The sequence below is a fragment of the Pantoea sp. CFCC18177 genome, assembly GCF_059412425.1.
In genome coordinates this window covers 1-95,038 of the sequence record NZ_JBNBPL010000022.1, presented here as the reverse complement: position 1 = coordinate 95,038, position 95,038 = coordinate 1, and the positions used below count along the sequence as shown (strand labels likewise).

Genomic DNA, 95,038 nt, shown 5'->3' with positions numbered 1-95,038 from the left:
TATCGTGCACGGCCCCATAAAGGCCAGCCCGATCGCAAAGGAATCTCGCATCCATGCAGATCGGCCGCCGCATCCCGGCGGCGGACGCTTTGCTCTTCGGGATGGCCTTTACGGGGCTTTAAGCATGGTTATTGCTGTGGCCCGAGATCGTGTTGACGTTCCTGGCAGGTTTTTATGACTTAGCAAAACGCACGAGATTTTCAGTAACGAAACAAAGGCGGGCAGTGGAGTAAAGCGTCCGCCGCAGGGATGCGGCGGTCGAGGCTACAGGGATGTATTCACGCCGACTTTACGCAACGCCCGCCTTTGTTGACTGACCAGCACGGTTTAACCAATAAAAAGCCGCGAATCTTTCGCGGCTTCATTTATCAAATCACCGTATCACCGTATCACCGTATCACCGTATCACCGTGCCAGTCGGTAATACGCCTCGTTCCAGCGCAGTGCGTCTTTAAACGCGGGCAAACGTGTCTCTTCATCGATCACTAGCACTTCAATGCCGTTCAGCTCGCCGTACAGGTACATATCGTCCAGATCTAAGGCCTGACTAAACACCGTATGATGGGCACCGCCCGCCAAAATCCAGGCTTCAGACGCGGTCGCCAGCGAGGGTTGTGCACGCCACAGCGCGCGGGCAACCGGCAATTTCGGCAGCGGTTTTGGCTGTTCAATGGCATCGACTACATTCACCAGCAGACGGAAGCGATCCCCCATATCGATCACGCTGGCATTCACCGCACGACCTGCTGGCGTTGAAAAGATCATGCGCGCGGGGTCAGATTTGCCGCCGATGCCAAGGAACTGCACGTCAATTAACGGCTTGGACTCTTTAGCAATCGATGGACACACTTCCAGCATATGCGAACCTAACACCAGATCGTTGCCCGGTGAGAAGTGGTAGGTGTAATCCTCCATAAACGAGGTACCACCGGCACGGTTCCCGGCCTGGACTTTCAGGATGTGCAGCAGTGCAGCCGTTTTCCAGTCACCTTCACCTGCAAAACCATAACCCTGACCCATCAGGCGCTGTACCGCTAAACCGGGCAACTGTGTCATGCCATGCAAAGTCTGGAAGTTGGTAGTGAACGCTTTACAGCCTTCATCGTCGAGGAAACGTTTTAACCCCAGTTCGATGCGTGCGGCATCCAATACGTTCTGGCGCTTATCGCCATTAACTGATGCGGCATCGCTGAACAGATACTGACTCTCATACTCGTCGATCAGCGCACTCACTTCCCCCTCGCTCACGCTATTCACCACCTCGACCAGATCGCCGACACCCCAGCCATTGACCGAATAGCCGAACTGAATCTGTGCGGCGACTTTATCGCCTTCGGTAACGGCCACTTCACGCATATTGTCGCCGAAGCGCGCCACTTTCAGCTGCTGACTGGCCTGCCTGGCCAGTGCGGCGTTGATCCAGCGCGCGATGCGTTGCTGGCTGGTTTTATCCTGCCAGTGGCCGGTCACCACGCTGTGCTGCAGTCCCATACGTGCGCCTATAAAGCCAAACTCACGGCCGCCGTGCGCGGTTTGGTTGAGGTTCATAAAATCCATATCCATGCTGTCCCACGGAATCTCCGCGTTAAACTGGGTATGGAATTGCAGCAGCGGTTTATTCAGGATGCTCAGGCCGCCAATCCACATCTTGGCGGGAGAGAAAGTATGCAACCAGGTAATGATACCGGCGCATTGATTATCGTGATTGGCTTCGCGGCACAGCGCGAGCGCTTCATCTGGAGATTTCACCAACGGTTTCAACACCAGCGGCACCGGTAAATTACCTGCCTGATTCAGGCCGTCCATTACCTGGCGGGCGTGCTGCTCCACCTGGCGCAAGGTTTCCGCTCCGTAGAGGTGCTGAGTACCAATCACAAACCAAACGTTCTGTTCCATTTACTGCTCCTTACTTGGCGGATGCGGCGTACTGCGGTTCAGCAGCCTGGCACCAGTTTTGATAACGTTGATAAAGTTGCTGATAGCCCGCTACGCGCAGGCTGTTGGGCTGCAATGTCACCGCAATGGGGCTGGCCATCACCTGCTGGGCAGCAGGTACATCGGCATGCACGCCGGCAGCCACGGCGGCAAAAATGGCCGCACCTAAAGCGCAGCACTCATCGGAGGCGACAATATCCAAGGGTCGGTTCATCACATCGCAGCACGCCTGCATGATGGCGGGGGATTTACGTGCAATACCGCCGAGTGTCAGGATGCTCTCCACCGGGATCTGCTGCTGTTCGAAACACTCCATAATGGCGCGTGCGCCAAAAGCGGTGGCGGCAACCAGGCCGCCAAACAGTGCGGGAGCATCGGTACCCAGATTCAGGTCGGTGATCACTCCTTTCAAACGCTGATTGGCATCTGGGGTGCGGCGACCGTTGAACCAGTCAAGGATCACCGGCAGATGATCAAGCTGCGGATCGGCGGCCCAGGCTTCGGTCAATGAGCGGATTAAATCCTGTTGCATTGCGGCTAGCTGAGGTTGTAATTCGGGATGACGCGCCACGGCCTGCTGCAATGGCCAGCCGAGCAGGCGACTAAACCAGGCGTATATATCGCCAAATGCGGACTGGCCCGCCTCACAGCCGATAGCACCCGGCATCACGCTGCCGTCTACCTGGCCGCAAATACCTTTAATCGCGCGGTCACCGACTTTTTCGCTATCAGCTATCAGGATGTCGCAGGTGGAAGTGCCAATCACCTTCACCAAGGTATAAGGCTGTGCGCCCGCGCCTACCGCTCCCATGTGGCAATCAAATGCGCCGCCAGACAGGATCACCTGTTGCGATAATCCCAAACGCTGCGACCACTCAGCAGAGAGCGTGCCGACCGGCACATCGGCGGTATAGGTATCGGTAAACAGCGGAGAATCGAGTTGCTCAACCAGCAGTGGATCGAGGGCGCGGAAAAAATCGGCGGGTGGTAAGCCACCCCATTCAGGATGCCAAAGCGATTTGTGACCGGCGGCGCAGCGTCCACGACGCAGCTGCGCTGGCGCCGTGTTGCCGCTCAGCAAAGCGGGCACCCAGTCGCACAGTTCCACCCAAGACACTGCCGCATCACGCACTGCAGCATCGCTGCGTGACACATGCAGAATCTTGGCCCAGAACCACTCCGATGAGTACACACCGCCAATGTAGCGGGTGTAATCAGTGAAATGACCGTTACGGCACAGCTGGTTAATTTCTTCCGCTTCTTCGATAGCGGTGTGATCTTTCCACAATACGAACATGGCATTCGGGTTGGTGGCGAATTCCGGTCTTAACGCCAGAACCTGGCCGTCTCGATCAATCGGTGCGGGGGTGGAACCCGTAGAATCCACGCCGATGCCGACCACAGCTGCACGCTGTTGCGGTGATAACGCTTGCACTACCGCGACTACCGCCTGTTCTAACGCATCAATATAGTCTTGTGGATGATGGCGAAAGCGATTGGCGTGCGCATCGCAGAAATCACCCTTCGCCCAGCGTGGATAGTTCACCACGGCTTTTTCCAGCTCTTTACCACTGTGGCACTCCACGGCGAGGGCACGCACCGAGTCACTGCCAAAATCCAGCCCAATTGTTATGGCGCCAGCACCCATTGGGATTCTCCTGTGTGAGTTATCTGGCTCTATCCTGGAATGCGGCTGTTTAAGCGGTTAGTCATCGCTGGCTGAGAACATGCACTTTTCTGCTATCGACGAGGATGTGTGATCGGCAGCAAAAGTTAATGACTGGTTAATTTCGCTGAATATATGGAGGATTTTGTCATCGTTTTGGGATGTGATACCGCTCTACATTTTTCCTTTCCATTCCCGCTACAACTAGCCCAGCGTTTGCACAGCCTTTGTACAAACCTTGAGCTAACGCGCTGATTTTGCGCTGTACCCGAACGTGAAATCTGATTGGTAGCGTTTACACCGATTCGTTATTAACAGCGATAAAACACCATTGTGCCGGAGAGCATCATGCATAAATTCACTAAAGCGCTGGCGGCGGTAGGTCTCGCCGCGGTTATGTCACAATCCGCTATCGCCGAGACCATGAAACTCGGTTTCCTCGTTAAACAACCGGAGGAACCTTGGTTCCAGACTGAATGGAAATTCGCCGACAAAGCGGGCAAAGATCTCGGCTTTGAGGTCATCAAAATCGCGGTACCGGATGGCGAAAAAACGCTGAATGCCATCGATAGCCTGGCGGCGAGCGGTGCCAAAGGTTTCGTGATCTGCACGCCCGATCCCAAGTTAGGCTCCGCCATTGCCGCCAAAGCGCGTGGTTATGGCCTGAAAGTCATCGCGGTAGATGACCAGTTCGTCACTGCTAAAGGCAAGCCAATGGATACCGTGCCGCTGGTGATGATGGCCGCGACCAAGATTGGCGAGCGTCAGGGGCAGGAGCTGTATAAAGAGATGCAAAAACGCGGTTGGGATGTGAAAGAGACCGGCGTGATGGCGATCACTGCAAACGAACTGGATACCGCGCGTCGTCGTACTGGCGGCTCGATGGATGCGTTGAAAGCAGCCGGCTTCCCGGAAAAACAGATCTATCAGGTACCCACCAAATCGAATGATATTCCTGGCGCCTTTGATGCCGGTAACTCGCTGTTGGTGCAGCATCCAGAAGTCAAACACTGGCTGATTGTCGGCATGAATGACAACACCGTGTTGGGCGGCGTGCGTGCGACGGAGGGGCAAGGCTTTAAAGCCCCTGACGTGATTGGCATTGGTATCAACGGCGTGGATGCGGTCAGTGAACTGTCAAAAGGCGCACCCACCGGATTCTACGGATCGCTGCTGCCTAGCCCGGATGTGCACGGTTATAAGAGCAGCCAGATGCTCTACAACTGGGTGACCAAAGGTGAAGAGCCACCGAAATTTACCGAAGTCACAGACGTAGTGCTGATCACCCGCGACAACTTTAAAACTGAGTTGGCGAAGAAAGGGCTGATGTAATTGATGGAGGTCGCCATTAATGGCGACCCTACGAATGGCAAATGATGAACGCGATATGTGAACCGATTGAGGTCGCTGTTAAAGGCGAGCTTACGAATGACGAACGCGATATGTGTAGGGTGCGCATTCATGCGCACCTGAGATCCAGCATGATTCAGGAGTTTCCATGAATAGCACTGATTCCGCTTTTCTCTCTTTTCATGGCATTTGCAAAACCTTTCCCGGCGTGAAAGCGCTGCAGGACATCTCATTCCAGTGCCGCGCCGGGGAAGTGCACGCGCTGATGGGCGAAAACGGTGCCGGGAAATCGACGCTGTTAAAGATTTTGAGCGGCAGCTATCAGCCCACAGAGGGTGAAATCCGTATTAAAGGGGAGGTGAAAACCTTCAACAACACCGTTGAGGCGTTGGATGCGGGCGTGGCGATTATTTACCAGGAACTGCATCTGGTGCCGGAAATGAGCGTCGCGGAGAATATCTATCTCGGCCAACTGCCGCACAAACGTGGCTTGGTTAATCGTAAGCTGCTGCGCTACGAGGCCGATTTACAGCTTAAGAACCTCGGCATGGATATCGATCCGGATATGCCTTTGAAATATCTGTCGTTGGGGCAGTGGCAGATGGTAGAGATTGCGAAAGCGCTGGCCCGTAACGCGCGCATTATCGCGTTTGATGAGCCGACCAGTTCGCTCTCGGCTCGTGAAATTGAGCATCTGTTCCGTGTGATCCGACAACTGCGCGACCAAGGCCGCACGGTGCTGTACGTATCTCACCGTATGGAGGAGATCTTTGCCCTGAGCGATGCCATTACGGTGTTCAAAGATGGCCGCTATGTGCGCACGTTTACCGACATGAAAAATACCGATCACGATGATTTGGTGCAGGCGATGGTAGGGCGCAATCTCGGCGATATCTACGGCTACGCACCCCGCGCGCTCGGCAAGGTACGCCTGCAGCTGGAAAACGTCGAAGCGAAGGGCGTGCGTATGCCGATTTCCCTCCAGGTAAGAGCCGGTGAAATTGTCGGTTTGTTTGGGCTGGTCGGTGCCGGACGCAGCGAATTGATGAAAGGGCTGTTTGGCGCCACCAAATTGCGTGGCGGTACGGTGACGCTGGATGGCAAACAGCTCAACATTCGCCAGCCGATTGATGCCATTCGCGCCGGGATCATGTTGTGCCCGGAAGATCGTAAGACCGAAGGCATCATTCCGGTGCACTCGGTGCGAGACAACATCAACATCAGCGCGCGTCGCCACAATCTCACCGCCGGTTGTCTGATTAATGCCAGTTGGGAAGCGAAAAACGCCGATATCCACATCCGTTCGCTCAACATCAAAACCCCCGGCCCGCAACAGCTGATCATGAATCTCTCCGGTGGCAACCAGCAGAAGGCGATCCTGGGCCGCTGGTTGTCGGAAGAGATGAACGTGATCCTGCTGGATGAGCCGACGCGCGGTATTGATGTCGGCGCTAAACACGAAATCTACAACCTGATTTATCAGCTGGCCAATAAAGGGATCGCGGTGCTGTTTGCCTCCAGCGATCTGCCCGAAGTGATGGGATTAGCGGACCGCATCATTGTGATGCGCGAAGGGGAAATTGCCGGTGAACTCACACACGATGCGGCCACGGAACAGCTGACGCTGAGCCTGGCGATGCCGAAAACCACTCAAGCGGCCGCCGTGGCCTGATGTAAAGGAGAGCAATAATGGCTTCATCTACCACTTCCAACACGCCACCCGCGCAGCGCCATGGCCTGCAACTGGGGCGGATTTGGGACAACTTCGGCATGCTGGTGGTGTTTGCGCTGCTGTTTATCGTCTGCGCCATCTTTGTGCCGAATTTTGGTTCACTGATCAACATGAAAGGGCTGGGTCTTGCGATGTCGATGTCGGGTATGGTGGCGTGCGGCATGCTATTCTGCCTCGCTTCCGGCGATTTCGACTTGTCTGTCGCCTCCGTGATCGCCTGCGCTGGCGTGGTCACCGCTGTCGTGATCAACATGACGGAAAGCCTGTGGATTGGCGTGGCAGCGGGTTTGCTGCTGGGCATGGCCACCGGGTTTATCAACGGTTTTGTGATTGCCCGGCTAAAGATCAATGCGTTGATCACCACCCTGGCGACCATGCAGATTGTGCGCGGCCTGGCGTACATCTTCTCGGATGGTAAAGCGGTGGGTATTGAAGATGAACGTTTCTTCACTCTCGGCTACGCCAACTGGTTGGGTGTGCCGGCCCCCATCTGGCTCACCATTGCGACCATGATTGTGTTTGGTTTCCTGCTCAACAAAACCACCTTTGGACGCAATACGCTGGCGATCGGCGGCAATGAGGAGGCGGCGAGACTGGCAGGGGTGCCGGTGGTGCGCACGCGCATCATCATCTTCATTTTGTCAGGTCTGGTGTCGGCAGCCGCGGGTATTATTCTGGCATCACGTATGACCAGCGGCCAGCCGATGACATCGCTGGGCTATGAGTTGATTGTGATCTCTGCGTGTGTGCTCGGCGGAGTATCACTGAAAGGCGGCATCGGCAAAATTTCCTATGTGGTGGCCGGGGTACTGATTTTAGGCACGGTTGAGAATGCGATGAATTTATTGAATATCTCGCCGTTCTCACAGTATGTGGTGCGCGGTTTGATACTGTTAGCGGCGGTGATTTTTGACCGCTACAAACAGAAAAATAAAGCGATCTAATGCTGGATTCTGTAGCGGCGGCCTCCAGGCCGCCCGCAAATTACGTTTCAGTGAGGGCACTATGTACCATCGTGAACCGCCAAATGAGCAGCAGAACCCCTTATTACCGGGCTACCCGTTCAACGCCTGGCTGGTGGCGGGGCTGACGCCAATTAATGCCAACGATCAGTTGGATTTCTTTATTGACCGCCCTCTGGGTATGAAGGGCTACATCCTGAATCTGACCATCAAAGGTCAGGGGCGGGTATTTGATGGTGAATCGGCTTTTGATTGTGAGCCGGGTGACCTGCTGCTGTTCCAGCCAAAAACGCCGCACTACTATGGCCGTTCCCCGGACAGCCCTTGTTGGTTCCATCGCTGGGTTTATTTCCGCCCACGCGCTTACTGGACCGACTGGCTGCAGTGGCAGGATGAGAGTCAGGGCGTAGGGCGCTTACGCCTGTCCGAAGCGCAGCGTGCTGAATTCGATCGCCTGTTTGCCAGTATCGAGCAAACGCACAATTCGGGGCGTCGCTTTGCGGAAGAACTGGCAATGAATCTGCTCGAACGGTTGCTGCTGCGTGCCGTGGAAGAGGACCCACGGAGCCATCAGCAAATCCGCGATCCTCGCGTGATTGAGGCCTGCCAGTACGTCACCAATCATCTGGCGAGTGAAGTCAAAATTGAGGAAGTGGCACGGCATGTCTGTTTATCGCCTTCGCGGCTGGCGCATCTGTTCCGTGAGCAAATGGGCATCAACTTGCTGCGCTGGCGCGAGGATCAGCGCGTTATCCGCGCCAAGTTGCTGCTGCAAACTACCCAGGAACCGATTGCCTCGGTCGGTCGTGAAGTGGGTTATGACGACCAACTCTATTTCTCTCGCGTGTTCCGCAAACGGGTGGGTGTCAGCCCCAGTGATTTCCGTCGGCGTAGCCAGGATGCACACGATGCTTTAGTGGCTCAGGAGAGCTGGCAATCGGCACGGAGTGCGATCTCCTGAGTTTTCAGGTGATTCCACCTTGTTCTTACTGACTGATTCGTCTTAAATCAGTCTGGTAACGAACAAGAGGAATGAGAATGAGCGATAAATTACGTGTCGGCCTGATGGGCTACGGCTTTGCCAGTAAAACCTTCCATGCACCTTTGATCGCTGGAACGCCGGGTGTTGAACTGGCCGCGATCTCCAGCAGCGATGCCAGCAAAGTGCACGCTGACTGGCCATCGGTGCAGGTGGTGGCGGATCCGCAAGCGTTGCTGGATGACCCGACACTGCAACTGATTGTAATTCCTACCCCGAACGATACCCACTTCCCGCTGGCAAAAGCAGCGCTCAATGCCGGTAAGCATGTGGTTGTCGATAAACCGTTTACCGTGACGTTGTCACAAGCGCGTGAACTGGACGCGTTAGCCAAAGCCAAAGGGCTGCTGCTGTCGGTATTCCACAACCGTCGTTGGGACAGCGATTTCCTGACGCTGAAAACCTTACTGGCGGACGGTACGCTGGGCGACGTGCGTTATCTGGAATCCCATTTTGACCGTTTCCGTCCTGAAGTGCGTCAGCGCTGGCGTGAGATGAAAGGGCCGGGCAGCGGTATCTGGTTTGATCTGGGGCCGCATGTGCTGGACCAGGCGCTGCAGCTGTTTGGTCCACCGGTGGCGATCAATGTGGATATGGCCGAGCTGCGCCCAGGCGCACAAACCACCGACTACTTCCATGCGGTACTGACCTATCCTACCCGCCGCGTGGTGCTGCACGCCAGCATGTTGGTGGCGGCTGAGTCAGCGCGTTTCGTGGTGCACGGCACGCGTGGGAGCTACGTGAAATATGGCCTGGACCCGCAGGAAGATCGTCTGAAAGCGGGCGAACGTCCACCGCGTGAGGACTGGGGCTACGACATGCGCAACGGCACACTGACACTGGCGGAAGGCGATGTGATGGTGGAAAAAGAGCTGTTAACGCTGCCGGGCAACTATCCAGCCTACTATGCAGGCATTCGTGATGCGATTGCTGGCACCGGAGCAAACCCGGTCGAGGCTGAAGAGGCAATTCAGGTGATGGAGCTGATCGAACTGGGTCTGCAGTCTGCCGAGAAGCGCCAGACGATGTCGCTGAAGTAACAGGATAACCTGATACAGGCTGTGCGTTGATTGAAACGGTCACCATAAATGGTGACCGTACAATTTATGATGCGCAGATTGGGATAATCACCTTTTAGGGTGGCCCAATATTGTAAGGTGCGCATTTTTGCGCACCTTATTATTTATCCCGCGACGCGTGCTCGCAGCGCCGCTTTCTCTGTATCACTCAGGAAGGCAATGGTCACGCCATTTTCCTGTGCCTGACGCATCTCTGCGGCGGTTAACCCTGCCTGCGGTGCTGCAACCTGATACTCATGTGCCAGTTCCACACCCTGAACTGCAGGATCATCCGTATTGATGGTGGCGAGAATGCCATGCTGCAGGAAGGCTTTCAGCGGATGGGTGGCCAGTGAGGCAACGGTGCTGGTCTGAATGTTTGACGTGAGGCATGACTCCACGCCAATGCGCTGCTCGGCGAGGAAATCCATCAGCGCACGATCTTCAATCGCTTTCACACCGTGGCCGATACGCTCGGCACCCAGCTCACGAATGGCCTGCCAGATGCTTTCTGGACCAGCGGCTTCACCGGCGTGCACAGTAATACGGAAACCGGCGTCACGGGCGCGATTGAAATGACTGAGGAACTCACTGCCTGGGAAACCTAACTCGTCTCCTGCCAGATCCACCGCCGTGATGCCATCACGGTGTGCCAGTAAACCTTCCAGTTCACGCAGACAGGCTTCATCACCGAAGGTGCGGCTCATGATGCCGATCAGATTGACATCCACACCATACTGTTTTGCGCCTGCACGCACACCATCAATGACGGCTTCAACCACACCGGCAATTGGCAGATTGTGGGTCATGGCCATATAACCCGGCGAAAAGCGCAGTTCTGCGTAGTGAATACCTGCACGGGCGGCATCTTCGACGTTTTCCAGCGCAATGCGGCGACAGGCATCGAGATCGCCTAAAACTTTTACGCCCCAATCCAGTTTTTGCAGGAAGCTAACCAAATCCGGTTCGTTGGCGGTGACTTGCACGTGCGGACGCAGTTCGTCGAGGGTATGAGCAGGCAGAGCAAGATTAAACTGGCGGCCTAAATCAAGAATAGTTTGTGCGCGGATGTTGCCATCAAGATGGCGGTGGATGTCAGTCAGGGGGAGTTTCAGGTCAATCATGTCGCACTCGCTAAAGTTACATAAAGTGCAGAGCATTATAAAAACATCTTGCGCAACAGCGCCAGTGATTTGCGCAAAGCGAGAAAGGGATGCTGAAATAATCAGCATCCACAGGCTATTAACTGGCGTGTAAAGCCGCCAGCAAACGATCCAGACCCTCATCCAGCTTGCTGCGCGGGCAGCCAGCATTTAGACGCAAATACCCTCGGCTGGCTTCGCCATAAGTAGAACCCGGCATGATCGCCACCTTGTAGTGATGGATTAACTGCTGTTGCAGGGCCTGCTCATCAATACCGAGGGGATTAAGGTCAATCCATGCCAGATAGGTTGCCGCAGGCGGCTGCCAGTCGAGATCCGGAAATGCGCCATTCAGCCGCAGGGCAATATGCTGCATATTCTGCTTCAGGTAGTCCCGCAGAGCATCGAGCCAGGGCGCACCCTCACGATAGGCTGCGATGGTAGCAGCGACGGCCATCACCGCCGGAGACGACAAACCATCCTGCTGTTTGAGCGCGTGGAACCACGCCTGGCGATCGGTGGCATCTGGGATGATGCCCCAGGCCCCGGTCAGCGCCGGAATATTGAAGCTCTTAGATGCAGAGGTGAACAACGCCCATCCGGACTGCGCCACCTCGCTCCACGGCGTATGGCGCTCCGAGCCAAGCACCATATCCATATGGATCTCGTCGCTGATCACCTTCACACCGTAACGTTCGCACAGCGAGGACATCTGCTGCAATTCCGCCTTCTGCCATACTTTGCCAGTAGGATTGTGTGGGCTGCACAGCAGCATCACTTTGCATTGCGGCCGCGCCAGCAATGTCTCCAACTGAGCCATATCACAGAGCCAGCTGTTGCCCTGACGCTGTAGAGGCAGTTCCAGCACGCGGCGCTGGTTGCCGTTGATGGTGTTGTAGAACGCATCGTAAGCTGGCGTATGGATCAGCACTTCGTCACCGGGCTGGGTCCAGTGGCGCAGCATCTGCGCCACCATGTAGATCACCGACGGGCCGTAGACCAGTGACTCGGCGGCGACGGTTGTGCTAAAGCGGCGCTGCATCCAGTGCTGCAGGGCAGCGAGGAAATCATCATGCTGCCAGCGGCTGTAGCCAAACACACCGTGTGCCACACGCTGTTGCAGGGCATCAAGAATGCAGGGCGCGGTCGCGAAATCCATATCTGAGATGGTGAAAGGCAGCAGATCCGCCACGCCGAAGCGGTCAGCAACAAAATCCCACTGTGTACACCAACTGCCGTGGCGATCCACCACACGATTAAAATTGAACATATCCATCATGCCACCGAGGTGCTCATCAGGTGTGCCATCTCATCTTTCACCGACTGGACTTGCGGGCCAATCACCACTTGCAAACTGGTTTGATTGAGATGGACCACGCCAATCGCACCATTGGCTTTCAACGCGGCATCATCCACTTTGCTCATGTCCACGATGGACAAGCGCAGGCGGGTCAGGCAGTTATCCAGCGAAGTGATGTTTTCAATGCCACCCAGTGCCGCCAGCATAGCCGGTGTGTTGTAACCGGATTTCCCCACGCCAGCACGACTCACCTGTTGTTCAACACTGCTGGTTTCTGCTTCTCGGCCAGGGGTTTTGATATTGAAGCGAGTGATGGCGAAACGGAAAATCGCGTAATAACCGACAAACCACACGGCAGCGATCACCGGCACCCAATACCACTTCGTGGAGAGGCCGTGCAGCACGCCGAATACGAAGAAGTCGATGACGTTGCCGTCGGTATTACCAATAGTCACGCCGAGGATTGCCATCACGGTAAAACCTAAACCAGTCAGCAGCGCATGGATTAAGTACAACACGGGCGCGACAAACAGGAACAGGAATTCAATCGGTTCGGTAGTGCCACCGACCACGCAGGCCACCACGCCAGAGATCAGCAATCCTTTAATTTTATGACGATTCTCAGGACGGGCGCAGTGATAAATCGCCAGCGCCGCACCCGGCAATCCACCGAGGAAGGCTGGCATCTTGCCTTGCGACAGGAAGCGCGTGGCACTCTCGGCAAAGCCATGGGTCTCTGGGCAGGCTAACTGTGCCTGGAATATGGTCAACGCGCCGCTGACACTTTTGCCGCACACGTCCAGGGTGCCGCCGGCATCAGTGAAACGGATGATTGCCACCAGAATATGTTGCAGACCGAAGGGCAGCAGTAAACGTTCGCCGGTACCGAAGATCATCGGACCAAATTCACCTGCGCTGTTAATGACCCAACCTAAACCGGTTATCGCACGGGCAAAGAATGGCCAGATCAATGGCACCACCAGGCCCAGCAGGCCCATCACCACCGTGGTCACAATCGGTACAAAACGCGTGCCGCCAAAGAAGGCCAGTGCGTCTGGCAGACGGATATTGTGGAAGCGCTCATGCAGCCAAAACACCACCACACCCACAATCACCGCGCCGAGAATACCGGTGTCGATCGACTGAATGCCGAGAATGTTCTGTACGTTATTGGCTTTCAGCACGGCCGCATCAGTGGTAGGCAAAATGCCATTGATGTTCAGCCAGAAGTTGACGCTGAGGTTGAGCACGGCATAACCGACAAAACCGGCGAAGGCGGCCACGCCTTTATTCTCTCGCGCCATGCCCAGCGGGATAGCAATCGCGAACATGACCGGCAAGTAGCTGAAGGCAAATGAGCCCAGCTTGGCCATCCAGATAAACAGATACTGCAGCAGTGGCTGATCGAGCATCGGGATCAGCGTCAGCACATCATGGCTGCTAAGTGAGCTGCCTATCCCCAGCAGGATGCCGCAGAACGACAGCAGGGCAACAGGTAACATAAAGGTTTTACCCAAACTCTGGAAAAATTCCCAAAGTGACATTTTGGGTCGGCTGGCGGACATAGTCTCTCCTGGCAAAAAGGGGGTAAGTAATCAATTAGGTAAACAATGATAAAACGTTTTATCAAGCGTTTTTGTGTTTATAGTCACAAAGCATGACTAATGCTGGGCTTTATTTTTGCAGAAATCAGTGTAACGTTTTACCTCTTTGTTTCTTCATCAGTTGTTGGAAACGGAACGCGATGTCCCAGCAAAAAACCACTATCCACGATGTCGCACAGGCTGCCGGGGTATCGGTCTCTACTGTCTCGCTGGTGCTCTCAGGTAAAGGGCGCATCTCGTCGGCGACGGCGGAGCGGGTGAACCAGGCGATTGAGCAACTCGGCTATGTGCGTAACCGTTCAGCATCGATTTTGCGCGGTGGGGAGAGCGGGGTGATTGGCCTGATCGTACGCGATCTCAGCCAACCCTTTTATGCCGCGATGACCGCCGGTCTGAGTGAAGTCCTTGAGGCGCAGGGTAAAGTGTTAGTGCTGACGCAAAGTGGTCAGCATGGGCAAAATCTGCAGCGCTGTTTCGATTCCCTGGCGGCGCAGGGTGCCGATGGCATTGTGCTTGGCGGCGCGGTGGCGCAGGCGGAGACGTTAATTGTGCAGGCACGGGAGCAGAACATTGCTTTGATCTGCGCGGCCCGTGCCAGCAGCCTGGATAAGGTGGATTCGCTGCGTCCGGACAACAGCCAGGCCGCACGTATCGCGACTGAATATCTGATTCGCCAGGGCCATCAGCGCATCGCGTGGGTGGGGGGATTGGGTTCATCCTTAACCCGCGCCGAGAGGATTGGCGGCTATTGTGCCACCTTAGTGCAATACGGATTGCCGTTTCGTGCCGACTGGATCATCGAGTGTGACGAACGCCAACAGAGTGTCTCGACATTGACACAGGACCTGCTGCATCACCATCCGCGCATCACTGCCATCATTGCCCATAATGCCAGCACCACGCTTGGTTGCTATTTTGGCGCGTTGCACAGTGGTCGCTCGTTGGGGGAAGACGCGGTCGACAGTTATTTCACGCAAAAGATGGCGCTGGTGGGCTTCAATGATGATCCGCAACGCGAATCCTGTGATGGCTCTTTAACCTTTGTCAGTAGCGAGGCGAGGGAAGTTGGCCGTCGTGCGGCTGAACGAATATTGCAGCGCTTGTTGCATCCGGAAGAGGACGTGCAAACCTTGATTGTGCCGCCGCTGTTAGTGCGCGGGGGTTGAGGAGGCGAGATTAATGGTGCAGTGTTTGCCAGTTAATCGCATGAGGGTCACCATTCATGGCGACCCTTCGACGATCGTGCGCGTTTTTCGTCAGGTGCGCATTCATGCGCACCTGGAAGCAACTTACTCCGGCATGCCTTCACTGGTCTGTGCGCCCAGCATATAGCGTGACAGGAACTGCTCCAGCGACATCTTGTCACCGTTCATCGTCACCTGGCCGTTGCCATACTGCAGGCTGGTGGTGATGTTGTCATCCTGCTGCTGTGTCAGACGGAACATCTGTCCCATTGCCGCGAGCCCTTTCACCTGCTGATCCGCCAGTTTCTGCGCATCATCACCCTGATAACCTTCTGCCAGGCCGACATGGCGCATGGTTTCGGTTGCCATTGGCATATTGATGTTCAGTTTGCCATCCAGCGATTTCAATACGCGGTCAACGGCGGCACCGAGGTTCTGGGCTTCACCGGTCACAGTGGCTGGATCGTTGAAACCGATAGTGAGGTTGAAGGTGCTTTCCCCTTTGTCATTTTTCCAGCTCAGTGGCGCAATGCTGATATTTGGCGAGCCTTTTAACAGGGTCGGCAGGTTCGCTTTCAGGATGTTTTGTACACTGGCCTGATAGCGCACCGGATCTTCCGTCACGCCAGGCTGATTCAGCAATGCCTGCTTCTGCGCGTTGTAGTTATCCGAGAAGGTTTTCACTGCCTGCGCGTCAAACTGCGAAAACTTCATCGCTAGTTTCGCTTCGCCAAACGGCTGTTTTTGCAGGCTGATGTTGCCGACATTCACATCCAGATTGCCGCCGATCTTGCCGTCTTTGTTATCAAAGGATGACTTGGTATCCAGCTTCTCCAGTGACAAACCTTCCTGGCCGTTGATGCTGGCGTTGAGTTTATCCAGACTGATGGACTGATCGCCGACGCGCACACCTTCCGGGCTAAGATGGGTATCGCCATTCAACTTCAGGCCGTTGAGGGTGAACAGGACCGGCTGCTCAACCTGATTTTTGCTGGTGACGGCAATGCTGGAGAAGTCGCCATTCAGGCTGACTTTGTCACCTTTGCTGTCTGCACTGATCTCCAGCGTGCCGCCATTGGTGGCAAGGCGATCGCCAGTCTGCGCGTTGTTGTAGTCTACGGCCAGCAGATCCAGCGCGGTATCCGTTGCGCCGCTGTAGCCGACACGCGTATCGGCGGTGACCAGTGATTTGCCGTTAGTCAGTTCAAACAGTTTCTTCACTGCATCGGTGTTTTCCAGCTCGGTATGAACCGATGCCATGCTGGGGATCAGGCTGCCACGCTTCAGTTGGGCAAACGGGAAGGGGCCGTGATCGATGGTTTCATTCAGCACGATGCTTTGACCCGGCTTCAGCAGCGGATTATCTTCCGTTTGCGAGCTGGCCTGAATCACCAGCTTGGTTTTGCTGCTAAAGACACCGCGTTGATAGTCCTGATAGCTGAGGGTCAGGCGGCTGTTCGGTGCATAGGCATTCAACTGCGTGTTGGCGTTTTGTAACATCTGATCCATGTGGCTTTCCAGCTGCTTGCCGGTAAACCAGGAAGCACCTGTCCAGATCACACCGAGCGCTACAATCACACCTACGGCTACCTTGGTCTTTTTCATCGCTGAGTCGTCCTTATCCTTGGGTCCGCACGCCGTTATGAGGGGCGCCGAGTGAAGAAAAACGCCCGCAGGCGTTTTAAATTAATAGTTTGAAAGAATAGCAGTTAATGCTGGCAGCGTCAGCCGAATCAGTGGAGCGCGTTGAAGACGCGCGCCAGCCGTCCGGTGCCCGCGACATTAACCGGTGACTCGCTCGCGGCGATAAAGCAAGATTCACCCGGTTTTAATACCAGCTGCTCCCCTGATTTCTCTACCACTGCCTGACCCTCAATACAGAACAGCAGAGCAGCACTCTGTTGCGCCAGAGATTGTGGCGTGGCGGAAAGTGCGTGGATGGCAAAGGCAAAATCGTCGACCGGGATCGGGAAGTTGAGGGTATCGCCCTGTTGCTGCGGTTGCGTCAGCAGCGTCGCAGCCGGTTTGGCCTCAAACTTCAGATTCGCCATCAATTCGGGAATATCGATAAATTTCGGCGTCAAACCTGCACGCAGCACGTTATCGGAGTTCGCCATTACTTCCAGCGCAACGCCTTTGAGATAAGCATGCGGCGTTTCGGCAAACAGAAACATCGCCTGGCCCGGTTGCAGGGTAATCACATTCAACAACAGCGGGGAGAACAGGCCGGTGTCGTCCGGGTAATCATGCGCGATCAATTTGATGGTCTGCCACGGCTCGCCTTCGCGTGAATTCAGCGCCGATTTTAACACCCCTAAGGCCAGTGACTTCGCGTCACCTTTCAGTGACAGCAGCGTAGCAAATAGCTTCGCGAGGGTGTCTTCATTGGCATTTTCCAGGAAATGGGCAATCTGCGGATGCGCGCCCGCAACAGGCTCCAGCAATGAAACCAACTCATGCATTTCACGGAAGCCGTTCATCGCCTGAAACGGTGTCAGGGCATAGACCAGTTCAGGTTTATGGTTGGCGTCTTTGTAGTTGCGCTCGGCGGCGCTGAGTGGAATTCCGGCGGCATTTTCACGAGCAAAGCCTGCTTCTGCGGCGGATTTACTCGGGTGAACCTGAATGGAGAGGGCTTGATCGGCGCACAGTACTTTAAACAGAAAGGGTAACTCGCCAAAGCGATCCGCCACCGCTTTACCCAGCACGCTCGCCTGATCGTCATTGATGACATCGCGCAGGGAACGGGTTGCTCCGTTGATTTCAACTGTCGAAGGGCTTTTCGGATGGGCACCCATCCACAGTTCCGCCATCGGCAATCCTTGCGGATTGGCAATGCCATAAAGTTCGGTCAGTGCAGTTTTGCTGCCCCAAGCGTAATTTTGCAGCGAATTGTTCAATTTTTGCATCGTTTACCCTTAATAACCGTAAGTAAATAGGCTTATTAAAGCAGAAAGTGCCATAGAAAATACATCAACAAGTGCAATAAGCGCGACAGGCTCGCATAATGTTAATTTCTTGTATGTGACAATCTTGCTCGCTCATTGGCGTCGCGGGAAGACGACCTGAGCGGAAACCTCAAAATCTGAGCTAAGGAGACGTAGTCATGGCAGCTAATCGCATTGAAAAAGATTCAATGGGACCGATCGAAGTACCGGCAGATAAGTTATGGGGCGCACAAACCCAGCGATCGCTGGAGCATTTCCGTATTTCCACCGAGAAAATGCCGGTCGCGCTGGTGCACGCACTGGCGTTGACCAAGCGCGCGGCGGCGCAGGTTAACCGCGATCTCGGCCTGCTACCAGCGGAACGTGCAGACGCGATTTTGAAAGCTGCTGACGAAGTGTTAGCCGATAAACACAGTGAAGAGTTTCCGCTGGCGATCTGGCAGACCGGTTCCGGTACCCAGACCAACATGAATATGAATGAAGTGCTGGCCAACCGCGCCAGTGAAATTCTTGGCGGCGAGCGTGGCATGTCACGTTTGGTGCATCCAAACGATGACGTCAACAAGAGCCAAAGCTCCAATGACGTGTTCCCCACCGCCATGCACGTGGCCGCGGTCATCGCCGTGCGGGAGCAGCTGATTCCGCAGATTCATGTGCTGAAAAAGACCCTGAGCGAGAAGTCTGAAGCCTTTAAAGACATCGTCAAAATTGGTCGTACCCACCTGCAAGACGCCACACCATTAACACTGGGCCAGGAGATTTCTGGCTGGGTAGCGATGCTGGAACACAACCTCAAGCACATCGAACACAGCATTCCTCACGTGGCTGAACTGGCGCTGGGCGGCACTGCCGTGGGTACTGGACTCAATACTCATCCAGAATATGCTGTGCGCGTGGCGAAAGCCTTGGCCGACCTGACTCAGCAGCCTTTCGTGACGGCACCCAACAAGTTTGAAGCCTTAGCGACCTGTGATGCGCTGGTGCATGCGCACGGTGCGCTGAAAGGTCTGGCCGCGTCATTGATGAAAATTGCTAATGACGTCCGTTGGTTAGCCTCGGGTCCACGTTGCGGCATTGGCGAACTGGCTATCCCCGAGAACGAACCGGGTAGCTCAATCATGCCGGGTAAGGTAAACCCGACGCAGTGTGAAGCCCTGACCATGTTGTGCTGCCAGGTAATGGGTAATGATGTGGCGGTGAACATTGGTGGCGCGTCCGGTAACTTTGAATTGAACGTGTTCCGCCCGATGGTGATCCACAATTTCCTGCAATCGATTCGCCTGTTGGCTGATGGTATGGACAGCTTCAATCACCATTGCGCCGTGGGTATCGAACCGGTGCGTGAGCGCATCGATCAGCTACTCAATGAATCACTGATGCTGGTGACCGCGCTGAATACCCATATCGGCTATGACAAAGCGGCAGAAATCGCCAAGAAAGCGCACAAAGAGGGGCTGACGCTGAAAGGCTCTGCACTGAAACTCGGCTATCTGACGGAAGAGCAGTTTGACGAGTGGGTGCGACCGGAAGAGATGGTTGGCAGCATGAAGCAATAATGTGTATGCCAGCGCAAGGCTGGCCTTAGATAATGTGCCCTTTTTGACAACACACACCCAAGCCGATGAGCAGGCTGGGGGCGCATGGAGGCAGGCATCCGCAGCGCTGAACGGCGTGAGTATGCCAGGAGAGCCCGCAGGACGCGGGCGAAAGGTGGCGTTGGAACATGGATGTTCCATCGGCACCGGTCCGTAAGGCAGACGAGTGAAGTGAAGGTACCGCGTTAGCGGCGTGAGGACCGCCAGCCACCATGTGACTCCAGACTGCGTTATCTTCAGTCGTTTAACCGACAAGCATTACGCATGCATTCACACTGTAATTTCCAACTTACAGCCGGTCGCTCCATAAATGCAGCCGTGGGATCACCAAATGCAGCGGTTGCGCCAGCGGTTTATAGCGATGTGCGACGTTTTCAGCATCGTAATCCAGTAATTCCCCCAAAATCGGCACCTGCGTCTTATCGCGACACAGCACCAGCAGCGGTGAAGGGCAGGCGAGTTGCACCTGCTTTTTATTACTGGCGCGCCAGACACGAGCGATGGGTTGGACTTTGACCGGTCGTTTAATTTTTAGCTTAGCGCCAGCAGGCAAGGACAGGATCATCTCCAGCTCCTGCTGCACTTTCTCGGCCCACTGCTCGCGTGTCCACGGGGCTTGGGCGCGGTTGGCTTTGAGACTGCGTTCCAGTTGCTCTACCACCGCCTCGCGCGTGAGGTTTTTGATGATATTCTTATTCGCCCAACCAAAACGCAGACTGTCCGGTGCATGCAGCAAGGTGACGCTACGATAGGCATTCAAGGTAATTAAACCGCGCAGATGCTGGTGAACAAACTCAAAGCGCGCTTCGCTCGGTAGGCCAGACTCGACGGTAATCAAGTGCTCAAGGCGCAGTTTCAGGGCATTGATATCCGCCACCTGCTGGCTGATGTGTTCGCTGGTGGCTTCATCTGCTTCAATGCAGATCGCACCTGGCAAACGCACAGCGGATTTGGTACTGAGTTTCTCCGACTGATCCTGCATAAACAGACGGCAATAATGGGTAAGCGCCATGTCACGCGCTTTCTGGCCGAGATGCTGTGTCACTGCAATTCGATCAATCTCATCATTCTCATGGCCTTTCTCAATTTCAGGCAGGCTAAACGCGCGCGCGATCAACAGCGGTTGCTGTTCCACCTGCTGGCGCAGGGTACTGAGACTCAACTCCAGGGTATTGACGCACTCATGCAGATCGGCGACTAAGTCATAGCGGCTCATGTTACGCTCCATAGTTACAACATACCATTAACGTTAAACCAATTGGTGCCGATCTGCCAGCTGAAAAACCGGATTTCGCGAAGCAGGGCACACAGACATTTTTCCAGTAGGATTAACGTGTTATAACAATGCTTTGCCTGCTAATGGAAAAAAGTCGTGGAGCATCACCCTAAGCCTGCTGTATCTGCCATTGTCACTCTGGGACTGGTGCAAATCCTGTCATGGGGCGGATCATTTTACCTGATGGCCGTGATGGCCAACCCAATTGTGGCAGAAACCGGCTGGTCGCAGCAGTGGGTCTACGGCGCGCTGTCGCTGGGTATTTTGGTATCGGGCTTGCTGGCACCGTTGAGCGGCAGACTGATTTCAGGCTCTTATGGGCGGGTGTTGCTGGCATCCAGCGGGGCGGTGATGGCGATAGGGCTGGTGATCATGGGGTTGAGCCACCATCTGCTGCTGTTTCTCTTAGCCTGGCTGATTATCGGTATCGGGATGGCGATGGGCCTGTATGATTCGCTGTTTGCTACCCTCGGTACGTTGTATGGCGGGCAGGCGCGAGGGGCGATCACCGGTATTACGCTGATTTCCGGTTTTTGTACCTCGCTGGTGTGGCCGGGTACTGCGTTGCTGATTCACTGGCTGGACTGGCGCGGCGCGTGTTTTGCCATTGCCGGATTGTTGTGTCTCGCCGTATTACCGGCCTATTTCTATGCGCTGCCCGCGCCCACGCGATCCACCATGACAACAGCCGCGAATAAAGGTGCCGGGCGAGATGAACTGGCGCCCGCGCTGTTTTGGTTGCTATGCAGCATTTTCACCCTCGCTTCGGTGATCATGACGGCCATTTCGGTGCAGTTGATCAGCCTGTTGCAGGCTAGCGGTCATTCGCTGACGGCCGCGTTAGCGATCAGCGCCATTTTGGGCCCGTGCCAGGTTGGGTCGCGCATTGTCGATATCGCTTTCAAACGCGGGCATCCTATCTGGACAACGTTTTTTTCCGTGGGATTAGTGGCGATAGGGTTGATATTACTGACGTGCTATCCACAGTTTGCGCTGGTGAGTATGGTGCTTTACGGCGCGGGAAATGGTTTACGTGCGATTGTGCGCGGAACTTTACCGCTGGTAATGGTCAAACCAGAGGCTTACGCGATTGTGGTAGGGCGCATGGCGCGTCCAGCACTGATTGGCCAGGCGTTAACGCCGTTGGTAGGCGGTTACATTTTTCAGCAATTCGGGGCGAACGCGACACTCTGGTTGCTGTGCCTGTTGGCGTTGACGAATGTGCTGTTAGTCTGGGTGCTGAAGCACAAATTGCCCCCGCTTGACCCGCAAGCATCATAGCGAGCCGTAAACTAAGCAGCCTGTGCGCTTCTGCCTGATCAAATGATGAATACGTGCCTTGATCACAGTCGCTGGCTTCTAAAAAGCAACAGTGTTTGTTATATTTATTGCTCATTGATTACTCACTGCCGCGGCATAAAAACAATAAGATAGACCGCAACTCAGGATACAGAAATGCTAGATTACCGCTTCCCGACAGCTTTGCAGATGGTTTTGAGCGTAGCGATGGCGGAGCAACTGGGTAAACGCTCGACCAGTGCCATACTGGCTTATGGTCTTGAAGCGAACCCCAGTTTCATTCGGAAACTTATGGTTCCGTTAACGCGCGATGGCATCATCGTCTCTACGCTTGGCCGTACCGGTTCGATTCATCTCGGTCGCCCTGCTGCGGAGATCACGCTGCGTGATATCTATACCTCGGTCATTGAAGATAAAAAGCTCTGGGCTTCGCGTCCCGATGTGGCACCCCGTTGCCTGGTCAGTGCTAACTTGTGCTGGTACTTCAAATCGATTGCGGAAGAGGCGGAAGAGGCCTCACTGAAAGTGCTGGAAACGCGCACAGTGGCAGATGCACTGGCTGAACTGAAGAAACATGACACCAGCAGCTGCGAAGAACTGCCCGATCTTGAAATCGAAGATCTCTGCAAAAAATCTCGCTGAGGTTAACCAAACGGTTACCGGGCATAAACCCGGTAACCCAGTTACTTATTTTGACATCCCATCCTTAGACATTTCATCTTTTGCCATACCGTCTTTTCCCATGCCGTCCTTCTTCATCCCGTCATGTTTTTTCATCGGTTTTTTCATACTGTCTTTCTTCATGCCGTCGTGGGACATCGCGCTTTCATTTTGCATGCCATCTTTCGCCATAGTGTCAGCGGCATAAGCACCTGTAGCAGCCATCAACAGTGCGCCAGTGAATAGCGTTGCAATAATCTTTTTCATCTTCATTTCCTTACAGGGTTTTAGGGGAGATTAACTGCCGCCAAACCAGTTATAGCCCTGGTCTTCCCAGTAGCCACCGGTAAAGCGGTTGGTGATTTCTATTGAAATAATGTGTTTCGGATTTTTGTAGCCCAGTTTGGTTGGGATACGCAGTTTCATGGGATAACCATATTTCGTCGGTAATATGCGGCCATCCCAGGTTAAAGCCAATAACGTTTGCGGATGGAGCGCCGATGCCATATCAATGCTGGTGTAATAGTCATCCGCACAACGGAAACTGACATATTTTGCTTTGGTGTCTGCACCAATTAATTGCAGGAAGTCACTGAAGCGTACGCCGCCCCAGCGACCAATGGCACTCCATCCTTCGACGCAAATATGGCGCGTGATTTGTTCATGTTGTGATAATTGATATAACTCTGGCAGTCGCCAACTGCGCTTATCACGTACCAGTCCACCAATCTGCAACTGATAATCATCACCGTTAATTTGCGGGATATCCTCTTCGCCGTAAAAAGCATTAAACGGAAAAGGACGGGTGATATCCTGCAGTGTATATTCAGGTGCCATTTTATAACCGCTGAAAAGCCATCCCTGAATACGATCATTAAAACGCGACATCCGACTTAACACATTTTCGACGTCTGGATTATTATCAATGTCACACCCGCTCAGCATGGCTACGCCGCCCACGGTTAAGCCCATACGCAGAAAATGGCGTCGTGAATGCCCTGACAATTGTTTCGCCAGCAGGGTTGTCGCTTCCTTAACCAAAGCTTCTTTATCACTGGCTGAAGGCTGAATATTTTTATTTGTCATTTTTAACGTCCACGCATCATCAGTAATAACGTTTTAGGCACCAGCGCTACCATGACTATATGAATAACAACAAAAGCGCATAAAAAGGCCATGGCAAAAAAGTGGATGAAACGTGCGGTGTCATAGCCACCTAATATGTTTCGCAGGAAAGGAAACTGCACTGACTTCCACAGTACCAAGCCTGAAACCGCTAATAGCATGCTGTCAATAACGACCAATAAATAGGCGAACTTCTGCACCATATTATATTGGCTTAAATCGTGATGGCTGAGATGCCCTCGCAATGCAGAGATTCCATCCTGCCATAATTGAGGGAGGCTCAATGGCATGAATCGTTGGCGAAAACGCCCGCTGATGATATTCAACGTGAGATATAAAACGCCATTGGCGGCAAACAGCCACATTGCAGCGAAATGCCACTGTAACGCGCCACCTAACCAACCACCCAAGGTGTATTCATTTGGGAAGGAGAACGGAAATAACGGTGAAGCATTATAAATTCGCCAGCCGCTAAAAATCATTATCACCATCGCAACGGCATTTATCCAGTGAGTGGCTCTTAGCCAAAGCGGATGAATATTTTTATGGTTGTGGCTTTTCATTATTTTTCTCCTTCTACCGCTATGCCGTTTGGAATGGAGAGATTTTGCGTCGCGATTGATCACAGAGTCCTCACGCAGAGTTAAACAAAATGTGATAACTCGCGAAGTCGAATCTGTATAAGATGAAAAGGATGTTCATTGAGGCGGCAAACATGGCTAAGAAAATCTTAATTGTTGAGGACGATGGGAATATCGCAGAGCTGTTGCACATTCACTTGCGCGATGAAGGCTTTGATATTACTCATGCAGCGGATGGCGACAAAGGCAGTCAACTGCTGGAAAGCCAGCGCTGGGATGCGCTGATTTTTGACATTATGTTGCCCGGTGTGGATGGGCTGGAACTCTGTCGCCGTGCGCGTAACTTGCCGCATTACACGCCGATAGTGATGATCAGTGCGCGAGCCAGTGAGGTGCATCGAGTACTGGGTCTTGAACTGGGCGCGGATGACTATCTGACGAAGCCTTTCTCCATGCTGGAACTGGTGGCGCGGGTTAAAGCGCTGTTCCGTCGCCAGGAAGCGATGAGCCAGAATCTCCGTCAGGACGCAGGGAATCTTCGCCTTGGCAGCCTGAGCATTGATCCCGTCGCGCGTGAAGTCAAATTAGCACAGACGCCGATTGAGTTAACGCCGCGCGAGTTCGAGTTGCTTTACCATTTTGCCCGTCATCCGGGGAAGGTCTTCTCACGACTCAGCTTGTTGAATCTGGTGTGGGGCTATCAGCATGAAGGCTATGAACACACGGTGAATACGCATATCAATCGCTTGCGCCTGAAAATTGAAGCCACCCCGGCGGAACCACGCTGGATACTCACCGTTTGGGGACAGGGCTACAAGTTTATGGTGCCCGATGAGGGAGGCAATGCTTGATGAAGCGCCTGTCGCTCACCCAACGATTAACGCTGGTCTTCGCGCTGATGCTGCTAATCAGCAGCGCGCTTATCCTGTTGATTCAAGACAATAATCGCCAGCAGTATAGCGACGCGATGATCCAGAACTTGTCGCGAGATCTGGCGGCGTCCATCGCCAAAAGCAGTGTGTTGATGAATGCCGGGAATACCGATGGCCCGGCCCTGAAACAGCTCTTTGGCCAGATGATGTCCTATAACCCCAGCGTTGAAGTTTATCTTTTGGATGCACAGGGGCGTATCCTGGCCAATGATGCGCCAGCAGGGCATGTGCACCGTGATCGTGTTGACGTCCAGCCCCTGCAAAAGTTGCTGGATGGGGGGCCGCTGCCCGTCTATGGTGACGATCCTCGTTCCACATCCACCCATAAAGTGTTCAGCGTCGCGCCAATCCTTAATGGCAACAGCACAGAGGGTTATCTGTATGTGATTTTGCAGGGGGAAAATTATCAATCTCTTCAGCAAGGGGTGAAATTATCTGTACTGCGCAGCGCGATGCTTTGGTCAGTGGTGGTGATCGTCCTGCTGGGATTGGTGGCTGGAGCGGTTGCCTACTATTGGGTGACGAGACCGGTGCGAAAACTCACACAAAAAGTGACTGCGGGTGAAGATGCGCTATACCTTCTTGCCGCAGAACCCCATTCACCACAGCATGATGAAGTCGCTCAATTACACAATGCGTTTATTGATATGGCCAAGCGTATTGCCTTACAGGTCGAGAAGCTGGAGTTGAAAGATCAGCAGCGTCGTGAATTTGTCGCCAACATTTCGCATGACTTACGTACACCGCTGATGTCGATTCAGGGCTATCTGGAGACGCTTTCAGTGAAAGCCAGCAGCTTAACCGAGGCGGAACGGAGTCGATACCTGCAAATCGCGCTCACCCAGAGCGAAAAAGTCGGCATGCTGGCCCAGCAGCTGTTTGAGTTAGCCCGCCTTGAACATGGCGTTGTCACGCCACAATATGAACGCTTTTCGTTGCCAGACCTGGTTCAGGATGTGATCCAGAAATTTGAGCTGGCGTTAGAGAAATCCAGTCTTCATTTAACTGTGGATATTGAGACGGGTTTGCCTTTGGTTGACGCGGATATGTCGATGATTGAGCGTGTCCTGACTAATCTGGTCGATAACGCGATCCGCCATACGCCGTCGGGTGGGAAAATCATTCTGCGTCTATGGCTTGAGGATCAAAAAGTGATGATGGAGCTGGAAGATAACGGTCCCGGCATTTCCCCGGAAGTCAGCCAGACGCTGTTTGAACGTCCCTCCATCATCGATCCGAATCGCCGTGACAATGGGGGATTAGGGCTGGTGATTGTCCGGCGTATGTTGCAATTGCATCGCGGAGACATTGCGCTAAAACCCGCACCTGGTGCCTGCTTCCAACTCTTCGTTCCGCTATAAAAAAAGGCGGCCACGCTGGGCCGCCTATGCTAACAGTAAACGACCTTAAACCGTCTGTACCTCTGCGGCAGGCTGCTTACGTGTCACTAGCTTACGCAATGTCACGTAGAACACCGGCGTCAGGAACAGACCGAACAGCGTCACGCCCAGCATGCCGGAGAACACGGTAATCCCGGTGACACCGCGCACTTCCGCACCGGCACCTTCACCAAGAATCAGCGGTACGGTACCGGCGATAAAGGCGATAGAGGTCATCACGATCGGGCGCAGACGGAGACGACAGGCTTCGAGCGCGGATTCGACAATTCCTTTGCCCTGCATCTCCAGCTCACGCGCAAACTCGACAATCAAAATCGCGTTCTTACACGCCAGCCCCATCAGCACCACCAGGCCCACCTGGACAAACACGTTGTTATCGCCACCAGTCAGCCACACGCCGACCAGCGCTGACAGCATGGTCACTGGCACAATCAGGATCACCGCCAACGGCAAGGTCCAGCTCTCATACAGCGCCGCCAACACCAGGAAGGCTAACAGTACCGCCACCGGGAAAACGATAAACGCGGTGTTACCTTGGGTTGCCTGCTGATAGCTCAGATCGGTCCATTCGATGTTCATACCGTTCGGCAGCACCTGGCTCGACATCGCTTCCAGCTTCTCCATCGCCTGGGCTGAGGAGAGCACGCGCGGATCGGCGTCACCAATCAGGTCGGCTGCTGGATAACCGTTGTAACGGATCACCGGGTCAGGACCGTAAGTTGTGGTGATGTTGACCATACTGCCAATCGGTACCATCTCACCCTGGTTATTACGGGTACGCAGATTAGCGATATCCTGCACGGTATCGCGGAAATCGCCGTCTGCCTGCGCCATCACACGCCAGGTACGTCCAAACTTGTTGAAATCATTGACGTAAGACGAACCCAGATAGATTTGCAAGGTGCTGAACAGATCGGTGAGTGACACTCCTTGCGCCTTGGCTTTATCACGATCCACCTGCACATCCAATTGCGGGACGTTTGCCTGGTAAGAGGAGATCGGGAACATCATGCCTGGGGTCTGCATCACCGCACCGGACAGGGTGTTGATGGCAGTTTGTAACGCACCGTAGCCCAAACCTGCACGATCCTGCACATACAGCGAATAACCCGAACCTTGACCTAACCCGAGAATCGGCGGTGGCATGATCGAGAAGCCGAAGCCTTGCTGGATTTTGGCGATCTTGGCGTTGATCTCGGCATTGATCTCCGCTGCGCTACGTGTACGTTCACTAAATGGTTTCAGGCCAAAGAACACGGTACCGGTGTTCGGCGTGTTGGTGAACTGCAGGGCGTTCAGGCCGGGGAAGGCGACCGAATAGGCCACACCTTCGGTGTTCATGCCGATCTCGCTCATCTTACGAATCACTTCATCGGTACGCGCCAGCGATGAACCCTCAGGCATCTTCACGCCGCCAATCAGGTAGAGCTTGTCCTGAGTGGGGATAAACCCGCCGGGTACGGTGTGGAACATAAAGCCTGCACCGGCCAGCAACAGCACGTAGACGCCGAACACCGCACCGCGACGACGCAGGGTTTTGCCCACCATTGACTCATAGCCATCCGAACTGCGCTGGAAGAAGCGATTGAACGGACGGAATAACCAGCCAAGCAGACGATCAATCAGACGTGTTGGCATATCCTTCGGCGCATCGTGTGCCTTCAACAGTTTCGCCGCCAGCGCTGGCGATAAGGTCAGCGAGTTGATCGCCGAAATCACCGTCGAAATAGCAATGGTCACCGCAAACTGCTTATAGAATTGCCCCGTCACGCCGGAGAGGAACGCCATCGGCACGAATACGGCACACAGCACCAAGGCAATGGCGATAATCGGTCCCGACACTTCACGCATCGCCTGATGCGCCGCCGCGGTGGGGGACAGGCCCATGGCGATATTACGTTCGACGTTTTCCACCACCACGATGGCGTCATCGACCACGATACCTATCGCCAGCACCAGACCAAACAGACTGAGCGTGTTCAGCGAGAAGCCCAACAGATAGAGCACGCTGAAGGTACCCACCACCGAAACCGGCACCGCCAGCAACGGAATGATGGAGGCACGCCAGGTTTGCAGGAACAGGATCACCACCAATACCACCAGCACAATCGCCTCAAACAGCGTTTGCACCACGGCACGGATCGAGTCACGCACGAACACGGTTGGATCGTAAGGTGCCGCCCACTGCACATCATCCGGGAAGCGAGTCGCCAGTTCGGCCATTTTGGCACGCACGGCATTAGACAGATCGATGGCGTTGGCGCCTGGCGCCTGGAAGATACCGATACCGACGGCATCTTTGTTATTCAACTGAGAGCGCAGGGCATAGCTGCCTGAACCCATCTCAATTCGTGCCACGTCACGCAGGCGCACCAGCGTACCATCGTCAGCGGTCTTCAGAATGATATTGCCGAACTGCTCTTCACTCTCCAGGCGGCCCTGCGTGTTGATGGACAGCAGGAAATCGCTGGCCTTTTTGGTCGGTTCTGCGCCTAACTGACCGGCAGAAACCTGTACGTTCTGCTCCTGCATCGCGCTGACCACATCAGAAGCGGTCATACCACGCGCCGCCACTTTGTTAGGGTCGAGCCAGACGCGCATTGCATACTCACCGGCACCGAAGATCTGAATCTGTCCCACGCCAGGCAAGCGCGCCAGTTCATCTTTGACCTTTAAGGTGGCGTAGTTACGCAGATAGAGTGAATCGTACTTACCGTGAGGCGAGAACATGTGCACAACCAGCGTCAGCGTGGGTGACATCTTCTGTGTGGTCAGGCCGAGTTGACGCACCTCTTCGGGCAGACGCGCTTCCGCCTGCGCCACACGGTTCTGCACCTGGACCTGCGCCTGATCGGGGTCGGTACCTGGACGGAAAGTCACGGTGGTGACCAGCACGCCATCGGAACCGGCAACCGACTTCATGTACATCATGTTCTCAACCCCGTTGATGGCCTCTTCCAGCGGCGTCGCCACGGAATCTGCAATCACTTTGGGGTTGGCACCTGGGTATTCCGCGCGCACCTGCACGCTGGGCGGCACCACGTTGGGATATTCACTGATCGGCAACAGCGGTATGGCGATCAGTCCGGTGGTAAAGATCAAAATCGACAGCACCGCCGCGAAGATCGGTCGGTCGATAAAAAAGCGGGAGAAATCCATAACAGGCAGTCTCGATTGTTATTGAGCGGAGCGCATTGCCACCGGCTGAGCTTTCACCGGCATGCCAGGCATGAAGACTTTCTGCAGACCATTAACGATCACCTTGTCACCCGGCTGTAATCCGGATTGCACAATGCGCAGGCCATTCGCCATATCGCCAGCCTGAATATCGCGGCGCTGGGCTTTACCCTGCGCATCAACCACATAGACGTATTTACGATCCTGGTCGGTCAGCACCGCTTTATCGTCCACCAGCAGCGCGTTAAACGCGGCACTGCCTGGCAAACGCACGCGGGCAAACAAACCTGGCGTAAACTGATGTTCGTGGTTATCCAGCGTGGCGCGCATACGAATGGTGCCGGTGCTGGCGGTCAGCTGGTTATCAAGGAAATCAACGGTGCCGCGATGGGGATACCCTTGCTCACCGGTCAGCGCAATCTCCACCGGCAGTGCGCCGCGATTTTGCCCCTGACGCGCTAAGGTCTGATATTGCAGATAGGTCGCTTCATCCACATCGAAATAGACGTAAATGCGATCCTGTGACACCAGCGTGGTCAGCACGCTGGCGCTGTCCCCGGCGGTGACCAGGTTACCGGTGGTGATCATCGCGCGGCTGGCACGACCATCAATCGGTGCGGTCACGCGGGTGAAGTCGAGATTCAGCTGCGCCATATCCACGGCGGCCTGCGCGGACAGCACATTGGCCTGCGCCTGGTTAGCCGCAGAGCGACGTTGTTCCCACTCTTCGCGTGACACCACGTTGGTACCAATCAGCTTATCGGTACGCGCCGACTCACTGCGCGCCAGCGATGCCTGGCTGCGTGCGGTGGCTAATTCAGCCTGTGCCTGTTCCAGCGTGGCGCGATAGGTGCGATCGTCAATGGTGAACAGCACCTGGCCTTTTTTCACGTCATCGCCTTCGCGATAGTTAACCTGATCGATATAGCCCGAGACGCGCGGTCGCAGTTGCACGCTCTGCACCGCCTCAAAACGTCCGTTGAAGCTATCCCACTGGCTAACCTGTTGTTGAACCACCTGCGCGACACTCACTTCGGGCGGTGGCGGTGGGGCGTTTTGCGCCACTCCGCGATCGCAACCGGCCAGCAGGCTTCCCAGCAACATCACTCCTGACAGGCTTACCGCCCGACGAACCCCATATGTTTGCAGATGCATTGTTGTTATTCCGCTTTGGTGTGAAAAAAAGAAAGGACATGTACGAAAAATCTGCAACTTTTAAGATTGCATTAAAACGCGATGAGTGTAGGCTGCTGCAAACTGCATCTGCAAGAATATCTGATACACTTTATGTGCTGTTTTGATCAATTCGTTTCAGAGGGGGAAAGCCCCTACAGCGAGTGCGGCATTTAATGCAATAATAAAACTTGCATTAAATGTCATAGTCAGTCACCCTTAAAGTGTAATTGCAACTGATACTGATACTGTTCGTCAAGGCGACGGGAGAAAATGGGATGATGAGCGACGCATTTATTCACGATCTGATCGACTGGATTGATAACAACATTGAAGCACGTCTGGATCTGGACACCGTAGCGGGGCGCGCCGGTTATTCAAAGTGGCACCTGCAGCGTATGTTCAAAGAGCACACCGGCTATCCGCTGGGTGAGTACATCCGGAATAAAAAACTGAAAAAATCGGCGGACCGTTTAACGACCACCAACGAACCGATCCTCAATGTGGCGATTTCACTGGGGTTTGACTCGCAGCAGTCGTTCAACCGGAGCTTCAAACGTCAGTATGGTGTCGCGCCAGGCGCATGGCGTCGTCATGCGGTGCCAACCGCGAGTGCCATGCAGTAACACCTCCGCCAGGGCCAGCTTCGCTGGCCCGCGTTCCTCTTCGCTGTATTCCTGCTATGATCGGCTTCCTGTCAATCAGGATGTCACTATGTCAAAGAAACTCTGGATCGGATTAATCTTCGCGCTGGCCGCTACCTGGGCCGGGCTGAAACCCCATTTAAGCAACAAATCGGCCTCAAGCCATACGGACATCGCACAACTCACCGATGCCAATACGGTCGCGCGCTGGTTGCAGCAGCATCATAAACTGCCAGATCTCTATCTCACCAAAAGCGAAGCGCGTCGTCAGGGCTGGAACCCGAGCAAAGGCGATCTGTGCAACGTGCTGCCTGGTCGAGCAATTGGGGGCGATCGTTTTAGCAACCGCGAGCAGCGCCTGCCGATGCAAGCCGGACGGCAGTGGTATGAAGCCGATGTGAATTACGATTGTGGACACCGTGATGCCGATCGTCTGCTTTACTCTTCAGATGGCCTGATCTTTCTCACCACCGATCACTACCGCAGCTTCAAACAGGTGAATTAACCATGTTGACGCTCACTTTTGATTTTCAGCAGTTAGATAACCGTCAGGCGTTTTACCGCGCACTGGTGGCGCAGAGCCACTGTACGCTGGCGTTCGGCAACAATCTGGATGCGATGTGGGACTGGCTGACCGGCGGTATGGCGCTGCCCGCCATCATCCATCTCAAGCACGTAGAAAGCGCCAGTGAAAAGGCAGAATTTGCCCCGGTTCTGGCGCTGTTGGAAGAAGCGGCGCAGCAGCTGCAAGGCGAGCTGCGCCTGACGCGTTAAGCGTGCAACGGCAGCAGCAAGAACGCCAGCGTCTGGCGGGCGTTGGCCGGTAAATCACCGCCGCCGGTGTAGCCATTGTTTTCTACGATCACCGAATTTAACCCTACCAGCCAGTCATAGATGTAATACGCCGTATGATTGGCCGGTGCCACGGATAAGCGCGTTAAACGTTGCCCCGACGAAAAGCTGACGCTGGGCGCAGGTGGGCGAGCAAAGATAGTTTGCCCACGATTCACACGGCTCTCTGGACGTTCGTTTTCAGGTCGCTGTAAAAAGCCTAGCCAGGCGACAAAATCACCCAACACCGTCATTGCGCGGGACACCTGACGATCGGTACGTGCTTCGTGGGCGCTGGCTTGCGCATCCGGTTCGTTAAGCGCGTTTTGCAACTTGCTCAGTACGTTCAGGCGGAAGCTGGCGGTAATCAACTCCTCCACCAGCAACTCCAGCGTTGGTTTATCGACATTGAGTAACGTCAGCAGGCTGCGACTCTCGGGCAACTGACGCAGATGCTCCAGCCACAACGCAAACACCTGCTGCGGGAACTGCTGATCGCGCTGGCCGCCACTGTTGCGTGGTTCTGCCTGGGCAACCGGCTCATCTTTGAACAGGTCAAACTCAAAGCCGATGCCAAAATAGCTCTGATCGGCAGCCGCCGTTTTGGCACTGTGCTGCGCAACGTTAGTATTACGCTGGCTCAGCCACAGCTGGCGCACCGCTTCACGCGAAGGCTGCAAACGCTCCAGCAGTTCACCGTGCAACCCGGTACGGTGTTGCAGGCATTTCAGCAGGGTGTCGGAAATCGCTTGTTTACGTGCGGCCTGTTCTGGGGTCGCCGTGGATTCGGTCCATGGCTGCAGACGCTCTACCAGTTTCTGCTGCAAACTGGTTAACTGCTGCGCCAGACGATCGCGTCTTGCTTCTGGCTGCATTTCGTCCTGCAACCAACTGCCCATGCGGTCAACGCCCGCGCGATCCAGCGCCAGCATCGATCCCCAGCTTTGCCCTGGTTGGCCAATTTGACGTTGTACCGCTTCATCAACATTAATCTGCTGCTGTTGATAACGCGCATCGTGTGGAGTTATTGCCCAAATCAGACGCGGTTTCTCACCGCTGGCGGCCACGGTTTGGTGGATATGCCATTCGCGCAGTGCGCTGGCGGCCATATCGGCATCCTGACGCTGGCTGGCCGCGGTACAGATCAACATTAAATCGATGCCCTGACGAGCGGCGTATAAACCTGGCAGCAGTGCCCGTTTCTGCTCCAGTAAAGTGGCACGCAGTGCGTCGCGCTTACGCAACTGCGCTAAATCCTCTTGCTGCCCGCGATCGGCAGGCTGGCCCGGTGCAGGCAATTCCAGCATATCGGCTTCATCGTACAACGCCTGACGCGGCGTGGAACTGAGGGGAATGGTGATCTCCAGCGTCAGCAGCGCCAGCAAACCCAGCGGTACCTGCTGCGCTTTGCCTACACGATTGGCGATAATCGGGCAGACCTCAATCATCTCCTGCAAATCGGCGTCGTTGCCGATCAGTTTTTCCGCCGGTAGAGCGGCGTCATCGGTCAGCAGGCTGAGCGGTGCCAGCAGGCGCGGTGCCTGGCGCAGTTGATGGCGTAAATGCATCAGGCTGCGCAACTGTTCGTTGAGCGCAACCTGATTAGGCCATAACAGCGCAAACAGCTGCACGCGGTCATCCACGTTGAGCCATGGGGCCAGTTCAATCGCCTGCGGCCAAAAGTGACGATCCAACACTTCCGCGTGACGATGCTGGCGACGACTCCACGCCCACAAGGTGATCAGCGCATCGCTGTCGAGGCCGGGTTCAGGTTCATCCTGACGATGGCGCTGCAAGCGCTGCAGCACGGCGTCAATCACGGCGGTATCGGGCTGTTCTTCGGTTTTGGCGCACGCCAGTATCAGACGAATCAGCTCGGCATCGCTTAACAACGTCATTTCCAGCGGCCAGGCGCTGGACTGGGCTTCACGCTGGTGGCTGAAACGGGTGGCGATGGCGAAATCGATATTGCCTGGATTGATGTTCTGGAAGTGATTAACCACTCTATCGCCAAGGCGCGCAATCAGCTGGCCCTGGGCATCACCGACCATTTCACTCAGCAACCAGGCTTTACCCGCCTGTGACTGGCCAAACAGCGCCAGCGTCACCGGGCGCGCTAACTGGCGCGCCAGGGCATGGCTCTCGACGCGGGCACGGCGCAGTTGCAGTTGCAGCGTATCGGCTTCCATGGCCAGGCGTGGCGCCTGAGCCTGATGGGTATCGATCCAGTTCAGCGCACCGTCGAGCGTCTCCTGCATCAGGCTGAGACGTTTGGCTGGCGTGACTGACGTGGTTTTCTTAGCTGTTCTCATCGTTTGCAGACGCTCCCGCTGTCAATCCAATACTGCGCGTTGGCATTGCCGGTCGCAGACAGAGTATTCAGTTTCAGACTCAATTGTTCCAGCGGCACACGCGTACCGTCATCCATTCGTGCATCGCTCAGCACCAGACGTTCTGGTCCAAAGTCGTCGGGACCAGGCTGAACCGCCAGCTTGATACGCAACACGCTCTCACCGGCCACTTTACGCGCCAGCTGCGGGTCGGTAATGCTCAGGCTGTACAGCGGGGAAGCGGGCCAGCGATCGTTCTCCAGCTGGCGGAAGCCGAGGCACACGTTGCCGCGAATGCGGAAGCTGCTTTTGCGATCCAGCGCGAAATGGCTGCTGTCGAGGTCGATCTCGCTGTAACAGAGATTATCATCGCTCAGCGTGGCATTCTCATCCAGCACGCCCAGATAGCGGATGGTGGAGTAGGGTTCAAAATCTCCGGCGCGGAACCAGAAGCTGCTCAGACGCAAATCCAGCGCCAGCAGGCATAGCATCGCGCCCACCGCAGCCGTGGATTTCGGGTTATCAATGCGCCCCTGTTTGTTAAACGGATACCAGTCGCTGGTGTGATAGCCTTCCAGCGACAAAATGCGGCTGCCCGGCAACGGTTGCAGATGGCGCACCAGCGCCTGAATGCCAGGGAAGCGCGAAGGGCGGCCCGTCAGCAGTAGCACATCACACTGATAAAGCGAGACCACTTCGCACATCGCGCGCAGTGCCGGAATGATGGCCATACGGTGTTGCAGGAACTCAGCGTGCAGTTGCGCCATGCTCACGACTAAAGGTACGTCGAGCAGATCAAAGCGACTATCCCCGCCCAGCGTGCGCTGGATCTCGCCGTTAACAAACGCCAACACGCTGCTGGCTGGTTTTTGCGGCACCAGTTCGCCAAACAGCGCATTGATCTCACTGTGGCTATCCAGCGGGTCCCAGTTTTCGTAGCGCTCCAGTACTGCCTGCGCCAGCGGAATAAACAGCTGCAGAGTGACCTGCTGACGCAACGTGGCTTGCCCGTCCATGCGGCTGTCGTGACCAAACAGTTTGTTCATCAGCGGTTCAGCCAGCGTCAATCCGGCTTTTTGCAGGCTCTGCTGCAGTGCAGGCAGGACCCACAATTGAATGACATCCAACAGGATATCGTCACCCGCGACTTTAAAGCCCTCGCGGAACAGCAGGCGCGGGGTAATTTTGACGTTGTTGCCCTGGCCATCATCGAGGCGATATTGCGTGATCGCCAGGTCGGTGGTGCCGCCGCCAATATCGATGGACGCAATGCGCAAGCTTTTGCCCGGCAGTTCGTCCACTTCACGTGGGCGGTCTGGGCGCGCCATGCTGCTAAAGAAATCTTCAGCGCGGCCCGCAAAGTTGACCTGGGTTTCGTTGAACAGCCATACCATCTGACCGCAAGTGGCTTCATCCCACTCCATCTGCACATCCGGTACCGGACGCAGACTTTTTGCCTGGCTTTCCGCACTGAAATCCTCTTCGGCCGGATGCCAGCCTTCGGCTTTCCACACCAGCGCAATGGCTTCCTGCATGCGACGACGGAAAATCTCGCGCTCAGGTTTAGGCATCGCCGACGGTAAGGTCAGGATCACATGACGCAGTTGGCGAGGTGCCTGGCTTTGCGGCATGCGCTGACGCTGTGCCACGCTGTTCATCTGCATCATCGCCTGGGCCAGCAGTTCGCAAAGCATAAAGGTCATCAGCGAACTGCGGCTGTAGCTGGCGGAAAACACCGGCAGGCGCTCATCTTCATCCAGCGCATGCAGCGGCTGGCCTTCATCATTCAACAGTAAGGTGAAAGGCAGCGCGGTGGCCTGCGGCTCGTCACTGCTGCCGTTAGCGTTAAAGCGCCAGCCTGGCTGATAGCGTGCTTCATCCCATAAATAGCGGCGTGGGCTGGATAAACCTGTGCTGCCTTCGGTGCCGGCACGCAACAGTGCAAGGCGGCTGGCCTCGCGTCCAACACGGGTCAGCGAAGGCCACATGAAGGCGTTTTCTCGGCCGCTCTCCAGCGAGAAGTTGGCTTTACCAAAGCGGGTTTCCGCAAATTCCAGGCGGCTGTCGAACAGTTCGTTGTACACCTGATGCGGTTCGGAGAGATCGCGCAGTTGCAGCTCGTAAGTTTGACGCAGGCCACTGCTCTCTTCGGCATGATCTTCTACCAAAATACCGCAGGTGTGTGAGTTGCCGACATCCAGAATGATATCGACGTTGACGGCCGGCGTTTGCAGCGACGCAGCCTGGATGTAGATCTCCGCGAGGTCGAGTTGCTCGCCCAGCAGCTCCAGCAAGTTGAGATAGTGTGCCTGATACTCAAATTCACGCAGCGCCTGGTTGAGTTCCTGCTCTCGACGGGATTCCAGCGCATTAACCTGTTGGGCAAAGGTTTCACGTAGCCAGCCATCAACCCAGGTGTGATCGAGAAATTCACCCAGCTCATAATTGTGCCAGGCCAGCGCGAAGCTGACGCCGTTCTGAGCATCGGCTTTGCTTAAACCGTGCTGCTCGCCACCGTCTTGTTCCGACACGATACGGGTATCGAAGGCCAGCGTAATGCGATGGGTGTTACCGGCCGCATCGGGCTGGCTCAGCGGGGCCAGGTGCAAGCGCGCCCAGTTATCCGGGCCGCCGATAAAACGGCGTCCGCTGGTGCAACGCAGCACTGGCAGCGGCAGCCACTGGTGAGCTAACAACTTTAACGAATCGGCCAGCGCAATATCTGACTCAGGGCGAACCACTTCCGCCGCGCTACCATCTTCCGGATAGAGCAGAAATTTTCCGCTGTTGCCGTCAACGTTGAGCCGCAGCAGCGGGCCATTGGCGGTCTGTCTTACAAACTGGCGACGGGCCTGCAAAGCAGGCAGACGCAGGCCAAAATCGAGAAACTGCACACCGCTATCTTCAATCAGCGTGATTTTTTGTTTGTCATCGATGAGGGGAGCCAACATGGTTACTTACTCTCACGCTTAATCGTCAACGGGAAGACCTGATCTGCGCCATATTGCGCAGTACAGCTGGCAATGCCATCACCGGCTTTACACACCAACTCAGGCATGCGGTAACGCGACTTATCGCTGCAGCTGGCAGTATAGCGGCTGCGCACCACCATGGTGCCGGCGGTGGTCATGGCAGCGGTGACATCGGCTTTACAGCGGATGTTATCGCCTTGAGAAATGGTGGCGACGCCTTTGCCATTGCGCAGCTGATAGCGCAGGCTCGGCGGTTTACCGGTGGGTAAATTGGTTTGACGCAAGGTCACGCGCCAGGTGCCATTGATAAACTTCACCGATCCGACGCGTGCATCTTCGGTGGTCATCACCAGGTCATCAGCCTTGGCTGGTTCAGTATGTTCAGCCACCACTTCCGGCGGTGCCGGTGGGGCTGCTGGCTCCGGTGCTGCTGCCACGGAGGCGCTCTTCTGCGGCAGTGTCGCCGCCAGTTTCTCGGCTTTAACGACCACCGCTGGCGGTGTGAACACCGGGGCAGGGACATCTGCAACCGCTATCTCAGGTGCCGCCTGCGGAGTAGAACTGTGTAGCCAGAAAGCCACGGCCGCCGCCGCAACCACCGCCACCGGCAACATTAAGGCGACAGGACGCCATACTGAAGGACGACGTGCAGGGGCAGGTTCGGGTTCAGGTTCCGGCAGTTCGACATCCGGCACGGTTTCGATCAATTCAGGCGTTGGTTCGGCAACAGGGGCAGCCGCAACCGGCGGGATCTCAATCAGCGGGGCAATCACCGGCGCGACAACCACGGGCGCCACGATGGCAGCAGGTGGCTCAGGCAACAGTGGTGGTAATGCCTCTTCCAGGCTGTCGCGCAGGCAGGCGAGCGCGTCATCTCGTGAGCGAGCCTGAGGATCGACAAAGCCCCAGAAGGTGATCACGGGTTTGCCATCCACCAGATAGACGTACTGCTGATCGGGAAACTGGAGTGTTTTGCTCAGTAAGGCACCGAACAGTCGCATGGCTGGATTTTCGGCATCACGCGCGCGCAGGCTGGCGGCCAGCAAATCCTGCTGGTTGAGCGTCAATAGCTCCAGCGCTTTTTGCCGCTCATGATCGCTGGCTGCCAGCCAGGATTTTACTTTGCCGTTGAATGGCGCATACCAGTCGAGGCGATCACCGCGTTCATTGGCTTGCGGAATGGCGAGGCAGTTAGCCAGCGTTGTCTGGCGACGCAGACGCAGCGTTTCGCGGATTTGCAGGGCAGAAGCCCAGACCGGCTGGCCGTTTTCACCCAGTGCCAGTACCGTGTCCAGATTGCCGCTGCGCAGAAAAGTTTTTGCCACTCGTTGGGCCCTTATCGGTGGTTGTCTGAGGCAGAACACCATGTGTATTTGGCGATATACCCAAAATAATTCGAGTTTCAGGAAGGCGGCAAGTGTATGAATCCTCAGGAGCTTACTGGAGTAAGTGACTGAGGTGAATACACGTAGCCAACGCACCTGCAACTTGAAGTATGAAGGGTATCGTAGTGATCTTAAGCCAAATGCAGGAGAATCAAACGGCTAATAAAGGGGGAAAAACAGGGCGTTTTTCCCCGCTGCAGGGGGGAGTTGCTGAAAATTTAAGCGCGAGTGCGTTGGCTAAGGACTAAATGAGTGATCAAACCGCCAACCAATCCCCAGAAAGCAGAACCGATACCTAACAATGAAATACCACTGGCAGTGATGAGAAACGCCACAATAGCGCTGTCTCGGTGCTCAGGCTCCGACAGCGCACGTTGCAGGCTGCCTGACAGCGTGGCGAGCAGCGCCAGCCCCGCCAGAGTGGCGATCAGCACAGTGGGCAGGGCACTTAACAGGATGGCAATCAGCGCGCCGGTCAGTCCGGTGAGTAGATAGAAGACACCCGCAATGGCCGAAGCCATCCAGCGACGCCTGGGATCGGCGTCCACATCCTCACCCATGCAAATCGCGGCGGTGATGGCAGCGATACACACGGAAAATCCGCCAAAGGGGGACAGGATCAGCGCAATAAATCCGGTCCAGCCGGTTAATGCAGAGACCGGCGGCTGATAACCGTGCGCCTGCAAGGTGGCAATACCGGGGGCATTTTGCGATGCCATGGTCACCAGAAAATAGGGTAATCCCACTCCAATCAAGGCCGCCAGATTGAAGTGCGGCATGATAAATTCCGGCACGCTGAGCGTGAGAGCGTGCGCGGGAAAATGAATCGCCTGCTGACCTAACGCCACCAGCACGCCAGCGATCAACGCGAGAATAATAGCGTAACGCGGCAGCCAACGGCGACTTATCAGCCAGACCAGACACATGCTGCCGCACAGGGCAAAGTTACTCTGTAGTCCGCTAAAGGTTCCCATGCCAAAGCGCAGTAAAATGCCTGCCAGCATCGCTGCAGCCAGTGACTGGGGGATGTGGTTCATCAGGCGCGCGAACAATCCGGTGACGCCACTCAGCACGATCAGGGCATTGGTGGCGACGAATACGCCAACCACTTCATTGAGTGTTAACCCCTGCACACTGGTGGCCAGTAAGGCAGCGCCCGGCGTAGACCAGGCGGCCAGAATCGGCATGCGCGTCCAGACGGATAAACCAAAAGAGGCTAACCCCATGCCCACGCCTAACATCGACAGCCAGCCGCCAATTTGCGCGGGCGATGCACCCGCCGCTTGTGCCGCCTGAAATATCAATGCCGCGCTACTGCTGTAGCCCACCAGTACGGCTATAAACCCGGAAATCAGCATCGGGAAGGAGAAAGCACTGCGCGAAGTGGCAGTCATCATGAGTTATTTTCCTGCTTGTGCGTTATAGCGCACACTATTGCACGAGTGTGTTATAACGCACAAGTGGTACACTGCGCGCGAATTTGTCAGGAGTGAACATGGAAAATCTTCATCAACATTTAAGTCAGGCGCTGAAACAGTTGCGCCAGGCCAACGGCTGGAGCCTGACGCTGGCAGCCGATCACACCGGCGTCAGCAAGGCGATGCTCGGTCAGATCGAGCGTGGTGAGTCGAGTCCCACGGTGGCAACGCTGTGGAAAATTGCCACCGGCTTTAATGTGCCTTTTTCTTTCTTTGTTCAGGGCAGCGATCAGGCGCCCGGTGTCACCGCAACCTTTCAGCAACCCAACGCGCAAATGCAGGTTAAACCGCTGCTGCCTTATGACGCTAAGCTGCGTTTTGATCTGCTTGAAGTGACCCTGGCTGGCGGCGCGCAAAGTGATTCCTCAGCTCATGAAATCGGCGTGATTGAGCAAGTGGTGGTGCTGGAAGGGGAACTGCTGCTGAATGTCGAAGGTACCTGGCGCCGGTTGCAAGCGGGTGAAGCCAGCCAGTTCGCGGCGGATACTCCACACAGTTACCGCAATCCTCTCAGCACACCCCTGCGTTTTCACAGTCTGATCCATTACTTGCAGCGGGTGTAAACAGACGGGTTTGACTACCCACATCTCGCGGATAATTACAAATTGATACGAAGGTAAACTACACAGTTTGCCTTCGTATTTATATACTCGCGCTTCATCAGTAAGGAGAGGGTGCCATGAGCGACCTGAATAGCGCGGCTGCGGCCTTACGCAGCATCAATGGCAAGCTGGCACGGCGCTTGCGAGAGTCAGCGCCACCCGCCGATCTCACCTGGTCACAAGTGTCGGTACTCGGATTCCTGGTACGGGACGGCGCGATGACGGTGACCGAGTTAGCGGCGCAGGAGGGGGTTCGCAGCCAGTCGATGGGCGCGACCGTGGCCAGTTTGCAGGCGCAGGGCTTAATTCAGGGGGAGGCTGATCCGCATGATGGCCGTAAAACCCGCTATCATCCCACTGAAAGCTGCCTGCAATTGATCGCCGCTAATCGTGCGCAACGTGATGACTGGTTACTGCGGAATATGGCGACCTCACTCACGCCAGCCGAGCAGAAGACATTACTCGCGGCCATCCCCTTACTGCAACGTATTGCCGACCAATAATCCTGAGAGGAATCAACATGGCTTTAACCACGTTAGATGCAAAAACCGCCCTGATTGTGATTGACCTGCAGCACGGGATTGTCCGTCTCCCTGTCGCGCCTTTGGCTGCAGACGTTGTTGTTGAGCGCTGCGCACAGTTGGTTGACGCGTTCCACGCAAAAGATCTGCCGGTTGTGAAAGTGAATGTGGCAGGTGGCGCACCAGGCCGTAACGAGCAGGCACGCCACAGCGGTGAGTTGCCAGCAGACTGGGCAGTGCTGGTGCCAGAAATGACGCTAAAAGCGGGTGAAATCGCGGCGACCAAAACCACCTGGGGCGGCTTCCACAACACCGACTTACATGCACAACTGCAACAGCGCGGTGTGACTCAAGTGGTAGTATGCGGTATCGCGACCTCGATTGGAGTGGAATCCACGGCACGTCAGGCGTATGAGTTAGGTTACAATGTCACGTTGGCAACTGATGCCATGACCTGCCTGAATGCCGAAACGCATAAAAACAGCATTGAGCGTATTTTCCCGCGCTTGGGTGAGAGCGGCTCAACCGCTGATGTGCTGGCGCTGCTGAAGTAATCGCGAGTTAAGCTTTATGCTGGGGTGTGCCTTGGGGTGGCCTCAGCATAATTTATAAAGGACGTAGGTTATTCTTCGTCCCATGGATTCAGCAACACCACGCCTGAACCTTCAAAGTCTCTGGCATTGCGCGTAACCAAAATCAGGTCATGTTCAAGCGCAGTCGCCGCGATAAGGGCATCTGTATGGGGGCGTGCATCGGGGACGTGTAATTGCGCACAGCGCCGAGCCACGTTGCTGTCGATGGCAAGCGTACGCCAGGCGAATTCGATTAACACTCTTGAGCAAAAAAATGCCCTGCAATCCAGACACGTCCTGCAGGGCATTTCTCATTCTAAAGCGGGTTATTTACTGAAACGCATAACTCACTGTCAAACCGACACTATAGTTACGGCCCGGTGCCGGTTCGTAGTAACGGCCGTTGCTTTCGTTGACGATCACGGAGCCGACATAGTTGCGGTCAAACAGATTATCAACACGTCCGAACAGGTCCAGCGTCCAGTTCTGCACCAGCCACTTGTAACCAGAATTCACGCCCACCACGGTGTAAGCCGGGGCTTTAACGTCGTTTTCGTCATCCGCGGCGATATCGCTCATATAGCGCACATCGCCACCGGCATACCAGCCTTGTTCCGGCGCGTATGCCAGTCCGGCATACGCCATGTTGCGCGCAATGCCCGGAATTGGGTTGCCATCGCAGCTGTCAGTGCCACAAGCGTTGGAGCGATAACGGGCGTCGAGCAGCGTCCAGGCCGCCTTGAACTGCCAGTTCTCACCGAATTGCTGGTCGAGGCCCAGTTCCAGTCCACGACGGCGCGTCTCTCCGGCGTTTTTATAACTGGTGCGGCCTTCATAGCTGCTGTCGGAGACGATCTCGTTTTGGGTATCGGTCTGGAACAGCGCTGCCGTAATCAGGCCATTGCCAATGCGTTTTTTGGTGCCGAGTTCAACGGTGTCGCTGGTGGCCGGTTTCAGGTCCATATTGAGACCAGTCTGCGCGGCTGAGCGGTATGAAAGCTCATTCAGAGTGGGCGTTTCAAAGCCACGACCGGCAGAAACATAGGCATTCCAGCTGTTATCAATCGCATACTTCAGTGACGCGGCAGGTAGCCAGCGATGGTAGCGACGATTGCCGCTGTCATCCGGATCGGTGGCGGTAACGTAATAGTCATTAGAGTCGAAATTGACGGTACTCAAACGCACGCCCGCATCCAGTGACCACTTATCCGTGAACTGCCACGCCGTTTGCAGGTAAGGATCAAGATTCCACATCAGATTGCGTTCGTTACGACGCATATCGCCCTGCACACCCAGGTCATTACCGACAAAGTTTTGATAGCCTTTGCGCTTTTCGGTCATGGTTTCATAGTCCAGTCCGCCCGTGACCGTCACGGGAAGGGTGAACAGGGTATCGCGGTGTGTCCAGCGGGTATCAATGCCCTGATAGTGGCGTGACAGAGAAATCACACCGCCAGGGTAGCCCGCCTGAAGCTGAGTGGCGCGCGGGATCGATTGATACTGCGTGGTTTCACGCTCGCCGGCATATAGCATGACGCTGAGGTCGTCGTTTTCACTCATCTGGCGCTGATAGTGCAGGCCAGCCTGGGTTTGATCGACTGTTTTGCGGGCGTTGTACAGCGTGACGTTGCTGGCTACCTGGCGTGGGTTATCTTTCCACTGTGCTTCGGTCAAACCACCGGGATCTTGTGCATCCACATGCACGCTGTTAAATAGCAGCGTCAGCGTGCTGACGTCATCAATGCGCACACCCAGCTTGGCATTGCCCAGGTTCTTCTGCGCCGAGCTGTGATCGCGGTAGCCGTGGGTAGTGAAACGCGAGGCTGAAACGGTGTAATTCACGTCCCCCGCCTGCGTACCGTCACCGGTAGCACCGCTGGCTTTAACGCTGTTGCGCCAGCTGCCGAAACTGCCGAACCAGGTGCTGGCTTCCAGCGTCGTGGGTTGCTGACCGGTCTGGGTTTCGACGTTGATCACACCACCCGATGAGTTACCGTACAGCGCTGAAAATGGACCGCGAAGTACCTCGATATGATCGATGGAACCGATATCGATATTGGAGGTTTGCCCTTGTCCATCAGGCATGGTGGCAGGAATACCATCCACGTACATGCGGATGCCGCGCAGGCCGAAAGTTGAACGCGATCCAAAGCCACGCACCGAAATTTGCAGATCCTGCGCATAGTTCTGACGGTTTTGAATCTGTAACCCGGGCACGCTGGTGAGGTTTTCGGAAAGGTTGACGCGCGGTGCGGCGTGACGCATGTCGTCACCTGACACCACGCTGACGGCGGCTGGTGTATCTAATTCTGACAACCCGGAACCCGCAGGCGCGGCGCTCACCACCATGGTATTGCTGGCATTATCCGCGGCCATCAGTTGCAGGGGGAATAATGCAGGCAGCATCAGCAACGGTGCCTGTCGCAGTAAAGCAATTTTCATTATGAAAGACCGTAAAGAAGGTGTGGAATGAACCAAACGGAACATTAATCGCGCATATGTTAATAGTTTTTTCACTTTTTTCAAAAGCGTTAATAGTATGACTGATTATTGCCTGCGGTTGCGTGAAAAAATGTGGGTGGTCGCATCTCTCGCCTGGCTGTGTATGGGATTTTCTGTCAGTCTGGCGGTTTTGTCTGAAAGCATATAAAGGAGTCACTATGAGTCAGCAACCGGTTGTGGCGGTATTGGGATTAGGCGCAATGGGGCATGCATTTGCTGCCAACTTACTGAAAAAAGGGTTCGTGGTGCATGGCTGGAACCGTACGCGTGCTAAAGGCGAAGATTTACTGAGCGCCGGACTGCAACTCAGTGACAGCGCGGCGCAGGCGGTGCAGGGTGCTGACGTGGTGATTGCCATGCTGTCAGACGGTGACACCACGCGTCAGGAGCTGCGTGAGGCCGCGAGCGCACTGAAGCAGGGCGCAACGGTATGCCAGATGGGCACCATTGGGGTCGAAGCCACAGATGGGGTGATCGCCGATCTGCAACAGGTGCGCCCGGACGTGCTGTTTATTGATGCACCCGTTTCAGGCACCAAAGCACCTGCAGAAAATGCCCAGATTCTGGTGATGGCCAGCGGTGATCAAAGCAAAGCGCAGGCCGCAGAACAGGTGTTTGCCGCGATTGGCAAAGGAACACAGTGGCTGGGTGAAGCCGGTGCCAGTTCGCGTATGAAGTTGGTGGTCAACAGTTGGTTGATCGGTCTGATGCAAAGCCTGGCGGAGAGTACGCGACTGGCGGAGCAGTTTGGTTTCAGCACCGACGATCTGTGGAAGGTGTTGGATGGCGGCCCGTTGGCGGCACCGTACGCCAAAATGAAGCTGGGTATGATCGCCAGCGGTGATTACACGCCGCAGATGCATCTGGTCTGGGCATTGAAGGATGCCAAACTGGCGCTGGATGCGGCCGGTGACAGCAAACTGCCGGCACTGGAGAACATTGTGGATGTCTGGCAGCAAGCGGTGGACGCCGGATATGGTGAGCAGGATCTGGCGGCGGTTTACCAGTTTCTGAAACTCTGAAATGAGTAAACGGCTCAACTTCGATTTTAGTCATCGGCCAGTGGTGCCTTATGCGCACGATTATGCGCATGGTGACGAGGAGCCGTGGCACCATCATGACTGTGCACAGCTGATCCACACCTTAAGCGGTGTGGTCAAAGTGGAGACCCGGCACGGCAGCTGGGTTGTGCCGCCAAGTCGAGGCGTTTGGTTGCCCGCAGGCACACTCCATGCGCTGTCTATTGTGGGCACGGTGGCGGCTCGCACGCTGTTTGTCGATCCGCTGGCGCGCGCTGATTTGCCCGCCAGTTGTCAGGTGGTGCAGATTTCGCCGTTGCTGCGTGAGTTGATTGTCAGCGCACTGACGTTGCCAGAGCAGTACGGTTCTGGCAGTCGCACCGAGCGCATTTACGAACTGATGCTGGACGAAATCCGCGTGATGGATGTACTGCCGTTTGGTCTGGCGTGGCCAGAGAGCGATCGATTGCGCGCGCTCTGTCAGCAGATACAGCTGTCACCCGGTGAAAACTGGACGCTGGCGCGTGCGGCCAACGAACTCTGTGTGGCAGAACGCACCCTGGCGCGTCATTTCAATCGCGAAACCGGTCTGCAGTTTAGCGACTGGGTGCGCCGAGCGCGTTTGAGTGTGGCATTAGCCCGCCTGGCGCAGGGCGAGACGGTGCTGACGGTGGCGCTCGATCTTGGCTACGAGAGCCCGAGCGCCTTCAGTGCGATGTTTCGCCGTGTGCTGGGCGTTACGCCAGCGAATTACTTTCCTGCGGCAGAAAAGCATGGGCTGCGTTAAGCAGTGCCTGCAACGACGCGCGCGCCACATCGTTATCAATCCCCACGCCCCAGGCGCGTTCACCGCGCGCATTCAGACAGCTGATATAGGTGACTGAACGGCTGTCACTGCGTTTGCCCAGCGTATGTTCATGATAATCCTCGATAGTGATAGCGAGATCATAACGCTGGCGCAGCGCGGCTACGGCGGCTGACAGCAATCCGTTACCTTTCCCTTCCAGCGTCACCGGCTGCGCGCCGTCTTGCACGCGGGCTTTAAAACGCGTCTCGCCTTTTTCATCACTGTGGCTTTCAGCTTCCAGTAAGCGACGTGAGGGTTGGGTTAAACCGTAGTGCTGACAAAACAGTTGCCACAGGGCGTGGTGGGTCATCTCTTGGCCATGACCATCGGTTTGTTGCTGTACGATGCGACTGAAATCCTGCTGCAATCCGCGCGGTAACTGCAGGCCGTGATTCTGCTCCAGCAACCAGGCTGCGCCCCCTTTGCCGGACTGGCTGTTTACGCGAATCACCGCTTCATAGCTGCAACCGATATCGAGCGGATCAAGCGGCAGGTAGGGCATTTGCCAGATCGTTTCCTGACGCTCGCTGCGTTCGGCAAACCCTTTGCGGATGGCATCCTGATGCGAGCCGGAGAAGGCAGTGAAGACTAATTCACCGGCATAAGGATGACGCGGATGAACCGGCAGTTGGTTGCAGCGTGTCACCACTTCCAGCACTTGTTGGATGTCGCTGAAATCGAGTTCAGGCGCCACGCCTTGCGTATATAAATTGAGTGCCAGCGTGATGATATCGACATTGCCGGTACGTTCACCGTTACCAAACAGGCAACCTTCAACGCGATCAGCCCCGGCCAGGATGGCCAGTTCAGCGCAGGCCACGCCGGTGCCACGATCGTTATGCGGATGGACGCAAATCGCCACCTGCGCTCGCTGGCTGAAATGGCGGCAGAAATATTCAATCTGGTCGGCATAGACGTTCGGGGTGTTCACTTCGACCGTGGCGGGCAGGTTGATGATCATCGGGCGCTCTGGGCCTGGTTGCCAGATCGCGGCAACGGCTTCACAAATTTCCAGCGCGAAGTCGGGTTCGGTAAAGCAGAAGGTTTCAGGTGAATACTGGAATGTCCAGGCGGTATCCGTTTGTGCTTCACAGCGAGCGCGAATTTGGCGCGCACCGGCACAGGCCAGTTCAACGATTTCCGCTTTGCTCTGGCGGAATACGCGCTCACGGAACAGTGGCGCAGTGGCGTTATACATGTGGATGATGGCTTGCGGCGCACCGCGCAGGGCGTCAAAGGTACGATCGATCAAATCGCTGCGTGCCTGGGTGAGTACCTGAATGGCCACGTCGGACGGGATATGATTGTGCTCGATCAGCAAACGGACAAAATCGAAGTCGGTTTGCGATGCGGCGGGAAACGCCACTTCGATTTCCTTAAAACCGCAGCGCAGTAACAGTTGCCAAAACTCCAGCTTGCGCGCGCTGTCCATCGGTGTCGCCAGCGCCTGGTTGCCATCACGCAGGTCGGTTGAGAGCCAGCGTGGCGCCTGCGTTAACTGGCGCGAGGGCCACTGACGGTCGGGCAAGTCAATCACCGGGTAGGGGCGGTATTTTTCAGCAGGTTGGTTCAGCATGAGTTTCTCCTTATGGGTCTGTGATCAGTCTGGACCACTCCGCCGCACTCTGCTCACGCATAACTGACAACACTGGCTGCATAACTGACAATTTATCAGGTTTGGCTGGGGTTGCTGTGGGTTTCGTGCTCGGCCCCATAAAGGCCAGCCCGATCGCAAAGAAATCACGCATCCATGCAGATCGACCGCCGCTCCCGGCGGCGGACGCTTTGCTCCTCGGGCTGGCCTTTATGGAGCTTTAAGCATGATCGTTGCTGTTGTTCGTGATGGCATCGGTATTCTCTCCGCCCGTTGCGGGCTCGGCGTGCCAAAGCTTATGCGCCAGACGGCATTCCTCAGATGAAATCAGCATCTCGGCTTGCTTCGCGGCAGGGTAGTCTGGGGTTTTGCGCGATAAGAGAAAACACAATGAAAAGAGCAGCTTTAGCCATTTTTGTCATGCTAGCCAGTGGGACGGTCAGTGCGGAAACCGTTACGCTGCGTATCGCTGACCAGAAGGGCAATATGCACGCCGAGATGGAAGCGGCGCAGCAGTTAAACAATCTCAGCTATAAAATCGAATGGGCAGAGTTCCCGGCGGCGGCACCGCTGGCGGAAGCGTTAAATGCTGGTGCGGTGGATGCCGGTATTATTGGCGATGCGCCGCTGCTTTTCTCCCTTGCTGCGGGTTCACAGGTGAAAGCCGTGGCGGTGAGCAAATCGGTGCCTGAAGGTTTGGCGGTGCTGGTCAGCCCTGATTCACCGATTAAAACCGTGGCGGATTTGAAAGGGAAAAATATCGCCACCGGTCGTGGATCGATTGGCCACTTCGAGGCGTTAAAAGCGCTGGAAAAAGCGGGTATCAGTGACAAAGACGTTAAATGGCGCTTCCTGACACCGGCCGATGCGCGTATTGCCTTGGCCAACGGTTCAGTGGATGCATGGTCAACCTGGGACCCTTACACGGCGCTGGCGGAAGTAACCCATACCGGGCGTGTGCTGATTAACGGCGTGGGGCTTTCCAGTGGCAACAGCTTCCTCGCGGCCACCGATGCGGCGATCAATGATGCCGGAAAACGGGCCGCCCTACAGGATTACGTCAATCGACTGGCGGCGGCGGATCGTTGGGCGAACAGCCATGTCGATGAATACTCCACCACGCTGGCGAAAATCATCGGTTTTCCAAAAGAGGCTGCGGCAAAATCTTTCTCACGGCGCCAGTCGCATTGGCAAAGCATTGATGACGCCACCATTGCCCAGCAGCAGGAGACGGCTGATTTTTACCAGAAATATGGCCTAATTCAGCAACACCTCGACGTCAAACCGACCTTTTATCATGGCTTAACCGTTTCACAGAAGTAACCCTTTGTGCCCCAACGTTTGGCTAAACTCCATGGGGCGCGTAGCATAGCGCCCATCTTGCCTTCATCTTTATCACCTATGTTAACCAAAACCTTCGATGGTCATAACGACCTGCTGCTTAATCTGTGGTTACATCATCGCGATGCGCCTGCAGACGCCTTCTTCTCGGGGATTGAGAAAGGGCACCTTGATTTTCCACGTATGCAGCAGGGCGGTTTTGCGGGCGGGTTGTTTGCGATGTTTGTCCCGCCGCAGCGCTACATCAATGAAGTGGCACCTGAACGTGCGCAGGAGCAGTGGCAACCGCTGGAGATCCTCTGGCAGCAACTGGATATCCTGAAAACGCTGGTGGCCGAATCGGCGGGGCGCGCGCGACTGTGCCTGACGGCCAATGACATCGCTGCCTGTCGCCGTGATGACGTGCTGGCGATGGTGGCGCATATTGAAGGTGCCGACGGATTCGACGCTGATGGCGAGGCGCTGGCCGAGTTTTATCAGGCGGGCGTGCGCAGCATGGGTCCTTTCTGGAACTTACCGAATCTTTTTGGCGAAGGGGTGAATGGCTCGTTTCCACACACTCCGGATACTGGACCGGGCCTGACGCGTGCCGGTAAGCAGCTGATTGCAGCGGCCAATCGTCATCGCATGATGATCGACGTATCGCATATGAATGAAAAAGCGTTCTGGGACACCGCGCGCCTGTCGAACGCGCCGCTGGTGGCAAGTCACTCAAACGCCCACGCACTCTGTGCGCAACCACGCAATCTCACTGATGATCAACTACGGGCGATCCGTGACAGTGGCGGGGTGGTAGGTGTGAATTTTGGTAACGCTTTCTTACGCGCCGATGGTCAGCGCACCAGCGACACGCCATTGATCGAAATTGGTAAACATCTGGAACATTTAATTGAAATAATGGGACCCGAAAACGTAGCATTTGGTTCAGATTTCGATGGCATCAGCGTGCCGGACGCCTTAAAAGATGTTTCTGGGCTGCCGCGCCTGCATGCGCTGCTGGCATCGCTCGGCTATGATCAAGCAGTGATCGAGCAGGTTGCCTGGGGTAATTGGCAGCGCGTCCTGCAACAGATTTGGCAGGATTAACACAATTCCCTTACCTAATCAGGGTTGATATGCCTGCTACATTGGCGCAACATCAGCCCGCGTCGTGCATTGTGGCCTGAATATTGTATTTCTGGCGCAAGCATTTCCAGCAGAGCCTGCTCTGCGTTATTTGTCTAGAGGAAGAAAATTATGTGGAAGAAACCTGAATTTGTTGACCTGCGTCTGGGCCTGGAAGTGACTCTGTACATCTCCAACCGCTAAGACTTTCTGCCCGCCGTTCGCGCGGGCATTTTATTTTTCTTTTTGGTCATCTCACATGTTTATTAAAGTGCTTGGTTCAGCGGCAGGTGGCGGCTTTCCGCAGTGGAACTGTAACTGCGCCAATTGCAGCGGCCTGCGTAACGGCACCCTTCAGGCTCAGGCGCGGACGCAATCTTCGATTATTGTCAGTGACAACGGTGAAGATTGGGTGCTGTGTAACGCCTCGCCAGATATCAGCCAGCAGATTGCCCACACGCCAGAACTGATTAAAAAAGGTGTGCTGCGCGGCACCGCCATCGGCAGTATTATCCTGACTGATAGCCAGATTGATCACACCACCGGGTTACTCAGCCTGCGTGAAGGCTGCCCACATCAGGTGTGGTGTACGCCTGAGGTCCATGCTGACCTCACCAGTGGCTTCCCCATTTTCACCATGTTGCAGCACTGGAATGGCGGGCTGCAGCATCACGCGTTAACACCGCTGGAACCCTTCCGCGTCGATGTGTGCGGCGATCTGCAGTTCACGGCTATTCCGATTCTCAGCAATGCGCCACCGTATTCGCCATACCGCGATCGCCCTCTGCCAGGCCATAACGTGGCATTGTTTATTGAGAACACGGCCAACGGACAGACGCTACTCTACGCGCCGGGCCTGGGCGAGCCGGATGCCGTGATCATGCCTTGGTTGCAAAAAGCCGATTGTCTGCTGATTGATGGCACCGTTTGGCAGGACGATGAACTGCTGGCAACCGGCGTCGGTAAAAATACCGGCAAAGCCATGGGCCATCTGGCTCTGGCAGAAGAGCACGGCTTAATGGCGCTACTGGCTGCGTTGCCCGCCAAGCGCAAAATTTTGATTCACATTAATAACACCAATCCGATTCTCAACGAGCAGTCGCCGCAGCGTCAGTATCTGATACAGCAGGGCATTGAAGTGAGTTGGGACGGCATGGCGATTCATCTGCAGGAGAGCGCATCGTGATTACTGAAGCCTTATCGCCGCAAGCGTTTGAACAGGCACTGCGTGCCAAAGGCGCGTTTTATCATATTCATCATCCGTATCACATCGCGATGCACAACGGTGAAGCGACACGCGAACAGATTCAGGGGTGGGTAGCCAACCGCTTTTACTACCAGACCAACATCCCACTGAAGGATGCAGCGATCATGGCGAACTGCCCGGATCCGGCTACGCGTCGTAAATGGGTTCAGCGCATTCTGGACCATGACGGCAGCAACGGTCATGAAGGTGGTATTGAAGCCTGGCTACAATTAGGTGAAGCCGTCGGACTGGATCGTGAGGTGCTGCTGTCTGAAAAGCTGGTGCTGCCAGGGGTACGCTTTGCGGTGGATGCCTACGTCAATTTTGCGCGTCGTGCTAACTGGCAAGAAGCGGCATGCAGTTCGTTAACCGAACTCTTTGCGCCGCAAATTCACCAGTCACGTCTCGACAGCTGGCCGCAACACTATCCGTGGATCAAGGAAGAGGGCTACTTCTATTTCCGCAGCCGTCTTAGCCAGGCAAATCGTGATGTGGAACATGGCCTGGCGCTGGCGCTGGAGGTGTTTACCACGGCAGAGCAGCAGAACCGTATGCTGGAGATCCTGCAGTTCAAACTGGACATTCTCTGGACGCTGCTGGATGCCATGACCATGGCGTATTCGTTACAGCGCCCGCCTTATCACACCGTCACCGATCAGGTGTCATGGCACAGTACAAGACTGGTATAACATCATGAAAGATAATCTGATCCCTGCTTTCCGCCGTGGCTATCGCATGCAGTGGGAACCTGCACAAGACAGCCATGTGGTGCTTTATCCGGAAGGGATGGCAAAGCTGAATGAAACTGCTGCCGCGATTCTGGAGCTGGTGACGGGCAAGCAAGACGTTGCGGCCATCATTCATACGCTCAATACGCGCTTCCCGGAAGCAGGCGGCGTGGACGATGATGTGAAAGAGTTCCTGCAATCCGCCGTTGAACAGAAATGGATCCAGTGTCGTGAACCTGAATAAAACTGTCACGCCGCCGCTTTGGCTGCTGGCTGAACTGACTTATCGCTGTCCACTGCAGTGCCCTTACTGCTCAAACCCGCTCGATTTTTCGCAGCAGGAGAAAGAGCTGACCACGGAACAGTGGATCGATGTTTTCCGCCAGGCGCGTGCCATGGGCAGTGTGCAGATGGGCTTTTCAGGTGGAGAGCCATTAACGCGTAAAGATCTGCCCGAGCTGATTCGTGCCGCACGGGATCTGGGCTTCTACACCAACCTGATCACCTCTGGCATTGGCCTGACGCCCAAAAAGCTCGATGCTTTTGCCGATGCGGGCCTCGATCATATCCAGATCAGCTTCCAGGCCAGCGATGAGGTGCTGAATGCGGCATTAGCCGGTTCGAAAAAAGCCTTTCAGCAGAAGCTGGAGATGGCAAAAGCGGTAAAAGCGCACGGTTATCCGATGGTGCTTAACTTCGTGCTGCATCGCCACAATATCGACCAGATCGATAAAATCATCGATCTCTGTATCGAACTGGAAGCCGACGACGTTGAGTTGGCCACCTGCCAGTTTTATGGCTGGGCGCACCTGAACCGTCAGGGGCTGTTACCGACACGCGAACAAATCGCCAATGCTGAAGCCGTAGTGGCGCAATACCGTGAACGTATGAGTGAAAGCGGTAACCTCGCCAATCTACTCTTTGTTACGCCGGACTATTATGAAGAGCGTCCGAAACCTTGTATGGGCGGCTGGGGATCGATTTTCCTGAGTGTCACGCCAGAAGGCACCGCATTGCCGTGCCACAGCGCGCGTCAGTTGCCGGTCGAGTTCCCATCGGTGCTCAATCAAAGACTGGAGGATATCTGGTACAACTCGTTTGGTTTTAACCGCTATCGGGGTTATGACTGGATGCCGGAGCCGTGCCGTTCGTGTGATGAGAAAGAGAAGGATTTCGGTGGCTGCCGCTGTCAGGCCTATATGTTGACGGGCAATGCTGACAATACCGATCCGGTATGTAGCAAGTCACCGCATCACGGCAAAATCCTTGAAGCTCGGCGTGAAGCGACCTGTAGTGATATCAAAATTGCCCAGCTACAGTTCCGAAATCGCAGCAACTCTGAGCTGATCTTTAAGCAGCGAGTCACCTGATGACCTCGCGCCATCTTGTTCTGGCCAATGGCCTGCGCTGCCATCTGTACCACCAGCCAGACGCGCGTGATGCCGCTGCCTTGGTGCGCGTGCAGGCCGGCAGTCTTGATGAACCCGACCGCTGGCCGGGATTGGCGCATTTACTGGAGCATCTGCTGTTCTGCGGCAGTGAGCGCTTTGAAGACCGCGAGCGTTTAATGCCTTGGGTGCAGCAGCAAGGTGGACAGGTCAATGCCACCACACAACTCAGTAGTAGCGCCTTCTTTTTTCAACTTCCTGCGACGGCTCTGCCTGAAGGAGTTAAACGCTTAAGCGATATGCTTGCTGCACCGTTGCTCAGCCAGCAGGCGATTCAGCAGGAAGTGGCGGTGATTGAGGCGGAATATCAGCTGTTGCGTCATCATGTCGAGACCCTGAGTGAAGCGGCATTGGTGGATACTCTGGGCGGGATTTTTCAACGCTTTCGTGTGGGTAATCAGCAATCATTTGGTGACAATGTAACTTCATTGCAGGCTGCGCTACGTGAGTTTCACCAGAGTTATTTCCGTGCGAAGGGCATTGAATTGTGGTTGCAGGGGCCGCAATCTCTGGACGAACTGGCCGAGCTTGCGCACGCTTTTACGACCCTTCCTGCAAGCCAGGTTAAACCGCATTGTGTGCTGCCACTCCCTGCTACGCATGACCTTCAGTTACAGCTAACGGGTGATGAGAATTTCTGGCTTACGTTGATGTTACCCGGGGATGGAGATTCATTGCGTGACAATGTCACTTTACTCAGTGTGTTTTGGCAAGATGAAGCCCCCGGAAGTTTGCTGGCGGCGCTGAGAGAAGTCGGCTTGTGCGATACGTTGCACGGGCAGTGGCTGTGGCAAGATGCGCAGCACGGTTGGCTGGCGTTGCGTTTTACGGCGGCACAGATCAGCGTCGAGCAAGCCCAGCGTATTGAACAGCTATTCTGGCAACATGTTGCGGCTATCGGTGCCTGCGGCACTGAACATCGGCAGCATTATGCGCAACTGGCGTTGCACGATTTTGCCTGTCTGACGCCGTTGGAGCAGTTACGAGGACGCGCGCTGGGCTTTGCGCCCGCAGAGAGGGTGCCCGAAAGTTTCACGGCATTTGTCGCGGCGTTACCGCAAGCTGCCTGCACGCGCATGTTGACGCAGCAACACCTGCCCGATGCCCAACGTGTGGATACACAGGGTTTTACGTTGATGCAGAAGACAGGATTAGCGCAAAGCTCGGTTTTTCACCCCGCTGCAAATTTCCATTTTTATCCTGTTTCCCAAGCGGCCATTGCACCCGCTTTGCCTCCCGTAGCCATAGCGTTACCCCATTTTACGCCCCGGCAACATGTAGAAACCCTACTGCTGCGCCCGGCGTTTTATCACACGCTGAGTGATGAGGATGCACAGGCGCGCCAGGCCTTGCTGCGGCCGGTTCTGGCGGAGCTGCGCCATGCCGGTGGCAGCGGCAGTTGGCAACAGAAGCAGGGCGTCTGGCAGCTGGTGCTGAATCTTCCAACAGGCGATGCTGTAGCCTTACAGACTGTACATCATGCGCTGAAGGCCTTGAGTGCTGAAGTGCAGCCGAAGGGCGTTGCAACACCGCAAACTATCGTGATTCGTCAGTTACTGGCGACATTGCCAGTGCAGTTAATCTCTCCTGTTGCTGATAGTGACTGGCTGGCTGCCTGGAGCGGCAAACAGCAGGCACTGCAGCAGCGCGTTGCCCATCTGCTCAGCGACTTTTCTCCAGGTTTGGCCAGGTATGCCCATCCGCCTCGGTTACAACGGGGCATCACGCCGGTTAACTGCCAGGGAAGCGACCAGGCGCTGCTGCTGTTTATTCCGTTACCGCAGTCAGATGACAGCAACTTAGCCGCATTACGTGCGCTGTCATTGCTGTTGGAGCCGAGATTCTTCCAGCGGCTGCGTGTCGATCAACAGATTGGTTATGTGGTGTCCGCTCGCTATCAGCGCGTCGCCGATATGGATGGGCTGTTACTGGCACTGCAATCGCCACAGCTCCCATGGCAGACGCTGCTGGGGCACTGTAAACGCTTTATGCGTGAGATGGTTGCAGAGGTTGATTCGGTTACGCCGCAGACGCTGGCGGCATGGCAGGCCACCTTGCTCGACCAATGTGATGCCAAAGACAACACCGATGCAGCCGTGCAGGGGTTACGCCAACAGCAGGGGTTAGCCAATCTCAATCGCAACGCGGTGATGTCTCTGACGCTGTCTCACCTGCAGCAGCTCCACAAGCGAATGATGCGTGAACGCCGCCGCTGGCGAATCATTGTGAATCAAAGCTGAAAGGCGATGTGTTTACCGTTTGGTAATGTGACATCAATGCGTACTTCGCCACCGAGTGCCGCAACATAACGTTTTAATGTCGAAAGCCGCGGATCATTATCGGGATTCTCCATTTTGGCTAACGTGGGCTGTGAGATTCCCATTGTGCGGGCCAACTCGGTTTGCGAAAAATTGAGTTCTTCACGTATCTGACTTAAGGCAATATCCTGGCGTAATTTCTCAATTTTAACAGCGATACGCTGTTGGCTTTCAGGTGATTGCTTCTCTAATAAAGCTTTGTAATTAGACATGTTATCCCTCCATTTGCACTAAATGCCTGCGGTATTCCGCTTCGGCCATGCGAATCATTGAACGGTAAAATTGTTTTTGATTAACACCCGTTTTATCTCCAGCACACAACACTATGGCGCGACGAACGGGATCAAAGGCGAAAAACGCCCTAACAGGATTTCCATGGTGCTGGATACGTAATTCTTTTAGATGAGTAAGCTTGCACCCTTTCAGCGTATCGACATAGGGGCGACCAAGTTGAGGTCCCATTTCTGCCAAAATACCCATCATGGCTAACACATCTTCACGCATATCTTCACTTTGTGCGAAAAACCACTCATCAAAAACTTCCGTTGTTAATATTTCCCACATATTGCCATCCTATAGCTTATTTGCTATGATTTAATTTATAGCCTTTAGGCTATGATTGCAATGGAGTATGCGATAATCCTGCGTAACTTTCACTCATATTAACCATTACCCTTTGATATTTTTGAATATATTTGAAGGTGACGCGCAAATCTCTTCACTATTCGTCAGCCGGGTTATCCGCGACACTCAATAGATTATCCCGATCTAAAAGGAACCTTGAGTGAAAAACGTTACCCGTGTTGTGCTGCCATTGCTGGCGGCGGCTGCGCTTTATGTGCCTGTTTCGCAGGCTGCTGCGATGCATTACGACCTCGACCCAGCCCATACCTCGGTGATTGTCACCTGGACGCACTTTGGCTTCTCGCACCCCACTGCAGATATCCCCAACAGCAAAGGTTCGCTGGTGTTTGATAAGGAACATCCCGAGCAAGCACGTGTTGATGTGACCCTGCCAATTACCCAGATTGATAGCCACGTTCCGGCGTTGACCAAAGAGTTTCTCGGTGCTGAGTATTTTGATACTGCTAAATATCCTTCAGCGGTATTCCACAGCACCAAAGTGGTGGCAAAAGGGGATAACAAGTTTGATGTAGAAGGGAATCTGACCCTGAAAGGCATTACTAAGCCGATCACACTGCACGCCACGCTGAACCAGCAAGGGATGCATCCGATGGTCAAGAAACAGGCGATTGGTTTTGATGCCACTGGCGTGATTAAACGTTCGGATTTCAAGCTGGATAAGTATGTGCCAGCAGTCAGTGATGATGTGACGCTGACGATCTCTACCGAGGCGTATGCGAAATAAACAAGTGAGTTAGATAGCTGACGCAGGCTGGTGCCGCCCTGGGGCTGGCGGTCCTCACGCCGCTGAAGCGGTGCCTTCACTTCATTCGTCTGCCTTACGGACCGGTGTCGATGAAACATCCATGTTCCAGCGCCACCTTTCGCCCGCGTCCTGCGGGCTCTCCTGGCATACTCATTCTGTTCAGCGCTGCGGAATGCCAGCCCCAGGGCGGCACCAGCCTGCTCCTGAGCTTCAGTGCGTGTTGTTCATTTGGTTCCAGCACACACTTGCAATAGGGCAGGATTATGCCCAATTCTTCTTCTTACTGGTCTTACCCACGCCGGGATTACAACTGTTGGTGGGATCCAACTGCTTCCAGTGCGCGACATGTTCGCAGGAAGCTTGATACAGATGCCCCACGTTATGCTCGGCAGGGTACTTAGCACCGCGCTGCGCCAGATAGACTTTCACCGCTTCCTTGAATGCCTTCGCATCAACGCCTTCCTTCAACACGTAATCCTGATGGTTCACATAACAGAAGAAATGACCGCAGCAGGAGTCCACTTGTACCTGCGCCGCAAGATTCGCGGGCAGCGTTAAGCGCCATGCGTCATCATTGCGGCGGAGCGCTACATCAAAGGCCACCAGACGCTCATTCGGTTTATAACCCAGCGCATCACAGTACGAAATGGTGCAACCGCCCACGCCAAAACGCACTAAGAAGGCATCGGCCGCTTCGCGTGCATCGCAGTGGAAAAAGTCGCCCTTTTGCTCGGCAAAAAATTGCTGCAATAACCCCTGTAGCTCCGTGGTTTGCTGTGCATCCACTTTGATCATCAAATGGTGCTCATATTCATCGCGGTACTTCATGATTCGGGGGGCAACAAAACTGGGTGTCAGTTGGTTAAAACATTGCAATGCTCGATCAACAAAATTGCGCGGTAAAAACGGCACATGACCAACGCGTACATCCCATTTCGCTTTGTTGGCCATCATCTTGGGGATCGCCTGCGGGCCGAGCTTACGAATTGCCAGATACATATGTTTTGCGTAACGCACGGTTAAATCGAAGGCGTTGCGATGAATGTATTCAGCCTGCAGCGGTAATTCGCTCATCTCGGTAAGCAGGAAACGGCGCAGTGCGACCAGTTCACGCTCATCATTGGTGCCAATGTAAAAGGTGTCACTGCCGGTACTGGCTTCAAACGTGGGTAAGCGCACGGCAAACACCACCACTTTTCCCGCGCTGCCTGAACTCTCATGCAGATAGCGCAGGTCGCCATTAAAGCGCGCAGGGGAGTCAGCGCTGAGGTCACGCAAACGATCGGCATAGTCATCGGCCCAGATTTTGCCCTGCCAGTCTGGCTGTTCGCCTGTTTGATACTGCTGCTCGGTCAAATTTTTCAGCATCGCTTCCGGTGTGGCACCCAGATCGATTCCCAGATGATTGACCATCTCCAGGCGGCCATCGTCATGGATACGCGCAAACAGCGACTTTTCGGTAAACGCCGGGCCGCGCCGAATCAAGGAGCCGCCGGAGTTATTACAAATGCCGCCGACCACAGAAGCACCAATGCAACTCGAACCGATCACCGAGTGCGGTTCACGTCCCAGCGGTTGCAGCGTTTGTTCCAGTTCGGTCAGGCTGGTACCAGGGAAGGCGATCACCTGGCGTGCCTGATCGATCACCTGCACACCTTTGAGCTGGCGCGTACTTACAATCACCACATCGCGGTCGTAATCGTTGCCATCTGGGGTTGAACCCCCGGTGACGCCGGTATTGGAGGCCTGCATCAAAATAATGGCGTTCTGAGCCACACAAATCTGCAGTGTTTGCCACAACTGCTGCAAGGTTTGCGGTAGCACTACGGCCAAGGCATCACCGCGACCAACACGAAATCCTTTGGTGTACCAGGCTTTATCATCGGCGTGGGTCAATACCTGCTTGTCGCCCACTGCGTCAGCCAACTGACGCAACATCTCCTGCGGGGTGGTCATGTTTTCTCTTCTTCGTCATTTATCTGCCGCGTTATTGGACAACCTGATCAGCATGGCGTCAATCATTCAGCGGCACTATTAAGGAAATAACGCACGGAATCATTATCCCTTTATCCTCCGCGGGAAAAAGCCTGCGTACCGATAAAAATGCGCGGGCAATCACAATTTAGATCGAAAGAAATTAAGGCTGCACCCCGATTATTAACGCTTACTGTTTTACTGCGTGAAATTAATATAACTTGCTGATTATAAAGTTAATTTCACTCCTGTGGTAAAAATAGCCATGTGATTTAAATCACAAAAAAAGAGTGTTTAACCATGCTGTCAATCATGATGGGGATTAAATTCATGGTGAAAGTGTGATCCTCGTTGCAAATAGAAAAGTCGTTCACCGGAAGAATGAATGTCAGACGCGCAGCTTAGGGAGTGATGACAATGAGAATTGGCATGGTGATCAGCGGTGGCGATGTAACCGGGATAAATAACTTTGTATTTCAAATATCACGCATGACACAAGCAGACATGGTGTTATTTAATGGTGGTATTCCCGGCTTGCTGGAAAATCGGCATCAGGAAATATCTCAGCGCGATCTGGTGGATTATGCCATCACATCTATTCCCGTGATGCAATCAGGAAGAACCACGCGAAAATTAATCAGGCCAGAATACGAATTGATTGCCAAACATCTTAAATCGCTGCGCATTGATGTATTAATTATGGCCGGTGGTGATGGGTCATTACAATTTTTGCACACGTTAAGCGAATTCGGCGTGAATTGTTTCGGCGTGGGCATGACGATTGATAACGACGTGTTCGGCAGTGATTACACCATCGGTTTTTCTACGGCCTGTGAGCAAGTCCTAAAAGAAGTGTCAAAGCTGAGAAATACCGGACGTGCCTTAACAGGGCGTGTATTTATGGTTGAATTATTGGGCGGCTACTGCGGAGAGTTAACATTGCAATCAGCGATTAAGTCTAACGCTGATTTTGCGCTAATCCCGGAATGCCAGATTCCGCCGCAAGAGCTGGCAGAGCGTATCACTCAACGCCTGTCGACGCAGAATAGCGTGGTGATCCTCTGCTCTGAAGGTTACACCCGTGAATATTCACCCGGTTTTCAGGGGGCAATCGATACACTGATTAAACAAATTGAACCGTTAATAGGGGTGCGAATTCGTAAAACTATTATCGGTTATGGCTTACGTAGTGGTGATCCCACCTGTGAAGAAATTTATCAGGGCACCATTATGGCCAGTGAAGTCGCGCGTTGTATTCAATCGGGGATGCGCAATAAGGCGGTCATTATTAATGGCAGTAATAGACCGATACCGATAGATCTCATAAGCATGAAAAAACGCCTGGTGGATACCGAAGGGCACCATTATAAACTTGCTAAACAACTGCATATTCTGTGAGGAAATAAGCCATGCTGAAAATACTATGTGTGTGTGGATGTGGTCTGGGTTCAAGTTTCGCAATTGAAATGAGCGCCAAATCCGTATTAAAGAAACTCGAAATTGAAGCTGATATCGATCACACCACGATTTCGGAAGCCAATGCTTTCAAGTCCGACATGATTTTAACGCAGAAAGCCTTTGCGGATGTCCTGAACGCGGATGCCACCCCAGAACAAATTAAGCGGGTGATTATCCTGAACAGGCTGACCGACAAAGCGGAAATTGAAGAGAAAATCGTGGCATTTATGAAAGAACGTAACTTAAAGGTTGCTAACCATGAATAGTGTGATCAACTTCCTGGTAAAAGACTTATTAGGGCAGGCGTCAATTCTGATCGCCTTTATTGCCCTGATTGGTCTGCTACTGCAGAAAAAATCCGCAGGAAAGGTGATGGAAGGCACCTTTAAAACCCTGCTGGGCTTCTTAATTATGATGGCGGGTATCAATATTATCGTCGGTACTCTGACCTTCCTGAATACCATATTTACCCATGGTTTTGGCATGAAGGGCTACATCACCGATGTGGCTGCCATTGCCGGGTTAGCGAGCCGCGAGCTGGGTTCAGAAGTGGCGCTGACGCTGTTGGTGATCTTTATCGTCAACATCATCATCGCGCGTCTGACACCGTTCAAATACATCTTCCTGACCGGACAGGCGCTGTTGTGGATGGCGACTATCGGTGCGGTGATTGGCTATAAAGCGGGGCTGACAGGTTTACCTCTGATCCTTACCGGCGGCATCTTTGGTGGCGTCATGGCGGTGGTCATGCCGGCTCTGGCACAACCCGTGGTGCGTCGCATTACGGATTCGGATGACGTTGCGCTCGGCCACTTCTGCACCATTGGTTATTTGCTGACGGCGGCTGTCGCCAAAGTCGTGGGTAAGGGGTCACGCTCGACCGAAGATCTCAAGCTGCCAGACAACTTCAAATTCCTGCAGGACACCTATCTGTCGATGGCGGTGGTGATGGTGCCGATGTACCTGATCCCTGCGCTCGCGGCGGGCCCGGAATTTATCGGTCAGTACAGCAACGGCATGAACTATCTGATGTATGCCTTTATGCAATCGATTCAGTTTGTCGCTGGTGTGTTCGTGCTGTATAGCGGCGTGCGCTTGCTGCTGAATGAGTTGGTACCTGCATTCCGTGGTATCGCGATGCGACTGGTGCCAGACGCAAAACCCGCACTCGACTGCCCAGTGATGTTCCCTTATGCCCCTAATGCGGTGATCGTCGGCTTCCTGGCCACGACGCTGGGTTCGGTAGTCGGCATGCTGGTGTTTCCGATGTTTGGCCTGGCGATGATCCTGCCAGGACTGCTGACCAACTTCTTTGGGACAGCAGGTGTGTTTGGTAATGCGCTGGGCGGACGCCGCGGTGCGATGATCGGGGGCTTTGTCCATGGCCTGTTCATCACCTTCTTGCCTGCCATTCTGGTGCCGATGCTCGAAAGCTACGGATTTACCGGCGTGACCTTCAGTGATTCCGACGTCATCAGTACTGGCTTGGTCTTGGGCCACGCGTTCCAGGGCAATTGGATATTCGTCGCCCTGTTTATTCTCTTTATTACGCTTATCGCCTGGTTTGTTAACGGAAAATCCACTAAATCCCATGAGGAAAAACTCCATGAAACTTTATAACTTTACCGATCTGTTACAGGTGGCTAAACAACGTGAATTTAAAGCGCTCGGCTCCTTTAATTTACACTGTCTGGAAATGTTACCGGCTTTCTTTACTGCGGCAGAAAAAACCAATAGTCCATTGATGATTCAGATTTCCACCGGTACGGCGAAATATTTAGGACATAAATTAATTGTCGATGCGATTCGATCATTATCAGAAAGTCGTAATGTACCGGCCTGTTTGCATCTTGATCACTGTTCAGATTTAAATGCGATCCAAACGGCGATTGATGCCGGTTTCAGCTCAGTTATGTATGACGGCTCGCATTTACCGATTGAAGAAAATATTGCCAACACACGTCGCGTTATTGATATGGCGCGCCCCGTTCATGTCTCGGTTGAAGCGGAACTGGGGGCGATTGGCGGATCTGAAGACGGAAAAGAAGTGGAGATGAATGCGGCGTCATTTACCACCGTGGATGATGCCAAACGCTTTGTTGATGAAACCGGCGTGGATATGCTGGCCATCTCAATCGGGACCGTACACGGTTTGTATACCGGCAAAGCGCACATCCAGCATCAACGTCTGGCTGACATTACCGATGCCACCAAAACCCCTCTGGTGCTGCATGGCGGTACCGGTGTCAGTGATGAAGACATGCGTCTGGCCGTACGCAGTGGGATCGAGAAAGTGAACGTGGGCACAGAAATGAATGTGCAATGGGTGGCAAACTGCAAGCAGACGTTTGAAAAAGGCAAAGTGAATGACAGCGTGCGTAATTTCCTTGTGCCCGCTAACGATGCCGTCACCAATGTGCTGGTAGAGAAAATTTCACTGTTCCGCTAATCACGACTCTCTCATGACGTAATAACCTGAGGTGCCCTGGCGCCATTCGGGGCAGGAGACGCTATGTTTGGATTCTTGAAAAAAGGTTCTGATAATAAGAACCAGGATTCACAAGAAATAGATCTTCAGGCAGAAACAATTAGCGGTAAAATAAGCGAGCTGGAACAACAGCTCGCTATTAATCCGCAGGCGGTCGACACGCAAAAACAATTAATGCTGGAATACAATCGCGCATTAAGCATTTTTGCCAAAAGTCGCCGCTTTCGTCAGGAAATTGATCCGCTGTTCATCAAAATTGATGAGCTGCGCAATACCATCCGCAAATCGATTTAAGGAGGCAGTATGAGTATTAAGCGACTGCTGCAAGAAGCGAATGCGATTCAGGTAGGGATCACCGCCACGGACTGGCGCGAGGTTATCGCCCTGGCGGCACAACCGCTGGTCAACGGTGGTTACGTGAAGGATTCTTACCCAGAGGCGGTGATCGCCAATACCTTGACTCACGGGGCGTATTACGTGTTTGAGGAGGGGATTGCCATTCCGCATGCGCGCCCGGAAACCGGGGTGCTGAAAGATTGTTTCAGCATGATCGTGCTGGATGAACCGATTTCCTTTGAGGGCAGTGACAAAGCCGACATCGTGATCATGTTTGGTGCGCGCGACAGCAACGCTCACATTGAAGAGGGTATTCGCGCCATTGTGTCACTGTTAGAGGATGAAGAAACGCTGGTGCGTCTGCGCAAGGCCAGCAGCGTCGCGGAGGTGATAGAAATCCTATGACTTCCCCCACTGAAGAGAAATGCGTGGTGCTGGTCAACGGTATTCCGGCATCGGGCAAAAGCACCCTGACACGTGCGCTGGCAGAGCAGTTTGGCTTCCCGGTGCTGACGCTGGATAGCCTGAAAGAACCGTTTATGGCCAGTTTTGCGCCGGTTGATCGTTTGCGTAATCGCCAGTTGGGCTGTGCGGCCTATCAGGCGATATGGAAAGTGGTTGGGCAGGCACCGACGCGTTGTGTCTACCTGATCGATGCCTGGTTTGGCTTCCAGCCGAAAGAGGTGTTGCAGCAGGGATTGCAGCAGGCCGGCGTCACGCGCGTGCTGGAAATGTGGCTGGCCATCACGCCGGATGAAGCGGTGGCGCGCTACCAGTCAAGACTGGCGCAGCGCATGCTGGGCCATCCGGGTGCGGAATACCTTCCCGAATTGCGGAAGCTGGCGGAAACCGCACAGCCGATGGCGCTCGGGCCAGTACTGCAGCTTGATGCCAGCGATCCGGATATCGCTGCCGCGTGTGCCTGGCTGCAACGACAGTTGCGTTTACCGGTCAGTGCTCAGCCCGCGCTGTCGGCGTCAGGGTGAAAGAACGCCGCCAGCAGCGCGCTGAACTGTTGATCGTGCTGACGATCTTCAGCCAGCTGGCGGCAAATGTCCCCAAGAGCCTGATACAAGCGATCGGTGGCGAGTTCGCCCTGATTGAGCGTCGCAATCTCATCCATCTCCGCCGCCCAACGCCAGGCTTTTGGCAACATATCTGGGGTAGCTTTGGCCATCCTCTGCAACAACGCCTGTTGGCTATCCTGCATCTCTTCGCGCAGCGCATCGGCAGCGCCCACTCTGCTGGCATTAATCAGCATCGCCGAGGTAAGTAACGTGATGCCTTTATTGATCCCGGCGTAGGCCATTTTTAGCGCTGATGCCGCGCCGTTTTCGGCACTCATCACCCGAACACGCAATCCGACTTCGCTTAAAAGCGCCAGTTTTGCCGCATGGGGGCCAGCAAACCAGAAACGCGGTCCCTGTGGATTTTGTGCGCCCGGCGGTAAACCTATGATGGCGGCATCGGCAAAGGGGGTGCCGGTGCTCTCGATGATGTGCGCAACCTGCTTAAGCGTTTCCGGGCTGATGGCGTTGCAATCCACATACAGCGGTTTGCGCACGGCGGATTGCAGTAACGGCGCCATCTGCTGCGCCCAACTCAGCGCGGATTCAGGGGGCAGAATCGACAGGATGATATCGGCTTCACATAATGTTTCGATACTGGCGTCAACGATGTGCGCATCATGCGCGCGCTGCTGTGAAATGGCAGAGCGTTGGCTCAGTGGGGTAATCACGCGCGCACCGTGCTGCGCCAACACGCCGCCCACGGCGGCTCCCATGGCACCCGGTGCGGCAATCGCGATGGTTATCATAACGGCATCTCCTCAAGCGGTAAGATGTCAGTATGGAACGTCCGGCAGAGAGTGCGTTGAGGAAAGTGCAAGCAAATACAACCGTTTTACGCCTGCGAGAACACGCGCGTGCTGAGGAAATCAATCAACGCGCGCACTTTGGGGGAAGGGTGTTTACTGGCGGGCCACAACAAATGGAACACATTACGGTGGCAGGCGTAGTCACTGAGCACTTCACAGAGTGTGCCTTGCGCCAGAGCATCACGCACCGAGAAATCGGGGAGCATGGCAATGCCTAATCCGCGCATCGCAAAGCAGACGCGCGTCTCAATGTTGTTACACACCATGGTGGTGGGCAATACCAATTCATGTTCGTCTTCGTAACCGCGCAGCACCCAGCGTTCAAGTTTGCCTGTGGTGTTAAAACGGTAATGCAGACAGGCATGCTGTTGGAGCGCTTCTGGCGTCTGAGGTGTACCGTGGCGCGCCAGATAGTCGGGAGAGGCAACGGCAATCGAGTAGGCGTATCCGAGTTTACGTGCGGTAAGGCGAGAATCACTCGGTGGCCCGCCGCGCATCACGGCGTCATAGCCTTCAGCAATCACATCGACCACGCGGTCGCTAAAATCGAGATCAAGCTGGATATCAGGATAGGCTGCCATAAAGTCACCCAGTGCGGGCAGAATCAGCGAGCTGACAATCGGCAGGCTCAGTTTCAACCGCCCGGTAGGACGCTGTGCCGCCTGCGACAGTTCGCTTTCGGCAGCTTCAATCTCTGCCAAAATGCGCCGACTGCGCTCCAGAAACAGCTCACCTTCTGCGGTCAATGTGATACTGCGCGTGCTGCGATGAAATAAGCGCACACCCAGTTTATCTTCCATTCGTGCAATGCTTTTGCCCACCGCTGATGCGGAGATGCCGAGTTGACGCCCAGCGGCAACAAAACTCCGGGTTTCGGCGACCTGCACAAACACCATAAAGCCATTAAGACTGTCCATAACGCCTCATTATTGCGGACATAAATGTCCTGTTAGTCCTGAAATGTACCCTGGTTTTTCCGCAATCGTGAAATGACTAATTTAGGAGGTCATTATTCAGGAGCGATAAAAATGCAGAAATTGATTGAGCAGGTGATGAAACAGGCGCTGAGTGTGGTGGCGTTTACCAACACGCTCTACGAAGGGATGTCTGGACAGTTTGTCAGTGACCTGCGTGATGCGGTTTATCAGGGTTTACGGGGGGCACGATGAGCGCGCGTTTACCCTTCATCCCTTTATTTACGCTGAGCCTGGCGGCATTCGTGACTATCGTCACCGAAGCGATGCCTGCTGGTCTGCTCGCGCCGATGGCACAGGGTTTACAGGTTTCGGTGGCGGCGGCCGGGCAAAGCGTATCGGTGTATGCGGTGGGCTCTTTCGTGGCGGCTATTCCGCTTATGTCCCTGTTACAGGGTATGCCGCGACGGCGCTTGCTGCTGTGTGCGCTGGCAGGATTTACCCTGGCGAACGGGGCCACTGCGCTGATCGGCAGTTATCCGCTGATGCTGGTGGCACGTGCCATCGCCGGTATCGCTGCGGGCTTGCTGTGGGCGCTACTGGCAGGTTATGCCGCTGCCATGGCACCCGTGCAGCACAAGGGCAAAGCGATCGCTATCGCTATGGCGGGTACGCCATTGGCACTGGCGATCGGCGTACCTTTGGGAACGTTCATTGGCAACCTGATCGGCTGGCGTTTGTGCTTTGCCGCACTGAGTGGCTTATCGCTGTTATTGATGCTGATATTGCGACTGACGGCCCCCGAGCTGCCGGGACAATCAGCCCGGCAGCGGTTGCCATTGCGTGATGTACTGAAATTGCCTGGCGTAGGCAGCGTCTTAGTCTTGGTGCTCTGCTTCGTGCTGGCGCACAACGTCCTCTACACCTATATCGTGCCACTGTTACAGCCTGCCGGGCTGGCTGAGCGAGCCGATGCGGTACTGCTGCTGTTTGGCATCAGCGCTTTGGTCAGCATTTTCATCACCGGATTGTGGGTGGACCGCTATTTACAGCAAATGCTGTGCATCTGCGTTGCCATGTTTATCGCCGCCGCGACGCTGCTACAGCTTTTACCCACCTATGGATGGGCAGTCTGGCTGGCGGTGATTATCTGGGGGCTGGCGTTTGGTGGGGCTGCCACTCTGTTTCAAACGGCGATGGTGGTGCGCGCCGGGCAGGCCGTCGATGTCGCGCAATCAATGCTGGTCACCGTTTGGAATCTGGCGATTGCCGCAGGTGGCATGCTGGGCGGCGTATTGTTGAATGGGCCAGGGGTGCCAAGCTTTGCCCCGGTCTGTTTAGGGCTGTTAGCGGTGGCGCTGTGGATTGTCTGGCGTGCGAGACAGCACCCTGTAAGGAAGGGTCTTACTTCCCAGCCGTGATAATAACCGCATGATTCGACAAGGCATCTTGCGCAGCGTAAGCCAGGCTTGAGCCTGTTCAACAGGTTAATCGGCACCCATCCAGGAGAGCATTATGAAAATCGATTTGCACGGTAAAACGGCCTTGGTTACCGCATCCACCGGCGGCATTGGTTTTGCGATTGCGCAAGGGCTGGCAGAGAGTGGCGCAGAGGTGGTGCTAAATGGTCGCAGCGAAGCGTCGGTGAGTCGCGCGCGTGAGAAGCTAAATGGATCAGTGGTGGGCGCCAAAATCCATACGTTTATTGCCGATCTCGGCAGTGCGCAGGGTGTGAAACAGTTACTTCATGGCTTGCCGCCGATCGATATTCTGGTCAATAACGCGGGCATCTACGGTCCGCAAGATTTCTACGCCACTGATGATGAAACCTGGGAAGCCTACTGGCAAACCAACGTGATGTCGGGTGTGCGTTTGTCACGTGCACTGTTGCCCGACATGGTGAAGCGCGGCTGGGGTCGCGTGGTGTTTATCTCTTCGGAATCGGCGCGCAACATTCCTGCCGATATGGTGCACTACGGTGTGACTAAAACGGCGCAGTTATCGCTGGCACGTGGCTTAGCGAAAGTTGCGGCGGGTAGCGGTGTGACGGTGAACAGTGTGTTGCCGGGACCGACCCTTTCCGATGGCTTTGCCGCGATGATGGAAGAGGAGGTTAAGCGCACCGGTAAGTCCTTAGAGGTGCTGGCAAAAGAGTTTGTGATGGCGCAGAGACCGAGTTCGGTGATCCAACGTGCCGCCACGGTGGAGGAGGTGGCGAATATGGTGGTTTATATCTGTTCTAATCAAGCCTCTGCCACCTCTGGCGCCGCACTGCGCGTCGATGGCGGTGTTGTAGATGACATTGTTTAAACACCAATAAGGTGGAGATTATCGTCGCGGCGCGATTTATCGCAAATCCTGGAAGCATGACTTTTGCTAACAGATGCGCATTCAATTGTGCCGCGACAACCAGCACCCGCATGGAAATTAAGACAAAAGTTTACACAGCAACGCTTGGTGTTTCTGCTCCCTATGCATAAAATGCCCGCACTTTTCTCTGGGGCGATGGCATGACCAAATCGGTACAACGCGCAAAATGGATTCTGGCACTGCTTTGTCTGGTGCTGGCGTTTTGTCTCGCCCAGCGAAGCTTCAATTTGCCCTCCGCCCCTCAGACCGCGATCAGTGCCTCATCCATCAATCATGTTGAGGATGTGGGTGGCGACAAACTCTGTTCGATCAGTGCTAAATCACTCCACGCCGCGGCACCCATGCTGGACAGCACCATGCCGTTCCTGCTGATGGTGATGGCCTTACTCGTCACGCTGTTCCCGTCCCAAACGGCGACAGGCTATCAGCGTGAAACCCACTTCCCCCCCATTCAACGACGGCATCTCACCTTCTGCGTCTTCCGGGAATAACGCTACGCGTTCGATCGCGTAACCCTGTTATTGACTGGAGAAACATTGATGAAGATTTTTATCAGGAGTTTGATACTCCTGCTGATGTGCTGCGCAAGCCTGGTGCAAGCCGCCGATACGGGTTGGCTGCGTAATGCGCAAAATAGCCACGCTGAAGTGCGACTGCGCAGCGCCGATTTGGGCGACAAACAACAAATATTACTGGATATTCGCCTGCAACCGGGTTGGAAAACCTATTGGCGCACGCCTGGCGAAGGCGGCGTAGCCCCGGAGATTCGCTGGCAAATGCCCGACGTTAACGCGCAGTGGCACTGGCCAACGCCGTCACGTTTTGACGTCAGCGGTCTCACCACGCAAGGCTACAAGGGCGATATTACGCTCCCCATTGAGGTGAGCAATGTGTCAGGTGAGCAACTGGCAGGCACGCTCACGCTCTCCACCTGTAGCGATGTCTGTATTCTGACCGATTTCCCGTTCAGCCTTGATCTCACGCAACTGGCTGATGGCGATTTTGCGCGTGACTACGCCCAAGCGATGGGGCAGATCCCCGCGGAAAGCGGCCTGACCGATCAACTGGATGCCAGCTATATGAATGGCGAGTTGCAGATCCGTGCACAGCGTCACGAGGGCTGGACGCAACCGGCGCTGTTCTTCGACTACCCGCAAGGCAGCATGTTGGCTGCACCGAAAATCAGTGTTCAGGGCGACACGCTGATTGCACGTGTTGCGGTCACGGATGAGTGGGGTGAAACGGCCCCCGATCTGCGGGGTAAAACCCTTTCATTAGTGCTGGCGGATGGCGGGATTGCCCAGCAGAGTGCATTAACCATTGGATCACAACCGCTGGCGACGGAGACCGGATTGCAAACGCTGTTGTCAGTGCTGTTACTGGCGTTGCTAGGTGGTTTGATCCTCAATCTGATGCCCTGTGTACTGCCGGTACTGTCGATAAAACTCAGTAGCCTGGTCCAGCAGCAGGGGCAAACACGCCGTCAGACGCGACAGCAGTTTCTCGCCTCAAGCGCTGGCATCCTGTTTTCATTCCTGCTGTTAGCCGCATTAATGACCGGCTTGCGGTTGAGCGGCCAGGCGCTGGGTTGGGGCATCCAGTTCCAGAGCAGCGGTTTCCTGCTGGCGATGGTTTTGGTGATGTTCCTGTTCACTGCCAGCCTGTTTGATCTGCTGCATTTTCGCTTACCGTCAAACCTCAACACCCGGCTGGCCACGCAGGGCGGTGAGGGGCTGCTTGGACACTTTGGACAGGGTGCATTTGCCACTTTGCTGGCAACGCCTTGCAGTGCGCCTTTCCTCGGCACCGCCGTAGCCTATGCCTTGACCGCACCGCTGCCTCAACTGTGGCTGTTATTTGCCGCATTGGGTGTGGGTATGAGCCTGCCTTGGCTGCTGGTGGCGGCATTGCCGGGACTGGCGCGATGCCTGCCTCGCCCTGGGCGCTGGATGGTGCACCTGCGTACTCTTCTCGGTCTGTTTATGCTGCTCGCAACGTTCTGGCTGGTCACCCTATTGATCCCTCACTGGGGAGAGACGTTCGCGCTGGTGCTGGGCGGAGTGCTGCTGTTCGCACTTTGCGCTTGGTTGGTTCGGCGTCGCGCGCTGCAACAAGCGGGAGTGGTGTTTATCACACTGACGCTGGCAGGCGCGATCTTTCTGATGACGCGCATCGCACCTGAAGAGGAAACGCTCTACTGGCAGCCGCTCACCGAAGCCGCGATCAATCAGGCGCTGGAGCAGGATAAGCGGGTATTTGTGGATGTGACCGCCGACTGGTGTATCACCTGCAAAGTGAATAAATCCCGCGTCTTAAATCAACCTGACGTGCGCGCCGCGCTGAAGGCCGATGATGTGGTGCTGCTACGTGGAGACTGGACGCAGCCCGATCCGGCCATCGGCGAGTTCCTGCGCCGCCGCGATCGTGTCGCTATTCCCTTTAACCAAATTTATGGCCCGGCACTGCCGAATGGCCAAATTTTGTCACCGTTGCTGAGTCGTGAAGCGGTGATCTCAACACTCTCTGAGGCAAAAAAATGATCAACAAATCCCTGTTACTGTCACTGATGTTCCTTTCTCTTCCCGCGCTGGCGGCGGCTCCTTTTACCCCTGAGCAGGAGGCGCGCATCAAAGAACTGATCCGTGAAACCCTGGTGCAGAACCCGGCGATTCTGGCAGAGGCGGCCGATGCGTTCGATAAAGAGGCCTCACGCCAGCAGCAGAACGTTGTCGCGCAGATGGTGGTGAAGAACCACGATGCCTTATTTAATGATGCCGGTTCACCGCGTATTGGGGCGGAAAAACCGGCGCTGACGCTGGTGTATTTCACCGACTACAACTGTGTGTTCTGCAAAAAGTTCGATGCGGATATCGAGAAGCTGCTGAAAAGCTATCCACAAGTGGCGGTAGTATTGAAACCGCTCCCTTATCGCGCTGAGACATCATTGACCTCGGCCCGTCTGGCCCTGACCGTGTGGGAGCAGCAGCCGAAAAACTTTCTCAAACTGCACGAACGTTTGATGGCGAAAAAAGGCAACCATGACGAAGCGAGCATCGCAGCGGCGCTGGATAAAACCGGCATTAGGCTTAAGGAACCCAGCAAAGCCAGCCTGGACACCATCAACCGGAACCTGACATTGGCCCAGCAACTGGGTGTACAGGGCACGCCTGCCACGCTGGTGGGTAATGAGCTAATCAGCGGTGCGGTGCCTTACGCGCAGCTGGAAGCGGCAGTGAAGGGCGCATTGCAGGCGAAACCATGAAGCGACTCAAACGTTGGCTGAGGGAAGCGCTCTGGCTGATGTTGATTGCCGGTGCAGTGATTTGGGGCATGGATTGGTTGCGCGCTCCTCAACTGCCCGCCGATTTGGCCCACCAGCCACTGACTGCACTACAGGGTGAGGTCGATTTGGCCGCACTTAGTCAGGAGCGCCCGGTGCTGGTGTATGTCTGGGCGACCTGGTGTGGCGTGTGCAAACTCACTACGCCAACGGTGGCCGCGATGAGCCAGCAGGGCACGCAGGTCGTGAGTGTGGCGTTGCGTTCCGGGGATGACCAGCGCGTCGCCACCTGGCTGAATAAGAAGGGGGTTCAAGGCATTGCGGTAAACGATGAAAATGGCGCGATCAGCCAACGCTGGGATATCAATGTCACGCCAACCTTCATTGTGCTCCAGCAGGGGAAAGTGGTGAGTACCACCACCGGCTGGAGCAGCGGCTGGGGGCTGAAACTCCGTCTGTGGTGGGCGGGACAACTTAGCTAACTCTCTGATTTAAAAACCGGTCGCTATGAATGGCGACCCTACAAAATTTTTGGGTTCTGTAGGGTGCGCATGAATGCGCTCCGGGTTCCCTTACGCTTAGATAACATCATTAAAATGTGATACCTCTCACACCACAAACGGCATTTCAGGGCTGCATTTCTGCGCGCTTTAATTAAAATAAAACAGTGTTTCAATTTAATTTGAGGATGGATCATGAAAATCGCTTTGATGATGGAAAATAGCCAGGCCGCCAAGAACGCAACCGTATGGAATGAACTGCAAACTGTCGCGCAACCGCTCGGCCATCAGGTGTTTAACGTCGGCATGAGCGACGAGCAAGATCATCATCTGACATACATTCACCTCGGTATCATGGCTGGACTGTTGCTGAACAGCAAAGCCGTGGACTTTGTGGTGGCCGGTTGCGGCACGGGTCAGGGGGCTCTGGTGTCGCTCAACCTGCACCCTGGTGTGGTCTGTGGCTACTGTATCGATCCTGCTGATGCCTATTTGTTTGCCCAGATAAATAACGGCAATGCGCTTTCTCTGCCGTTCGCCAAAGGCTTTGGCTGGGGGGCGGAGTTGAATCTGCGCTTTATCTTTGAGAAAGCCTTCACCGGTGAAAAAGGTCTGGGTTATCCGCCGGAGCGCAAAGAGCCGCAGGTGCGCAATGCGGGTATCCTTAATCAAGTTAAAGCCACGCTGTTGAAAGAGGACTACCTGGATTCCCTGCGCGCGCTGGACCCTGAACTGGTGAAAGTGGCTGTAACCGGGTCACGTTTCCAGCAGTGCCTGTTCGAACACGGCCAGAATCAAGACATCGTGCGCTTCGTGCGGGAACTGTTGTAACCACATCATGTTAATCGCTGTCGCGGCGCGAATAATGGCACCGCGACAGCATTTCACTTCTATGCGCGACTGGATTCCACCAGCATCTGGGTGTATCCGACCTGAGCGCGATTTCCCACCAGCGCATCGACATCCAACGTTTCCAGTACCTTGCCATGCTGCATGACGGCAACGCGATGGCACAGATGTGCCACAACACCGAGATCGTGCGTGACCATCAAATAGGTGAGATTCTCCTCTTGTTGCAGATCACTCAACAAATTAAGAATTTCAGCCTGTACAGAGACGTCAAGTGCAGAGGTGGGTTCATCCAGCAACAGTACGCGCGGTTCGAGGATCAGTGCTCGGGCAATCGCCACACGTTGACGCTGCCCGCCAGAGAGTTGATGCGGGTAGCGGGTTTGCCACGCACGGTTGAGTCCCACCTTTTCCAGCATGGCAATTACTCGCTGTGAGCGTTGGCCGAGACCATGAATATGTAGCGGTTCTTCAAGAATATCGCCGATAGAGTGGCGTGGATGCAGTGATCCATAAGGGTCCTGAAACACCATCTGCACCTGGCGGCAGCGATCGCGTGCTATGCGATGCGCCAGAGGGTGTCCAGCAATAGCCAATTCGCCGTCCCAGTGAGTGAACAGCCCGGAGAGGCACTTTAATACGGTGGTTTTACCCGATCCCGATTCACCAACCAGACCAAAAACCTCCCCCTCGCGCACTGACAAGTTCACATCGAACAGCACTTGATTACGCTGCTCATCTTCGCCAAAGCTGAGGTTGAGTTGACGCACGCTAATCATCTCGTTCATGTACGCTCCTTAGGGTTGTAGCCAGCTGGTCTGACGTTGCAGCACCGGTAAACGCGAGCGGCGTGCATCCATATCTGGCAACGCTGCCAGCAATCCTTGGGTATAAGGATGTTGGGCGTGATCGAGTTGGTTGGCCGGCAAAGATTCAACGACGCGACCTGCATACATGACCAATACCCGATCGCAAAATCGCCTGACCAGATTCAGATCGTGGCTAATAAAAATCAGACCCAGCCCACGTTGTTGCACCAGCTCATCCAGCAGCGTTAACACCTGAAGGCGGACCGACACATCCAGGGCGGAGGTGGGTTCATCGGCGATCAATAGTTCAGGATCGGTAATTAACATCATGGCGATCATTACGCGCTGACCTTGCCCGCCTGAAATCTCGTGCGGGTAACATTGATAAACCCTTTCCGGTTCACGGATGCGCACCACTTCCAGCATCTCCATAGCTCGCTGACGTGCAATGTCGCGCTGGCCGGGATGATGGCTCCGCCAGGCTTCAGCGATTTGTTCTCCTACTCGCACTACCGGATTCAACGAATATTTCGGGTCCTGCATGATCATTGAAATACGCTTGCCGCGCACGGCACGCATCTGCGCAGGCGAAGCACGCAACAGATCAACATCGGCAAACTGCATGCGTTGTGCGGTAATGCGCGCACTCCGCGGATGCAGTTGCAGCAGTGCACGGCCCACCGTGGATTTCCCTGAGCCTGATTCACCAACAATCGCCAACTTCTCTTTGCCTAACTGAAAGGAGATACCGCGAACAGCCGGGGTAATTTGCCGCCCGTTGACGAAGCTCACCTGCAAGTCCTCTACATCAAGTAAAGGTGCAGCGTTATTCGCTGCGAGGATCGAGGATGTCACGTAAGCCATCTCCTAAAAAGTTGAACGCCAGACTGTTCACCAAAATTGCCAAACCGGGTACCGTGACGACCCACCAGCACTCCAGCATGTAAGTGCGACCGCTGGCGATCATCGCTCCCCATTCCGGATCGGGCGGTTGTGCCCCCAAACCCAGGAAACCCAATCCCGCTGCGGTCAGAATGATGCCCGCCATATTCATGGTGATACGGATAATCACTGAGGGCAGACATAGCGGTACAATGTGTTTCCATAAAATACGCAGTGAGGACGCGCCCTGTAGCCGCACGGCAGAAACAAAGTCGGCCTGGCGCAGTGATAGCGCTTCCGCGCGCGCAAGCCGTGCTATCGGCGGCCAGGCAGTGAGCGTAATGGCAATGACCACATGCTCAAGGCCAGGACCGAGTGCTGCAACAAACGCCAGCGCCAGCACCAGGCTCGGGAATGAGATAAAGATATCGGTGACGCGCATCAATACGCTGTCTACTTTGCCGCCGAAATACCCTGCGGTTACCCCCAGCAGCAGCCCCAGTGGACCTACGGTGATCGACACCAGTAGCACGATGTATAAGGTGATGCGTGCCCCCCACACCAGGCGGCTTAAGATATCGCGCCCGAATTCATCGGTGCCAAACCAGTGCTGCGCATTGGGCGGAGTGAGCGCATTATTCAGATCCTGGATCAGTGGATGATAAGGGGCTATCCAGGGGGCAAGTATGGCCACAATCAGCAGTAGTAAGATAATGCCGCCACCGATGGCAGTCAGCGGATTACAGGCCATTTGCCAGAGGAAATGGCCCATGCGCGAAAGGGTACGGCGACAACGTGCCAACTGTTCACGTGTCGCAGGGGTATGAAACAGATCGAGAGAGACGGTCATACTTTGGTCCTCGGATCGAATACCTGATAGAGCAGGTCAGAAAGAAGATTCAGCAACACGAAGATCAAGCCGACCACCAACACGCATCCCATTACGGCATTCATATCGCCCAGCATCAGACTGCCGGTGAGGTAAGAGCCAAAACCGGGCCACGAGAAAACGGTTTCAATCAGCACTGCGCCCTCCAGCAAAGCGCCATAAGCCAGCGCGACCACGGTGAGAAGCTGTACCAGAATATTGCGGAAGGCGTGTTGCCAGATCACTTGCCACTCGGTGAGTCCTTTCACTCGCGCGGTTAAAATGAACTCTTGTGACAGTTGCGCCAGCATAAAGCTGCGCGTCATACGGCTGATGTAGGCCAGCGAATGGAAGCCCAGTAACGAAGCGGGCAGAATCAGGTGATTCAGTGCACTCTTGAACACCGCGATATTGCCGGCCAGCAGTGCATCCACCAGCAGTAAGCCCGTGCGTCGTGGCACAATACCATCAAGGCTGAAATCGACCCGACCCGCACCGCCTACCCAACCGAGATGTGCATAGAACAGCAGCAAACCGATCATCCCCACCCAAAAAATAGGCGTTGAGTAACCTGCCAGGCTGATGATACGCACCAGATAATCCACCAGGCTGTTTCGACGTGCAGCGGCCCACACGCCCAGCGGTACGCCGAGTCCGGTGCCGAGCACTATCGCCAGCGTGGCGAGTTCGACGGTAGCCGGAAAGACACGCAGGATATCGTTCACCACCGGCTGGCCTGTTAACAGTGCCATACCAAGATTGCCGTGTAGCAGGCCTTGTAGATAGATCCAAAACTGCACCCAAAGTGGCTTATCGAAGCCCAGTTGATGATAAACCTGCTGATAAGTGGCGTGATCGGCATCCGGCCCGACAATTGCCAGTACGGGGTCGAGCGGCATGACGCGGCCAATAAAGAAAGTCAGCAGCAGTAAACCGAACAGGGTAACGGCCACTTGCAATACGCGGCTACGCAAGCGCCGCCAGTGGCGTGGAGTTAAGGTCATTGATCACCTCCTGCCAGGTTCGCTGGCGTTTTCCACACATCGCGCAGGAAGGTGGTGGCAGAAGGGTGCGGCACATAATTTTGCACCCGATGATTCACCACCACCGAATCGGTCATTTGTGAAATCGGCATAAGCGCTGGAATTAACTGGTCATAGCGGCGCTGAATGGCGAAGTAATCCTGCTGCTGTTTATTCGTGTCTCTTTCCAGTAGTGCCTGGTCGATCATCTGATTGAGCTGCGCATCGTAAAAGCCGGTACGCCAGCCCTGGAAATTTGTGAGGCGCGCACTGTCAGCGTTATTGGGGTTGTACACCAGTGCGCGCAGGCTGGAGTGGGGATGCGGCTCAACACCACTTCCGCCGCGTCCCACCAGCAAATTGAACTGGCGTTCTCGCATGGCACCGTAAATCTGATTGCCGGTTCCGGTGATGATTTTGGCGCGAATGCCTGCCTGCATCAGCGTGGATTGAATGGCGATAGCGATATTCAGAAAGGGCTGATCCGCCAGTACACGCAGCGTCGTGTCAAAGCCGTTGGGATAGCCGGCCGCTACGAGCAATGCTTTGGCGCGCGGTACATCGAGGTGATAACCAGGATCGGGCAGCGTTTCTGGCATTCCAGACTGGATTGGACGCTGATGCAGGGTGCCATAACCAGCCATCAGGGATGCGTTAATGCCTTGATAATCCACCAGATAGCGCACCGCTTCCCGCACTTGCGGATTGGCGAAGTGGCTATCCTTCATGCTCATCGCCAGATAATAGATTGTGCCTTTTTGCACTGCATCTATGGTGAGGTCCGGGTCATGGCGTAGCGCTTGTACATCGGGTATCGCCATATTACTGGCGATATCAATATCCCCTTTCTGCATCATCAAACGCAGGGTTTGTGATTCCTGCAAATGGCGGAATACCACGCGCGTGAGCCTGGGCGTTCCGCGCCAGTAGTCCTCTTCCCGGCTTATGCGCAGCACATCTTTAGCCTGCCACACATCCAGGCGGAACGGACCCGAGCCGGCTTCATGCGTGGTCAGCCAGCGGTTTCCCCAGTCATTATTTTGCGCATGAGCCTGCACGGTTTTGCTGTCCAGCACCACCATGCTACCAAGAGCAGCAAGGGAGTAGAGCACCAGTTGCGGATCGTTAGGCTTAGGCAGTTGGATCACTACAGTGTGCGCATCAGGTGCACTGATCATCTGATCCACATTGTCTTTGCTGAAGCCGTAAGATTTCCACACCGAAGCCTGTGCCAGATTGAGATGCAGCACGCGGCGCATTGACCAAACGGCATCTTTGCTGGTGAGCGCATTGCCAGAGTGGAAACGCACACCGTCACGCAGATGAAAAGTGAGCTGACGATTATCGGCACTGATCTCCCAGCGCTCTGCCAGCGCGGGGCGCACCTGAGTGAGTTGTCGAGGATCTAACTCCACCAATCCATCATAGAGATTGACCACAATGCCCACGACTTCATTACCCGTCATGGCGGCCGGATCGAGGGTAAGTAGATTGTTCATGTTCATGCCCACAATCAGCTGGTCGTCTGGCGTGGCGGCCATCAGCGACGGGCTACAGGTGAGCAACAGCAGCGTGGCGCACCACGCTCTGCAACAGCGAGAAATGTTCATAAGCAAAGTCCAGCAGGTCAGAGGTTTATTGTTTTTTGCCGTACTGCTTGTGTTCGACGCTTACCAACGGTTGAGCGTATGCGTTTCAATCCAGCTGAAATTGATGTCCTCGCCTAAGCCGGGGCGTGTTGGCAGATGAACAAAGCCGTTATCATCCATCGGGTCGATAAGGCTGTTGAGATAGGCTGGAGGTTGTTCATAATCGAGGAAGGGATGCAGCAGACCGCGCTCATACCAGCGGCAATTTCGAATCGCTCCGACCACCGCGAGACTGGCTGCGCCATTGCCATGCACTTCACAATCCATGCCGAACGCCTCTGCAAGATTGGCTACTTTCAGGGTCGCAGAGATGCCACCGACGCCGTTAGCACCTGCGCGCAGGATGTCACAGGCACCGGCCCGTACCCAGTCAGCACGACTGTGGTGTTTGCCCCCCAAGCTCTCTGGACCTAAAACGTCAATGCTGAGGTTTTCTGCCAGCCAGGCGTAGGAGGCCATACTCTCTTCTTCCATGGGTTCTTCAAACCAGGAGAAGTTGAGTTTTTCTAGTGCTTTACCGATGGTCAGCGCCTCGCTGCGGCTGTACCAGTGATAGCCGTCCAGCATCAGGGCGACATTGGGCCCCACGGCTTCACGCACTGCGGCACAGGCTTTAATGTCCATCATCGGGCTGGGGGCAAACGAGACGGGGGGCATCCAGGTGTGCAACTTGATGGCCTGATAGCCACGCGCCACCAGCTTTTCCGCAAACTGCGCGTATTCATCGGGCGTGGACAAACCGCCAGCGAGTTCATCACCGCACATCGTGCTGCCATAAGCCGCTATTTTCTCGCGATAGCCACCCAGTAGTTTGTGCACCGGTTGTTTAAGCTTGCGGCCAATTAAATCCCACATCGCCTGTTCTATCGCGGAAAGCGCACGTTCCGTGAGTTGATGAGCGCTGCCACGTTGCCAATGCACTAAATCTTGCCACAGACGTTCGCGATCAAAGGCGTTTTGCCCGATCAGTACTTTGCGAAAGAATGCGTTCACCACATGCGGACGAACCACTTCAGCGGGGGCAAAAGCGTAGCCACAGTCGCCATCTTCGCTTGTCAGGGTGAGCAACGCCATTTGGGCGTTGGTTTCCGCACCCGGGTGGGAGTGTCCCGCACTGTCGGACACACGGTGTGTTGGATAGGTAAAGAGGGTGACATCAATGGCGCTGATCTTCACGGTAAGACCTCCAGAGCGATTCCATACTCAATGTGAGCGTTAACTAAAAATTAAAACAGCGTTTCAATTCGTAATTTAGCCTTCACATTTTGTTTACGCATTAGCCAAAGTGCAGGAAGCGAGGTCAATTAATTGGGCAATTGCATGGCGTGCTGTGAGCATTTTCACGAAAGGAGAGTGTTTTGTGAGCCATCCCACAGCGAAGCAAATCGTGAATGGATGTAAAAAAATGTGTCTCAGGGGCTTTTCATTTTGTGTCTGCCAGGTAATAGTGACGCCGCGAAATTTTAATAATAATCATTATCATTTGTACGGGTAGACAAAATGAAAAAATGGCTGTTAGCACTGGGGTTACTGGCGGTAACGAGTTCCGCTTCGGCAAAAGTCATCACTGACATTGCAGGCCGTCAGGTAGAAGTCAAAGAGGAGTCAAAACGCATCATTCTGGGCGAAGGGCGTGAGATGTATCTGCTGGCGGCATTCGATACCGCTGCGCCTTTCCAGCGCGTAGTAGGCTGGCGCGATGACTTCCCAAAAGCTGATTATGACGGATATATGGCGTATGAGAAAAAGTATCCTGAAATCAAAAAATTGCCGACATTTGGCGGCGCTAAAGACGGCACTTTTAACGTTGAGCAAGCGCTGACGTTGAAACCTGACTTGGTGCTGATGAATTTAGAGTCCAAAGCTGCAACCGACGAAGGCAAGCTGATTGAAAAGTTGCAAGCAGTCGGTGTGCCGGTGGTGTTTATCGACTTCCGTGAGAAGCCGATGGAGCACGCAGAGAAAAGCATCCGTATTATGGGTGAACTGGTTAACAATCCACAGCGCGCTGAAGACATTATCGCTTTCCGTCGTGCGGAGATCGCAAAAGTCACCGATCGCCTGAAAAACTTCTCGGGTACACGTCCAAAAGTGATGATTGACCGTGCTGGCGGTTACACCGACGAATGCTGTATGTCGTTTGGTAATGAAAACTTTGGGCAGATGGTCGAGATAGCCGGCGGGAGCAATATCGCGAAAGACCTGATTCCTGGCACCTTTGGCACCTTGAACCCTGAGCAAATCATTGCCAGTCGTCCTGATGTGGTGGTGGTGACCGGCGCTAACTGGAAAAATTACAACACGGTAGGCAAATGGGTAGGCGTGGGGCCAGGCGCAGACACGCAAGAGGCCACGGCACGTCTGAAATTGCTGATGATGCGTGATGCCTTCAAAACGCTGCCGGTGGCACATAACGGTCATGCGCACGCCATCTGGCACCAGTTCTATGACAGCCCATATCAGTTTGTCGCGATTCAGGCGCTAGCGAAGTGGCTGCATCCGGATCTGTTTAAAGATCTCGATCCTGATGCCACTTTCCGTGCGTTTCATGAGAAGTTTCTGCCACTGCCTTATCAGCCAGGCTACTGGGTGACGTTGCCAGCGGATAAGTCGTAACGTTTCGACTGACATCGGAAAACAAAAAAGGATTTGGCTAGATGGCCAAATCCTTTTTTTATGTTCGCTAACCGGCTGGTAACCGCGCTGCGAACGGGGTGCTCAGCACTCCTCACAAGGCAAATCATAAAATGTGCGGGGTAATATTTCAAGTTTAGCTAAAATACTGTATGGTTATACAGGTGTTGAGTGACGGGCGCAGTCTCATTGTTTTCTGATGACTCCCAGGGGCGCGGATAGTCAAATCCCGGCAGGTTTCAGGTGGTGCTGGCCTGTGGCTTCCACAATGAGTGGCGCTCAGCACTCCTCACAGCTGTGCTCAGGCCATCGGCGGGTGGAGTCAAAGCCTCGATGGCTGAAAGGCGCGCTCCTGTCAGAGGAGAAGGAAAGTGATGGAACTTGTTCGGTTGCTCCTGGATCTGGTCCGGGTCGTCCTGCAAATCATCGTTGCCCTTTTGCAACTGACCGGTCAGGTGCACTGACCGGAACTTGAAACAAGGCGGAGCTTACCCCTCCGCCTTTTTTCGTGGGCATTTAATCCCGTCTTAACGTTGTGCTGGGCTCGACCTGACTTACTGATTGACTCAATCCCCTCCATAGCACTTTGTTTTAAACGGCCATTTTTGAGTTGGTTATGATGACTATCTAAGGTCAGGGCCTGAATGTGTTTTTAATCGCAGCGTTTGCACCTCATCACTGCCCGCTGCTAAACACATAACTGACAAAAAAAATCATCGATAACCGAGTTTAAGGGATAAAAATGAGCCAACTCTTTAGCGCGACCCACATCGGCGGATTGAAACTGGAAAACCGCCTTGTTATCGCTCCGATGTGCCAATATTCTGCCGAAGCGGGGCAAGCCACTAGCTGGCACCGCATTCACTTAGGGTCGCTCGCGCTGTCGGGGGCGGGGCTGTTAATCCTGGAAGCCACCGCGGTGGAAGCGATTGGCCGTATTTCTGCCGGTGATTTGGGCCTGTGGGACGATAAGACGGAAGCGGCGTTGCAGAGCGTCCTGACTGATATTCGTGCATGGTCACCGATTCGCCTCGGCATTCAGCTGGGGCATGCAGGCCGTAAAGCCTCGTGCAACGCGCCATGGCAGGGTGGCCATCAAGTGCCGGAAAGCCAGGGCGGCTGGCAAACGGTCGCGCCTTCCGCACTGGGATTTGCAGAAAACGATGACGCGCCCGCAGCACTGGATCTGACAGGCCTGGAACGGATTAAGCAGGCGTTTGTCGACAGTGCGCAGCGTGCTGTGCGTCTGGGAATAGAGCTGATTGAACTGCATGCGGCACACGGATATTTGCTGCATCAGTTCCTGTCGCCCTTGAGTAATCAGCGTCAGGATCAGTACGGCGGTTCACTGGAAAACCGTCTGCGTTTCCCACTGGAAGTCTTTACGGCGGTACGCGCGGCGGTACCAGCCAGCATTCCGGTTGGCGTGCGTCTCTCTGCTACAGATTGGGTCGACGGCGGTTGGGATGTTGAACAGTCCATCGTGTTTAGCCAGCAGCTGGAAGCGCTTGGCTGTGATTACCTGCATGTTTCAAGTGGCGGTTTATCACCCTTGCAGGCGATCGCGGTGGGGGCGGGTTATCAGTTGCCTTTCGCACGTGCCATTCGCCAGCAGGTGAAAATCCCCGTGATGGGCGTGGGTTTGATCACCGAAGCACATCAGGCAGAAGCCGTCGTGCAAGAAGGGGATGCCGATTTGGTTGCACTGGGTCGCGCTGTGCTCTATAACCCGCACTGGCCGTGGCAAGCGGCAGCGGCACTCAATGCGCAGGTTGAATCACCGGCGCAATATTTGCGCTCAGAGCCGCATGGCGTCAAAGGAACCCTGAAACATACCTCACGGTGATAATACCTTTCGGGCAGAAACTATTTTTCTGCCCGCTGCCTGTTTTTTACCCGTTTAGGCTGAATTGTTCCCCCTCCAGGATTGCCGATTCCTTTGAATTCTCCCTTTCACGACATTCTCTTTGCCAGAGGGTGAAAATGTGATTATCAGCTTAGCTAACTTATGTTATGAATTTAGCCTTAGAAAAAAATAATCAGGTAAGGTTTTATGTCGTCGCAAAAATTATCCAATAGCGTTCAGCGCATCCAGTCATCTGCAATCCGTGATTTATTAAAACACAGCAAAATGGAAGGGGTGATTTCACTGGGTGGTGGAATCCCGAACCCCGTTCTGTTTGACACTGAAGGTCTGCGGATCGCCATGGATCGTGCATTAACGCAGGATGGGCACAACGCCTTTCAATATGGCTTGAGTGAAGGGGATCCGCTGTTACGCGAAGCCATCTGCCGCATTTCCGCTGACCGTGGCATTGATTGCACGCCGGATGACGTGGTCATCACTTCGGGTTCACAGCAGTCACTGGACATTATCGCCCGTGCATTGATCAATCCGGGTGATGTGGTGGTGGTTGAGCGTCCTACTTACCTCGCCGCCCTGCAGGTGTTCCAGTTGGCCGAAGCACAGTTCAAGTCAGTAGGAACTGATGGCGAAGGCATGATTGTGGATGAGCTGGAAGAGTTGGTAAAACAGACCGCCATCAAAGCGGTGTATATCGTACCGACCTTTGGCAATCCAAGCGGTGTGACCTTATCTGATCCACGTCGTCAGCAGCTGGTCGCGCTGGCCAAACAGTATGACTTCCTGATTTTTGAAGACGACCCTTATAGCGAAATCAATTTCACCAGCCAGACTTTCCGCCCGCTTAAATCTCATGCGCAAGCGATGGGGGCCAGCGATCAGGTGATTTATACTTCGACCTTCTCGAAAATTCTTGCGCCGGGCGCACGTGTGGGCTGGATCACCATGCCGGGTTGGTTGAAATCTTCGGTGGTGAATCTGAAGCAGGCGACGGATTTGCACACCAGCGCGTTGTCGCAATCCCTGACGCGTCACTATCTGGATACCGGTCGTCTGCCCGAGCAGATTAAATTGATCCGCGCAGCCTACAAGCAGAAATGTGATGCACTCTGTGTGGCGCTGGAAACGGAGTTAGGCGATCGCCTGCACTTCTATCGTCCGCTGGGGGGGATGTTCCTGTGGGCAACTTTCAAAGAAGCGTTCAACACCACCGAATGGCTTAAAACGACGTTAAGCAATGGCGTGGTGTACGTGCCGGGTGAGTTTTTCTATTGTGACAATCCGGACACTTCAACGCTGCGCATCTCTTATGCTTCAGTCTCAGAAACCAACCTGGCCCTGGCGGCGCAACGTCTGAAAGCATCATTACCGCAGTAATTATCTGACGCGATCCTGGCCGTTGGTGCTGTCCAGCGGCCAGGATTCAAACAGGTAGCCATCAAAATAGATGTCATCTACATCGGAAAACTCCAGCAGTCGCTGTTTCACATTCTCCAGATGCTGCCACATCGCCTGTTTGGCTGCGCGCGCGTCTTTCTTAATTAGCGTGGCGAGGATCTTTTTGTGATCATCAAGCCACTCTTTACGATAGTGGGTGTTCACCAGATGCCGATGCAGCTGGCTCCACATCACATTGTCTTCACGCCACTGCCAGGATTGTTTAAACAGCTCCACCAACATACTGTTGTGAGTCGCCTCGGCAATGGCTAAATGGAAGTTGCGGTCGCCGTTCTCGCTCTCATTCACCGCGCCCGATGCCAGCTCTTTCTCTTCCAGCTCCAGCGCCTGACGCATTTTAATAATGTCTTCACGCGTGGCCTGCAAGGCGGCGAACTCGGCAATATTACTCTCCAGCAACTGACGCGCCTGCAGCATTTCAAACGGACCTGCATCATTGCAGGTAGTTTGCACACCGGGGCGGGGTGCCGGGCTGTCGTTTACCACATAAATGCCTGCACCACGACGTACCTCAATTAAACCTTCCAGCTCCAACATGATCAGGGCTTCACGCACCAGCGTGCGAGTGACATCCAGCAGCGCAGCCAGTTCACGTTCCGGGGGCAGTCGTTCACCCACGACATACTGCTTTTGCGTAATCATGTTACGCAGCATTTCCCCGACTTCCTGATAAGGGCGCTGTGCTGAAGCTTGTGTTTTCATAGAGCTCTTTTCTGCTGATTAAGGAATTTACCACGACAGCGGCGGCCATTCTTCGCGCCCTGCACTATAGCACAGGGCGTGATTTTCACCTTGGATTGAGGGTGAAGTAGCGCTGCGCATTGTTGAAACAAATGTCCTGCAACATGCTGCCGAGCACGGTTTCATCGTGTGGCACAATGCCATCCTGCACCCACTGCCCAAGTAAATTACACAGAATGCGGCGGAAGTATTCATGGCGTGTATACGACAGGAAGCTGCGTGAATCGGTCAGCATACCGACAAACTGGCTAAGCAAACCAATCTGTGACAGCTGCTCTAACTGGCGCAACATGCCATCGCGCTGGTCGTTGAACCACCAACCGGAACCAAACTGCACTTTCCCGGCAATGCCTGTGCCCTGGAAATTACCGGCCATGGTGGCCAGCACTTCGTTATCACGTGGATTGAGGCAGTACAGAATCGTTTTAGGCAGTTGGTCGTTGAGATCCATCGCATCAAGCAGGCGTGACAGCGGCAGGGCGATATTGTTATCGCCGATGGAATCGAAACCGCTGTCAGCGCCCAGTAAGCGGAACAGACGGGTGCTGTTATTGCGAATCGCCCCGATATGCAACTGCATCACCCAATCGCGTCGTGCATATTCGGCGCCCAGCCACACCAACACTGCACTGCTGAACTGTGCAATTTCCAGCTCGCTTAGCGCATCGCCATTGCGACGTTTCGCCAGAATCTGGTCCAGGACGCTATCGTCGGGAACCGGTGCAAAGCGCAGAATCTCTATGCCATGGTCTGATGCGCGACAGCCGTGTGCCGAGAAGTGATCGAGACGACGCAATAGCGCCTGACGCAGCGTATCAAAACTGGTGATTGCCACATCCGCGGCGGCTTCCAGGCGGCCCAGATACTCGACAAAACCCGCCAGCTCAATCTTGAACACTTTGTCCGGGCGCCAACTGGGTGCCACATCAATATCAAAGCTGCTGTCTTCAGCAATCTGACGGTGGTACTGCAAGGAATCCACCGGATCGTCCGTGGTTCCCACCATGCGCACTTTCATCTGCTGCATAATGCCACGTGCAGAAAACGTCGGTGTTGCCAGTTTCTCTGCACATTCGTCCCACACGCGCTGTGCCGTATCCGGCCCGAACAGCGTATCGGTGATGCCAAACGGGCGACGAAGTTCAAGATGCGTCCAGTGATAAAGCGGGTTGCCCAAGGTTTTGGGTACGGTGTGTGCCCAGGCAAGATACTTGTCATAATCGCTGGTGGTTTTACCGGTGATCAATGACTCATCCACGCCTGCGGCACGCAGCGCACGCCATTTGTAGTGGTCGCCCTCCAGCCAAATCTGGCCGAGGTTGGCGAACTGGCGATCTTCGGCGATCTCTTGTGGGTTGAGATGGCAGTGATAATCGTAGATTGGCATCTCTGCTGCGTAGTCATGGTACAGGCGACGGGCGATGTCGCTCTGCAACAGAAAATCATCATCCATAAAGCGCTTCATTTTGGCTCCTGATTAGGGGATGCAACGGCAGCGCGGGCACCACGTTGGCACAGCTGCGCGTAACTCTGTTGTAAGGAGGCGACAAAGCCAGTATTGGCGGGTAGGTCATCACCAAACAGGCTGTTTATCGCGATCAGGGCAGTGACGCGTGCATCACCTTCGGGGTAGTGCTGATTAACCTGCTGCAGCGTGCTGGATAATGGGTCAACCACATTATAGGCTTCACCGCGCTCATCCTGACCCAACACATAGCGCATCCATCCGGCAATCCCCAGCGCCAGATGGCGATAATCGCTACCGTGAAGCAGGTGATGACGCACAGAATCCAGCCAGCGCTGTGGTAGCTTTTGGCTCCCGTCCATGGCGATCTGTTGCGTGCGGTGGCGTAACGCCGGGTTACTAAAACGCGCGATCAGTTGGTCCGCATACGCCTGCAAATCAATGCCTTCTGGCATCGACAGCGTAGGCACCTGCTCGTGCATCATCAGGTTGATTGCCGCCTGGCGATACTCAGGTAGCTGCATGGTATCGGCAATGGTGTCGCAGCGTCCCAGATACCCGAGATAGGCAAGAAACGAATGGCTGCCGTTGAGCATACGCAACTTCATCATTTCAAAGGGGGCAACGTCAGTGACAAATTGCGCCCCAACACGATCCCAGTCAGGACGCCCGTTGACAAAGTTGTCTTCAATCACCCATTGGCGGAACGGCTCACAGGCCACGCCGCAAGGATCGTTAACGCCCAGCAGTGCGCTAATTTCTTGCTGGGTCTCCTCCGTCACCGCGGGAACAATGCGGTCAACCATGCAGCTGGGGAAAGTGACGTTGGCGGCAATCCATTGTGCCAGCGATGGATCGCGCAGTTGAGCCAGCCCAACCACAGCCGCACGGGCAACATGACCGTTGTCGCGCAGGTTGTCGCAGGAGAGCACGCTAAAAGGCTTAAGTCCGCGTTCGTGGCGCAAGCGGAGTGCTTCAACAATAAAGCCAATGGCGGATTTTGGCGTGTCAGGATGCGCCACATCGTGCTGAATCAGGGGATGGTCGGCATCCAGTGCGCCATTGGCACCTTGAGTGCAGTAACCTTTTTCGGTGACAGTCAAAGAGACGATAGCCGTTTCGGGGCGAGCCAGTGCTTCGATAATTGCCGCATGACCATCCAATGCCGGGTGCAGCGCTTCTTTAATTGCCGCAACAATATGAACATCGTTTTGCTCAGCCCCTTTTTCCGTCACGCTATAGAGCAAATCTTGTTGGCGTAATTGTTCCACCAGCAGTTTGCCGCTCGCTGACATCAGGTTGACCTCACAAATCCCCCAGTCACAGTCGCTGGTGGCGAGTAAGTGATGCAGATAAAGCGCCTGATGGGCGCGATGAAATGCGCCGCAGCCAATATGCACTATCCGTGGCACCAGCCGTTGATGATTCCAGGCAGGGCGGGCGACGTTCAAATCGCCGCTGGCAAGGTTGTGTTCCATGTAAACTCCGCTTTGACCTGGTGGGCATAAATGCGCACCCTACGAAAACCACATCCATTTTTTGTAGGGTCACTATTTATGGTGACCACCAGGGTGCTCAACCGTTAGAAATAGGCGCGATGAATCGCCAACTCTACGCCACGAATCTCTGCCAAACCTTTCAGGCGACCAATCGCGGAATAGCCTGGATTGGTTTTTTTGTGCAGATCGTCCAGCATCTGATGGCCGTGGTCTGGGCGCATCGGAATCAAATCTTCCTCCCCGGCCAGTTTGCGGCGATGTTCTTCTTCGGCAATTGCTTTGATTACCGCGAACATATCCACGTCGCCGCCCAAATGTGCCGCCTCATGGAAGGTATTGGGATTCTCTTCACGTTTGGTTGACCGCAAATGGGCGAAATAAATGCGCGGACCAAAGCGTTTCACCATACCTGCCAGATCGTTTTCTGGCAGCACGCCATAAGAACCGGTACACATGGTGAAGCCGTTGGCAGGACTCGGCACGGTATCCATCATCCACTGCAGATCGTCGGCGTTGGAAACAATGCGTGGCAGACCGAGAATGGCACGCGGTGGATCGTCCGGGTGCACCGCCATGCGAATGCCCGCTTCTTCTGCCACAGGAATGATAGCGCGTAAGAAGGTGGCGAAGTTTTCGCGTAATTTTGTTTTATCAATACCGTCATAGCGAGCCAATTGCGCACGGAACTGGTCCAGCGTGTAGCCCTCTTCAGCACCCGGCAAGCCGGCAATGATATTGCGCGTCAGGCGGGTTTTATGTTCATCACCCATGGTGGCGAAGCGGTCGGCCGCTTGAGCAATTTCGGTGGCGGTATAATCTTTTTCTGCGCCAGTGCGCTGTAGGATGTGCAGTTCAAACACCGCAAACTCGATTTGATCGAAACGCAGTGCTTTAGCGCCGTCCGGTAACAGATATTCGAGATCGGTGCGCGTCCAGTCGAGGATGGGCATAAAGTTGTAGCACACGGTTTTAATGCCGCATTGCGCCAGATTCCGCAGTGACTGCTGATAGTTGCTGATCCACTTCTGATACTCACCGCTGCCGGTTTTAATTTCTTCATGAATCGGCACGCTCTCCACCACCGACCACACCAGTCCTGCTGCTTCCACGAGAGCTTTGCGCTGCATGATCTCCTTAACGGACCACACAACGCCATTTGGGATGTGATGCAGAGCCGTGACGATGCCGGTTGCGCCAGCTTGTCGTGCATCGGCGAGAGAAACGGGGTCATTAGGGCCATACCAGCGCCAGGTCTGCTTCATGTTGTTACCTCAGTTAGGGTCCTGAAGATAAATCCCAAGACAATGCTTATATTGGTTGACCTATTTATCGGTTAGCGCACTGTCAAAAACCAGAAACTGCGCTCTCAGGGGCTAAAATTCGACTCTTTAGCGCTTGATGTCAACCTCACTGCTAATTTTGGTTAACCAGATCACAAATGCGGCATCTGAGTGGCGACCACTTCAAACATCTGTGTTTCACTCCTGGCGGATGGTTAGAGATGACTCACTGAAGTCGCTCCTCAACAACAAGCACAAATTCTGGGCGGCAGCCAACGATATTTCCGGTTTATCGGTAGCCCGTGCATCAACAGCAGAACTTGTAAGCTCATGATGTTAATAAAGAATGGAGAACCAGATGAACCGCAGTTTGAATCCAGGGATCGCTGCTGCAAGCAGCAAACGCACCTTCCGTCATTTGCGCTGGTGGGTATTGGTGTTGTTCTTAGCGGGCGTCACCGTCAACTACATCACGCGTAACTCATTAGGCATTTTGGCCCCTGAGCTGAAAACCAGCCTGGGTATTACGACCGAACAATATTCGTGGATCGTTGGCGCTTTTCAGCTGGCGTATACCTTCTTCCAACCCCTTTGCGGCTGGTTGATCGACGTTATCGGTCTGAAAGTCGGCTTTATGATTTGTGCCTCAATCTGGGCGGTAGCTTGCCTGTTCCATGCAGGCGCGGGGAGCTGGGTGCATCTTGCTATCCTGCGTTTTGTGATGGGCGGCGCAGAAGCAGCTGCAACCCCAGCCAACGCCAAAGTGCTGGGTGAATGGTTCCCGAAAAAAGAGCGTCCGGTCGCGGCTGGCTGGGCCGGTGTCGGTTTTTCGATTGGAGCCATGCTGGCACCGCCGATTATTTATTTCGCACATGCCTCATTTGGCTGGCAGGGCGCATTCCTGTTTACCGGCTGTCTGGCACTGGCGTGGGTGGTGCTGTGGGCACTGTTCTATCGCGATCCGGAACGTCATCCAAATCTTACCTCGTCGGAACTGGAGTTTATTCGTCAGGATAACGAACCGGCGGCCGTCAAACTGCCATTCTTTCAGGCCTTAAAAAGCGTGTCGAAAAATAAGCGCTTTTATGGCATCGCCATTCCCGCCTTTATGGCCGAACCCGCGTGGGGCGTATTGAGTTTTTGGGTGCCGCTTTATCTGGCGAAAGAACTCGGCATGGACCTGAAACAAATCGCTATGTTCGCATGGTTACCGTTCCTGGCTGCTGACTTAGGCAGCGTGGCCAGCGGTTATCTGACGCGTGTTTATACCAAACTGTTTGGCTTCAAACAGGTGAACTCGGTGGTGGCCAGTTCGGTTACCGGCGCTTTCCTGATGTTGTCGCTGGCGCTGGTGGCGATGACCAAGAATCCGCATGTGGCCATCGCGCTCATCTCGATTGGCGGCTTTGGTCACCAGATCATTTCCTGCATGTTAAGTGCGCTGGTGGTGGAGAAATTTGATAAAGGCCAGATGGCGACAGTCAACGGTATGCGCGGCTCTTTCGCGTGGATCTCCAGTTTCCTGTTCTCGCTGATCATTGGCGTCACTGCCGACAAAATTGGTTTCAACCCCTTATTTGTCGCTATGGGCTTCTTTGACCTGATTGGTGCGGTCTTCCTGATTGCTTTTATTGATGAACGTCGCGCTCAACGCGCCTGAATAAAGTAGGTAACAATGAAAACGTTAAAGAATTGGTCACTCTCACATTCTGATCAACACCATGTTGCGTTAACCGTGGATGGCAAACACACGCTGAACCTTTATGTGCTGGAATCCGGCATGTTCCGCGTAGCCATTCAACGTCAGAGCGGCTATGCGCTGGACCGTACCTGGAGCATTGCGCCGGAGAGCGATGTGCCGTGGGAAGGGCGTTCACGTGACAGTCTGGCGGGCTTTACTCTGCCAGGGTTCACGCTGGAAGAAGAAGGTGACACACTGGTGGTCTCCACGGATGTGCTGCGTGTCATCGTCCATCAGCCGCTGGCGTTAGAATGGCAGTACCGTGACAGCGCCGGTGCGTGGCAACTGCTGACCTGCGACCGTCCAACCAGCGCCTACCTGATCAACGCCCATGGCGATGGTGTGGCGCACTATCAGCGCCGCATGAATGATGACGCCTACTACGGACTGGGTGAAAAAGCGGGTGATTTGCAACGTAACGGTAAGCGCTACGAGATGCGCAACCTGGATGCGATGGGCTATAACGCCTCCTCAACCGATCCGCTCTACAAGCATGTGCCGTTCACCATTACCCGCCGCAGTGACGTCAGCTTTGGTCTCTATTACGATAACCTCAGCAGCAGCTGGTTCGATCTCGGTAACGAGTTGGATAACTACCATCAGCCGTATCGCCGTTGGCAGGCTGAAAGCGGTGATATCGACTACTACCTGTTCGTTGGCAGCAAAGTATTGGATGTCACTAAAGCCTTTGTACGCCTGACCGGTAAAACCCTGTTTGGCCCGAAATGGAGCCTGGGTTACAGCGGCTCCACCATGCACTACACCGATGCCCCTGACGCACAGAATCAGTTGATGAACTTCATTCGCCTGTGCGAACAGCATGATATTCCTTGCGACTCCTTCCAGCTGTCATCGGGTTATACCTCAATCAACAATAAGCGCTATGTGTTCAACTGGAACTACGACAAAGTGCCGCAGCCAGAAGTGATGAGTCAGGCGTTCCATGACGCCGGTCTGCGCCTCGCCGCCAATATCAAGCCTTGCCTGTTGCAGGATCACCCGCGCTATGAAGAAGTGGCGGCGCAGGGACTGTTTATCCGCGATTCGGAAGAGGATGCGCCAGAGCGCTCGGTGTTCTGGGATGACGAAGGTTCGCACCTTGATTTTACCCATCCGCAAGCGGTGGCCTGGTGGCAGGAGAATGTCACCAAACAGTTGTTGGAGAAGGGCATCGATTCGACCTGGAATGACAACAACGAATATGAAGTGTGGGACGGTGAAGCCCGCTGCCACGGGTTTGGTCAGCCAATCGCCATCAAGCACATTCGCCCGGTGATGCCGTTGCTGATGATGCGTGCCTCGATGGAAGCGCAACAGCGCTTTGCGCCGGAGAAACGTCCGTTCCTGATTTCTCGTTCAGGCTGTGCCGGCATGCAGCGCTATGTGCAAACCTGGAGTGGTGATAACCGCACCAACTGGACCTCGCTGCGTTATAACATCCGCATGGGCTTGGGGATGAGCTTGTCTGGCCTCTACAATGTCGGTCACGATGTCGGTGGCTTCTCCGGTGATAAACCCGATGCCGAATTGTTTGTGCGTTGGGTGCAGAACGGCGTGATGCATCCGCGTTTCACCATCCACTCATGGAATGACGATCACACAGTGAATGAGCCGTGGATGTATCCTTCAGTGACCCCAGCGATCCGTGCGGCTATCGAACTGCGTTATCGCCTGTTGCCATATCTCTACACCCTGCTGTGGCAAGCGCACGCAGATGACGAACCGATGCTGCGTCCGACCTTCCTCGATCATGAGCAGGATGCGCAGACGTTTGCCGAGTGTGATGAGTTTATGCTGGGGCGCGACATTTTAGTGGCCAGCGTGGTTGAAGCAGGCCAGCGCGAACGCAGTTTGTGGCTGCCCGACAACCAAACCGGTTGGTACGATTTCGCCACGCAGCAGTGGTACAGCGGTGGTCAGTGGATTACGCTGCCAGCACCACTGGAAACGCAGCCGATGTTGGTGCGTGCAGGTGCCGCATTGCCGCTGAGCCAGCGTCTGCGACATGTGGATGCACAAGCCGATGATCGCCGCACCTTGCAACTGTATCCACTACAAGGCAAAGGTGTGTCGGATGGACTGGTGTTTGAGGATGACGGCGAATCCTGGGGTTATCAGCAGGGCAATGCGCTGTGGCTCAACTGGGAAATGCGCAGCGATGCCGAGGCGATTCACGTGAGTTTCCAGCGCAAAGGCGACTATCAGCCTGCGTGGAAAACGCTGCAGATTGCCTTGCCAGCAGGAGAGTCGCGTCAGTTGTATATTGATGGCGTCGCGGTGGATGCGGCAGGTGCACAGGCCGTGCTGGCGGACATCAAACACGCATAAGCTGCTGTCAATGTTGAGGTGCGCATCAATGCGCACCCTACGAAACCCGCTGATATGCTCGTAGGGTCGTCATTTATGGCGACCAGAAGTGCACCCTACGAAAATCGCGCTAGATTGTTGTAGGGGGGCCATTTATGGCGACCAAAAGCGTACCTTTGCATCATTAGTGTGAGGCGGCCGTCGATATGCCTTCTGACAGAGGGATGATTACGCAATCAACCCTTTTGCCCGCGCCAGTAAAAACGCGGTCACTGAGGTGGCATCCGTTACTTTCCCTTCCAGCACCCACTGTAAAAACTCACTGATTTTCACTTTACGCGCCGTCAGTCCAACTTCTTCCGCATCCAGATTCTGTCCCTGATAATGCAACTCGCTGGCGAGATAGATGTGATATCCCTGCGAAGAGTACCCCTGGGCTAATTTCTGATACCCGACATATTGCCAGCGGTCGGCAACCAGGCCGGTTTCTTCTTGTAACTCTCCCGCCGCCAGTGCTTCAGGTGAGGCGCCAGGGTCCAGTTCCCAACTGCCTTGTGGCAGTTCCAGCGTGCGTTCACTCACGGGATAGCGATACTGTTCCACAACAAAAATGCTGTCCTGCTCCACAGGGAGGACCACCACAAAATCGTCTTTTTCGATTACGGGGTTCTACGCCGGAACCCCAGAAAATTCCGTCATTCCACATTGTGAACGTCAATCGGTTTGTTGCCTGACGTGCCGAGCGAGTAACTCAGTCGGTAAAT

84 protein-coding genes are annotated in these 95,038 nt (G+C 54.7%); 48 read left to right on the top strand and 36 right to left on the bottom strand.

All coding sequences use genetic code 11. The annotated features are described in order from the left end of the window. Window positions 1-405: 405 nt before the first annotated feature. Window positions 406-1,896 (bottom strand): L-arabinose isomerase, encoded by a 1,491-nt coding sequence (gene araA, locus ACPUC8_RS19780; protein ID WP_494927127.1) that lies wholly within the window; start codon window positions 1,894-1,896, stop codon window positions 406-408. Between the two features lie 10 nt (window positions 1,897-1,906). Continuing rightward, window positions 1,907-3,583: a ribulokinase gene (locus tag ACPUC8_RS19775; protein WP_058973613.1), complete on the bottom strand. Its 1,677-nt coding sequence runs from the start codon at window positions 3,581-3,583 to the stop codon at window positions 1,907-1,909. A gap of 366 nt (window positions 3,584-3,949) precedes the next feature. On the opposite strand from ACPUC8_RS19775, the gene ACPUC8_RS19770 reads away from it, so the two are divergent. The 5 genes from ACPUC8_RS19770 to ACPUC8_RS19750 all read left to right on the top strand — a co-directional run bounded on the left by ACPUC8_RS19770 (window position 3,950) and on the right by ACPUC8_RS19750 (window position 9,724). Further along, on the top strand, window positions 3,950-4,933 hold the full coding sequence (locus tag ACPUC8_RS19770) for an arabinose ABC transporter substrate-binding protein (RefSeq protein WP_039331001.1): 984 nt from the start codon (window positions 3,950-3,952) through the stop codon (window positions 4,931-4,933). A 166-nt stretch (window positions 4,934-5,099) separates the two neighbouring features. Beyond that, window positions 5,100-6,623, top strand: a complete 1,524-nt coding sequence (araG, locus tag ACPUC8_RS19765; protein WP_039331000.1) for an L-arabinose ABC transporter ATP-binding protein AraG — start codon at window positions 5,100-5,102, stop codon at window positions 6,621-6,623. A 17-nt stretch (window positions 6,624-6,640) separates the two neighbouring features. Next, window positions 6,641-7,627 carry an L-arabinose ABC transporter permease AraH gene (araH, locus tag ACPUC8_RS19760; protein WP_039330999.1) on the top strand — a complete coding sequence of 329 codons (987 nt, stop codon included), beginning with the start codon at window positions 6,641-6,643 and terminating at the stop codon, window positions 7,625-7,627. A gap of 61 nt (window positions 7,628-7,688) precedes the next feature. Continuing rightward, entirely contained in the window at window positions 7,689-8,606 is a 918-nt protein-coding gene (araC, locus tag ACPUC8_RS19755) for an arabinose operon transcriptional regulator AraC (protein WP_039330998.1), read from the top strand. Window positions 8,607-8,683: 77 nt separating this feature from the next. Next, a complete protein-coding gene (locus ACPUC8_RS19750; RefSeq protein WP_039330997.1) occupies window positions 8,684-9,724 on the top strand; it encodes an oxidoreductase in 1,041 nt (346 codons plus the stop codon). A 143-nt stretch (window positions 9,725-9,867) separates the two neighbouring features. Here ACPUC8_RS19750 and add read toward each other — a convergent pair whose 3' ends face one another. The 3 genes from add to malX all read right to left on the bottom strand — a co-directional run bounded on the left by add (window position 9,868) and on the right by malX (window position 13,749). After that, a complete protein-coding gene (gene add, locus ACPUC8_RS19745) occupies window positions 9,868-10,866 on the bottom strand; it encodes an adenosine deaminase (RefSeq protein WP_494927126.1) in 999 nt (332 codons plus the stop codon). A 118-nt stretch (window positions 10,867-10,984) separates the two neighbouring features. Further along, entirely contained in the window at window positions 10,985-12,154 is a 1,170-nt protein-coding gene (locus ACPUC8_RS19740; RefSeq protein ID WP_494927125.1) for a MalY/PatB family protein, read from the bottom strand. A 5-nt stretch (window positions 12,155-12,159) separates the two neighbouring features. After that, window positions 12,160-13,749, bottom strand: coding sequence for a maltose/glucose-specific PTS transporter subunit IIBC (malX, locus tag ACPUC8_RS19735; RefSeq protein ID WP_494927124.1), 1,590 nt, complete (start codon window positions 13,747-13,749; stop codon window positions 12,160-12,162). Window positions 13,750-13,928: 179 nt separating this feature from the next. On the opposite strand from malX, the gene malI reads away from it, so the two are divergent. Continuing rightward, window positions 13,929-14,954: a Mal regulon transcriptional regulator MalI gene (malI, locus tag ACPUC8_RS19730; protein WP_058972658.1), complete on the top strand. Its 1,026-nt coding sequence runs from the start codon at window positions 13,929-13,931 to the stop codon at window positions 14,952-14,954. Between the two features lie 123 nt (window positions 14,955-15,077). Here malI and ACPUC8_RS19725 read toward each other — a convergent pair whose 3' ends face one another. Both ACPUC8_RS19725 and manA read right to left on the bottom strand, forming a co-directional pair. Then, window positions 15,078-16,577 (bottom strand): YdgA family protein, encoded by a 1,500-nt coding sequence (locus ACPUC8_RS19725; RefSeq protein WP_494927123.1) that lies wholly within the window; start codon window positions 16,575-16,577, stop codon window positions 15,078-15,080. A 128-nt stretch (window positions 16,578-16,705) separates the two neighbouring features. Beyond that, entirely contained in the window at window positions 16,706-17,881 is a 1,176-nt protein-coding gene (manA, locus tag ACPUC8_RS19720) for a mannose-6-phosphate isomerase (protein WP_494927122.1), read from the bottom strand. Between the two features lie 197 nt (window positions 17,882-18,078). On the opposite strand from manA, the gene fumC reads away from it, so the two are divergent. Further along, the gene (gene fumC, locus ACPUC8_RS19715; protein WP_039333599.1) at window positions 18,079-19,476 is read left to right on the top strand and encodes a class II fumarate hydratase; all 1,398 of its coding nucleotides are present in this window, start codon (window positions 18,079-18,081) and stop codon (window positions 19,474-19,476) included. Window positions 19,477-19,804: 328 nt separating this feature from the next. Here the strand turns inward: fumC and tus are convergent, their stop codons facing one another. Next, window positions 19,805-20,731, bottom strand: a complete 927-nt coding sequence (gene tus, locus ACPUC8_RS19710; protein ID WP_494927121.1) for a DNA replication terminus site-binding protein — start codon at window positions 20,729-20,731, stop codon at window positions 19,805-19,807. A 156-nt stretch (window positions 20,732-20,887) separates the two neighbouring features. Between tus and ACPUC8_RS19705 the strand changes: the two genes are divergently transcribed. Both ACPUC8_RS19705 and ACPUC8_RS19700 read left to right on the top strand, forming a co-directional pair. After that, on the top strand, window positions 20,888-22,072 hold the full coding sequence (locus ACPUC8_RS19705; RefSeq protein ID WP_494927120.1) for an MFS transporter: 1,185 nt from the start codon (window positions 20,888-20,890) through the stop codon (window positions 22,070-22,072). Window positions 22,073-22,246: 174 nt separating this feature from the next. Continuing rightward, window positions 22,247-22,732, top strand: coding sequence for an RrF2 family transcriptional regulator (locus ACPUC8_RS19700; protein ID WP_039336968.1), 486 nt, complete (start codon window positions 22,247-22,249; stop codon window positions 22,730-22,732). A 45-nt stretch (window positions 22,733-22,777) separates the two neighbouring features. Here the strand turns inward: ACPUC8_RS19700 and ACPUC8_RS19695 are convergent, their stop codons facing one another. The 3 genes from ACPUC8_RS19695 to ACPUC8_RS19685 are packed head-to-tail and all read right to left on the bottom strand — an operon-like array spanning window position 22,778 to window position 24,438. Next, window positions 22,778-23,017 carry a pentapeptide MXKDX repeat protein gene (locus tag ACPUC8_RS19695; protein WP_494927119.1) on the bottom strand — a complete coding sequence of 80 codons (240 nt, stop codon included), beginning with the start codon at window positions 23,015-23,017 and terminating at the stop codon, window positions 22,778-22,780. Between the two features lie 30 nt (window positions 23,018-23,047). Further along, a complete protein-coding gene (locus tag ACPUC8_RS19690) occupies window positions 23,048-23,836 on the bottom strand; it encodes a molybdopterin-dependent oxidoreductase (RefSeq protein ID WP_494927118.1) in 789 nt (262 codons plus the stop codon). A 2-nt stretch (window positions 23,837-23,838) separates the two neighbouring features. Then, the gene (locus tag ACPUC8_RS19685; RefSeq protein WP_494927117.1) at window positions 23,839-24,438 is read right to left on the bottom strand and encodes a cytochrome b/b6 domain-containing protein; all 600 of its coding nucleotides are present in this window, start codon (window positions 24,436-24,438) and stop codon (window positions 23,839-23,841) included. Window positions 24,439-24,590: 152 nt separating this feature from the next. Between ACPUC8_RS19685 and ACPUC8_RS19680 the strand changes: the two genes are divergently transcribed. After that, complete coding sequence (locus ACPUC8_RS19680) at window positions 24,591-25,307, top strand: response regulator transcription factor (protein ID WP_039336999.1); 717 nt, start codon at window positions 24,591-24,593, stop codon at window positions 25,305-25,307. Further along, the gene (locus tag ACPUC8_RS19675) at window positions 25,307-26,749 is read left to right on the top strand and encodes a sensor histidine kinase (protein ID WP_494927130.1); all 1,443 of its coding nucleotides are present in this window, start codon (window positions 25,307-25,309) and stop codon (window positions 26,747-26,749) included. Before ACPUC8_RS19680 ends, ACPUC8_RS19675 begins: the two co-directional genes overlap by 1 nt. A gap of 45 nt (window positions 26,750-26,794) precedes the next feature. Here ACPUC8_RS19675 and oqxB read toward each other — a convergent pair whose 3' ends face one another. Further along, on the bottom strand, window positions 26,795-29,947 hold the full coding sequence (gene oqxB, locus ACPUC8_RS19670; RefSeq protein ID WP_039336981.1) for a multidrug efflux RND transporter permease subunit OqxB: 3,153 nt from the start codon (window positions 29,945-29,947) through the stop codon (window positions 26,795-26,797). Between the two features lie 18 nt (window positions 29,948-29,965). Then, on the bottom strand, window positions 29,966-31,120 hold the full coding sequence (locus tag ACPUC8_RS19665) for an efflux RND transporter periplasmic adaptor subunit (protein ID WP_494927116.1): 1,155 nt from the start codon (window positions 31,118-31,120) through the stop codon (window positions 29,966-29,968). Between the two features lie 296 nt (window positions 31,121-31,416). Between ACPUC8_RS19665 and ACPUC8_RS19660 the strand changes: the two genes are divergently transcribed. From ACPUC8_RS19660 to ACPUC8_RS19650, 3 genes are all read left to right on the top strand, one after another. Beyond that, a complete protein-coding gene (locus ACPUC8_RS19660) occupies window positions 31,417-31,764 on the top strand; it encodes a helix-turn-helix domain-containing protein (RefSeq protein WP_039336985.1) in 348 nt (115 codons plus the stop codon). An 88-nt stretch (window positions 31,765-31,852) separates the two neighbouring features. Further along, on the top strand, window positions 31,853-32,287 hold the full coding sequence (locus tag ACPUC8_RS19655) for a ribonuclease domain-containing protein (protein ID WP_283227755.1): 435 nt from the start codon (window positions 31,853-31,855) through the stop codon (window positions 32,285-32,287). Window positions 32,288-32,289: 2 nt separating this feature from the next. Further along, window positions 32,290-32,556, top strand: a complete 267-nt coding sequence (locus ACPUC8_RS19650; protein ID WP_494927115.1) for a barstar family protein — start codon at window positions 32,290-32,292, stop codon at window positions 32,554-32,556. On the opposite strand, the gene ACPUC8_RS19645 is transcribed toward ACPUC8_RS19650, so the two are convergent. The 4 genes from ACPUC8_RS19645 to ACPUC8_RS19630 all read right to left on the bottom strand — a co-directional run bounded on the left by ACPUC8_RS19645 (window position 32,553) and on the right by ACPUC8_RS19630 (window position 40,697). Next, the gene (locus ACPUC8_RS19645) at window positions 32,553-34,925 is read right to left on the bottom strand and encodes a virulence factor SrfC family protein (protein WP_494927114.1); all 2,373 of its coding nucleotides are present in this window, start codon (window positions 34,923-34,925) and stop codon (window positions 32,553-32,555) included. The two genes, ACPUC8_RS19650 and ACPUC8_RS19645, sit on opposite strands and share 4 nt — an antisense overlap. Next, window positions 34,922-37,894 carry a virulence factor SrfB gene (locus ACPUC8_RS19640; RefSeq protein WP_494927113.1) on the bottom strand — a complete coding sequence of 991 codons (2,973 nt, stop codon included), beginning with the start codon at window positions 37,892-37,894 and terminating at the stop codon, window positions 34,922-34,924. Before ACPUC8_RS19640 ends, ACPUC8_RS19645 begins: the two co-directional genes overlap by 4 nt. Window positions 37,895-37,896: 2 nt before the next feature. After that, window positions 37,897-39,240, bottom strand: a complete 1,344-nt coding sequence (locus tag ACPUC8_RS19635; protein WP_494927112.1) for an SrfA family protein — start codon at window positions 39,238-39,240, stop codon at window positions 37,897-37,899. Between the two features lie 278 nt (window positions 39,241-39,518). Then, window positions 39,519-40,697 carry a benzoate/H(+) symporter BenE family transporter gene (locus tag ACPUC8_RS19630; RefSeq protein ID WP_081998144.1) on the bottom strand — a complete coding sequence of 393 codons (1,179 nt, stop codon included), beginning with the start codon at window positions 40,695-40,697 and terminating at the stop codon, window positions 39,519-39,521. A 98-nt stretch (window positions 40,698-40,795) separates the two neighbouring features. Here ACPUC8_RS19630 and ACPUC8_RS19625 point away from each other — a divergent pair, with 98 nt between their 5' ends. The 3 genes from ACPUC8_RS19625 (at window position 40,796) to ACPUC8_RS19615 (ending at window position 42,455) form a co-directional block, all read left to right on the top strand. Further along, window positions 40,796-41,341: a helix-turn-helix domain-containing protein gene (locus ACPUC8_RS19625; protein WP_039335685.1), complete on the top strand. Its 546-nt coding sequence runs from the start codon at window positions 40,796-40,798 to the stop codon at window positions 41,339-41,341. 116 nt (window positions 41,342-41,457) lie between these two features. Next, window positions 41,458-41,883 (top strand): MarR family winged helix-turn-helix transcriptional regulator, encoded by a 426-nt coding sequence (locus ACPUC8_RS19620; protein ID WP_039335687.1) that lies wholly within the window; start codon window positions 41,458-41,460, stop codon window positions 41,881-41,883. A gap of 17 nt (window positions 41,884-41,900) precedes the next feature. Beyond that, a complete protein-coding gene (locus ACPUC8_RS19615) occupies window positions 41,901-42,455 on the top strand; it encodes an isochorismatase family protein (RefSeq protein WP_494927111.1) in 555 nt (184 codons plus the stop codon). A 68-nt stretch (window positions 42,456-42,523) separates the two neighbouring features. Here the strand turns inward: ACPUC8_RS19615 and ACPUC8_RS19610 are convergent, their stop codons facing one another. Together ACPUC8_RS19610 and pqqU are read right to left on the bottom strand one after the other, a co-directional pair. Next, on the bottom strand, window positions 42,524-42,781 hold the full coding sequence (locus ACPUC8_RS19610; RefSeq protein ID WP_494927110.1) for a PIN domain-containing protein: 258 nt from the start codon (window positions 42,779-42,781) through the stop codon (window positions 42,524-42,526). Window positions 42,782-42,803: 22 nt separating this feature from the next. Next, window positions 42,804-44,915 (bottom strand): TonB-dependent receptor PqqU, encoded by a 2,112-nt coding sequence (pqqU, locus tag ACPUC8_RS19605; protein WP_494927109.1) that lies wholly within the window; start codon window positions 44,913-44,915, stop codon window positions 42,804-42,806. A 218-nt stretch (window positions 44,916-45,133) separates the two neighbouring features. On the opposite strand from pqqU, the gene ACPUC8_RS19600 reads away from it, so the two are divergent. Then, a complete protein-coding gene (locus ACPUC8_RS19600) occupies window positions 45,134-45,997 on the top strand; it encodes an NAD(P)-dependent oxidoreductase (RefSeq protein WP_494927108.1) in 864 nt (287 codons plus the stop codon). A 1-nt stretch (window position 45,998) separates the two neighbouring features. Continuing rightward, entirely contained in the window at window positions 45,999-46,781 is a 783-nt protein-coding gene (locus tag ACPUC8_RS19595) for an AraC family transcriptional regulator (protein WP_494927107.1), read from the top strand. Here ACPUC8_RS19595 and leuA read toward each other — a convergent pair. Further along, window positions 46,732-48,417 carry a 2-isopropylmalate synthase gene (leuA, locus tag ACPUC8_RS19590; RefSeq protein WP_494927106.1) on the bottom strand — a complete coding sequence of 562 codons (1,686 nt, stop codon included), beginning with the start codon at window positions 48,415-48,417 and terminating at the stop codon, window positions 46,732-46,734. The two genes, ACPUC8_RS19595 and leuA, sit on opposite strands and share 50 nt — an antisense overlap. Window positions 48,418-48,810: 393 nt before the next feature. Here leuA and ACPUC8_RS19585 point away from each other — a divergent pair, with 393 nt between their 5' ends. The 8 genes from ACPUC8_RS19585 to pqqF all read left to right on the top strand — a co-directional run bounded on the left by ACPUC8_RS19585 (window position 48,811) and on the right by pqqF (window position 56,542). Further along, window positions 48,811-49,758: an ABC transporter substrate-binding protein gene (locus ACPUC8_RS19585; RefSeq protein ID WP_494927129.1), complete on the top strand. Its 948-nt coding sequence runs from the start codon at window positions 48,811-48,813 to the stop codon at window positions 49,756-49,758. 78 nt (window positions 49,759-49,836) lie between these two features. Then, on the top strand, window positions 49,837-50,862 hold the full coding sequence (locus ACPUC8_RS19580; RefSeq protein WP_494927105.1) for a dipeptidase: 1,026 nt from the start codon (window positions 49,837-49,839) through the stop codon (window positions 50,860-50,862). Between the two features lie 150 nt (window positions 50,863-51,012). Then, window positions 51,013-51,084, top strand: a complete 72-nt coding sequence (pqqA, locus tag ACPUC8_RS19575) for a pyrroloquinoline quinone precursor peptide PqqA (protein WP_010617686.1) — start codon at window positions 51,013-51,015, stop codon at window positions 51,082-51,084. Between the two features lie 55 nt (window positions 51,085-51,139). Then, window positions 51,140-52,066 carry a pyrroloquinoline quinone biosynthesis protein PqqB gene (gene pqqB / locus ACPUC8_RS19570; protein ID WP_283227769.1) on the top strand — a complete coding sequence of 309 codons (927 nt, stop codon included), beginning with the start codon at window positions 51,140-51,142 and terminating at the stop codon, window positions 52,064-52,066. Continuing rightward, window positions 52,060-52,815: a pyrroloquinoline-quinone synthase PqqC gene (pqqC, locus tag ACPUC8_RS19565; RefSeq protein ID WP_039335724.1), complete on the top strand. Its 756-nt coding sequence runs from the start codon at window positions 52,060-52,062 to the stop codon at window positions 52,813-52,815. The genes pqqB and pqqC overlap by 7 nt, the downstream gene beginning before the upstream one ends. Before the next feature lie 4 nt (window positions 52,816-52,819). Next, window positions 52,820-53,098 carry a pyrroloquinoline quinone biosynthesis peptide chaperone PqqD gene (gene pqqD, locus ACPUC8_RS19560; RefSeq protein ID WP_039335705.1) on the top strand — a complete coding sequence of 93 codons (279 nt, stop codon included), beginning with the start codon at window positions 52,820-52,822 and terminating at the stop codon, window positions 53,096-53,098. Continuing rightward, the gene (gene pqqE / locus ACPUC8_RS19555; RefSeq protein ID WP_039335707.1) at window positions 53,085-54,224 is read left to right on the top strand and encodes a pyrroloquinoline quinone biosynthesis protein PqqE; all 1,140 of its coding nucleotides are present in this window, start codon (window positions 53,085-53,087) and stop codon (window positions 54,222-54,224) included. The genes pqqD and pqqE overlap by 14 nt, the downstream gene beginning before the upstream one ends. Next, window positions 54,224-56,542 carry a pyrroloquinoline quinone biosynthesis protein PqqF gene (gene pqqF, locus ACPUC8_RS19550; protein ID WP_039335709.1) on the top strand — a complete coding sequence of 773 codons (2,319 nt, stop codon included), beginning with the start codon at window positions 54,224-54,226 and terminating at the stop codon, window positions 56,540-56,542. The genes pqqE and pqqF overlap by 1 nt, the downstream gene beginning before the upstream one ends. Here pqqF and ACPUC8_RS19545 read toward each other — a convergent pair. Both ACPUC8_RS19545 and ACPUC8_RS19540 read right to left on the bottom strand, forming a co-directional pair. After that, a complete protein-coding gene (locus ACPUC8_RS19545) occupies window positions 56,533-56,832 on the bottom strand; it encodes a helix-turn-helix domain-containing protein (protein ID WP_039335712.1) in 300 nt (99 codons plus the stop codon). The genes pqqF and ACPUC8_RS19545 overlap by 10 nt on opposite strands. Before the next feature lies 1 nt (window position 56,833). Continuing rightward, window positions 56,834-57,184, bottom strand: coding sequence for a type II toxin-antitoxin system RelE/ParE family toxin (locus ACPUC8_RS19540; protein ID WP_039335714.1), 351 nt, complete (start codon window positions 57,182-57,184; stop codon window positions 56,834-56,836). Window positions 57,185-57,404: 220 nt separating this feature from the next. On the opposite strand from ACPUC8_RS19540, the gene ACPUC8_RS19535 reads away from it, so the two are divergent. After that, entirely contained in the window at window positions 57,405-57,989 is a 585-nt protein-coding gene (locus tag ACPUC8_RS19535) for a YceI family protein (RefSeq protein ID WP_494927104.1), read from the top strand. Window positions 57,990-58,271: 282 nt separating this feature from the next. On the opposite strand, the gene dld is transcribed toward ACPUC8_RS19535, so the two are convergent. After that, window positions 58,272-59,966, bottom strand: a complete 1,695-nt coding sequence (dld, locus tag ACPUC8_RS19530; protein ID WP_494927103.1) for a D-lactate dehydrogenase — start codon at window positions 59,964-59,966, stop codon at window positions 58,272-58,274. 435 nt (window positions 59,967-60,401) lie between these two features. Between dld and ACPUC8_RS19525 the strand changes: the two genes are divergently transcribed. The 7 genes from ACPUC8_RS19525 to ACPUC8_RS19495 all read left to right on the top strand — a co-directional run bounded on the left by ACPUC8_RS19525 (window position 60,402) and on the right by ACPUC8_RS19495 (window position 65,252). Further along, window positions 60,402-61,382 (top strand): 6-phosphofructokinase, encoded by a 981-nt coding sequence (locus ACPUC8_RS19525; protein WP_039329131.1) that lies wholly within the window; start codon window positions 60,402-60,404, stop codon window positions 61,380-61,382. Window positions 61,383-61,393: 11 nt separating this feature from the next. Continuing rightward, on the top strand, window positions 61,394-61,708 hold the full coding sequence (locus ACPUC8_RS19520; RefSeq protein WP_039329129.1) for a PTS sugar transporter subunit IIB: 315 nt from the start codon (window positions 61,394-61,396) through the stop codon (window positions 61,706-61,708). After that, window positions 61,701-63,062 carry a PTS sugar transporter subunit IIC gene (locus ACPUC8_RS19515; RefSeq protein ID WP_494927102.1) on the top strand — a complete coding sequence of 454 codons (1,362 nt, stop codon included), beginning with the start codon at window positions 61,701-61,703 and terminating at the stop codon, window positions 63,060-63,062. The genes ACPUC8_RS19520 and ACPUC8_RS19515 overlap by 8 nt, the downstream gene beginning before the upstream one ends. Next, on the top strand, window positions 63,049-63,891 hold the full coding sequence (locus ACPUC8_RS19510; RefSeq protein ID WP_039329126.1) for a class II fructose-bisphosphate aldolase: 843 nt from the start codon (window positions 63,049-63,051) through the stop codon (window positions 63,889-63,891). Before ACPUC8_RS19515 ends, ACPUC8_RS19510 begins: the two co-directional genes overlap by 14 nt. Before the next feature lie 63 nt (window positions 63,892-63,954). After that, a complete protein-coding gene (locus ACPUC8_RS19505) occupies window positions 63,955-64,224 on the top strand; it encodes a hypothetical protein (protein WP_039329124.1) in 270 nt (89 codons plus the stop codon). A 9-nt stretch (window positions 64,225-64,233) separates the two neighbouring features. Beyond that, window positions 64,234-64,671 carry a PTS sugar transporter subunit IIA gene (locus tag ACPUC8_RS19500; protein ID WP_058969958.1) on the top strand — a complete coding sequence of 146 codons (438 nt, stop codon included), beginning with the start codon at window positions 64,234-64,236 and terminating at the stop codon, window positions 64,669-64,671. Then, the gene (locus ACPUC8_RS19495) at window positions 64,668-65,252 is read left to right on the top strand and encodes a P-loop nucleotide/nucleoside kinase family protein (RefSeq protein WP_494927101.1); all 585 of its coding nucleotides are present in this window, start codon (window positions 64,668-64,670) and stop codon (window positions 65,250-65,252) included. The genes ACPUC8_RS19500 and ACPUC8_RS19495 overlap by 4 nt, the downstream gene beginning before the upstream one ends. Here the strand turns inward: ACPUC8_RS19495 and ACPUC8_RS19490 are convergent. Then, window positions 65,225-66,082, bottom strand: a complete 858-nt coding sequence (locus tag ACPUC8_RS19490) for an NAD(P)-dependent oxidoreductase (protein WP_494927100.1) — start codon at window positions 66,080-66,082, stop codon at window positions 65,225-65,227. The genes ACPUC8_RS19495 and ACPUC8_RS19490 overlap by 28 nt on opposite strands. Before the next feature lie 86 nt (window positions 66,083-66,168). Next, the gene (locus tag ACPUC8_RS19485) at window positions 66,169-67,059 is read right to left on the bottom strand and encodes a LysR family transcriptional regulator (protein ID WP_494927099.1); all 891 of its coding nucleotides are present in this window, start codon (window positions 67,057-67,059) and stop codon (window positions 66,169-66,171) included. A 111-nt stretch (window positions 67,060-67,170) separates the two neighbouring features. On the opposite strand from ACPUC8_RS19485, the gene ACPUC8_RS19480 reads away from it, so the two are divergent. The 8 genes from ACPUC8_RS19480 to ACPUC8_RS19445 all read left to right on the top strand — a co-directional run bounded on the left by ACPUC8_RS19480 (window position 67,171) and on the right by ACPUC8_RS19445 (window position 74,037). Further along, window positions 67,171-67,311, top strand: coding sequence for a hypothetical protein (locus ACPUC8_RS19480; protein WP_156138044.1), 141 nt, complete (start codon window positions 67,171-67,173; stop codon window positions 67,309-67,311). Continuing rightward, window positions 67,308-68,477, top strand: coding sequence for an MFS transporter (locus tag ACPUC8_RS19475; protein ID WP_494927098.1), 1,170 nt, complete (start codon window positions 67,308-67,310; stop codon window positions 68,475-68,477). The genes ACPUC8_RS19480 and ACPUC8_RS19475 overlap by 4 nt, the downstream gene beginning before the upstream one ends. Before the next feature lie 94 nt (window positions 68,478-68,571). Next, window positions 68,572-69,366, top strand: a complete 795-nt coding sequence (locus ACPUC8_RS19470; protein ID WP_494927097.1) for an SDR family NAD(P)-dependent oxidoreductase — start codon at window positions 68,572-68,574, stop codon at window positions 69,364-69,366. Between the two features lie 200 nt (window positions 69,367-69,566). Further along, window positions 69,567-69,917: a hypothetical protein gene (locus ACPUC8_RS19465; RefSeq protein ID WP_494927096.1), complete on the top strand. Its 351-nt coding sequence runs from the start codon at window positions 69,567-69,569 to the stop codon at window positions 69,915-69,917. 48 nt (window positions 69,918-69,965) lie between these two features. After that, window positions 69,966-71,966: a protein-disulfide reductase DsbD family protein gene (locus ACPUC8_RS19460; RefSeq protein WP_494927095.1), complete on the top strand. Its 2,001-nt coding sequence runs from the start codon at window positions 69,966-69,968 to the stop codon at window positions 71,964-71,966. Then, the gene (locus ACPUC8_RS19455; RefSeq protein ID WP_039329109.1) at window positions 71,963-72,688 is read left to right on the top strand and encodes a DsbA family protein; all 726 of its coding nucleotides are present in this window, start codon (window positions 71,963-71,965) and stop codon (window positions 72,686-72,688) included. The genes ACPUC8_RS19460 and ACPUC8_RS19455 overlap by 4 nt, the downstream gene beginning before the upstream one ends. Beyond that, the gene (locus tag ACPUC8_RS19450) at window positions 72,685-73,188 is read left to right on the top strand and encodes a protein disulfide oxidoreductase (protein ID WP_494927094.1); all 504 of its coding nucleotides are present in this window, start codon (window positions 72,685-72,687) and stop codon (window positions 73,186-73,188) included. The genes ACPUC8_RS19455 and ACPUC8_RS19450 overlap by 4 nt, the downstream gene beginning before the upstream one ends. 213 nt (window positions 73,189-73,401) lie before the next feature. Further along, a complete protein-coding gene (locus ACPUC8_RS19445) occupies window positions 73,402-74,037 on the top strand; it encodes an RpiB/LacA/LacB family sugar-phosphate isomerase (RefSeq protein WP_039329105.1) in 636 nt (211 codons plus the stop codon). A 59-nt stretch (window positions 74,038-74,096) separates the two neighbouring features. Here ACPUC8_RS19445 and ACPUC8_RS19440 read toward each other — a convergent pair whose 3' ends face one another. From ACPUC8_RS19440 to ACPUC8_RS19415, 6 genes are all read right to left on the bottom strand, one after another. Beyond that, window positions 74,097-74,834, bottom strand: a complete 738-nt coding sequence (locus ACPUC8_RS19440) for an ABC transporter ATP-binding protein (protein WP_039329138.1) — start codon at window positions 74,832-74,834, stop codon at window positions 74,097-74,099. 18 nt (window positions 74,835-74,852) lie between these two features. Further along, window positions 74,853-75,719: an ABC transporter ATP-binding protein gene (locus tag ACPUC8_RS19435; protein ID WP_039329102.1), complete on the bottom strand. Its 867-nt coding sequence runs from the start codon at window positions 75,717-75,719 to the stop codon at window positions 74,853-74,855. Beyond that, a complete protein-coding gene (locus ACPUC8_RS19430) occupies window positions 75,691-76,518 on the bottom strand; it encodes an ABC transporter permease (RefSeq protein ID WP_418903649.1) in 828 nt (275 codons plus the stop codon). Before ACPUC8_RS19430 ends, ACPUC8_RS19435 begins: the two co-directional genes overlap by 29 nt. A gap of 74 nt (window positions 76,519-76,592) precedes the next feature. After that, a complete protein-coding gene (locus ACPUC8_RS19425) occupies window positions 76,593-77,618 on the bottom strand; it encodes an ABC transporter permease (RefSeq protein ID WP_039329100.1) in 1,026 nt (341 codons plus the stop codon). Next, window positions 77,615-79,177 carry an ABC transporter substrate-binding protein gene (locus ACPUC8_RS19420; RefSeq protein WP_494927128.1) on the bottom strand — a complete coding sequence of 521 codons (1,563 nt, stop codon included), beginning with the start codon at window positions 79,175-79,177 and terminating at the stop codon, window positions 77,615-77,617. The genes ACPUC8_RS19425 and ACPUC8_RS19420 overlap by 4 nt, the downstream gene beginning before the upstream one ends. A gap of 129 nt (window positions 79,178-79,306) precedes the next feature. Then, entirely contained in the window at window positions 79,307-80,461 is a 1,155-nt protein-coding gene (locus ACPUC8_RS19415) for a mandelate racemase family protein (RefSeq protein WP_039329098.1), read from the bottom strand. Between the two features lie 324 nt (window positions 80,462-80,785). On the opposite strand from ACPUC8_RS19415, the gene ACPUC8_RS19410 reads away from it, so the two are divergent. From ACPUC8_RS19410 to ACPUC8_RS19400, 3 genes are all read left to right on the top strand, one after another. Then, complete coding sequence (locus ACPUC8_RS19410; protein ID WP_494927093.1) at window positions 80,786-81,901, top strand: ABC transporter substrate-binding protein; 1,116 nt, start codon at window positions 80,786-80,788, stop codon at window positions 81,899-81,901. 760 nt (window positions 81,902-82,661) lie between these two features. Then, entirely contained in the window at window positions 82,662-83,765 is a 1,104-nt protein-coding gene (locus tag ACPUC8_RS19405; RefSeq protein ID WP_039329095.1) for an NADH:flavin oxidoreductase/NADH oxidase, read from the top strand. 207 nt (window positions 83,766-83,972) lie between these two features. Further along, complete coding sequence (locus tag ACPUC8_RS19400) at window positions 83,973-85,160, top strand: aminotransferase-like domain-containing protein (protein WP_494927092.1); 1,188 nt, start codon at window positions 83,973-83,975, stop codon at window positions 85,158-85,160. Here ACPUC8_RS19400 and uxuR read toward each other — a convergent pair whose 3' ends face one another. The 4 genes from uxuR to uxuA form a co-directional block, all read right to left on the bottom strand. Next, window positions 85,161-85,943, bottom strand: coding sequence for a Uxu operon transcriptional regulator (gene uxuR, locus ACPUC8_RS19395; RefSeq protein ID WP_058969971.1), 783 nt, complete (start codon window positions 85,941-85,943; stop codon window positions 85,161-85,163). An 85-nt stretch (window positions 85,944-86,028) separates the two neighbouring features. Further along, a complete protein-coding gene (uxaC, locus tag ACPUC8_RS19390; protein ID WP_039329090.1) occupies window positions 86,029-87,447 on the bottom strand; it encodes a glucuronate isomerase in 1,419 nt (472 codons plus the stop codon). After that, window positions 87,444-88,925, bottom strand: a complete 1,482-nt coding sequence (locus ACPUC8_RS19385; protein WP_494927091.1) for a fructuronate reductase — start codon at window positions 88,923-88,925, stop codon at window positions 87,444-87,446. Before ACPUC8_RS19385 ends, uxaC begins: the two co-directional genes overlap by 4 nt. Before the next feature lie 104 nt (window positions 88,926-89,029). Further along, window positions 89,030-90,208 (bottom strand): mannonate dehydratase, encoded by a 1,179-nt coding sequence (gene uxuA / locus ACPUC8_RS19380; RefSeq protein ID WP_494927090.1) that lies wholly within the window; start codon window positions 90,206-90,208, stop codon window positions 89,030-89,032. Window positions 90,209-90,584: 376 nt separating this feature from the next. Here uxuA and ACPUC8_RS19375 point away from each other — a divergent pair, with 376 nt between their 5' ends. Beyond that, complete coding sequence (locus tag ACPUC8_RS19375; protein ID WP_494927089.1) at window positions 90,585-91,886, top strand: MFS transporter; 1,302 nt, start codon at window positions 90,585-90,587, stop codon at window positions 91,884-91,886. A 15-nt stretch (window positions 91,887-91,901) separates the two neighbouring features. Beyond that, window positions 91,902-94,295, top strand: a complete 2,394-nt coding sequence (locus ACPUC8_RS19370; RefSeq protein ID WP_494927088.1) for a glycoside hydrolase family 31 protein — start codon at window positions 91,902-91,904, stop codon at window positions 94,293-94,295. A 207-nt stretch (window positions 94,296-94,502) separates the two neighbouring features. On the opposite strand, the gene ACPUC8_RS19365 is transcribed toward ACPUC8_RS19370, so the two are convergent. Beyond that, window positions 94,503-94,916, bottom strand: coding sequence for an NUDIX domain-containing protein (locus ACPUC8_RS19365; protein ID WP_494927087.1), 414 nt, complete (start codon window positions 94,914-94,916; stop codon window positions 94,503-94,505). Window positions 94,917-95,038: the final 122 nt, after the last annotated feature.

Coding starts and splice junctions, on each gene's coding strand:
- araA (WP_494927127.1), bottom strand. CDS start 1,896: ATGGAACAGAACGTTTGGTTTGTGATTGGTACTCAGCACCTCTACGGA.
- ACPUC8_RS19775 (WP_058973613.1), bottom strand. CDS start 3,583: ATGGGTGCTGGCGCCATAACAATTGGGCTGGATTTTGGCAGTGACTCG.
- ACPUC8_RS19770 (WP_039331001.1), top strand. CDS start 3,950: ATGCATAAATTCACTAAAGCGCTGGCGGCGGTAGGTCTCGCCGCGGTT.
- araG (WP_039331000.1), top strand. CDS start 5,100: ATGAATAGCACTGATTCCGCTTTTCTCTCTTTTCATGGCATTTGCAAA.
- araH (WP_039330999.1), top strand. CDS start 6,641: ATGGCTTCATCTACCACTTCCAACACGCCACCCGCGCAGCGCCATGGC.
- araC (WP_039330998.1), top strand. CDS start 7,689: ATGTACCATCGTGAACCGCCAAATGAGCAGCAGAACCCCTTATTACCG.
- ACPUC8_RS19750 (WP_039330997.1), top strand. CDS start 8,684: ATGAGCGATAAATTACGTGTCGGCCTGATGGGCTACGGCTTTGCCAGT.
- add (WP_494927126.1), bottom strand. CDS start 10,866: ATGATTGACCTGAAACTCCCCCTGACTGACATCCACCGCCATCTTGAT.
- ACPUC8_RS19740 (WP_494927125.1), bottom strand. CDS start 12,154: ATGTTCAATTTTAATCGTGTGGTGGATCGCCACGGCAGTTGGTGTACA.
- malX (WP_494927124.1), bottom strand. CDS start 13,749: ATGTCCGCCAGCCGACCCAAAATGTCACTTTGGGAATTTTTCCAGAGT.
- malI (WP_058972658.1), top strand. CDS start 13,929: ATGTCCCAGCAAAAAACCACTATCCACGATGTCGCACAGGCTGCCGGG.
- ACPUC8_RS19725 (WP_494927123.1), bottom strand. CDS start 16,577: ATGAAAAAGACCAAGGTAGCCGTAGGTGTGATTGTAGCGCTCGGTGTG.
- manA (WP_494927122.1), bottom strand. CDS start 17,881: ATGCAAAAATTGAACAATTCGCTGCAAAATTACGCTTGGGGCAGCAAA.
- fumC (WP_039333599.1), top strand. CDS start 18,079: ATGGCAGCTAATCGCATTGAAAAAGATTCAATGGGACCGATCGAAGTA.
- tus (WP_494927121.1), bottom strand. CDS start 20,731: ATGAGCCGCTATGACTTAGTCGCCGATCTGCATGAGTGCGTCAATACC.
- ACPUC8_RS19700 (WP_039336968.1), top strand. CDS start 22,247: ATGCTAGATTACCGCTTCCCGACAGCTTTGCAGATGGTTTTGAGCGTA.
- ACPUC8_RS19695 (WP_494927119.1), bottom strand. CDS start 23,017: ATGAAAAAGATTATTGCAACGCTATTCACTGGCGCACTGTTGATGGCT.
- ACPUC8_RS19690 (WP_494927118.1), bottom strand. CDS start 23,836: ATGACAAATAAAAATATTCAGCCTTCAGCCAGTGATAAAGAAGCTTTG.
- ACPUC8_RS19685 (WP_494927117.1), bottom strand. CDS start 24,438: ATGAAAAGCCACAACCATAAAAATATTCATCCGCTTTGGCTAAGAGCC.
- ACPUC8_RS19680 (WP_039336999.1), top strand. CDS start 24,591: ATGGCTAAGAAAATCTTAATTGTTGAGGACGATGGGAATATCGCAGAG.
- ACPUC8_RS19675 (WP_494927130.1), top strand. CDS start 25,307: ATGAAGCGCCTGTCGCTCACCCAACGATTAACGCTGGTCTTCGCGCTG.
- oqxB (WP_039336981.1), bottom strand. CDS start 29,947: ATGGATTTCTCCCGCTTTTTTATCGACCGACCGATCTTCGCGGCGGTG.
- ACPUC8_RS19665 (WP_494927116.1), bottom strand. CDS start 31,120: ATGCATCTGCAAACATATGGGGTTCGTCGGGCGGTAAGCCTGTCAGGA.
- ACPUC8_RS19660 (WP_039336985.1), top strand. CDS start 31,417: ATGATGAGCGACGCATTTATTCACGATCTGATCGACTGGATTGATAAC.
- ACPUC8_RS19655 (WP_283227755.1), top strand. CDS start 31,853: ATGTCAAAGAAACTCTGGATCGGATTAATCTTCGCGCTGGCCGCTACC.
- ACPUC8_RS19650 (WP_494927115.1), top strand. CDS start 32,290: ATGTTGACGCTCACTTTTGATTTTCAGCAGTTAGATAACCGTCAGGCG.
- ACPUC8_RS19645 (WP_494927114.1), bottom strand. CDS start 34,925: ATGAGAACAGCTAAGAAAACCACGTCAGTCACGCCAGCCAAACGTCTC.
- ACPUC8_RS19640 (WP_494927113.1), bottom strand. CDS start 37,894: ATGTTGGCTCCCCTCATCGATGACAAACAAAAAATCACGCTGATTGAA.
- ACPUC8_RS19630 (WP_081998144.1), bottom strand. CDS start 40,697: ATGATGACTGCCACTTCGCGCAGTGCTTTCTCCTTCCCGATGCTGATT.
- ACPUC8_RS19625 (WP_039335685.1), top strand. CDS start 40,796: ATGGAAAATCTTCATCAACATTTAAGTCAGGCGCTGAAACAGTTGCGC.
- ACPUC8_RS19620 (WP_039335687.1), top strand. CDS start 41,458: ATGAGCGACCTGAATAGCGCGGCTGCGGCCTTACGCAGCATCAATGGC.
- ACPUC8_RS19615 (WP_494927111.1), top strand. CDS start 41,901: ATGGCTTTAACCACGTTAGATGCAAAAACCGCCCTGATTGTGATTGAC.
- ACPUC8_RS19610 (WP_494927110.1), bottom strand. CDS start 42,781: ATGCCCTGCAGGACGTGTCTGGATTGCAGGGCATTTTTTTGCTCAAGA.
- pqqU (WP_494927109.1), bottom strand. CDS start 44,915: ATGAAAATTGCTTTACTGCGACAGGCACCGTTGCTGATGCTGCCTGCA.
- ACPUC8_RS19600 (WP_494927108.1), top strand. CDS start 45,134: ATGAGTCAGCAACCGGTTGTGGCGGTATTGGGATTAGGCGCAATGGGG.
- ACPUC8_RS19595 (WP_494927107.1), top strand. CDS start 45,999: ATGAGTAAACGGCTCAACTTCGATTTTAGTCATCGGCCAGTGGTGCCT.
- leuA (WP_494927106.1), bottom strand. CDS start 48,417: ATGCTGAACCAACCTGCTGAAAAATACCGCCCCTACCCGGTGATTGAC.
- ACPUC8_RS19580 (WP_494927105.1), top strand. CDS start 49,837: ATGTTAACCAAAACCTTCGATGGTCATAACGACCTGCTGCTTAATCTG.
- pqqB (WP_283227769.1), top strand. CDS start 51,140: ATGTTTATTAAAGTGCTTGGTTCAGCGGCAGGTGGCGGCTTTCCGCAG.
- pqqD (WP_039335705.1), top strand. CDS start 52,820: ATGAAAGATAATCTGATCCCTGCTTTCCGCCGTGGCTATCGCATGCAG.
- pqqF (WP_039335709.1), top strand. CDS start 54,224: ATGACCTCGCGCCATCTTGTTCTGGCCAATGGCCTGCGCTGCCATCTG.
- ACPUC8_RS19545 (WP_039335712.1), bottom strand. CDS start 56,832: ATGTCTAATTACAAAGCTTTATTAGAGAAGCAATCACCTGAAAGCCAA.
- ACPUC8_RS19540 (WP_039335714.1), bottom strand. CDS start 57,184: ATGTGGGAAATATTAACAACGGAAGTTTTTGATGAGTGGTTTTTCGCA.
- dld (WP_494927103.1), bottom strand. CDS start 59,966: ATGACCACCCCGCAGGAGATGTTGCGTCAGTTGGCTGACGCAGTGGGC.
- ACPUC8_RS19525 (WP_039329131.1), top strand. CDS start 60,402: ATGAGAATTGGCATGGTGATCAGCGGTGGCGATGTAACCGGGATAAAT.
- ACPUC8_RS19520 (WP_039329129.1), top strand. CDS start 61,394: ATGCTGAAAATACTATGTGTGTGTGGATGTGGTCTGGGTTCAAGTTTC.
- ACPUC8_RS19515 (WP_494927102.1), top strand. CDS start 61,701: ATGAATAGTGTGATCAACTTCCTGGTAAAAGACTTATTAGGGCAGGCG.
- ACPUC8_RS19510 (WP_039329126.1), top strand. CDS start 63,049: ATGAAACTTTATAACTTTACCGATCTGTTACAGGTGGCTAAACAACGT.
- ACPUC8_RS19505 (WP_039329124.1), top strand. CDS start 63,955: ATGTTTGGATTCTTGAAAAAAGGTTCTGATAATAAGAACCAGGATTCA.
- ACPUC8_RS19500 (WP_058969958.1), top strand. CDS start 64,234: ATGAGTATTAAGCGACTGCTGCAAGAAGCGAATGCGATTCAGGTAGGG.
- ACPUC8_RS19495 (WP_494927101.1), top strand. CDS start 64,668: ATGACTTCCCCCACTGAAGAGAAATGCGTGGTGCTGGTCAACGGTATT.
- ACPUC8_RS19490 (WP_494927100.1), bottom strand. CDS start 66,082: ATGATAACCATCGCGATTGCCGCACCGGGTGCCATGGGAGCCGCCGTG.
- ACPUC8_RS19485 (WP_494927099.1), bottom strand. CDS start 67,059: ATGGACAGTCTTAATGGCTTTATGGTGTTTGTGCAGGTCGCCGAAACC.
- ACPUC8_RS19480 (WP_156138044.1), top strand. CDS start 67,171: ATGCAGAAATTGATTGAGCAGGTGATGAAACAGGCGCTGAGTGTGGTG.
- ACPUC8_RS19475 (WP_494927098.1), top strand. CDS start 67,308: ATGAGCGCGCGTTTACCCTTCATCCCTTTATTTACGCTGAGCCTGGCG.
- ACPUC8_RS19470 (WP_494927097.1), top strand. CDS start 68,572: ATGAAAATCGATTTGCACGGTAAAACGGCCTTGGTTACCGCATCCACC.
- ACPUC8_RS19465 (WP_494927096.1), top strand. CDS start 69,567: ATGACCAAATCGGTACAACGCGCAAAATGGATTCTGGCACTGCTTTGT.
- ACPUC8_RS19460 (WP_494927095.1), top strand. CDS start 69,966: ATGAAGATTTTTATCAGGAGTTTGATACTCCTGCTGATGTGCTGCGCA.
- ACPUC8_RS19455 (WP_039329109.1), top strand. CDS start 71,963: ATGATCAACAAATCCCTGTTACTGTCACTGATGTTCCTTTCTCTTCCC.
- ACPUC8_RS19450 (WP_494927094.1), top strand. CDS start 72,685: ATGAAGCGACTCAAACGTTGGCTGAGGGAAGCGCTCTGGCTGATGTTG.
- ACPUC8_RS19445 (WP_039329105.1), top strand. CDS start 73,402: ATGAAAATCGCTTTGATGATGGAAAATAGCCAGGCCGCCAAGAACGCA.
- ACPUC8_RS19440 (WP_039329138.1), bottom strand. CDS start 74,834: ATGATTAGCGTGCGTCAACTCAACCTCAGCTTTGGCGAAGATGAGCAG.
- ACPUC8_RS19430 (WP_418903649.1), bottom strand. CDS start 76,518: ATGGGCCATTTCCTCTGGCAAATGGCCTGTAATCCGCTGACTGCCATC.
- ACPUC8_RS19425 (WP_039329100.1), bottom strand. CDS start 77,618: ATGACCTTAACTCCACGCCACTGGCGGCGCTTGCGTAGCCGCGTATTG.
- ACPUC8_RS19420 (WP_494927128.1), bottom strand. CDS start 79,177: ATGGCCGCCACGCCAGACGACCAGCTGATTGTGGGCATGAACATGAAC.
- ACPUC8_RS19410 (WP_494927093.1), top strand. CDS start 80,786: ATGAAAAAATGGCTGTTAGCACTGGGGTTACTGGCGGTAACGAGTTCC.
- ACPUC8_RS19405 (WP_039329095.1), top strand. CDS start 82,662: ATGAGCCAACTCTTTAGCGCGACCCACATCGGCGGATTGAAACTGGAA.
- ACPUC8_RS19400 (WP_494927092.1), top strand. CDS start 83,973: ATGTCGTCGCAAAAATTATCCAATAGCGTTCAGCGCATCCAGTCATCT.
- uxuR (WP_058969971.1), bottom strand. CDS start 85,943: ATGAAAACACAAGCTTCAGCACAGCGCCCTTATCAGGAAGTCGGGGAA.
- uxaC (WP_039329090.1), bottom strand. CDS start 87,447: ATGAAGCGCTTTATGGATGATGATTTTCTGTTGCAGAGCGACATCGCC.
- ACPUC8_RS19385 (WP_494927091.1), bottom strand. CDS start 88,925: ATGGAACACAACCTTGCCAGCGGCGATTTGAACGTCGCCCGCCCTGCC.
- uxuA (WP_494927090.1), bottom strand. CDS start 90,208: ATGAAGCAGACCTGGCGCTGGTATGGCCCTAATGACCCCGTTTCTCTC.
- ACPUC8_RS19375 (WP_494927089.1), top strand. CDS start 90,585: ATGAACCGCAGTTTGAATCCAGGGATCGCTGCTGCAAGCAGCAAACGC.
- ACPUC8_RS19370 (WP_494927088.1), top strand. CDS start 91,902: ATGAAAACGTTAAAGAATTGGTCACTCTCACATTCTGATCAACACCAT.